This window comes from Catenuloplanes sp. NPDC051500 (assembly GCF_044454585.1).
Lineage (GTDB): Bacteria > Actinomycetota > Actinomycetes > Mycobacteriales > Micromonosporaceae > Catenuloplanes.
Map to the genome: position 1 here is coordinate 582,722 of NZ_JBITDX010000001.1, position 113,572 is coordinate 696,293.

Annotated in this window: 101 protein-coding genes, 1 tRNA gene, 1 other RNA gene and 1 pseudogene (1 of these 104 only partly in view); 53 read left to right on the forward strand and 51 right to left on the reverse strand. The window is 71.0% G+C overall.

Annotated elements, in window-relative coordinates; all coding sequences use genetic code 11:
- Both ACIA8K_RS02430 and ACIA8K_RS02435 read left to right on the forward strand, forming a co-directional pair.
- Positions 1-3,519: WG repeat-containing protein (locus ACIA8K_RS02430; RefSeq protein WP_396054070.1), on the forward strand; the 3,519-nt coding region annotated here is incomplete at its 5' end.
- Positions 3,520-3,631: 112 nt separating this feature from the next.
- Positions 3,632-4,627, forward strand: coding sequence for an aldo/keto reductase family protein (locus ACIA8K_RS02435; protein WP_396054073.1), 996 nt, complete (start codon positions 3,632-3,634; stop codon positions 4,625-4,627).
- A gap of 56 nt (positions 4,628-4,683) precedes the next feature.
- Here ACIA8K_RS02435 and ACIA8K_RS02440 read toward each other — a convergent pair whose 3' ends face one another.
- Both ACIA8K_RS02440 and ACIA8K_RS02445 read right to left on the reverse strand, forming a co-directional pair.
- Positions 4,684-5,475 carry a site-2 protease family protein gene (locus ACIA8K_RS02440; RefSeq protein ID WP_396054494.1) on the reverse strand — a complete coding sequence of 264 codons (792 nt, stop codon included), beginning with the start codon at positions 5,473-5,475 and terminating at the stop codon, positions 4,684-4,686.
- A gap of 8 nt (positions 5,476-5,483) precedes the next feature.
- Positions 5,484-5,687 (reverse strand): hypothetical protein, encoded by a 204-nt coding sequence (locus tag ACIA8K_RS02445; RefSeq protein ID WP_396054075.1) that lies wholly within the window; start codon positions 5,685-5,687, stop codon positions 5,484-5,486.
- Positions 5,688-5,771: 84 nt separating this feature from the next.
- Between ACIA8K_RS02445 and ACIA8K_RS02450 the strand changes: the two are divergent.
- Both ACIA8K_RS02450 and ACIA8K_RS02455 read left to right on the forward strand, forming a co-directional pair.
- A pseudogene (locus ACIA8K_RS02450) lies at positions 5,772-7,742 on the forward strand (bifunctional adenosylcobinamide kinase/adenosylcobinamide-phosphate guanylyltransferase); the annotation flags it as partial.
- A 620-nt stretch (positions 7,743-8,362) separates the two neighbouring features.
- Positions 8,363-9,145 (forward strand): adenosylcobinamide-GDP ribazoletransferase, encoded by a 783-nt coding sequence (locus tag ACIA8K_RS02455; RefSeq protein ID WP_396054077.1) that lies wholly within the window; start codon positions 8,363-8,365, stop codon positions 9,143-9,145.
- A gap of 590 nt (positions 9,146-9,735) precedes the next feature.
- Here the strand turns inward: ACIA8K_RS02455 and gcvT are convergent.
- Complete coding sequence (gcvT, locus tag ACIA8K_RS02460) at positions 9,736-10,863, reverse strand: glycine cleavage system aminomethyltransferase GcvT (protein ID WP_396054079.1); 1,128 nt, start codon at positions 10,861-10,863, stop codon at positions 9,736-9,738.
- Positions 10,864-10,931: 68 nt separating this feature from the next.
- Here gcvT and ACIA8K_RS02465 point away from each other — a divergent pair, with 68 nt between their 5' ends.
- Positions 10,932-12,512 carry a leucyl aminopeptidase gene (locus ACIA8K_RS02465; protein ID WP_396054081.1) on the forward strand — a complete coding sequence of 527 codons (1,581 nt, stop codon included), beginning with the start codon at positions 10,932-10,934 and terminating at the stop codon, positions 12,510-12,512.
- A gap of 52 nt (positions 12,513-12,564) precedes the next feature.
- Here the strand turns inward: ACIA8K_RS02465 and ACIA8K_RS02470 are convergent, their stop codons facing one another.
- Positions 12,565-12,888 carry a hypothetical protein gene (locus ACIA8K_RS02470; RefSeq protein WP_396054083.1) on the reverse strand — a complete coding sequence of 108 codons (324 nt, stop codon included), beginning with the start codon at positions 12,886-12,888 and terminating at the stop codon, positions 12,565-12,567.
- A 152-nt stretch (positions 12,889-13,040) separates the two neighbouring features.
- Between ACIA8K_RS02470 and lpdA the strand changes: the two genes are divergently transcribed.
- The 3 genes from lpdA to ACIA8K_RS02485 all read left to right on the forward strand — a co-directional run bounded on the left by lpdA (position 13,041) and on the right by ACIA8K_RS02485 (position 17,328).
- The gene (gene lpdA, locus ACIA8K_RS02475) at positions 13,041-14,459 is read left to right on the forward strand and encodes a dihydrolipoyl dehydrogenase (protein WP_396054085.1); all 1,419 of its coding nucleotides are present in this window, start codon (positions 13,041-13,043) and stop codon (positions 14,457-14,459) included.
- A 44-nt stretch (positions 14,460-14,503) separates the two neighbouring features.
- The gene (gene sucB, locus ACIA8K_RS02480) at positions 14,504-16,357 is read left to right on the forward strand and encodes a 2-oxoglutarate dehydrogenase, E2 component, dihydrolipoamide succinyltransferase (RefSeq protein WP_396054087.1); all 1,854 of its coding nucleotides are present in this window, start codon (positions 14,504-14,506) and stop codon (positions 16,355-16,357) included.
- A gap of 77 nt (positions 16,358-16,434) precedes the next feature.
- On the forward strand, positions 16,435-17,328 hold the full coding sequence (locus ACIA8K_RS02485) for a TIGR01777 family oxidoreductase (RefSeq protein WP_396054089.1): 894 nt from the start codon (positions 16,435-16,437) through the stop codon (positions 17,326-17,328).
- On the opposite strand, the gene ACIA8K_RS02490 is transcribed toward ACIA8K_RS02485, so the two are convergent.
- From ACIA8K_RS02490 to ACIA8K_RS02500, 3 genes are read right to left on the reverse strand one after another with little or no spacing between them, the layout of a single operon-like run.
- Complete coding sequence (locus ACIA8K_RS02490; RefSeq protein WP_396054091.1) at positions 17,277-18,206, reverse strand: LLM class flavin-dependent oxidoreductase; 930 nt, start codon at positions 18,204-18,206, stop codon at positions 17,277-17,279. The genes ACIA8K_RS02485 and ACIA8K_RS02490 overlap by 52 nt on opposite strands.
- Entirely contained in the window at positions 18,206-18,601 is a 396-nt protein-coding gene (locus ACIA8K_RS02495) for an SCO5389 family protein (RefSeq protein WP_396054093.1), read from the reverse strand. Before ACIA8K_RS02495 ends, ACIA8K_RS02490 begins: the two co-directional genes overlap by 1 nt.
- Before the next feature lie 49 nt (positions 18,602-18,650).
- Positions 18,651-19,622 carry an ATP-binding protein gene (locus ACIA8K_RS02500; RefSeq protein ID WP_396054095.1) on the reverse strand — a complete coding sequence of 324 codons (972 nt, stop codon included), beginning with the start codon at positions 19,620-19,622 and terminating at the stop codon, positions 18,651-18,653.
- A 114-nt stretch (positions 19,623-19,736) separates the two neighbouring features.
- On the opposite strand from ACIA8K_RS02500, the gene lipB reads away from it, so the two are divergent.
- The gene (lipB, locus tag ACIA8K_RS02505) at positions 19,737-20,372 is read left to right on the forward strand and encodes a lipoyl(octanoyl) transferase LipB (protein ID WP_396054097.1); all 636 of its coding nucleotides are present in this window, start codon (positions 19,737-19,739) and stop codon (positions 20,370-20,372) included.
- Between the two features lie 3 nt (positions 20,373-20,375).
- On the opposite strand, the gene aspS is transcribed toward lipB, so the two are convergent.
- The gene (gene aspS / locus ACIA8K_RS02510; protein ID WP_396054099.1) at positions 20,376-21,644 is read right to left on the reverse strand and encodes an aspartate--tRNA(Asn) ligase; all 1,269 of its coding nucleotides are present in this window, start codon (positions 21,642-21,644) and stop codon (positions 20,376-20,378) included.
- Positions 21,645-22,158: 514 nt separating this feature from the next.
- Here aspS and lipA point away from each other — a divergent pair.
- Complete coding sequence (lipA, locus tag ACIA8K_RS02515; RefSeq protein WP_396054101.1) at positions 22,159-23,145, forward strand: lipoyl synthase; 987 nt, start codon at positions 22,159-22,161, stop codon at positions 23,143-23,145.
- Positions 23,146-23,230: 85 nt separating this feature from the next.
- Here lipA and ACIA8K_RS02520 read toward each other — a convergent pair whose 3' ends face one another.
- The 3 genes from ACIA8K_RS02520 to ACIA8K_RS02530 form a co-directional block, all read right to left on the reverse strand.
- On the reverse strand, positions 23,231-24,214 hold the full coding sequence (locus tag ACIA8K_RS02520) for a DnaJ domain-containing protein (RefSeq protein WP_396054103.1): 984 nt from the start codon (positions 24,212-24,214) through the stop codon (positions 23,231-23,233).
- Between the two features lie 173 nt (positions 24,215-24,387).
- Positions 24,388-27,786, reverse strand: a complete 3,399-nt coding sequence (locus ACIA8K_RS02525; protein WP_396054105.1) for an AAA family ATPase — start codon at positions 27,784-27,786, stop codon at positions 24,388-24,390.
- Between the two features lie 136 nt (positions 27,787-27,922).
- Entirely contained in the window at positions 27,923-28,081 is a 159-nt protein-coding gene (locus tag ACIA8K_RS02530; RefSeq protein WP_396054107.1) for a hypothetical protein, read from the reverse strand.
- Between the two features lie 226 nt (positions 28,082-28,307).
- Between ACIA8K_RS02530 and ACIA8K_RS02535 the strand changes: the two genes are divergently transcribed.
- The 3 genes from ACIA8K_RS02535 (at position 28,308) to ACIA8K_RS02545 (ending at position 30,197) form a co-directional block, all read left to right on the forward strand.
- The gene (locus ACIA8K_RS02535; RefSeq protein ID WP_396054109.1) at positions 28,308-29,000 is read left to right on the forward strand and encodes a DUF4191 domain-containing protein; all 693 of its coding nucleotides are present in this window, start codon (positions 28,308-28,310) and stop codon (positions 28,998-29,000) included.
- Between the two features lie 31 nt (positions 29,001-29,031).
- Positions 29,032-29,499, forward strand: coding sequence for a helix-turn-helix domain-containing protein (locus tag ACIA8K_RS02540; protein WP_396054111.1), 468 nt, complete (start codon positions 29,032-29,034; stop codon positions 29,497-29,499).
- Positions 29,500-29,609: 110 nt separating this feature from the next.
- Positions 29,610-30,197: a ClpP family protease gene (locus ACIA8K_RS02545; protein WP_396054496.1), complete on the forward strand. Its 588-nt coding sequence runs from the start codon at positions 29,610-29,612 to the stop codon at positions 30,195-30,197.
- Positions 30,198-30,306: 109 nt separating this feature from the next.
- Here the strand turns inward: ACIA8K_RS02545 and ACIA8K_RS02550 are convergent, their stop codons facing one another.
- Positions 30,307-30,726, reverse strand: a complete 420-nt coding sequence (locus ACIA8K_RS02550; RefSeq protein ID WP_396054113.1) for an RDD family protein — start codon at positions 30,724-30,726, stop codon at positions 30,307-30,309.
- A 214-nt stretch (positions 30,727-30,940) separates the two neighbouring features.
- Here ACIA8K_RS02550 and glnA (ACIA8K_RS02555) point away from each other — a divergent pair, with 214 nt between their 5' ends.
- On the forward strand, positions 30,941-32,365 hold the full coding sequence (gene glnA, locus ACIA8K_RS02555) for a type I glutamate--ammonia ligase (RefSeq protein ID WP_396054115.1): 1,425 nt from the start codon (positions 30,941-30,943) through the stop codon (positions 32,363-32,365).
- A gap of 244 nt (positions 32,366-32,609) precedes the next feature.
- Here the strand turns inward: glnA (ACIA8K_RS02555) and ACIA8K_RS02560 are convergent, their stop codons facing one another.
- The 4 genes from ACIA8K_RS02560 to ACIA8K_RS02575 all read right to left on the reverse strand — a co-directional run bounded on the left by ACIA8K_RS02560 (position 32,610) and on the right by ACIA8K_RS02575 (position 36,515).
- Positions 32,610-33,464, reverse strand: coding sequence for a hypothetical protein (locus tag ACIA8K_RS02560; RefSeq protein WP_396054117.1), 855 nt, complete (start codon positions 33,462-33,464; stop codon positions 32,610-32,612).
- Complete coding sequence (locus ACIA8K_RS02565; protein ID WP_396054119.1) at positions 33,461-34,096, reverse strand: RNA polymerase sigma factor; 636 nt, start codon at positions 34,094-34,096, stop codon at positions 33,461-33,463. Before ACIA8K_RS02565 ends, ACIA8K_RS02560 begins: the two co-directional genes overlap by 4 nt.
- 85 nt (positions 34,097-34,181) lie before the next feature.
- Entirely contained in the window at positions 34,182-35,378 is a 1,197-nt protein-coding gene (locus ACIA8K_RS02570) for a diguanylate cyclase domain-containing protein (RefSeq protein ID WP_396054121.1), read from the reverse strand.
- Positions 35,379-35,468: 90 nt separating this feature from the next.
- On the reverse strand, positions 35,469-36,515 hold the full coding sequence (locus ACIA8K_RS02575; protein WP_396054123.1) for a sugar ABC transporter substrate-binding protein: 1,047 nt from the start codon (positions 36,513-36,515) through the stop codon (positions 35,469-35,471).
- 322 nt (positions 36,516-36,837) lie between these two features.
- Here ACIA8K_RS02575 and ACIA8K_RS02580 point away from each other — a divergent pair, with 322 nt between their 5' ends.
- From ACIA8K_RS02580 to mptB, 3 genes are all read left to right on the forward strand, one after another.
- Positions 36,838-37,611: a type 1 glutamine amidotransferase gene (locus ACIA8K_RS02580; protein WP_396054125.1), complete on the forward strand. Its 774-nt coding sequence runs from the start codon at positions 36,838-36,840 to the stop codon at positions 37,609-37,611.
- Between the two features lie 19 nt (positions 37,612-37,630).
- On the forward strand, positions 37,631-40,699 hold the full coding sequence (locus tag ACIA8K_RS02585) for a bifunctional [glutamine synthetase] adenylyltransferase/[glutamine synthetase]-adenylyl-L-tyrosine phosphorylase (protein ID WP_396054127.1): 3,069 nt from the start codon (positions 37,631-37,633) through the stop codon (positions 40,697-40,699).
- 119 nt (positions 40,700-40,818) lie between these two features.
- Complete coding sequence (gene mptB, locus ACIA8K_RS02590) at positions 40,819-42,315, forward strand: polyprenol phosphomannose-dependent alpha 1,6 mannosyltransferase MptB (protein WP_396054129.1); 1,497 nt, start codon at positions 40,819-40,821, stop codon at positions 42,313-42,315.
- Positions 42,316-43,853: 1,538 nt separating this feature from the next.
- Here mptB and ACIA8K_RS02595 read toward each other — a convergent pair.
- Positions 43,854-44,876 (reverse strand): ROK family protein, encoded by a 1,023-nt coding sequence (locus ACIA8K_RS02595; protein WP_396054131.1) that lies wholly within the window; start codon positions 44,874-44,876, stop codon positions 43,854-43,856.
- Positions 44,877-44,993: 117 nt separating this feature from the next.
- Entirely contained in the window at positions 44,994-45,218 is a 225-nt protein-coding gene (locus tag ACIA8K_RS02600; protein WP_396054133.1) for a TM2 domain-containing protein, read from the reverse strand.
- Between the two features lie 105 nt (positions 45,219-45,323).
- Between ACIA8K_RS02600 and ACIA8K_RS02605 the strand changes: the two genes are divergently transcribed.
- Positions 45,324-46,904 (forward strand): AAA family ATPase, encoded by a 1,581-nt coding sequence (locus ACIA8K_RS02605; protein ID WP_396054135.1) that lies wholly within the window; start codon positions 45,324-45,326, stop codon positions 46,902-46,904.
- A gap of 249 nt (positions 46,905-47,153) precedes the next feature.
- Entirely contained in the window at positions 47,154-47,456 is a 303-nt protein-coding gene (locus ACIA8K_RS02610; protein WP_396054137.1) for a ComEA family DNA-binding protein, read from the forward strand.
- A 25-nt stretch (positions 47,457-47,481) separates the two neighbouring features.
- Here the strand turns inward: ACIA8K_RS02610 and ACIA8K_RS02615 are convergent, their stop codons facing one another.
- A complete protein-coding gene (locus ACIA8K_RS02615; RefSeq protein WP_396054139.1) occupies positions 47,482-47,781 on the reverse strand; it encodes a winged helix-turn-helix domain-containing protein in 300 nt (99 codons plus the stop codon).
- Positions 47,782-48,218: 437 nt separating this feature from the next.
- Positions 48,219-49,571, reverse strand: a complete 1,353-nt coding sequence (gene glnA, locus ACIA8K_RS02620) for a type I glutamate--ammonia ligase (RefSeq protein ID WP_396054141.1) — start codon at positions 49,569-49,571, stop codon at positions 48,219-48,221.
- A 243-nt stretch (positions 49,572-49,814) separates the two neighbouring features.
- Here glnA (ACIA8K_RS02620) and ACIA8K_RS02625 point away from each other — a divergent pair, with 243 nt between their 5' ends.
- The 4 genes from ACIA8K_RS02625 (at position 49,815) to ACIA8K_RS02640 (ending at position 53,802) form a co-directional block, all read left to right on the forward strand.
- Positions 49,815-50,630 carry a hypothetical protein gene (locus ACIA8K_RS02625; RefSeq protein ID WP_396054143.1) on the forward strand — a complete coding sequence of 272 codons (816 nt, stop codon included), beginning with the start codon at positions 49,815-49,817 and terminating at the stop codon, positions 50,628-50,630.
- A gap of 104 nt (positions 50,631-50,734) precedes the next feature.
- Positions 50,735-52,480 (forward strand): NAD+ synthase, encoded by a 1,746-nt coding sequence (locus ACIA8K_RS02630; protein ID WP_396054145.1) that lies wholly within the window; start codon positions 50,735-50,737, stop codon positions 52,478-52,480.
- A 150-nt stretch (positions 52,481-52,630) separates the two neighbouring features.
- Positions 52,631-53,470: a 3-methyl-2-oxobutanoate hydroxymethyltransferase gene (panB, locus tag ACIA8K_RS02635; protein WP_396054147.1), complete on the forward strand. Its 840-nt coding sequence runs from the start codon at positions 52,631-52,633 to the stop codon at positions 53,468-53,470.
- Positions 53,471-53,598: 128 nt separating this feature from the next.
- Positions 53,599-53,802: a hypothetical protein gene (locus tag ACIA8K_RS02640; protein ID WP_396054149.1), complete on the forward strand. Its 204-nt coding sequence runs from the start codon at positions 53,599-53,601 to the stop codon at positions 53,800-53,802.
- Between the two features lie 67 nt (positions 53,803-53,869).
- Here the strand turns inward: ACIA8K_RS02640 and ACIA8K_RS02645 are convergent, their stop codons facing one another.
- Complete coding sequence (locus ACIA8K_RS02645; RefSeq protein WP_396054151.1) at positions 53,870-54,319, reverse strand: hypothetical protein; 450 nt, start codon at positions 54,317-54,319, stop codon at positions 53,870-53,872.
- On the opposite strand from ACIA8K_RS02645, the gene ACIA8K_RS02650 reads away from it, so the two are divergent.
- Entirely contained in the window at positions 54,282-55,217 is a 936-nt protein-coding gene (locus ACIA8K_RS02650; protein ID WP_396054153.1) for a hypothetical protein, read from the forward strand. The two genes, ACIA8K_RS02645 and ACIA8K_RS02650, sit on opposite strands and share 38 nt — an antisense overlap.
- Before the next feature lie 840 nt (positions 55,218-56,057).
- Here ACIA8K_RS02650 and ACIA8K_RS02655 read toward each other — a convergent pair.
- Positions 56,058-56,252 (reverse strand): hypothetical protein, encoded by a 195-nt coding sequence (locus ACIA8K_RS02655; RefSeq protein ID WP_396054155.1) that lies wholly within the window; start codon positions 56,250-56,252, stop codon positions 56,058-56,060.
- 291 nt (positions 56,253-56,543) lie between these two features.
- Between ACIA8K_RS02655 and ACIA8K_RS02660 the strand changes: the two genes are divergently transcribed.
- Positions 56,544-56,810 carry a DUF3040 domain-containing protein gene (locus ACIA8K_RS02660; protein ID WP_396054156.1) on the forward strand — a complete coding sequence of 89 codons (267 nt, stop codon included), beginning with the start codon at positions 56,544-56,546 and terminating at the stop codon, positions 56,808-56,810.
- 78 nt (positions 56,811-56,888) lie between these two features.
- Here ACIA8K_RS02660 and ACIA8K_RS02665 read toward each other — a convergent pair whose 3' ends face one another.
- Positions 56,889-57,722, reverse strand: coding sequence for an alpha/beta fold hydrolase (locus tag ACIA8K_RS02665; protein WP_396054158.1), 834 nt, complete (start codon positions 57,720-57,722; stop codon positions 56,889-56,891).
- A 122-nt stretch (positions 57,723-57,844) separates the two neighbouring features.
- On the opposite strand from ACIA8K_RS02665, the gene ACIA8K_RS02670 reads away from it, so the two are divergent.
- The 5 genes from ACIA8K_RS02670 to ACIA8K_RS02690 all read left to right on the forward strand — a co-directional run bounded on the left by ACIA8K_RS02670 (position 57,845) and on the right by ACIA8K_RS02690 (position 61,115).
- Positions 57,845-58,423, forward strand: a complete 579-nt coding sequence (locus ACIA8K_RS02670; protein WP_396054160.1) for a TetR/AcrR family transcriptional regulator — start codon at positions 57,845-57,847, stop codon at positions 58,421-58,423.
- Positions 58,420-59,193, forward strand: coding sequence for a YqjF family protein (locus tag ACIA8K_RS02675; RefSeq protein ID WP_396054162.1), 774 nt, complete (start codon positions 58,420-58,422; stop codon positions 59,191-59,193). Before ACIA8K_RS02670 ends, ACIA8K_RS02675 begins: the two co-directional genes overlap by 4 nt.
- A 10-nt stretch (positions 59,194-59,203) precedes the next feature.
- Positions 59,204-59,962 (forward strand): class I SAM-dependent methyltransferase, encoded by a 759-nt coding sequence (locus tag ACIA8K_RS02680; RefSeq protein ID WP_396054164.1) that lies wholly within the window; start codon positions 59,204-59,206, stop codon positions 59,960-59,962.
- Positions 59,963-60,006: 44 nt separating this feature from the next.
- Positions 60,007-60,807: an inositol monophosphatase family protein gene (locus ACIA8K_RS02685; RefSeq protein WP_396054166.1), complete on the forward strand. Its 801-nt coding sequence runs from the start codon at positions 60,007-60,009 to the stop codon at positions 60,805-60,807.
- 95 nt (positions 60,808-60,902) lie between these two features.
- On the forward strand, positions 60,903-61,115 hold the full coding sequence (locus tag ACIA8K_RS02690) for a hypothetical protein (RefSeq protein ID WP_396054168.1): 213 nt from the start codon (positions 60,903-60,905) through the stop codon (positions 61,113-61,115).
- Positions 61,116-61,127: 12 nt separating this feature from the next.
- Here the strand turns inward: ACIA8K_RS02690 and ACIA8K_RS02695 are convergent, their stop codons facing one another.
- The 3 genes from ACIA8K_RS02695 to ACIA8K_RS02705 form a co-directional block, all read right to left on the reverse strand.
- A complete protein-coding gene (locus ACIA8K_RS02695) occupies positions 61,128-61,352 on the reverse strand; it encodes a helix-turn-helix domain-containing protein (RefSeq protein WP_396054170.1) in 225 nt (74 codons plus the stop codon).
- Between the two features lie 2 nt (positions 61,353-61,354).
- Positions 61,355-61,936, reverse strand: a complete 582-nt coding sequence (locus ACIA8K_RS02700; RefSeq protein ID WP_396054172.1) for a DUF2975 domain-containing protein — start codon at positions 61,934-61,936, stop codon at positions 61,355-61,357.
- Positions 61,937-63,127: 1,191 nt separating this feature from the next.
- On the reverse strand, positions 63,128-64,093 hold the full coding sequence (locus tag ACIA8K_RS02705) for a hypothetical protein (RefSeq protein ID WP_396054174.1): 966 nt from the start codon (positions 64,091-64,093) through the stop codon (positions 63,128-63,130).
- A 170-nt stretch (positions 64,094-64,263) separates the two neighbouring features.
- Here ACIA8K_RS02705 and ACIA8K_RS02710 point away from each other — a divergent pair, with 170 nt between their 5' ends.
- A complete protein-coding gene (locus tag ACIA8K_RS02710) occupies positions 64,264-64,728 on the forward strand; it encodes a MarR family winged helix-turn-helix transcriptional regulator (RefSeq protein ID WP_396054176.1) in 465 nt (154 codons plus the stop codon).
- 38 nt (positions 64,729-64,766) lie between these two features.
- An RNA gene (rnpB, locus tag ACIA8K_RS02715) (RNase P RNA component class A) lies at positions 64,767-65,164 on the forward strand.
- A gap of 42 nt (positions 65,165-65,206) precedes the next feature.
- Here the strand turns inward: rnpB and ACIA8K_RS02720 are convergent.
- The gene (locus ACIA8K_RS02720) at positions 65,207-65,521 is read right to left on the reverse strand and encodes a hypothetical protein (RefSeq protein ID WP_396054178.1); all 315 of its coding nucleotides are present in this window, start codon (positions 65,519-65,521) and stop codon (positions 65,207-65,209) included.
- Complete coding sequence (locus ACIA8K_RS02725) at positions 65,518-66,054, reverse strand: hypothetical protein (protein WP_396054180.1); 537 nt, start codon at positions 66,052-66,054, stop codon at positions 65,518-65,520. The genes ACIA8K_RS02720 and ACIA8K_RS02725 overlap by 4 nt, the downstream gene beginning before the upstream one ends.
- 82 nt (positions 66,055-66,136) lie before the next feature.
- On the opposite strand from ACIA8K_RS02725, the gene ACIA8K_RS02730 reads away from it, so the two are divergent.
- Together ACIA8K_RS02730 and ACIA8K_RS02735 are read left to right on the forward strand one after the other, a co-directional pair.
- Positions 66,137-66,994 carry a virginiamycin B lyase gene (locus ACIA8K_RS02730; RefSeq protein ID WP_396054182.1) on the forward strand — a complete coding sequence of 286 codons (858 nt, stop codon included), beginning with the start codon at positions 66,137-66,139 and terminating at the stop codon, positions 66,992-66,994.
- Between the two features lie 63 nt (positions 66,995-67,057).
- On the forward strand, positions 67,058-67,741 hold the full coding sequence (locus ACIA8K_RS02735) for a RibD family protein (RefSeq protein ID WP_396054184.1): 684 nt from the start codon (positions 67,058-67,060) through the stop codon (positions 67,739-67,741).
- A 97-nt stretch (positions 67,742-67,838) separates the two neighbouring features.
- On the opposite strand, the gene wecB is transcribed toward ACIA8K_RS02735, so the two are convergent.
- The 6 genes from wecB to ACIA8K_RS02765 form a co-directional block, all read right to left on the reverse strand.
- A complete protein-coding gene (gene wecB, locus ACIA8K_RS02740; protein WP_396054186.1) occupies positions 67,839-68,960 on the reverse strand; it encodes a non-hydrolyzing UDP-N-acetylglucosamine 2-epimerase in 1,122 nt (373 codons plus the stop codon).
- Positions 68,957-69,856 (reverse strand): hypothetical protein, encoded by a 900-nt coding sequence (locus ACIA8K_RS02745; RefSeq protein WP_396054188.1) that lies wholly within the window; start codon positions 69,854-69,856, stop codon positions 68,957-68,959. Before ACIA8K_RS02745 ends, wecB begins: the two co-directional genes overlap by 4 nt.
- Positions 69,857-69,867: 11 nt before the next feature.
- Positions 69,868-71,346 carry a glycosyltransferase family 2 protein gene (locus ACIA8K_RS02750; protein WP_396054190.1) on the reverse strand — a complete coding sequence of 493 codons (1,479 nt, stop codon included), beginning with the start codon at positions 71,344-71,346 and terminating at the stop codon, positions 69,868-69,870.
- Positions 71,336-71,914 carry a hypothetical protein gene (locus ACIA8K_RS02755; RefSeq protein ID WP_396054192.1) on the reverse strand — a complete coding sequence of 193 codons (579 nt, stop codon included), beginning with the start codon at positions 71,912-71,914 and terminating at the stop codon, positions 71,336-71,338. The genes ACIA8K_RS02750 and ACIA8K_RS02755 overlap by 11 nt, the downstream gene beginning before the upstream one ends.
- Before the next feature lies 1 nt (position 71,915).
- Positions 71,916-72,890 carry a GAF domain-containing protein gene (locus tag ACIA8K_RS02760; RefSeq protein WP_396054194.1) on the reverse strand — a complete coding sequence of 325 codons (975 nt, stop codon included), beginning with the start codon at positions 72,888-72,890 and terminating at the stop codon, positions 71,916-71,918.
- A gap of 482 nt (positions 72,891-73,372) precedes the next feature.
- Entirely contained in the window at positions 73,373-74,032 is a 660-nt protein-coding gene (locus ACIA8K_RS02765; protein WP_396054196.1) for a bifunctional DNA primase/polymerase, read from the reverse strand.
- A gap of 297 nt (positions 74,033-74,329) precedes the next feature.
- Between ACIA8K_RS02765 and ACIA8K_RS02770 the strand changes: the two genes are divergently transcribed.
- The 7 genes from ACIA8K_RS02770 (at position 74,330) to mctP (ending at position 81,003) form a co-directional block, all read left to right on the forward strand.
- On the forward strand, positions 74,330-75,559 hold the full coding sequence (locus ACIA8K_RS02770; RefSeq protein ID WP_396054198.1) for a helix-turn-helix domain-containing protein: 1,230 nt from the start codon (positions 74,330-74,332) through the stop codon (positions 75,557-75,559).
- Positions 75,560-75,572: 13 nt separating this feature from the next.
- Positions 75,573-76,142: a flavoprotein gene (locus ACIA8K_RS02775; RefSeq protein WP_396054200.1), complete on the forward strand. Its 570-nt coding sequence runs from the start codon at positions 75,573-75,575 to the stop codon at positions 76,140-76,142.
- A gap of 51 nt (positions 76,143-76,193) precedes the next feature.
- Positions 76,194-77,015: a Nif3-like dinuclear metal center hexameric protein gene (locus tag ACIA8K_RS02780; RefSeq protein WP_396054498.1), complete on the forward strand. Its 822-nt coding sequence runs from the start codon at positions 76,194-76,196 to the stop codon at positions 77,013-77,015.
- On the forward strand, positions 77,012-77,752 hold the full coding sequence (locus ACIA8K_RS02785; RefSeq protein ID WP_396054202.1) for a zinc ribbon domain-containing protein: 741 nt from the start codon (positions 77,012-77,014) through the stop codon (positions 77,750-77,752). Before ACIA8K_RS02780 ends, ACIA8K_RS02785 begins: the two co-directional genes overlap by 4 nt.
- Positions 77,749-78,852, forward strand: coding sequence for a bifunctional RNase H/acid phosphatase (locus ACIA8K_RS02790; RefSeq protein ID WP_396054204.1), 1,104 nt, complete (start codon positions 77,749-77,751; stop codon positions 78,850-78,852). Before ACIA8K_RS02785 ends, ACIA8K_RS02790 begins: the two co-directional genes overlap by 4 nt.
- Before the next feature lie 253 nt (positions 78,853-79,105).
- A complete protein-coding gene (locus ACIA8K_RS02795) occupies positions 79,106-79,375 on the forward strand; it encodes a DUF3311 domain-containing protein (protein WP_396054206.1) in 270 nt (89 codons plus the stop codon).
- Positions 79,372-81,003: a monocarboxylate uptake permease MctP gene (mctP, locus tag ACIA8K_RS02800; protein WP_396054208.1), complete on the forward strand. Its 1,632-nt coding sequence runs from the start codon at positions 79,372-79,374 to the stop codon at positions 81,001-81,003. Before ACIA8K_RS02795 ends, mctP begins: the two co-directional genes overlap by 4 nt.
- A gap of 191 nt (positions 81,004-81,194) precedes the next feature.
- On the opposite strand, the gene ACIA8K_RS02805 is transcribed toward mctP, so the two are convergent.
- The 3 genes from ACIA8K_RS02805 to ACIA8K_RS02815 form a co-directional block, all read right to left on the reverse strand.
- Positions 81,195-81,998, reverse strand: a complete 804-nt coding sequence (locus ACIA8K_RS02805) for an alpha/beta hydrolase (RefSeq protein WP_396054210.1) — start codon at positions 81,996-81,998, stop codon at positions 81,195-81,197.
- Positions 81,999-82,093: 95 nt separating this feature from the next.
- Positions 82,094-83,260 carry an erythromycin esterase family protein gene (locus ACIA8K_RS02810; RefSeq protein ID WP_396054212.1) on the reverse strand — a complete coding sequence of 389 codons (1,167 nt, stop codon included), beginning with the start codon at positions 83,258-83,260 and terminating at the stop codon, positions 82,094-82,096.
- Entirely contained in the window at positions 83,257-84,477 is a 1,221-nt protein-coding gene (locus tag ACIA8K_RS02815; RefSeq protein ID WP_396054500.1) for an FAD-dependent oxidoreductase, read from the reverse strand. The genes ACIA8K_RS02810 and ACIA8K_RS02815 overlap by 4 nt, the downstream gene beginning before the upstream one ends.
- A 524-nt stretch (positions 84,478-85,001) precedes the next feature.
- On the opposite strand from ACIA8K_RS02815, the gene ACIA8K_RS02820 reads away from it, so the two are divergent.
- Positions 85,002-86,045 (forward strand): S1 family peptidase, encoded by a 1,044-nt coding sequence (locus tag ACIA8K_RS02820; protein WP_396054214.1) that lies wholly within the window; start codon positions 85,002-85,004, stop codon positions 86,043-86,045.
- Positions 86,046-86,239: 194 nt separating this feature from the next.
- Here the strand turns inward: ACIA8K_RS02820 and ACIA8K_RS02825 are convergent, their stop codons facing one another.
- Positions 86,240-87,511 carry a glycosyltransferase gene (locus ACIA8K_RS02825; protein WP_396054216.1) on the reverse strand — a complete coding sequence of 424 codons (1,272 nt, stop codon included), beginning with the start codon at positions 87,509-87,511 and terminating at the stop codon, positions 86,240-86,242.
- An 11-nt stretch (positions 87,512-87,522) separates the two neighbouring features.
- On the reverse strand, positions 87,523-89,751 hold the full coding sequence (locus tag ACIA8K_RS02830; protein ID WP_396054502.1) for a glycoside hydrolase domain-containing protein: 2,229 nt from the start codon (positions 89,749-89,751) through the stop codon (positions 87,523-87,525).
- 135 nt (positions 89,752-89,886) lie between these two features.
- On the opposite strand from ACIA8K_RS02830, the gene ACIA8K_RS02835 reads away from it, so the two are divergent.
- Positions 89,887-90,663, forward strand: coding sequence for an RNA ligase family protein (locus ACIA8K_RS02835; protein ID WP_396054218.1), 777 nt, complete (start codon positions 89,887-89,889; stop codon positions 90,661-90,663).
- Here the strand turns inward: ACIA8K_RS02835 and ACIA8K_RS02840 are convergent.
- Positions 90,660-91,802 (reverse strand): cytochrome P450, encoded by a 1,143-nt coding sequence (locus ACIA8K_RS02840; RefSeq protein WP_396054220.1) that lies wholly within the window; start codon positions 91,800-91,802, stop codon positions 90,660-90,662. The two genes, ACIA8K_RS02835 and ACIA8K_RS02840, sit on opposite strands and share 4 nt — an antisense overlap.
- An 82-nt stretch (positions 91,803-91,884) precedes the next feature.
- Between ACIA8K_RS02840 and ACIA8K_RS02845 the strand changes: the two genes are divergently transcribed.
- Positions 91,885-92,478 carry an NIPSNAP family protein gene (locus tag ACIA8K_RS02845; protein ID WP_396054222.1) on the forward strand — a complete coding sequence of 198 codons (594 nt, stop codon included), beginning with the start codon at positions 91,885-91,887 and terminating at the stop codon, positions 92,476-92,478.
- Positions 92,479-92,720: 242 nt separating this feature from the next.
- On the opposite strand, the gene ACIA8K_RS02850 is transcribed toward ACIA8K_RS02845, so the two are convergent.
- Positions 92,721-93,026: a MarR family winged helix-turn-helix transcriptional regulator gene (locus ACIA8K_RS02850; protein WP_396054224.1), complete on the reverse strand. Its 306-nt coding sequence runs from the start codon at positions 93,024-93,026 to the stop codon at positions 92,721-92,723.
- Between the two features lie 842 nt (positions 93,027-93,868).
- Here ACIA8K_RS02850 and ACIA8K_RS02855 point away from each other — a divergent pair.
- Entirely contained in the window at positions 93,869-94,423 is a 555-nt protein-coding gene (locus ACIA8K_RS02855) for a hypothetical protein (RefSeq protein WP_396054226.1), read from the forward strand.
- Positions 94,424-94,489: 66 nt separating this feature from the next.
- On the opposite strand, the gene ACIA8K_RS02860 is transcribed toward ACIA8K_RS02855, so the two are convergent.
- Both ACIA8K_RS02860 and ACIA8K_RS02865 read right to left on the reverse strand, forming a co-directional pair.
- The gene (locus ACIA8K_RS02860) at positions 94,490-95,638 is read right to left on the reverse strand and encodes an alanine--tRNA ligase-related protein (RefSeq protein WP_396054228.1); all 1,149 of its coding nucleotides are present in this window, start codon (positions 95,636-95,638) and stop codon (positions 94,490-94,492) included.
- Between the two features lie 202 nt (positions 95,639-95,840).
- Complete coding sequence (locus tag ACIA8K_RS02865) at positions 95,841-96,449, reverse strand: hypothetical protein (protein ID WP_396054230.1); 609 nt, start codon at positions 96,447-96,449, stop codon at positions 95,841-95,843.
- 260 nt (positions 96,450-96,709) lie between these two features.
- Between ACIA8K_RS02865 and ACIA8K_RS02870 the strand changes: the two genes are divergently transcribed.
- Together ACIA8K_RS02870 and ACIA8K_RS02875 are read left to right on the forward strand one after the other, a co-directional pair.
- On the forward strand, positions 96,710-97,093 hold the full coding sequence (locus tag ACIA8K_RS02870; protein WP_396054232.1) for a helix-turn-helix domain-containing protein: 384 nt from the start codon (positions 96,710-96,712) through the stop codon (positions 97,091-97,093).
- On the forward strand, positions 97,090-97,674 hold the full coding sequence (locus ACIA8K_RS02875; RefSeq protein WP_396054234.1) for a PIN domain-containing protein: 585 nt from the start codon (positions 97,090-97,092) through the stop codon (positions 97,672-97,674). The genes ACIA8K_RS02870 and ACIA8K_RS02875 overlap by 4 nt, the downstream gene beginning before the upstream one ends.
- A gap of 170 nt (positions 97,675-97,844) precedes the next feature.
- Here the strand turns inward: ACIA8K_RS02875 and ACIA8K_RS02880 are convergent.
- The 6 genes from ACIA8K_RS02880 to ACIA8K_RS02905 all read right to left on the reverse strand — a co-directional run bounded on the left by ACIA8K_RS02880 (position 97,845) and on the right by ACIA8K_RS02905 (position 103,470).
- Positions 97,845-97,916 (reverse strand) — tRNA-Val (locus ACIA8K_RS02880).
- A 31-nt stretch (positions 97,917-97,947) separates the two neighbouring features.
- Positions 97,948-98,412, reverse strand: a complete 465-nt coding sequence (locus ACIA8K_RS02885; RefSeq protein WP_396054504.1) for a peroxiredoxin — start codon at positions 98,410-98,412, stop codon at positions 97,948-97,950.
- Positions 98,413-98,527: 115 nt separating this feature from the next.
- Positions 98,528-98,968: a DUF3052 domain-containing protein gene (locus ACIA8K_RS02890; RefSeq protein ID WP_396054236.1), complete on the reverse strand. Its 441-nt coding sequence runs from the start codon at positions 98,966-98,968 to the stop codon at positions 98,528-98,530.
- Between the two features lie 196 nt (positions 98,969-99,164).
- On the reverse strand, positions 99,165-101,510 hold the full coding sequence (locus ACIA8K_RS02895) for a thiamine pyrophosphate-dependent enzyme (RefSeq protein ID WP_396054238.1): 2,346 nt from the start codon (positions 101,508-101,510) through the stop codon (positions 99,165-99,167).
- 60 nt (positions 101,511-101,570) lie between these two features.
- On the reverse strand, positions 101,571-103,154 hold the full coding sequence (locus ACIA8K_RS02900; protein ID WP_396054240.1) for a mucoidy inhibitor MuiA family protein: 1,584 nt from the start codon (positions 103,152-103,154) through the stop codon (positions 101,571-101,573).
- A 10-nt stretch (positions 103,155-103,164) separates the two neighbouring features.
- Positions 103,165-103,470 (reverse strand): hypothetical protein, encoded by a 306-nt coding sequence (locus tag ACIA8K_RS02905; RefSeq protein WP_396054242.1) that lies wholly within the window; start codon positions 103,468-103,470, stop codon positions 103,165-103,167.
- 129 nt (positions 103,471-103,599) lie between these two features.
- Between ACIA8K_RS02905 and ACIA8K_RS02910 the strand changes: the two genes are divergently transcribed.
- Both ACIA8K_RS02910 and ACIA8K_RS02915 read left to right on the forward strand, forming a co-directional pair.
- A complete protein-coding gene (locus ACIA8K_RS02910) occupies positions 103,600-103,776 on the forward strand; it encodes a hypothetical protein (protein ID WP_396054244.1) in 177 nt (58 codons plus the stop codon).
- Positions 103,777-103,817: 41 nt separating this feature from the next.
- Positions 103,818-104,093 carry a hypothetical protein gene (locus ACIA8K_RS02915; protein ID WP_396054246.1) on the forward strand — a complete coding sequence of 92 codons (276 nt, stop codon included), beginning with the start codon at positions 103,818-103,820 and terminating at the stop codon, positions 104,091-104,093.
- A gap of 34 nt (positions 104,094-104,127) precedes the next feature.
- On the opposite strand, the gene ACIA8K_RS02920 is transcribed toward ACIA8K_RS02915, so the two are convergent.
- The gene (locus tag ACIA8K_RS02920) at positions 104,128-104,532 is read right to left on the reverse strand and encodes a YjbQ family protein (RefSeq protein ID WP_396054248.1); all 405 of its coding nucleotides are present in this window, start codon (positions 104,530-104,532) and stop codon (positions 104,128-104,130) included.
- 176 nt (positions 104,533-104,708) lie between these two features.
- Between ACIA8K_RS02920 and aceE the strand changes: the two genes are divergently transcribed.
- The 4 genes from aceE (at position 104,709) to gltX (ending at position 112,785) form a co-directional block, all read left to right on the forward strand.
- A complete protein-coding gene (gene aceE, locus ACIA8K_RS02925) occupies positions 104,709-107,453 on the forward strand; it encodes a pyruvate dehydrogenase (acetyl-transferring), homodimeric type (protein ID WP_396054250.1) in 2,745 nt (914 codons plus the stop codon).
- A gap of 94 nt (positions 107,454-107,547) precedes the next feature.
- On the forward strand, positions 107,548-109,692 hold the full coding sequence (locus ACIA8K_RS02930) for a methyl-accepting chemotaxis protein (protein ID WP_396054252.1): 2,145 nt from the start codon (positions 107,548-107,550) through the stop codon (positions 109,690-109,692).
- A gap of 340 nt (positions 109,693-110,032) precedes the next feature.
- Positions 110,033-111,310, forward strand: coding sequence for an MFS transporter (locus ACIA8K_RS02935; protein WP_396054254.1), 1,278 nt, complete (start codon positions 110,033-110,035; stop codon positions 111,308-111,310).
- 86 nt (positions 111,311-111,396) lie between these two features.
- The gene (gltX, locus tag ACIA8K_RS02940; protein ID WP_396054256.1) at positions 111,397-112,785 is read left to right on the forward strand and encodes a glutamate--tRNA ligase; all 1,389 of its coding nucleotides are present in this window, start codon (positions 111,397-111,399) and stop codon (positions 112,783-112,785) included.
- A gap of 288 nt (positions 112,786-113,073) precedes the next feature.
- Here the strand turns inward: gltX and ACIA8K_RS02945 are convergent, their stop codons facing one another.
- A protein-coding gene (locus ACIA8K_RS02945; RefSeq protein WP_396054258.1) for a copper resistance protein CopC crosses the window boundary here: on the reverse strand, positions 113,074-113,572 show its 3' portion. It continues 95 nt past the right edge of the window; the window shows 499 of its 594 coding nt (coding positions 96-594); its start codon lies off the right edge, out of view — the gene reads right to left on this strand; it ends in the stop codon at positions 113,074-113,076.

Below are 113,572 nucleotides of genomic sequence, written 5' to 3' on the forward strand. Positions count from 1 at the left end.
CGTACGCGGGGCGGCGACCCGTCGCGGGGCGGCGACCCGTCGCGGGGCGGCGACCCGTCGCGGGGCGGCGACCCGTCGCGGGGCGGCGACCCGTCGCGGGGCGGCGACCCGTCGCGGCACGCGCCTGCGGCCGCGGCCGGGCGCTTCGCGGACGCTGAGCGGTCCGGTTACTCGCGTCAGGACCTGCCGGGCGCGGATCCGCGCCCGGGATGGGACGGCGACGGGGGACGCCCGATCGCGCCCGCGGCCTCCGCCGCGCCCCCGGCATCCCCACCGCGGCGGCCGGACTATCCGGATGCACCGGAGCGGTCCGGCGGCAACGCGCGTCCCGACGTCTCAGCGCGCCCGGATGGACCCGGGCGGGCGTATCCCGGGACGGGAGCCTCACAACCGCCGTCAAGCCCGCAGCGGCCCGCACAGCCGCCGTCCGGCGATCCGTGGGGACCGCAGGGCCGCCCGATCAACCCGGCTGCGACGTACCAGGTTCCGGGCGCACCGGTGCGGGCTCCGTTCGATTCGTCGCGGGCGGACGCGTCCGAGCAGACCCGCCGACTCGGCGGCGACGCGCTCGACAGCGGGCTGCCGTCCGACCGGACCCAGCCGGTCGGCGGCTTCGACCAGGTACCGCCGGGCGCGTTCGAACAGACCCGCCGGCTGGCCGGGGACTCGCTCGACAGGTCGCGGCCGGTCAGCTCCGTGCCCTACGACCAGACCACCCGACCGGTCAGCTCGGCCCCTTACGACCCGGGCGCCCGCCCGGTCAGCTCCGCGCCCTACGACCGATCCGGCCGGCCGGTCAGCTCGGTTCCCTACGACCAGGGCACCTACCCGGTCAGCGGCCTGCCGTCCGACAGGACCCAGCCGGTCGGCGGGTTCGACCAGACGCGGCCGGTCAGCGGGGCGCCGTTCGAGCAGGTCCGGCCGGTAAGCGGCATGCCGGACGCCCGTCCGGTCAGTGGCGCGCCGTTCGAGCGGGAACGCGGCGCGGCCTACGGCCAGGAGTGGGCGCCGGGAGCTGCCGCCCCGACCAGCGGCGCTCCCTACGGCCCGTCGCGGCCCGGTCCCGCACCCGAACCGCAGCGGCCGGCAGCCGGGCCGCCGCGCGGGCAGGAGTGGGCACCGGGCGCGACCCGGCCAGGGGGCGGGACGCCGCAGGAGCAGTCGCGCCCGGACGCCGAGCGCGAGGCGCGGCAGCCGGTCAGCGGCGTGCCCTACGGACACGAGTGGGCACCGGACGCCGCCCGGCCGGTGAGCGGCACTCCCTACGGCCAGACGCGGCCGGCAACCGGACGCGAGCCGAACCAGCCGGTCAGCGGAATGCCCTACAGCTCCACGCGGCCGGGAGCGACCCCCGACCAGAACCAGCCGGTCAGCGCCGCCCCTTACCAGGACGCCGATGGGCGGCCGGTCAGCGCCGCGCCCTACCGGGCCGACGACCGGCCGGTCAGCACGGCGCCCTTCCCGGGCGAGACCGGCTCGCGGCAGGGTGCGGGCGGGTTCGCGGAGGAGGAGCGCGCGGGCTACGCGGAGGGCGAGTACCAGCGGACGGGCGGGTCGGTGCAGCCGCCGCCGGTGGACGCCGCCTACGACGACGAGCTGTACCCGCAGCAGCCGACCCAGCGGGATCGCCCTGCCGCCCGGGACGAGCAGCGCCAGGAACCACGGCCCACCGAGCCGCAGCAGGACGAGACACGCGGAGACGCACCGCAGCCGCCCGCCGAGGACCCGCACACCGTCCAGGACGCGCCGGTCATCTCGGCCCCGACCCCGACGCCGGCCGAGGAGACCGAGCCGGTCGCCTCGGATGCCGGCCGGCAGGAGCAGGCCGCGGCGGGGCAGGCGCCACCCGTACCCCCGGATCGGCCTTCGCTTGGGGAACTGCTCAAGGCGAGCGGTGCGGAGACGAGGAGCGTCGAGCCCGAGTCCGGAGACAAGGCGACTGACTCCGGCTGGTTCGGCGGCAAGCCCGCGCCCGGGGCGGCCGAGGAGGAGGACGCGGAGCCGAACGCGGTTGCCAGCCCGGACACCGTGCTCCCGGGACCGGCCGGGCCCGCGTCCGGGGCGGCCACGGCGCTGCGCTCACCCACGATGATCACTCCGATCATCACGCCGGACGAGCCGGAGGCCGCTGACACGGCCTCGGAGGACGAGCCGGAGCAGCCCGCGGACGAGACGCCTGTGGTGGAGGAGGAGCCGCCCAGGCCTGTCGATCCGGAGCAGGTGCTGGCCACCTATCACTGGCGCTTCCACCACGAGACGCTGCGCGAGCTGGTCGACGATCCGGACGAGTTGCGGCAGGTACGCGAGCGGCTGACCGAGAAGCTGGCGAGCGCGACAGACAACGCCACCCGGGCCCGGCTGCTGAGCCTGCGCGCGGTCGTGTCCCGGATCCTCGGCGACCTGGGCCCGGCGCTGCACGACGGCAGGATGGGTCTCGAGCACGCGGAGCTGACCGGGCATTTCCGGCGGATCGCGATCGCGCAGGCGCGGCTTGCGCACGTGTTGCAGTGGCGGGGTGACTTCATCGAGGCGGACCGGCTGTTCGCGGAGGCGAACTCGTCGGAGCTGCCGGACCGGCTGCGGGCCACGATGCACGAGCACGCCGGGCGGTCCGCGTACGACCAGGGCCGTTACATGGAGGCGCTTCATCACTTCGAGCGCGCGCTTGAGCTGCGCAAGGTGGAGGACCCGGATCTGATCGCGCGCACCGAGCTGGCGCTTGACGCGGTGTTCGCGAAGGTGGCGGCGAACGGCTGGGGGCCGTATCCGCGTACCGAGGACGAGATCCGGCAGGTGCACAGGTCGCCGCAGCCGATGTTCTCCGAACGCGTGCAGCGCTGGGGTTACGAGGACGCGGACGGCGAGCCGGTGATCGCGGCGAGTTACGCGGATGTGCAGCCGTTCCGGGACGGGGTGGCGTGGGTGCGCCGGCCGGAGGCGCAGCACTGGGAGCTGATCGACGAGTCCGGTGAGCTGCTGATTCCGGCTGACGCGGGCTATTACGGCGTGGGCTCGTTCTCGGACGGGCTGGCCTGGGTGTCGCGGGACGGCAACGGCGGCTGGGTGGCGGTCGACAAGACCAACAAGATCGTGATCGGGCAGCCGTACGAGGACGTGCGCCCGTTCCGCCGGGGCCTGGCTGCGGTCCGCCGGAAGAGCGGCTGGGGCGCGGTGGACACGAGCGGAAACGTGCTGGTCCCGACGCAGTACAGCGGGTTCGCGACCGCGCTTACCGACGGCCGGTACGTGGACGGTTTCACCGACGAGGGCCTGGCGATCGTGGACCTGAACGGCCGCAAGGGCGTGGTGGACCGGTCCGGAACCGTGGTGGTGGCGCCGACCTACCCGGCGATGGTGATCCACCCGGTGGCGTTCCTGATCGGCGCGGGCGCGGGGACCGGCCGGTGGGGCGCGATCGACAGGCGGGGAGAGCCGCTGATCGATCCGGTGCACGCGTCCCGCGCGGACGTGATCGACGAGATCGACCGCCTGCTCGCGGACACGAAGCCGGTTCTCTGAGAGAGAGGACCGGCCCGGAAAAGCGGACGGCAAACCGGGCCGGCTCCCCTTACCTTAGGCCCCGCACCTCGGGAAGAGCTTCAGAAACCCACCTCCCCGGTAGGGTCGGCGCATGGAATTCCGTCACCTTGGCCGTTCCGGCCTGCTGGTCAGTGAGATCTCGTACGGGAACTGGATCACGCACGGCTCCCAGGTCGAGGAGGAGGCCGCGCTCGCCTGCGTGCGCGCCGCCCTCGACGCGGGCATCAGCACGTTCGACACCGCGGACGCCTATGCGGGCGGCCGTGCCGAGGAGGTTCTGGGCCGCGCGCTGCACGGCGAGCGCCGCGAGAGCCTGGAGATCCTGACGAAGGTCTTCTGGCGTATCGGCCCGGGCCGCAACGAGAGTGGACTGTCCCGCAAGCACATCCGTGAGTCGATCGAGGGCTCGCTGCGGCGTCTGCAGACCGACTACGTGGACGTCTACCAGGCGCACCGCTTCGACTTCCACACGCCGCTCGAGGAGACGATGTCCGCGTTCGCGGACGTGGTGCACTCCGGCAAGGCGCACTACATCGGCGTCTCCGAGTGGACCGCGGACCAGCTGCGCGCCGGCCACTCGCTCGCCAAGGACCTCAAGATCAGCCTGATCTCGAACCAGCCGCAGTACTCCGCGCTGCACCGGATCATCGAGAGCCAGGTCGTGCCGGCCTCGCTTGAGCTGGGCGTCAGCCAGATCGTGTTCTCGCCGATGGCACAGGGTGTGCTGTCCGGCAAGTACATGCCGGGTCAGGCACCGCCGGACGGCTCCCGGGCCACTGACGCGTCCGGGTCGAAGACGATCGCCCGGTTCATGCAGGACGACCTGCTCACCGCCGTGCAGCGCCTGGTGCCGCTTGCCGACGCGGCCGGGCTGACCATGCCGCAGCTGGCGCTGGCCTGGGTCCTCCAGAACCGGAACGTGGCGAGCGCGATCGTCGGCGCGTCCCGCCCGGAGCAGGTGCACGACAACGTGAAGGCGGCGGGCGTGCGCCTGGAGGACGACCTGCTCAAGCAGATCGACGACGCGCTCGGCGACCTGGTGGAGCGCGACCCGGCCAAGACCGAGTCCCCGGCCAACAGGCCTTAAAGGCCACAACAACGACAATCCGCGTGGGTACGGCGTACCCGCGCGGATTGTCGATGTCAGTTAGCTGAATACGTCCAGAAGCGGAGGAGCGCGAAGCCCTCGCTGTAGAGGTACGACGGCATGCCGATCAGGTCGCCGAGCGCGAAGACGCCGCCGAAGAACAGGCCGCCGATGGTCCGGTTCCACAGCAGCGCGAACAGCATGATGAAACCGAACGGGGCGATCACGTCCCAGGTCCGCTTCCAGGAGAACGGCAGCCACGGCCGCACGATGTTGCCGCCGTCCAGGCCGGGAACCGGCACCAGGTTCAGCACCGCGGCCATCAGCTGCAGGAAGCCGAGCAGCGCCAGGCCCGCCCAGAACTCGGTGTGCGTCTCCCCGGTCACGCCCACCAGGAACGGGACCGCCAGCACGATCGCGAACACCAGGTTCGTCGCCGGGCCGGCCAGGCTCACAAGCGACGACTTCAGCCGGCTGCCAAGCGCGCCGTGGTTGATCCACACCGCGCCGCCGGGCAGGCCGATGCCGCCGAGCACCACGATGACCACCGGGAGCACGAGCGACAGCAGCGGGTGGCTGTACTTCAGCGGGTTCAGCGTCAGGTAGCCGCGGTGCGCCGCGTCGATGTCGCCGGACCGGAACGCGACAAGCGCATGTGCGTACTCGTGCAGGCACAGCGAGATCAGCCAGCCGGTGACCACGAGCAGGAACACGTCGAACGCCACGTTGCCGAAGCCGTTCCACGCCATCACGCCGGCCGTGACGAAGAGCGCGACCAGCCCGAGGAAGATCGGGCTGGGCCGGAACGCCTCCTTCGGCACCCCCATGACGAGGTTGCCGCCACCCATCCGATCGCTCACTCGGACACCGGTTGCTGCAGACTCATCCGGTACTCCACCCGGTCGTCCTCGACCAGGACCACCGTGCTGACGCCGTTGCTCTGCAGCTCACGCCAGGTCTGCCCGATCCACGACTCGGCATCGGCCTGGTTGGAGAACGCCTCCGAGGGGCCCTCCACCGGCTTGCCGTCCGAGTCCTCGTACCGCCAGTTCCACGGCATGCCCGTCTCCCCTCGCCTCGTCCGCACAAGCCTAGTCGCCCGGCCCGCCTGACCGCGCACAGCGGATCGCTCTAAGGTACGGCTATGTCCGTTGACGGGTGGAACACCCTTCTCGTGCTCGGCGGCATCCGATCCGGCAAGTCGGAGTTCGCCGAGTCGCTCGTGTCCGGTGCGACAAGTGTCCGCTACCTCGCCACGTCCGCCCCCGTCTCGCTCTCGGAGTCGCCCGATGATCCGGAGTGGGACGCGCGCATCGCCACACACCGCGCACGGCGGCCCGAGACCTGGGAGACGGACGAGGTCGGCGCGGACCCCGGTCTGCTGATCGCCACGCTCCTGGAGGCGAAGCCGGACGAGACGCTCCTGGTCGACGACCTCGGCGGCTGGGTGGGCGTGCTCCTCGACCCGGTCCACCAGCCGGCCGACGACGTCAAAACCATCGAAGAACTGGCCGCCGCGGTACGCGAATGCGCGGCCCGACTCGTCCTCGTCAGCTCCGAGGTCGGCCTGACGCTGGTGCCGACGACCCCGCTCGGGCGTGCCTTCACCGACGCGCTCGGCACCGTGAACCAGGCGGTAGCGACCGCCACCGACGCGGTGGTCCTTGTCGTCGCCGGCCAGCCGACCTGGCTGAAGGGCGTCACCGCCGAGGTGTCCGCCGGCGTCGCCCCCACGCTGCCGGCCGGGGCCGTGCTGCCCGACGTGCCCGCGCCGGTCGCGCTCCCCGAGGGACGCGACCAGCCCGAGGCGATCGATCTGCCCGAGGCGATCGATCTGCCCGAGGTGCTGACACCGGTCGCGGCACCGGTCCGGGCGCCGGCCGCCTCGTCGCCCGGCGACGCGCTGCGCGGGCCCACGCACGCGCTGCCGATCGTGCGGACCGGGCTGGTCATCCAGCCCAACATGGAACTCCCCCTGCCCGACGACGAGACCGGGCCGGCCGCGATCGAGCGGCTCACCACGCTCGACATCGGCGGCTCCGGCCTCGGCGAGCTGGCCGGCGTGGTCCGGTTCGCCGCCGCCACCCAGGGCACCGACACGCCCCGCCCCTGGGAGTCCGTCCGCGTACTGCTCGTCCAGGGCGACCACGCCGGCGGCGCGTCCGCGGGCGTGGCCGCCGGGGAGCCCACCCGGCGCGCGGCCCAGGCCCGTCTCGGCATCGGCGCGCTCGCCCAGCTCACCGCGTCCGCCGGAGCCACGCTCCAGGTCGTCGACGCGCCCGCCTCGGCCCCGATCGAGCACGGGCCGGCGCTCACACCCGAAGAGGTCGACAGCGCGCTCCAGCTCGGCTGGCGTCTCGCCGAGGAGGCCGTCGACGGCGGCGCGGACCTGCTCGTCATCGCCGCCTCCGGCGCCGGCACCCCCGCCGCGGCAGCCGCCGTCCTGGCCGCGACCGCCGGGGCCGAGCCGGCCGCGGTGCTGCCGGCGGTGCGCACGCCCGACGGCGGCTACGACGACAACGCCTGGATGGAGCGGTGCGCCGCGGTCCGGGACGCCATGCAGCGGGTCCGCAAGGGCGGACGCGAGGCCAAGGACATCCTGGCCGAGGTCGGCGGCGGCGACGTGGCAGTCGTGACCGGCATCCTGCTCGGCGCGACGGCCCGCCGGACGCCTGTGCTGCTGGACGGGCCGGTGGGCGTGGCGGCCGCGCTTGTCAGCCGCGACCTGGCCGGCCAGGCCCGGCACTGGTGCCTGCTCCCGGACGACAGCGGCAACCCCGCGGTGAAGCTGGCGGCGGACGTGCTGGGGCTGACGCCGATCCTGAACATGCGACTCGACCTGGGCGAGGGCACGGCGGCGCTTGCGGCACTGCCGCTGCTGCGGTCGGCGATCGCGCTGGCCTCGTCTCTCCCGGACCGCGAAACGCCGTCCACGCCGTCCACGGCGGACGAGGCGGGCCTCCCGGCGGACAGGGCGGGCCTCCCGGCGGACAGGGCGGGCCTCCCGGCGGACAGGGCGGGCCTCCCGGCGGACGAGGACGCCGCCGGGGCGTCGGAGAGTGCCGGCTCCACCGGCGCGACGACCGTCATCGGCGGCACGGGTGGTTCGGGGGACGACGCCACGGCCGTGATCGGCACGAACGGCGGATCCACAGCCGACGCGACCGACGTGGTGCCGCACGACGGCTCGCCGTCGGCGGTGGACGGCGCCGCGACGTTCGCGCCGTCCACCACGGCGGCGGAGGACGAGTCGGAGCGGACCACTTCGATTCCGGTGACCGGTGCCGCGGCTGGCGACTCGCCGGCGACCGCGATCGATGCGGAGGCGACCACCGTGATCAGCACCGGGACACCGGCCACGATCACGGCCGACCCGGAGCGGACCACTGCGATTCCGGTGACCGGTGCCGCGACCGGCGACTCGCCGGCGACCGCGATCGATGCGGAGGCGACCACCGTGATCAGCACCGGGACACCGGCCACGATCAAGACCGACCCGGAGACGACGGTGCTCCCCACCGGAACGCCCGCGACCGTCAAGGACGACCCCGAGGCCACCACGGTCATCACCACCGGAACGCCGGCGACCGCCCCGGAGCCGGAGGAGGACGGCAACTCCTGGATCCCGGGCTTCGGCAATCCGCGCGGTGCGGGCGACAAGCGCTGACCGTGTCCACCGATGCCGTACCACCGCGAGGGCCCGCCCCGGAATCGTCCGGCGACGGGCCCGCCGCTGTGGCGGGCGGACGGTGGGCGCTGCCGGCCGACGGGCTGCGGCTTGCGCTGACCACGCTCACGGTCGCGCCGCTCCGGGCCGGGGTGGTGGACCGGCGTACCGCGGCCGTGGCCATGTCGTCAGCGCCGGTGGTGGTCGGGGTGCCGCTCGGCGTGCTGCTGGCCGGTGTGCTTCTGCTGCTCGACGTCGCGGGCGCGCCGGTACTGCTGTCCGCGGCCGGCGCGCTGGCCGCTGGCACGTTGCTGACCCGCGCCCTGCACCTGGACGGTCTGGCCGACACTGTCGACGCGCTGGGGTCGTACCGGTCCGGGGACGCCGGGCTGGCGATCATGAAGAAGCCGGACATCGGGCCGTTCGGCGTGGCCACGCTGGTCCTGGCGCTGCTCACCCAGGCCGCAGCGCTGACGGCACTCCCCGGAGCCTCGATCCCGGCGGTGGTGAGCAGCGTGGTCACCTCCACGGTGACCGGCCGGCTGGCGATCTCCTGGGCGTGCCGGCGCGGTATGCCCGCGGCGCGGCCCGACGGGCTCGGCGCGCTGGTCGCCGCCACAGTTCCCGTGCCCGCAATCGTGGTCACCACCGCCGTCGCGCTCGCGCTCTCGATCCCGGCGGTTCCCGGACGGCCGTGGCAGGGGCCGCTGGCCGTCGCGCTGGCGCTGGCCGCGGTGCAGCTGCTGCTCCGCCAGTGCCGCCGCCGCTTCGGCGGGATAACCGGCGACGTGCTGGGCGCCTCTGTAGAACTGGCCACCACTGTGGTCGTGCTGACGCTCGCACTTCGCTGACCATCACGCTGCGCGGCGAGCCCGGCAAGCAAGCTGCGCGGCGAGCCCGGCAAGCAAGCTGCGCGGCGAGCCCGGCAAGCAAGCTGCGCGGCGAGCCCGGCAAGGGCCGCATCACAAGGCCGCCGGTGCCGACGCCAGCCGTGGTAACCGGGTTGCTCGCCTTCGGCATCGGCGGAGCGCCGGTGAACGGCACGTCCGGTGCCGACGCCAGCCCTGGTAGCCGGATTGTTCGCCCCCTGGAGCGAAGCCGGTTCCGACATTGAGCACCCCTGGCGAGATGCCGGGTACAGGTCGGTGGAGCCGGGATTTCCCACGGTCAGCACCGGCCGGGCGGACCGCGATGGCCACCTTCACCGCGCACCCGAAGGGCACACCGGGAGGCGGCGTCCACCTGGCGTTATTGAAGATCCTTGCGACTCCAGTGGCCCTTATTTCGCACTCGAAAGGGCCGCCGGAGCCGCAAGGATCTTGACGCCACGCCGGAACCGGCTATCGCGACTGCCATATCGGACAGGCGCGTGGGATCGATCATCAGCGTGGAGGGGTGCGCGGCGGGCTGTCAGGCGCCGATCGGCGTACCGCCGGAGGGGTCAGCGCACTGAGGTCTTCACGAACGGCGGCTTGACGATTGTCATCGGGGTGCGACGGCCGCGGATGTCGACCTCGACCGTGTCGCCGATGGTCAGGCCGGCCGCGGTGTCAAGCAGCGCGAGCGCGATGCCGAGCTTGCGGGTCGGGGAGAAGGTGCCGCTGGTGACCTCGCCGATGCGCGTCTCGCCGGTGTAGACGTCCATGTGGGCGCGCGGGATGCCACGGCCCTGGGCCTCGAGGCCGACAAGCGTGCGGCGGGGGCCGGACTCCTTCTCGGCCAGCAGCGCGTCGCGGCCCCAGAACTCCGGCTTGGACCAGCCGACGGCCCAGCCGGAGCGGGCCTGGACGGGCGTGATGTCAAGCGACAGGTCCTGGCCGTGGAGCGGGTAGCCCATCTCGGTACGGAGTGTGTCGCGGGCGCCGAGGCCGCAGGGCTTGAGCGTGGGGTCGGCCTCGAAGAGCGCGTCCCAGACGGCGGGGGCGGACGCGGCGGGGACGACGAGCTCGTAGCCGTGTTCGCCGGTGTAGCCGGTGCGGCAGACGACCAGCTCGGTGCCGGCCAGCGTGGCGGTGCTGAAGCTCATGTACTCGTTCTCCGTGGGGAGGCCGAGCGTGGTGAGCAGCGCGGTGGACGCCGGTCCCTGGACGGCGAGGACGGCGAAGTCGTCGTGCTCGTTGGTCACTGTGACGCCGGCGGGCGCGGCCTCGGTGAGGCGGCGGACGACCTCGGTGGTGTTGGCCGCGTTCGGGATCAGGAAGACGTGGTCGTCGCCGTAGAGGTAGGCGATGATGTCGTCGACCACGCCGCCGGTCGCGTCGTCGCAGCACAGCGTGTACTGGGCGCGGCCGGGGGCGATGCGGCCCAGGTCGTTGCTGAGGGCGGCGTTGACGAACGCGGCGGCGCCGGGGCCGGTGATGCGCGCCTTGCCGAGGTGCGAGACGTCGAACACGCCGACGTTCTCCCGGACCGCGGTGTGCTCGGCGATGACGCCGCCGTCCGCGTATTCCAGAGGCATCTCCCAGCCTCCGAACGGCGCGAACTTCGCTCCGCGGGAGACGTGCCGGTCGTGCAGGGGAGATCTCTTCATGGGTGGCAACTTACCTGCAACACCCCATCTGGTTAGCATCGGCGGGACATGATGTTGTCCAGCGGGTACCGCTCGCAGACGACCTACGCCCCCGGATGCGCACCCGCATGCCGCCCACACGTCGGAGAAGCCGAGTGACTCAGCCCAATCCCTCCCTGCACCTGGTGGACAGCGATCCCGCCGAGCTCGCCGTCGACGCCGTCGTCATCGGCGTGCACAGCCGCGATGACGAGCCGTCCGGTCTGCTGATCGCCAGCGGCGCGGAGAGCGTCACCGTCGCCTTCGAAGGGCGGCTTGCGGAGACGCTGCGGCTGCTCGGCGCGACCGGCGGCGCGGGCGAGGTGACCAAGATCGCAACGCTGGGTACGGTGACCGCGCCGATCGTCGCGGCAGTCGGCCTCGGGCCGGAGCCGAAGGGCGCGGCGCCGGAGCCGGAGGTGCTGCGCCGGGCCGCGGGCACCGCCGTGCGCGCGCTTGCCGGTGCCGGGACCGTGGCGCTGGCGCTGCCGCTTCCGGACGACGCGGACGGGCCGGCCGCGCTGACCGCCGTCGCCGAGGGTGCGGTGCTGGGGTCGTACCGGTTCGCCGGCTACAAGACGAAGCCGCAGCCGGGTCGCCGCGAGCCGGTGGCGACAGTGCAGGTCGTGGTGGCGGATGCGTTCGAGTCCGGCCTGGTCGCGGCGCTTGCGAAGGCGAACGCGGTGGCGTCGGCAGTGGTCCGCACCCGCGACTGGGTGAACGCCGCGCCGAACGAGCTGCGCCCGCCGGAGTTCGCCGACCAGGTCGCGGCCGCGGGCCGGGAGGCCGGGCTCGAGGTCGAGGTGCTTGACGAGAAGGCGCTGGCCGCGGGCGGGTACGGCGGCATCATCGCGGTCGGCCAGGGCTCCGAGGCCCCGCCGCGCCTGGTCAAGCTCACCTACACGCCGCAGACGCCTGTCGAGGGTGCGAAGCGGGTGGCGCTCGTCGGCAAGGGCATCACGTTCGACACCGGCGGCATCTCGATCAAGCCGGCCGCGGGCATGTGGGAGATGAAGTCCGACATGGCGGGCGCCGCCGCGGTCGCGGCCACGCTGCTTGCGGTCGCGGAGCTGAAGCCGGGCGTGCCGGTGACCGGCTACCTGGCGATCGCGGAGAACATGCCGTCGGGTTCGGCGTACCGGCCGGGCGACGTGGTCACCATGTTCAACGGCAAGCGCGTCGAGGTGCTGAACACGGACGCCGAGGGCCGGATGGTGCTCGGCGACGCGATGGCGCGGGCCTGCGCGGACGGCACCGACTACCTGTTCGAGACGTCTACGCTCACCGGCGGCCAGGTGATCGCGCTGGGCAAGCGGATCTCCGGCGTGATGGGTACGCCGGAGCTGCTTGAGCGCGTGCGGACCGCCGGCGACCTGGTGGGCGAGCCGGCCTGGCCGATGCCGCTGCCGGACGACGTACGCAAGGGCATGGACTCGGACGTCGCCGACATCTCACAGGTCAACGCGGGCATGGACCGGGCCGGGCACATGCTGCAGGGCGGCGTGTTCCTACGCGAGTTCGTCACCGAGGACGTGGCGTGGGCGCACATCGACATCGCCGGCCCGAGCTACCACACAGGTGAGCCGACCGGGTACTGGACCAAGGGCGGCACCGGCGTGCCGGTCCGCACGCTTGTCGCGCTGATCGACGACGTGGTCGCCAACGGCTGACGGCGAATCAGGGCGTCCCGCACCGGGGCGCCCTGATCAGCGGTAGATTCTGCTACGAGGACGCGCGCTTGCGGCGCTCGTTGTAGTCGCGCATCCGCTGCGGATAGCCGACAAGCTGGATGTCGTAGACCGGGATCGCCATCTTGTGCGCGAACCGGCGGGCGCTCTCGGGTGAGTCGATGCGCCGGCGGGTCCACTCGCCGTCGTGGGCGATCAGGATGACCGTGTGCTCGGTCACGGTCGTCTTGGGTTCGATGAAGACCTCGACGCCGGTGCGGGAGGTTACGAACTGTGCGAGGTATTCCAGGGCCTCGTTGTGTGCTGCCCGGGCGACCGAGGCCCCACGTGTCTTCTTCTGCCGCCTGAACCAGGCCACCGCCTATATCCCCTATCCGCAACCGTCACGGGTGACTCGCCGCCAAGGGTACTGCCAGGAGACGTGTTCCTGGGCACCTCCCTACGCGGCCCCCTTCCACAAGTGACAGGATGGGCACGGCACCATGCACGTTACGACAGTGTGACCGTCGTATGAGCAGCGACGCGACTTGGGAGTTGACTGTGAGCCAGCCGAACGGCGAAACCTTCGACATCGTCATTCTCGGCGCCGGCAGCGGTGGTTATGCCACAGCGCTCCGCGCGGTCCAGCTCGGCCTGACCGTGGCCCTGGTGGAGAAGGACAAGCTGGGCGGCACGTGTCTGCACGTGGGCTGCATCCCGACCAAGGCGCTGCTGCACGCGGCCGAGGTCGCGGACGAGACCCGCGAGTCCGAGCAGTTCGGCGTGAAGGCCGAGTTCCACGGCATCGACATGGCCGGGGTCAACTCGTACAAGGACGGTGTCATCTCCCGCCTGTACAAGGGCCTCAGCGGCATGCTGAACGGCAACAAGTCGATCACCGTGATCGAGGGCGAGGGCAAGCTCGTCGCGCCGAACACCGTCGAGGTGAACGGCAACCGCTACGTCGGTAAGAACGTCGTGCTCGCCTCCGGCTCGTTCTCCCGGAGCCTGCCGGGCCTGGACGTGGACGGCGAGAAGATCATCACCAGCGAGCACGCGCTGAAGCTGGACCGCGTGCCCAAGTCGGTGATCGTGCTGGGTGGCGGCGTGATCGGCGTCGAGTTCGCGAGCGTGTGGAGCTCGTTCGGCGCCGAGGTCACCATCATCGAGGCGCTGCCCCGCCTGGTCGCCGCGGAGGACGCGGACGTGTCCAAGGCGGTCGAGCGCGCGTTCCGCAAGCGGAAGATCAACTTCAAGGTCGGCAAGCCGTTCGAGAAGGTCGAGAAGACCGAGAACGGCGTGCGCGCCACGATCCAGGGCGGCGAGGTCGTCGAGGCCGAGCTGCTGCTGGTCGCGGTCGGCCGTGGTCCGCGCACCCAGGGCCTGGGCTACGACGAGCAGGGCATCACGATGGAGCGCGGCTTCGTCCTCACCGACGAGCGCCTCCGCACCAACGTGCCGAACGTGTTCGCCGTCGGTGACATCGTGCCCGGCCTGCAGCTCGCGCACCGCGGCTTCCAGCAGGGCATCTTCGTCGCCGAGGAGATCGCGGGCAAGAACCCGGCCGTCATCGACGAGCTGGGCATCCCGCGCGTGACGTACTCGAACCCGGAGGTCGCGTCCGTCGGCCTGACCGAGGCGAAGGCCCGCGAGCAGTACGGCGACAAGGTGAAGACCTACAACTACAACCTGGGCGGCAACGGCAAGAGCCAGATCCTCAAGACCACCGGCTTCATCAAGCTGGTCGGCGTCGAGGACGGGCCGGTCGTCGGCGTCCACATGGTCGGTGCGCGCGTCGGTGAGCTCATCGGCGAGGCTCAGCTGATCTACAACTGGGAGGCGTTCCCGGGCGAGGTGGCTCAGCTCGTCCACGCGCACCCCACCCAGAACGAGGCGCTGGGCGAGGCGCACCTGGCCCTGGCGGGCAAGCCGCTGCACGCACACGCCTGATCTTGAACATACAGTCGCGGTTGCTTGTTAAGGAGTCTTGAGACATGCCGGTATCGGTCACCATGCCCCGGCTCGGCGAGAGCGTCACCGAGGGCACCGTTACGCGCTGGCTGAAGCAGGTCGGCGACACGGTCGAGGCGGACGAGCCGCTTCTCGAGGTCTCCACCGACAAGGTCGACACCGAGATCCCGTCCCCCGCCTCGGGCGTGCTGACCAGCATCCTGGTGAACGAGGACGAGACCGCGGACGTCGGCAGCGAGCTGGCCGTCATCGGCGACGCGGGCGACGCCCCGGCTGCCCCGGCCGGTGACGACAGCTCCTCCTCCGAGGAGGACGCCGCGGCCGACGTGGACGACGCGGCCGTCGAGGCGCGGACCGAGCAGTCCACCTCCGAGGACACGCCGGAGGCGCTGGAGACCCCGGCGCCGTCGAGCGGCGGCAACGGCGGCGGCGACGCCGAGGGCACCGTCGTGACGATGCCGGCGCTTGGCGAGAGCGTGACCGAGGGGACCGTCACCCGCTGGCTCAAGGAGGTCGGCGACACCGTCGAGGCCGACGAGCCGCTGCTGGAGGTCTCCACCGACAAGGTCGACACCGAGATCCCGTCGCCGGCCGCCGGCACGGTCCTGGAGATCAAGGTCGCCCAGGACGAGACCGCCGAGGTCGGCGCCGCGCTCGCGGTGATCGGCGCGCCCGGTGGCGCGGCCCCGAAGACCGAGAAGGCCCCGGAGCCCGGCCCGGCCGCCCCGGCCAAGCCGGTCGCGGAGTCCTACGCGACGCCGTCCCCGGCCGCCGAGGCCCCCGCCTCCGCTCCGAAGCAGGCCGAGGCGCCCAAGGCCGAGACCCCGAAGGCCGCAGCTCCGAAGGCTGAGACCCCGAAGGCCGAGGCCAAGCCGGTCGCCGCCGACAAGCCCGCCGCCGTGGCGACGGCCGAGTCGAACGGCGCCCCCGCCGACGGTGAGGCCGCCTACGTGACGCCGCTGGTCCGCAAGCTGGCCGCGGAGCACAACGTCGACCTGGGCGCGCTCACCGGCACCGGCGTCGGTGGCCGCATCCGCAAGCAGGACGTGCTCGACGCAGCGGAGAAGGCGAAGGCCGCGGCCGCCGCGCCCGCCAAGACCGAGGCTCCGGCGCCCGCCGCGGCGCAGAGCAAGGCCAAGCCGGCGCCGAGCCCGCTGCGTGGCCGCACCGAGAAGCTGACCCGCACCCGCGCCACGATCGCCAAGCGCATGGTGGAGTCGCTGCAGATCTCGGCGCAGCTGACCACAGTGGTCGAGGTCGACATGACCCGGATCGCGAAGCTGCGGGCGCAGGTGAAGAACCAGTTCCAGGAGCGTCACGGCGTCAAGCTGTCGTTCATGCCGTTCCTGGCGCTCGCCACCGTCGAGGCGCTGCAGCAGCACCCGGTCGTCAACTCGCGCATCGACCAGGAGGCCGGCACTGTCACCTACTTCGACGCCGAGCACCTGGCGATCGCCGTGGACACGCCGAAGGGCCTGATCGTCCCGGTGATCAAGGACGCGGGCGACCTGAACCTGGGCGGCCTGGCCAAGCGCATCGCGGACGTGGCCGAGCGCACCCGGAACAACAAGATCGGGCCGGACGAGATCTCGGGCGGCACGTTCACGCTCACCAACACGGGCAGCCGGGGCGCGCTCTTCGACACCCCGATCATCAACCAGCCGCAGGTCGGCATCCTCGGCACCGGCGCGATCGTCAAGCGCGCCGTGGTCGTCGACGACGCCGAGCTGGGCGAGATCATCGTGCCGCGCTCGATGATGTTCCTGGCGCTCTCCTACGACCACCGGATCGTGGACGGCGCGGACGCAGCCCGCTTCCTCACCACGATGAAGGAGCGGCTGGAGGCCGGCAACTTCGAGGCCGAGCTCGGCCTCTGAGAAAGATCACGTCAGAGGGCGAATCCCGGCCGCGCGCCGGGGTTCGCCCTCGATCTTTTCCGGGCAAGAATGCAGTCATGCGGATTCTGCTGGCAGGGGCATCAGGCTTTCTGGGTACGGCGTTGCGCGAGCGACTCAAGGCCGACGGACACGATCTCCGGCAGCTGGTACGCCGCACGCCCGAGAACGGCGACCAGATCCCGTGGACGCCGTCGTCCGGCCACCTCGACCCGGCCGCGCTGCGCGGTGTGGACGCCGTGATCAACCTGGCCGGCGCGAGCATCGGCGGTCAACGCTGGACCGCCGCCTACAAGCGCAAGCTGCGCTCAAGCCGGGTCGACTCCACAGGCACGCTGGCCCGGGCGATCGCGGCGCTGCCCGCTGACGAGCGCCCGAAGGTGCTGCTCAACGGCTCCGCCAAGGGGTGGTACGGCGACACCGGCGACACCCCGGTCGAGGAGGACGCGCCGCCGGCCGACGACTTCCTGGCCGACCTGTGCCGGGTGTGGGAGGCCGCCACCGGCCCGGCCGAGCAGGCCGGCGTCCGGGTGGTGCACCTGCGGTCCGGCCTGCCGCTGGACAAGCGCGGCGGTCTGCTCCAGCCGCTGGTGCTGCTCTTCAAGGCCGGTCTCGGCGGCCGGATCGGCAGCGGTAAGCAGTACATCCCGTGGATCTCGCTTGCCGACTGGGTGAACGCGACGGTGTTCCTGCTCGAGCGCGACGACATCTCCGGCCCGGTCAACATGGTCGGCCCGGCCCCGGCGACGAACGCGGAGTTCACCAGGGAGCTGGCCGCGGCGGTGCACCGGCCCGCGATCATCCCGGTGCCGGGGTTCGCCATCCAGGTGGCGCTCGGAGAGTTCTCCACCGAGATCCTGACCGGGACGCGGGCGCTGCCGGGCGTGCTGAACCGGTCCGGCTACGTGTTCGCCCACCCGACGCTTGCGGCCGCGCTGAAGGCCGCGCTGTAGGGGTCGGGCGCGGCCTCGACGAGGAGCAGCGTTCGCCGTACCCCCGGAGGATCGTGAATGTGATCGTGGATCCTGCGGAGGCGGGCCGCGTAGGCGTCCAGGTCACGGTGCACGGGCGGCGAACCGTCGATGCGCACGTAGTCCCGGGTGCGGGCCAGCAGTTCCTCCAGCCGGGGTGACGGGCCCGGGGCGAGGTGGACGGAGGCGTGCTCGGCCCGCGCGGGATCGTGACCGTGGGCCGCGGCCGTCGAGTCCCACAACGCCAGCATGTCCCTTTTCTGGGAAATATCGGCATCGATGCCGAGAAGCAGTGGCAGCCCGCGTCGAGCCGCCACGGAGACGGTCGCCGCCGAGGTCGCCGCGACCCAGACCGGCATCGTGACCCGCGGCGATACGGTGACCTCGCGAAAACTGTGGAAATCGCCGTCCGCGCCGACCCGGGAAGCGCCCGAGAGCCACTCCCGGAGAAGATCAAGAGCTTCCGGAAAACCCTGCTCACGGTACGGCAGCCCGGTGCCGAACACCTCCAGGTCCACCCACGGCCCGCCGCGTGCCACGCCCAGCCGGAACCGCCCGCCGGACAGCTCGTGAAGCAGCGCCGCCTCCTCCCCGAGCGAGACCGGGTGCCGGTTCGGCAGCACGCAGGCCGCGGTGCCGACCTCGATCCGCCGCGTGACGCCGAGTGCGTGCCCGGCCGCCACTGTCGCGGACGGCAGCGTGCCGTACGCGGTGAAGTGGTGCTCGGCCAGCCACACGTCGTCAAGTCCGGCGTCCTCGGCCGCGCGGGCGAGCCGCGGGATCGAGGCGGGACCGTGCGCGCCGAGCAGGAAGAGGCCGAGCCGCCGGCGGACCGGCGACTCGGCATCGGGGTGCGACATCAGCAGTCGCGCAGCTCGGGGCTCTGGTTGGCGATCTGCGCGGTGGGCGAGATGAAGCGCTGGTACGTGTCGCCGCCGACCGCTGACAGCTTGAACGCGGCCACCCGGTGGCAGTTCTGGAACGCGAGCTTCACGCCGAAGTGACGCTCCAGCCCGGACCGGATGGCGTCGCTGGCGAGCGCGCGCAGCAGCTCGCCGCGCTCCTTCTCGCTGGGCGGCGGGACGGCGTGGTCGACGAACTCAGCTCCACTCGCGGCGGACTGGGAGGCGACCTCGGACACGATCGTCCAGGCGTACGGCAGGGACTGACGGACGACGTCGACGAACTCGGCGTCGTCGACGACCTGGCCACGCTCCACGCGCTCGAGCAGGGCGGTGGGTACGTCGAGGGACATGCGGTTCTCCTAACGTAAGACCCGTGGATCGATTACCCACGGGAGTCTATTAACTCCGTAGAGCTACGTCGATGGCTGCAGGATTGATAATGAAATCCAGATCGATCTGTTCAGTGAGGTCCGCGCCCACCCGCTCACTGGCCCACGCTGCGGCGTTACGCCTGTGGAACTCCGCGGCCTGCCGGGCGTAGCGCGCCCAGTCCTTGCCGGTCGCGTCAAGCCGTGCCCGCATGTCCGCAAGCACCGTGCGGTTCGCCGGCTCCAGCGCGTCGATCGGCTGGAAGCGCCCGCGCTCGGCCGCCTTGACGAACGCGGACCGGCTCACCCAGCCGGCCAGGTCGTCGCCGACCTCGGCACGCAGGAACTCCACGTCGGACTCGTCGTCCACCTTGTTGCCGATCACCTTGACCTCGACGCCGAAGTCGCGGGCGTAGCCGGTGTACTGCCGGTAGACACCGACGCTGCGCACCGTCGGCTCGCAGACCAGGAACGTCAGGTCGAAGCGGGTGAACAGCCCGGACGCGAACGAGTCCGCACCCGCGGTCATGTCCACCACCACGTACTCCCCCGGGCCGTCCGCGAGGTGGTTGAGCAGCAGCTCCACCGCGCCGACCTTGGAGTGGTAGCAGGCCACACCCAGGTCCTCGGAGGCGAACGGGCCGGTCACCGCGAGCCGCACGCCGTGCACGTCGCGGACCAGCGCGTCGTAGAGCGGGTTCGGCCTGTCGACGCCGATCAGCCGGGAGCCGCGGCCGGGCGGCGTGGTCTTGACCATTGACGCGGCATCCGGAATGCGCGGGTTGTCGCCGCGCAGGTACTCCTTGATCTCCGGCAGGTGGTCGCCGAGCGCGGGCAGCAGCACCGCCTCGTCGTCCGTGGCGCCGAGCGCGGCCGCCAGGTGCTGGTTGATGTCGGCGTCAAGCGCGAGCACCGGCGCTCCACCGGCGGCCAGATGGCGGGCGAAAAGACCGGCGAGCGTCGTCTTGCCGCTACCGCCCTTACCGACAAAAGCTACTTTCACAGAATTTTTCCCTTACACGGCATTGTGCGTTGTCCGTCCTACCTACATTGGTAGTCATTTCCATTAAGGGAGTCAAGCAGGCGTCACCCGAACGGGCGGGTCTAGGCTGAAGCCGTGACGAGCACGGTGACGGCACCCCTGGCGGTGCGCGCGGGAGTCGTGGACTACGAGACTGCCTGGTCCGAGCAGCGACGCCTGCACGAGCTCGTGGTCACCGGCGCCCAGCCGGACACGGTGCTGCTGCTTGAGCACCCGAGCGTCTACACCGCCGGCAAGCGCACCGAGCCGTTCGACAGGCCGATGGACGGCACGCCCGTCGTGGACGTGGACCGCGGCGGGAAGATCACCTGGCACGGACCGGGACAGCTGGTCGGCTACCCGATCATGAAGCTGCCGGAGCCGATCGACGTGGTCGCCTACGTCCGCCGCGTCGAGCAGCTCATGATCGACACCTGCGCCGAGCTCGGCCTGGCCGTGACGCGCGTCGACGGCCGCAGCGGCGTCTGGGTGCTCGCCGACGACCGCGGGCCGGACCGCAAGGTGGGCGCGGTCGGCATCCGGGTCGCCCGCGGCGCCACGCTGCACGGCTTCTCGCTCAACTGCGACTGCGACCTGACCCACTTCGACCGGATCGTGCCGTGCGGCATCCGGGACGCGAGCGTCACCTCACTCAGCGCGGAGCTGGGCCGGCCGATCAGCGTGGCGGACGTGCTCCCGATCGTGGAGCGCCGTCTCGCCACGCTGTCGTGACGCCTACGGCGTGAGCCGGTGCAGGTCCCGCGGGAACGCGGTGACCTCACGCACGTTCGCCGCGCCGGTCAGCCGGGACACGAACCGCTCCAGCCCGATCGCGAACCCGCCGTGCGGCGGCATCCCGTGCCGGAACGTGTCCAGGTAGGACGCGTAGGGCTCCGGCGACTCGCCCCTGGCCCGCAACGCGGCCACGTAGTCGTCGTAGGCGTGCAGCCGCTGGCCGCCGGTCACCAGCTCCACGCCACGGAACAGCAGGTCGAAGCCGTTCGAGTAGCGCGGCTCGGCCGGGTCCGGCGCGGTGTAGAACGGCCGCTTCGCCATCGGATAGCCGGTCACGAACACGAAGTCCGAGCCGTGCTCCCGCAGCGCCCACTCGCCAAGCGCCCGCTCGTGCGCCGGGGCCAGGTCCGGCTCGTCCGGGTGCGCACCCGCGATCCGCAGCGCCTCCGGGAACGCCACGGCCGGGATCTCCGCCGGGACGCCGGGCAGCTCCGGGACCCGCACCCGCTCCCTCACCGAGCCGACCATCCGCGTGAGCACCCGGGTCAGCACCGCCATCACGTCCCGGTGGTCGCGGATGAAGCCCAGCTCCGCGTCGAGCGACGTGTACTGCGCCAGGTGCCGCGCGGTGTCGTGCGGCTCCGCCCGGAACACCGGCCCGACCTCGTAGACGCGCTCGAACACGCCGACCATCATCTGCTTGTAGAACTGCGGCGACTGCGCCAGGAAAGCCCGCCGCCCGAAGTAGTCGATGCCGAACACTGTCGCCCCCGACTCGGTCGACGACGCCACGATCTTCGGCGTGTGCACCTCGACGAACCGCTCCGCGTCAAGCGCCGCACGGAAACCCGCGACCGCGGCCGCGCTCACCCGCAACGCCGCGCTGCGCCGCGGATGCCGCAACGACACCGCCGCCTGGTCCAGCTGCGTCGGCAGGCTCGCGCTCAGTTCAGGGCGAAAAAGAGCAAAATCAGTGGGTACGGCGAGCGGGCCGAGGGTCCGTAGTACGGCTTCCACAATCTCGGTCCCGCCCGGGGCAGCCGGGTTCGCCACCACCAGGCCGGTCACCTCGATGACCGTCTCCTCGGTCAGCGCCTCCAGCCCGGTGCGGGTCGCCGGCTCGGTGATCACCACCTGGGCGAGACCTGACGCGTCCCGTACCACAAGGAACGCCACCGATTTGAGCAGCCGGCGGCGATGCGTCCAGCCCTGGATCGTGACCGTCTCACCGGCGTGCGCGGCCAGCTCGGACGTGAGGATGCGTTGCATGAGGGCACCTCCAGATCGCTTCGCAACGCGATCCCGGCACCTCCCGGCCGGGTGGCCGTGAGGCAGGTGTGGGCGAGCGGGTCCTCGCGGTGCCACCACACCTTCGCGCGGTCCCTGGACGGGATCGCGCCTCGTTCGTCGCCCGGTGACGGGGGCCAGTCCGGCGGGTTCTACTAGGCCTCAGGCCTTTCCTCCCGCGGCTCGGGAGGGTCTTCGCACGCCGGCGCACGACCGCCTTCCCAGCTTCCGGCGGCTCTCTCGGCGTGCGACCCCGGCGCGCTACTCGTCTCCGTCAGCGCCGTTGCCCACACCGTACCCACGGCGCGGCTCTCGATCTTTTGATTTTTTCTGTGCGGTTTTCTGGTTTTCTGTGCGCCTATTGTCGTCGACGAAGAGTTTGCCGGTGGGTAACCGAAGGTTTGCCGTTCGTGGTGAGCGCCGTCACAGGCCCCTGGGCGTGAGCCACGTCGCGGTGCGCCTCTGAGGGCTCGATCCCCGGCGTAGGCTGACTTTCGTGACGATCGAGCGCACCGTGCCGCCGACGGCGACCGCAGTCAGCAGCAGCATCCACCCCGCCCCTGAGGGCCGGAGGATGTTGCGCATCGAAGCACGCAATGCGAGCACGCCGATCGAGCGCAAACCCCCGTGGATCAAGGTCAAGGCCAAGATGGGCCCGGAGTACACGGAACTGCGCGGGCTGGTGTCCCGCGAGGGCCTGCATACCGTGTGCCAGGAGGCCGGCTGTCCCAACATCTACGAGTGCTGGGAAGACCGCGAGGCCACCTTCCTGATCGGCGGCGACCAGTGCACGCGGCGCTGCGACTTCTGCCAGATCGACACCGGCAAGCCGGCCGAGTTCGACGCGGACGAGCCGCGCCGGGTCGGCGAATCGGTCGCCACCATGGGCCTGCGCTACGCGACGATCACCGGTGTGGCCCGTGACGACCTGCCGGACGGCGGCGCCTGGCTCTACGCCGAGACCGTGCGGCAGATCCACAAGCTCCAGGCCGACTGCGGCGTCGAGCTGCTGATCCCCGACTTCAACGCGGACCCGGTGCAGCTCGCCGAGGTCTTCGACTCCCGGCCCGAGGTGCTCGCGCACAACGTCGAGACCGTGCCGCGCATCTTCAAGCGCATCCGGCCCGCGTTCCGCTACGAGCGCTCGCTCGACGTGATCACCCAGGCCCGCGCGGCCGGACTGGTCACCAAGTCGAACCTGATCCTCGGCCTCGGCGAGGAGCGGTCCGAGGTCAGCCAGGCGCTGCGCGACCTGCACGAGGCCGGCTGCGAGCTGATCACCATCACGCAGTACCTGCGGCCGACGCCGCGGCACCACCCGGTCGAGCGCTGGGTCAAGCCGGAGGAGTTCGTCGAGCTGCAGGCCGAGGCGACCGAGATCGGTTTCGCCGGCGTGATGAGCGGGCCGCTGGTCCGGTCGTCGTACCGGGCAGGGCGGCTCTACAAGCAGGCGCTTGACGCACGCTCGGCCACTGTGGCCTGACCTTCATCTCGTCCTGACCGCGCGGCCCTCACCGGGGGCCGCGCGGTTTCCGTCTGTCGGGCTGCGGGCCGCCACAGGCCGCGGGCTACCGGGCCATCACGGGGCTGCGGGTGCCGATGACGTAGCCGCTGGTCAGCGCAATGGTCAGGACACCGACCAGGATCAGTGCGGTGATCGCGAGCGCGCGGCCCTGGGCTCCGGTGCGGCGGATGCGGTAGAGCGCCATCGGCGCGGTGATCAACGCGGCGGGGGCGAAGACCAGAGCCAGGACCAACGAGATGATCGCCAGGTTGTCGTAGCCGACCGGGCGCGCGGTCGAGATGAAGTCGCGGCGCGGGTCGGCCTGGCGGGGCGCGGTCCAGGCGCTGAAGGACGACGCGGCCTCGTGACGGCCCTGCTCCGGATCGGACTCGAAGCGGCGGTGCTCCGACTCGTCCTCATCCCAGCGGTCCCACTCGTCCGATGCCGGGAAGTCCGGCCCTCGGAGGTCCGGGCCGTGGAGGTCAGGCTCACGGAGGTGCGGCGCGCGGTAGGGAGGCTCGCGGTGGGGAGGCTCCGATGCGGCCGGCTCGCGAACGCGCCGGTCGTCGGTGCGGGGTGCGCGGGTTTCCGCCTTGCGGGCATCCGCCCTACCGGCATCCGCCCTGCCACCGTCAGCCTTGCGGGCATCCGGCCTACCAGGGTCCGCCTTGCGGGCATCCGGCCTGCCACCGTCAGCCTGGCGGGCATCCGGCCTACCGGCGTCCGCCTTGCGGGCATCCGGCTCGCGCGTGGGTGGCCGGGACGGCGGTCGCCGCCACGGACTCGGATCCGGGGGCGGGCCGGCGGCGCCGACGAGCAGGACCGTGCGGCGGTAGCGGTCGTACTCGTCACGGAGCAGCCGGTCGGAGAGCGTGTCGTAGGCGACGTTGAGCAGCGACTGGATGTTGTCGCTGCCGCCGACGTCCGCGTGATGCCGGCGGGACAGCGCCCGCCAGGCGCGCTTGATCTCCTGGGCGTCCGCGCGTTCGGTCAGGCCGAGCAGCGCATATGCGTCGCGGCCGCCCAGCTCGCGGAAATCGCGGCTCATGCGGGACTGTGGGGCTCAGGCGTACCGGAAGCAGACAAAGCGCCTCCACGCGGGATGAACCACTCCTTCCGGCCGAAGGAGCTGGGTAGTGCGAACGTTACCCAAGGCGATCCTAGATCGCCGCTCATCCACGCGGTCGCATTCCCGTCGCTTTCCGATATGCGCGATTTATCCTATCCGGCCGCGGCCGGAGGTGCGTCGAGCAGGCCGAGTCGGTGCGCGACCGCGGCGGCCTCCACCCGGTTCGCCACCTCAAGCTTCGCGATGATCCGGGAGACGTGCACGCTTGCCGTCTTCGGCGAAATGTAGAGCTCGGCCGCGATCCGCGCGTTGCTCAGCCCGGCCGCGACCAGGCGCAGCACCTCGCGCTCCCGGCCGGTGAGCAACGGCACGCCGGGCAGGGCCGCGGGTACCGCACCGGCGACTGTGCCTCGCAGGCCGAGCCGCCGGGCGAGCGTGCTGACGGCGCCGGACAGCGGCGCCGCACCGAGCGAACCGGCCAGCGCCCCGGACTCCTCAAGCGCCACGACCGCCGTCTCCCGCTCAGCGGACGCGGCCGCGACCTCGGCCAGCCGGAGCAGCGCACGGGCCAGGTTGTAGGGACGCCCGTCCACCCGCCAGACCGCCACCGCCCGCTGCCAGGCGGCCAGCTCGTCCGCGCCCGGCCCGTCCTCATCGCGCTCTCCTGAGACGCCAGGCTCCCCGGAGACGCCAGGCTCCCCGGCGACGCCAGGCCCTCCAGAAGCTCCGCGTCCTCCGGAGACGCCGGGACCCCCGGAAACGCCGCGTCCTCCAGAAACGCCACGCTCTCCGGAAACGCCACGCTCTCCAGAAACGCCGCGCTCCCCGGCGATGCCGGGTTCCACGGAAGCGCTCGGCGCGGTGAGGGCGGCTGGGACCAGATGACCGAACCCTCGGAGTGGCCCGCCGGCGGCGGAAGCCGGACCGTCCACCACCTCTGTCCCACCGGCCGCCGGAAGCACGATCCCGCGCACGACCGGCCGGCCGGCACCGGAGGCGTCGGCGTCGGCGTCGGCGTCGGCGTCGGCGTCGGCGTCGGCGTCGGCGTCGGCGAGAGCGTCCAGCGGGGCCAGGGCCGCGGCCGGCACCAGGCCGGTGAGGAGCGCGCGCGTCTCGGCCGCGTGGGCGCGTTGCGGCGGGAAGGCCGCCAGCCAGCCCGCGGTCATGGCGGCGAGCCGGGCGGCCAGGGACACGTCCGCCGCTTCCCGGGCCGCGGCGGCGATCGCGTCGACGAGCGGCCAGTCGTAGCGCGGGTACTCGCCGAGGCGCGGGTCGTCGGCGGCCCGGCGGGCGGCGTCGAGCGCGGCGGGCCGGTCGCCGCGGGCCAGCGCCGCAGTGATCGACAGCTCCAGCAGCGGGAGGCGCATCTGCTCGTCCAGGTACGGCCGGGCGAGGTAGGCGAGGGCACGCACCACCGCGTCGTCCGCGCCGGGTGCGCCGCGGGCCAGCCAGAGTTTCGCGCGAAGCATGGTCCAGTGCGCGCCGAGGTTGCCGACCGGGTCGATGCGGGCCGTGTCGGCACAGCGGACGTCCGCCTCGTCCCACCGGCCGAGCGCGACAAGCGCCTCCGCCGTGTTCGAGATCAGAAAGAGGCCGACGGAACGGCTGATCCCGGCGCGTTTGGCCTCGGCCGCGCCTTCTTCCGAGACTCGGACGCTTGCCGTCCAGTCGCCGACCTCGAAGAGCGAGTCCGACAGGTTGACAAGCGCCTTCACCAGACCGGGTAGATCGCCGGCATCGCGGGCCAGGACGATCGCGCGGCGCTGGTCCTCGATGCCGGTCTCGACCGAGTCGACGCGGCAGGCGATGCGGGCCAGCGCGATCCCGGCGGCTATCCGCGCCGTGGGATCGGCCGTTTCCTCGGCGGCGGCCCGGACCAGCGCGGCGGTGGCGTACCCCCAATCGCGTTTGATCTTGGTTAGGTGACCGGAGATGTCGGCGAGCAGGTGCACCCGCTCGGCCGAAGGCGGGCAGCGCATCGCCAGCTCAAGCGCGCGTTCCAGCTCGGGGCTGCCGTCCGCCTTGCCGAGCGTGCGCAGCAGGTGACCGCGCCGTTCCAGCAGGCGGGCCACGCGCAGCGGCTCCGCCTCGTCGTCGGCCTCGGCGAGCGCGGCCCGGGAGAGGCTGACGCCGCGGTGGTAGTCGCCGGCCGCGATGACCGCGCCGATCGTCTCCTCCACCAGGTCCAGGTGGGACATTCCGAGCAGTCCGGCCGCGCCGGGCACCTGCTCCCAGAGGTCGAGCATGCGCTCCAGCAGGCGGCCCTGCTCCGCATAGGCATACCGCCGGCAGGCAGCGTCCGCGGCCGTGTGCGCGGTGGTCAGCGCGCGCGGGTAGTCATGCGCGACGAACCAGTGGTGGGCGATCTCCGCGGGTGCGCGGGACGCACCGACGAGCGAGATGTCCGCCTCGATGATCGCGGCGTACCGCGCGTGCAGCCGGGTGCGCTCACCGGGCAGCAGGTCGTCGTGGACCGCCTCGCGGACCAGCGCGTGCCGGAACTCGTAGCCACCGTCCCGGTCGGCGACAAGCAGCTGGCCGGCGATCGCGGCGCGGAGTGCGGGCTCGAGCTGTTCCGCCGGCAGTCCGGCGGCCTCGACCAGAAGCTCGTGGCCGACCTGGTTGCCGCCGGCCGACGCGATCCGCAGCACGCGCTGCGCCGCCTCCGGCAGCCGGTCGACGCGGGCCAGCAGCAGATCGCGAAGCGTCTCCGGGATGGTGGCGCAGCCGACCGGGTCCGCGGTCGCGGCGAGTTCCTCGACAAAGAACGGGTTCCCCTGTGCCCTGTCGTGGATGTCGTCGACGGCGCGGGCCGTGGGCTCGGCGCCGAACAGGTGGGTGAGGACGCGCGCGGTGCCGTCCCGGTCGAGGCGGTCCAGCTCCCGGCGCTCGACGCCGCGGACCCGGTCCAGCTCCGCGAGGTAGGGCCGGAGCGGGTGGCCGCGGTGCAGCTCGTCCGACCGGTAGGTGCAGATGAGCAGCACCCGGGCGGAGCGGCCGGCGCGGATCAGGAAGGCGATCAGGTCGCGGGTGGACCGGTCCGCCCAGTGCAGGTCCTCGATCAGCAGGACCAGCGGCCGGTCCGCCGCCATCCGCGCGAACAGGCCGGCGACCAGGTCGAACAGGTAACCGCGACTCGCCTCGGCCACGCCGGGCTGGCCCAGCTCCGGCAGTAGCACCGAGAACTCGCGCTCGTGCCCGGCGAACAGGTCGGCGCCGCCCCGCCGCAGCACCTCGCGCAGCGCGGACGCGAACGGCGCGAACGGCAGGCCCTCCTCGCCCAGCTCCAGGCACTGGCCGGTGAGCAGTTGCACGCCCTCGCCGCCGACGTGCCTGCCGAACTCCTCGCAGAGCCGGGTCTTCCCGACGCCGGCCTCGCCGCCGATGAGCATCACCGCGGTCTCGCCGCCGCGGGCACGCTTGAGGCTCTCCCGGAGGGCGGCGAGATCACCGTCCCGGCCGACGAGCGCGCTTCCGGTGGTGTCGGAGGCGGCCGTCACGCGGCGCGGGGGCGGGAGGCCGTGGCGGTAGCTGGGCACAGAGCCGAGCATGCCACGGGGGTACGACACGGGCGTCGATGGGACGAGGGCCAGCACGGGCCGGGCAGCCGTCTCCGGCGCCCGGCCCGCGTTCCCCCGTGCCGACCCCTCAGCGGTTCCGGGGTGGTCCATCATCCGATACGCCGGTTCAGGCCTGTGTGGGGGCGGGCCCGGGGCGGCGCGGATGCCATCTGCCGGTACGTGCGCGGCGCACGTGGGCGGCCAGCGCGTCCGCCCGGGCCGCGCGCATCAGGTCGGCCTCGCGGGAGCGGTGCAGTGCGAGGATCATCTCCGAGTTCTGCAACATGATCGATATGCCTTCCGTTTCGTGGCGCCTGCCGTGGTGATGACACTTACGGTCCTCGGGAAGGCAGGCCCACCACATGAGGCGCGTGCCGCATTCCCGGGCGATATCGGTGTCTTAGTAACGTCTTAGCCCGGCTCGGTAAGGGCCGTATTCGCCGTAAGGTACTTACGCAGCGCCGGTCAGGACGGGCGCGCGAAGCTGTGGCGCGGCACCGTAGACTCGACGCATGGCAAAGCCCCAGGAGAAGGTCTCGTTCGGCCAGCGGCTGAAGCAGATCGGGATGGTGTTTCAGTTCACCGCAAAGCACGACAAGTGGTTCGCGCCGCTTCTCGCCGCCGCGCTGGTGGTCCCGATCGCGCTCGCCGTGCTGGCCATCCTGCTCGGCTGGGGCGTCTTCACGGTCATCCTGTTCTTCCTGCTCGCACCGCTGGCCGGCCTGGTCGTGCTGAGCATCCGGTCGAACAGCGCGATGATGACCGCCGCCGAGGGCCAGCCCGGCGCGGCCGCGTCGATCCTTGAGCAGATGCGCGGCGACTGGCGGGTCCGGCCCGCGGCCAGCTCCACCACAAGCTTCGACATGGTGCACATCGTGATCGGGCGGCCCGGCGTGATCCTTGTCGGCGAGGGCGACCCGAGCAAGGTCCGGCACCTGCTGAGCTCGGAGAAGAAGCGGCTCTCCAAGGTGATCGGCAACGCACCGCTGCACGACTACGTGATCGGCACCGGGGAGAACGAGTTGTCGATCCGCAAGCTGCGGATGACGCTGCTCCGCCTGCCACGCGACATCTCCGGCGCCGAGGTCAACGCGCTCGACAAGCGGCTGGCCGCGCTGTTCGCCCGGCCGCAGATGCCGAAGGGCGCGATCCCGAAGAACATGCGCCCGAGCAAGGGCCAGTTCCGCCAGTCCCGCGGACGCTGATCGCCGCAACGCCGTAACCGGGAGGTCTGCCGTGCCGCTGCTGCGCCGCATCATCGGGTCCGTCCTGCGCCGGATCCGGCTCGCCCAGGGCCGGACACTTCAGGACGTGGCCCGTGACGCCGACGTCTCGCTGCCGTACCTCTCGGAGATCGAGCGGGGCCGCAAGGAGGCCTCGTCGGAGATCCTGGCCGCGATCTGCCGCTCGCTCGGCATCGGGCTCGGCGACCTGCTCGACGAGGCCCGCCGCGAGCTGGCCCGCACCGACCCGCGCCGCCTCTCGCCGCGCGCGGCGGTCCCGGCACACGGTTTCCCCCGCTCCGCAGCGCACCTGGGCGGCGGAGCTTCCGGGCAGGTCACGGCCTCGGCCGGCGGCGGTCCCCGATCGGCCGCGCGCCTCTGCGGCGGAAACGCCGGGCGGTTGCGCGCGAGCATTGCGCTGGAAGCGATTCTCCGGGCAGAAGAATCCTTCGAGGGTACGGCGATGGTCGCCGCACGCTGAACGGAAGCGACCGGGTGGGCCCGTCCCACCCCGACTTCCGGGAGCGTGCCATGCGTTACCACCACCCGACCCTGCCCACGCAGCCGACCGCCGCCGCGCAGCCGATCCGCATGCGGGAGGCGCCCGCCGTGGGCGGCCTGTTCGAGGGCCAGGTCTTCGAGCGCCTGCTGCAGGAACGGATCATCTTCCTCGGCCGTGAGGTCGACGACGCGATCGCGAACACCATCTGCGCGCAGATCCTGCTGCTCGCCGCGGACGATCCGGCCCGCGACATTGTGCTCTACATCAACTCCCCCGGCGGCTCGGTCAGCGCCGGCATGGCCGTCTACGACACCATGCGCTTCGTCGGCAACGACGTGGCTACAGTGGCGCTCGGCATGAGCGCGTCAATGGGCCAGTTCCTGCTCTGCGCGGGCGCGGCCGGCAAACGGTACGCGCTGCCGCACGCGCGGATCATGATGCACCAGGTCTCCGGCGGCATCGGCGGCACAAGCGCGGACATCGCCATCCAGGCGCAGAGCATGCTTCACGTGCGGCGCACCACGATGGAGCTGATCGCGCGGCACACCGGGCAGACACCGGAACAGATCGCCGAGGACTGGGACCGCGACCGCTGGTTCACCGCCGAGCAGGCGCGCGAGTACGGCATGGTCGACCACGTCGTCGCCAGTGCGGACGAGCTTGCCGCGCTTCGCTGAGGCGGTTCGGGGTGGTCTGGTTCTCCGGACCCGGCCACCCACGGATCCGCGGCCCGCGGGAGCACGCGGGGCTCGGCCCCGGCGAAAGCGGGAATATCCGATTGTGGAGTTAAGGCTTTTTTCGCGGTGCGGGGATGACGATCGAGCGGGCCAGGCGGTCGTGCAGGCCGCGGCGGCGGTCGTCGAGGACGAGAAGCGGCACGACGAGACAGATCGCGAGGCCGCGGAGCAGTCCGCGCAGGGGGCCGATGCGGTCGCCGGTGTCCACGTCGACCACCGCGATCCGGACCAGCGCCATGCCGGGCGTCTGGGCGAAGAATCCTGCGAAAACGGTGTAGATGAAGATCAGCGCGACGACCGGCGACCAGCCGTCACGCGCCGGTTCGCCGTAGAGGCTCGCCACCAGAAGGCATAACGCCCAGTCGATGACGAGTGCGCCGAAGCGGCGGCCGAGTGTCGGCAGTTCGATGTCACCGCCGTTCGGCGGATCATTCGGCTTCTGATGTCCATTCGCGGGATTCGCTGCCACGGAGATCCAGGTTAACGGTCAGTATGCGGGAGCCGGGAACCCGGTCCGGGCCTGCGCTGTATGGTCCGTTCAGGTCCCCTCCGGAACCCCGCCGGGTGCATAATCGACCAGCATGTGGTCGTAACACGGCGGAAACGATCGAGACATGCTCGGGCAACCCCGCAGCCATACGGTCGCGACCAGTCAGCTTCAAGTGGACGTGCCAGGAGGACGTGTGTTCGCCAATTCCGAGGAGCTCCTGCGATACCTCAAGGATGAGGACGTTAAGTTCGTCGATGTTCGCTTCTGTGACCTGCCGGGCGTGATGCAGCACTTCACGATTCCGGTCGAGTCCTTCGACGACTCCGTCTTCTCCGACGGCCTCGCCTTCGACGGGTCCTCGATCCGCGGGTTCCAGGCCATCCACGAGTCCGACATGCTGCTGCTGCCGGACGTCGCCTCCGCCTTCATCGACCCGTTCCGGGTCAACAAGACGGTCGCGCTCAACTTCTTCATCCACGACCCGTTCACGCGGGAGGCCTACTCGCGTGACCCGCGCAACGTCGCCAAGAAGGCCGAGGCCTACCTCGCGTCCTCCGGCATCGCGGACACGGCGTATTTCGGTGCCGAGGCGGAGTTCTACATCTTCGACTCGATCCGCCACAGCACCCAGGCCAACGAGGCGTTCTACCACATCGACTCGATCGAGGGCTGGTGGAACTCGGGCAAGGAGGAGCCGGGCGGCAACCGCGGTTACAAGACCGCGTACAAGGGCGGTTACTTCCCCGTCCCGCCGGTCGACCACTACGCCGACCTGCGCGACGAGATGGTCAACAAGCTGATCGGCGCGGGCTTCACCATCGAGCGGGCGCACCACGAGGTCGGCACCGCCGGCCAGGCCGAGATCAACTACAAGTTCTCGACGCTGCTGCACTCCGGTGACCAGATCCAGCTGTTCAAGTACATGATCAAGAACACCGCCTGGAACGCCGGCAAGACCGCCACGTTCATGCCGAAGCCGCTGTTCGGCGACAACGGCTCGGGCATGCACACCCACCAGTCGCTCTGGGCGAACGGCGAGCCGCTGTTCTACGACGAGACCGGCTACGGCGGCCTCTCGGACACCGCCCGCTGGTACATCGGCGGCCTGCTCAGCCACGCCCCGTCGCTGCTCGCGTTCACCAACCCGACGGTCAACTCGTACCGTCGCCTGGTGCCGGGCTTCGAGGCGCCGGTCAACCTGGTCTACTCGGCGCGTAACCGGTCCGCCTGCACCCGCATCCCGGTCACCGGCACCAACCCGAAGGCCAAGCGCGTCGAGTTCCGCGTGCCGGACCCGTCGAGCAACCCGTACCTGGCGTTCTCCGCCATGCTGCTGGCCGGCCTGGACGGCATCAAGAACAAGATCGAGCCCCCGGCCCCGATCGACAAGGACCTCTACGACCTCCCTCCGGAGGAGGTCGCGAACGTCAAGACCGTGCCGGGTTCCCTCGACGCCGTGCTCGACAAGCTCGAGTCCGACCACGAGTACCTGACCGCGGGCGGCGTCTTCACCGAGGACCTGATCGAGACCTGGATCGACTACAAGCGCTCCAACGAGGTCGACGCGGTCCGCCTGCGCCCGACCCCGCACGAGTTCGCGATGTACTACGACTGCTGATCTCGTCTGATCAGTGAAGGCCGGGCCCCAGCGGGGCCCGGCCTTCCTTCGTTCGTCCGGCAGGGGGCCGGCTGACCGGTGGCCGCACCTTCGTCATGCGGATCCGTCTGTGCAGGTGGATGCGGTGCACTGCCCAGAACTACGCAGTCCCGCGGGCGGGGTTAGGGACGCCCACGGGACTGCTGTCGTTGTGGCGACCGGCGGGGGTGAACGCTGCCGTGGTTCACCCCCGCCGGCGCCGGTGCTACCCCTGCGGCGGGGGTTTGGGGGCCGGCGAGACGCTGGGAGGCGTGCTCGGCCTGCCGCCGGGGTAGCCGTTCTGCCCGCCGTCGCGGGATGATCCGCCGTCGCGGGATGGTCCGTTCTCGCGGGATGAGTCGTCGTCGCGGTACGGCGGCGAGTCGCGGTCCCGGGAGCGGTCACCATCTCCGGGGCCACCACGAAGGTCGTCTTGGGAGTCACCGCGGGAGCCCGGGTGCTGCGGCGAGGGCGAGGCCGCGGACTGGCGGTCGCTGCAGAAGGTGTCGACGCGGTCGGTGCCACCCGCGTCGCGGACCAGGTCGTGGTAGCGGACGTCGCGGAGTGCGCGGTCGCGCTGCCGGTCGTCCATGCCGGTCAGCTCACGGCACAGCTGGCTCGGGGCGCTCCGGCCGCGCTGACCTGCGGAGACCTCGGGCCCGGGAAGGACCGCGGCATCCGACGGCGGCGCTGCCACGGCCGGCGGAAGCGCCTGCGTGGCACCGCTCTGCGTCCGCGCCGTCGCGGCGGGGCGGGTGCCCCGGCCGGAGTGCTCAAGCGGCGACGTGACCGTGACAAGCGCGACGCTGCCCACTCCGGCCGTCGCGATCACACCGAACGCGGCGACCTTGACGCTCAGCATCCGGGTGAGCGTGCCGCGCAGCGCGCCGAACCGGCGCGGGGGTCGCGGCGCGGTGCGGGCGGCCCGGAACGCGGCCAGCGCGGCGGCCTCACCTGGCAGTTCCCGGTCCACCGGCCCCGGTGCCGAGGCGGCGGTGAGCAGTGCGGCGAGCGGATCGTGGGCATGGCGGGAGCGGCCCTCCCGCAGGAGGTGCTCCGCTGACGCCCGGTCCATGCTCATCTCACCTCCCTCAGCGCCGGCGCCGGCGAATGTGTCACGCGGGCCGTGGGCCGGGGTGGTGGCGCGGGTGCGGAGAGCCGTTCGGCAAGCGCTTTCAGTCCCCGGTACGCGGCCGTCCGGACCGCCCCGGCGCGCTTGCCGAGGATCCGCCCGGTGGCCTTCGCGTCCAGGCCGATCACCACCCGCAGCATCACGGCCTCGGCCTGGTCGCGCGGGAGCGAGGCGATCAGCGCGACCGCGGCCTCAGTTCCGAGCAGCTCGATCGCCCGGTCCGCGGTGTCCTCGGCGACTCCGAGCCCGGGACCGGGCGGCAGCTGCTCGATCGGAAGTGCGGAGATCGAAAGGGCGGAGACCGGCCGGCGGCGCTGGGCGCGCAGGCTGTCCATGGCGCGGTGCCGGGCGATGGTGGCGGTCCAGCCGCGGAAACCGTCCCAGTCTCCGGCGAAGCCGCCGAGGTCGCGGGCGATCTGCAGCCAGGCCTCGGAGGCCACGTCTTCCGCGTCGTCGCCGACGAGCACGCGCAGGTAGCGCAGGAGCGCCGGTTGCTGGAGCCGGTAGAGCAACCGGAACGCCTCGTCGTCGCCGGCCTGCGCGGCGCGCAGCGCGACGTCGAGTTCCTCCGGTTGCTGCATTCAACGGCCTCCGCGCCAGATATGTCCGTTTGCTGACTGGTGGACGTGGGGTCCCTCAGTGACAGCGCCGGATGGCGGGAAAGTGTTACAGCGCGGCGGGCTCCCCGTCGAGTGTGGGTTCCTCAAGCGACGCGGTGTAGATCGTCGGGCCGAGCCCGCCGCGCTTCGCGGTGTACATCGCGATGTCGGCGTGCTGGAGCAGTTGCGAGGCGTCCGACGCGTCGGTGGGGAAGATCGAAATGCCGATCGAGCCGTGGGTACGCAGCACCTGCCCGTCGGGGAGCACGACCGGCTCGGCGAACGACTCCGCGATCCGGCGCCCGACAAGCAGCGCGTCCCCCGGCGCGGACAGCCGCGGCAGCAGCACTGCGAACTCGTCGCCGCCGAGCCGCGCGGGCGTGTCCGAGTCGCGGACCGCGGTCTTCAGCCGTTCCGCGACCTCCTGCAGCAGCAGGTCGCCGGCGGCGTGGCCGAGCGTGTCGTTGACCTCCTTGAAGCGGTTGAGGTCGATCAACAGCAGCCCGATCCGGTCCTGGTGGCGCGCGGCCTCCCGTACCGCGCGATCGGTCTGTTCGTGGAGCAGCAGCCGGTTGGCGAGGCCGGTGAGCGGGTCGTGCAGCGCCTGGTAGCGGTTCGCGGCAGCCTGGCGTTCGATGCGGCGCTGGTAGCCGACCAGCACCGCGGCGGAGAGACCGAGCGGCAGCAGCACCACACCGATCATGACCAGGGAGGTGGCGCGCAGCCAGTTGTTCTGCGCCTCCGCCTCCTCCAGGAAGCCGGTGGTCTCCAGCCGGATGCGGTCCATCTGCGCCGAGATCTGCTTGCGCAGCGCCTGCTCCGCGAGGTCGGCCTGCCCGGCCTGCGCCTGCACCCGGGCGGTCGCGCCCTCGTCGCCCAGCTCGATCAGCCGGCGCAGCGTCTGCCCGTACGACCGGTAGGCGGGCAGGATGACGGCCACCACAAGCCTGTCGTCCGGGTCGCCGTTGTCCGCGAGCCAGAGCAGGTTCTCCTCGCCGCCGCCGATGGCCGAGGCGAGCGGTTTGCGGCCCACCTCGTTGCCGGCCCGCAGGTAGTCTCGCATCGCGTCCTGCTCGGCGTTGAGGCTCTGGAAGACCTGGCCCCACTCGTCGCTGATGCCGTTGAGCCGGCTCACGCCGGAGGTGGCCCGCTGCATGATCAGGTTCGAGGCCATGGCCAGCGCGGCCAGCGCGAGCAGGCTCAACGCCAGGCCGGCGATAGCCATCCGGGCGGCGCCGCGCCCGCGGGGGAAACGCGCAGGCATCGCTGGCACCTCCCGTGTCTGCTCTCGTGCGGCCCCAGCGGCCCTGTGCGTGACCGATCGGTCCGCTCCGCCACGGACTGAGGGTTCCGCTCAGCGGGCGTCGTCGATCGGGCGCAGCCGGTCCGGGAGGCTCGCCTTGATCTCCTCGATCCGCGCGTCCAGCTGTGCCGCCCGGGCCGCCGCGGAGGCCTGCCGGATGACCACCGATTCCACGTTCTCCGCGGAGACGGCAAGCCCCGGGATGTAGGCCCAGCCCTCCGGCAGCGGATCACCGCCGGCCGCATGCTCGGCCTGGATCCACGCGGCGACCGCGGCCTTCAGGTAGTGCTCCGGCGAGACCACCGCGGTGAGGCGCCCGTCCCGGACCGCGGCGAGCGACTCCGCGGCCAGGTCGAACGCACCGGCCAGCCACCGCCCGCCCAGCTCGGACCGGACCGACGCCAGATTGAACGCGTCCGGGTCGCCGTTGCCGATGAACGCCAGCGCGTCCGGGTTCGCGGTGGCCAGACGCGCCCACGCGGCGCGGTTGGCCGTCACGTCCTGCGCGGTGTCGTACGGCCCGGTGACGCTGATCTTCGGCAGTTTCTCGACGAACCGGTCGCGCATGCCCTGGGTCCGGAAGTCCATGGTCGGCACGCCGGGCGCGATCGTGCCGAGCACCACCGTCCCGGTCGCGTTCGCCGGCAGCCGCCGGATGATCTCGTCGGCCAGCATCCGGCCCAGCTCATAATTGTCGTTGCTGACCAGCAGCGGCACGCCCGACGCGGGCGCGGGCCGCACGCCCACCGCGATCAGCTGAACGCCTGCCTTCGCGGCCGCTGCCATCGGGCGGGCGAACAACTCGGGCGAGAGCGTGGTGACCGAGATGCCGTCGATCCGGCTGTCCGCAAGCGTCTGGAACCGCTGCACCTGCCGCGGCCCGTCCACCACCTCGGGCCCCGACACGGAGGTCTGCACGCCTGCCACCCGCGCCGCACCTGCCTGATATCCGAGCCCCAACTCCACCGAAAAGTTCGACGCCGTATCCGGCACCACATACGCAATGGTCGGCGCGCCCTCGTCCCGCGGATCCCCACACCCGCCGGCCACACCCACCCCAGCCAGCCCGAGCAACAGCCGCCGGCGAGTCGATCTCATCCCCCCATCCAACCCCCTCCACCCCCACCCCCACGCCAAAACCCCCCACCAGCCCCAGTCGCCCCCAGTCGCGCTCAGTCGCCCCCAGTCGTACCCCCGACGCTTTTCTCTGCAGTTTCCCCCGACCCGCGCGCGTCTGTACCGCCCACGTGAGGCGCGTTCGACCAGAGCTGACGCGGCCACCGGCAGACACGCTCTTCGTCTGCCGGTGGCCGCGTCAGCGCCGGGAGTGGCGCCGAGCCCGGAGGAGCGAAGCGACGACCATAAGCAGAGCCCATAAGCCCACACCCATAAACACAACGGAAACCGATAACCTCGACGCGTGGGTACGGCGCTGGTAGTGGAGAACGATCCTGCGGACGACGTCCGGCGACTCGGCGAGTGGCTGACCGAGGCCGGTCTGACACTTGAGATTCGGCGTCCGCATGCGGGCGACGACCTCCCCGAGACGCTTGACGGCTATGACGCGTTCGTGGTGCTCGGCGGTGATCAGAGCGCCTATCCGGACGCGGACGGTACACCCGGCGCGCCCTGGTTCCCCCGGCTGGAGGGGCTGCTTCGCAAGGCGGTCCGGTTCCGCACGCCGACGCTCGCGGTCTGCCTCGGCGCGCAGCTGCTGGCCACCGCGCACAACGGCACAGTGGTCCGCAGCCCGTCCGGCCCGGAGATCGGCCCGGGGCTGATCGGCCGACGCGACGCCGCCGACAACGATCCGCTGTTCCGGTACGTCCCGCTCCTGCCGGACGTGCTGCAGTGGCACGTCGACGAGATCACCGAGCTGCCGTTCGGCGCCGTGCTGCTCGCCGCGTCCACCCGCTTCCCCAATCAGGCGTTCCGGCTCGGCGACCGGGCCTGGGGCCTGCAGTTCCACATCGAGTGCGACGCCGACATGATCGTCCGGTGGGCGGCGGACGACGACGGCCTGCTCGCCGACCTGGGCTATGCGCCGGACGTCGTGGTGGATGCCTGCGCGGCCGCGCTCGCCGACGTGGAGGAGATCTGGCAGCCGTTCGCGGCCCGGTTCGCCGCGCTTGCGCTCGGCGCCCCGCACGGCGCCGGTCCGGGCCGGCCCCTGCCGCTGCTGGGGCAGGAGTGAGCGCGTGGAGTCGGGCCCGTTGACCAGGCCGACCGGCGCACGCCTGGCGCGCTACGGGTTCTCGCTCACCGGCACCGGCCCGAAGGCCGCGGATCTGCTCGGCCCGCCTGAGGACGGCGGCCTCGGGCTGTGGGACCCGCAGGCCCAGGAGCCAGCCGGCGAGGGTGCGGGTGAGCTGCTCACCGTGCTGTCCCGGACCGCGGACCCGAACCTCGCGTTGCGCCAGCTGCACCGGGTGGCGGAGGCGGAGCGCCGCGCCCACCCGCCCGCGGAACCGCCGCCCGCGCCGCCGGAGGGCAGGTTGCGCCGCGCGCTGCACCTGCACCGGCACCAGGACGAGCCGGTCGACGAGAGCCTGCTCGGCACGCTGCGCCGGGACAAGGGGCTGGTCCGGCGGTTGTTCGCGGTGCTCGGCGCGTCGAGCACGCTCGGCGACGACCTGGTCGCCGACCCGGATCGCTGGCGGGTGCTGCGCACGGAGAAGAACGGTGTCGCGCCGGCCGCGGAGGGCACGCTCGACCTGGGCACGGACGGGCTCCCGACGGTTCCGGAGCTGCGCCGGGCGTACCGTGCCGCGCTCTTGAGGATCGCCGCCGCGGATCTGACGGCGGGCCGCGGGCTTGAGCAGACCATGGCCGCGATCACCGCGCTGGCCGACGCGACGCTCGCGGCCGCCTACGACATCGCGGTGTCGGAACTGCCGGCCGGCACCGAGACGCCAAGCCTCGCCGTGATCGCGATGGGCAAGTGCGGTGCGAACGAGCTGAATTACGTCTCCGACGTCGACGTGATCTTCGTGTGCCGGGGCGACGAGGACATGTCCGCCGCCACAGCTGTCGCGGTCCGCCTGATGGAGATCGGTGGCCTGGTCGCCTGGCAGGTCGACGCCGCGCTGCGCCCGGAGGGCGGGCGGGGGCCGCTGGTCCGGACGCTCGCCAGCCACCTCTCCTACTATCACAGGTGGGCGCGGACCTGGGAGTTCCAGGCGCTGCTCAAGGCGCGGGTCGCGGTCGGTGATGCGGTGCTCGGGGCGGAGTGGCTGACCCAGCTCGGTCCGCTGATCTGGCACGCGGCCGAGCGCCCGGAGGCGGTCGCGGACGTACGCGCCATGCGCCGCCGGATCATCGACCAGGTCCCGCCGAAGCAGAAGGACCGGGAGATCAAGCGCGGCCCCGGCGGTCTGCGCGACATCGAGTTCGCTGTGCAGCTGCTCCAGCTCGTGCACGGCCGGGTGGACGAGTCGCTGCGGGTCGGCGGCACCGTCCCGGCGCTTCGCGCGCTTGTCAACGGCGGGTACGTGGGCCGGCAGGACGGCGAAACGCTGCTGCGCGGCTACCGGTTCTTGCGCGCGGTCGAGCACCGGCTCCAGCTCCAGCACCTGAGCCGCACGCACACCGTACCGGCCGACGTGGACGCGCAGCGCTGGCTGGCCCAGTCGCTCGGCTACGCGCCGCTGCCCGGCCGGGACGTGGTCGAGGCGTTCCGTGCGGACTGGGTCGCGCACGCGGCCGGCGTCCGCCGCCTGCACGCGAAGCTGCTCTACCGCCCGCTGCTGGAGGCCGTGGCCCGGGTGCCTGCCGAACAGCTGCGCATGTACCCGGAGTCGGCCCGCCGCCGGCTGCAGGTGCTCGGCTACGCGGACCCGGCCGGCGCGCTGCGGCACATCGAGGCGCTGACCGGCGGCCTGTCCCGGACCGCAGCGATCCAGCGCACGCTGCTGCCGGTGCTGCTCGAGGAGCTGGCCGACGCGCCGGAGCCGGACCGCGGCCTGCTCAGCTACCGCCAGCTCTCCGACAAGCTGGGCAGCGCGCCCTGGTACCTGCGCCTGCTCCGCGACGAGGGCCCGGTCGTGCGCCGCCTCGCCCGGCTGCTCGGCCTGTCCCGGTACGCCGCCGACCTGCTCGCCCGCGACCCGGAGGCACTGCGGCTGCTCGCCGACGACGCGGAGCTCACGCCGCGTACCCGCGAGGTGCTTGAGCCCGGTTTCAGGTCCGCGGCCACCCGGCATCTGCCCGGCAAGGACGGCGTCCCGCCGGACGATCCACACCAGGCGATCGCGGCGGTACGTGCGCTGCGCCGCCGTGAGCTGCTCCGGCTGGCCTGTGCAGACGTCCTGGCGAACGCGGAGGAGCTGGCCCCGGCCAAGCCCGCCGGCATGCCGGACGTGGCCCGGGGCCTGTCCGCGGTCACCGACGCCACGCTTGCCGCCGCGCTGCGGGTCGCCCGCGAGGTGCATCGCACCGGTCCCGAGCTGCGGTTCACAGTGATCGGCATGGGCCGGCTCGGCGGCGACGAGATGAGCTACTCGTCCGATGCGGACGTGTTGTTCGTCTTCGACGGCGCCAAGGAGGACGCGGCCCCGGCGCACGCGATCGCTGAGGAGCTGCGCCGGCTGCTCGGCATGCCCGCGCACGACCCGCCGCTCGGCATCGACGCGGACCTGCGCCCGGAAGGACGGCAGGGGCCGCTCGTGCGCAGCCTCGCCGCCTACCGGTCGTACTACGAGCGCTGGTCGAAGATCTGGGAGGCGCAGGCACTGCTCCGGGCCCGGTACGTCTGCGGCGACGTCTCGCTCGGCGCCGAGTTCCTCGCACTCGCGGACACGTTGCGTTACCCGGACGGCGGTCTCTCCCGCGAGCAGGTCACCGAGATCCGCCGGATCAAGGCGCGGGTGGAGAACGAGCGGCTGCCGCGCGGCGCCGACCCGGCCACCCACACCAAGCTCGGCCGCGGCGGTCTCGCGGACGTCGAGTGGGCGGTCCAACTGCTCCAGCTCCGGCACGCGCACGCGGTGCCCGGCCTGCGGTCGACCAGGACACTTGAGGCGCTGGACGCGGCACACCGGGCCGGCCTGGTGGACGACACGGACACGGCCGCACTGCGGGCGGGCTGGACGCTTGCCGCGGAGGTCCGCAACGCGCTCACACTGGTCCGCGGCCGGCCCACCGACCAGCTGCCCCGGCACGGCCCGGAGCTGGCCGGCGTGGTCCAGCTGCTGGGTGCGGCCGACCCGCAGGAGTTCGTCGACGAGTACCTGAAGACCACCCGCCGGGCGCGCGCCGCGACCGAGCACGTGCTCGAAGCGTGACGCGTGTCGTTACTCATGGCGGCTCCCTGAGCCGAGCGCGGGTGGCTTAGCCTTTCACCCGGCAATGGCGACGCGTTGCCTGAATCTCGGCAAAGCCGACGAAGGAAGCAGACCTCACCGTGTCCGAACAGACCACCGCACCGCCCCCGCCTGCACCGGCGCCGGCCGCCGAGCCGTCGCGTCTGCCGCTCCACCTGGCCCGGTGGACCGGGCTCGCCGGCGCGGTGCTGCTGGCGGTCGCGGCCTACCTGGGCGGCGCGCTGCCGGTGATCCAGCCGGAATGGGTGTCACCGGTCACGATCTGGCAGTCGGAGAACGGCCCGGCCTCGGTGATCGCCTACTTCACCGGGGCGATTCTGCTCGCCTACGCGTGGTGGCGGGCCCGGGCCGGCGCGCTGACCGTGCGCTGGGTAGCGGTGACCGCCGCGCTGTGGTCCCTGCCGCTGCTCGTCGCGCCGCCGCTGGCCAGCCGGGACGTGTACCCGTACTCCTGCCAGGGTGAGGTGTTCGCGGCCGGGATCGATCCCTACCGGCACGGCGTCGCCGCGCTGCCCTGCGAGTGGCTGGACCTGGTCACACCGATGTGGCGGGAGACCGGCGCGCCGTACGGTGCGGTCTTCATGGCGGTCGCCGGCCTGGTCGCGCACGTCACCGGCACGCTCTGGGAGTCGATCGCCGGCTTCCGCACGGTCGCGGTCCTCGGCCTGCTGCTTGCCGCGGTGAGCCTGCCCGCGCTGGCCCGCCGCGCCGGCGCCGACCCGGCCCGCGCGCTCTGGCTCGGCCTGACCACGCCGCTTGTCGCGATCCATCTCCTCTCCGGCACACACAACGACGCGCTGATGATCGGCCTGTTCCTGGCCGGACTCGCGGTGACGCCCCGGCCGGCCATCCAGCGCACCGCGGTCTGGTGGTCGAGGCTGGCCGCGGCCGGCGTACTGATCGGACTGTCCGTAGGTGTCAAGGGCACCGCGATCGTGGTCCTGCCATTCGCGGCGCTGCTGGCGCTCGGCCCACCGTTCCGCTGGCGCGCGCTGTGGCCGGTCGCGGGCGTGCTTACCGGCGGCGCCGTAGCCGCGCTGGCGATCACCACGATCGCCGCCGGGCTCGACCTCGGCTGGCTGGCCGCCCTCTCCAGTACCGGCGACTCGATCGTCTGGCAGTCGCCGCCGACCTCGTTCGGCCTGACCATCGAGTGGCTGATCCGCCTGGTCGGCATCCGGTTCAAGTTCATCAACACGTTCCGGGTGATCGGGCTGCTACTGCTGATCCCAGTGCTTGTCACACTCTGGCTGCGGGCCCGCCGCGACCAGACCGACGCGCGGGTGCTGCACCACGCGGGCCTGGCGCTGGCCGCGGTGCTGGCCCTCTCCCCGGTGGTCAACATCTGGTACATGACCTGGCCGATCACGCTGCTGGCGATCTCGGTCTCCGGCCGCGGCCTGCTCGGCCTGACGTTCGTCACGATCGCCGGCCTGTTCGTGATCATGCCGGACGGCACCGGCCTGGCCTACTTCACCAAGATCCCGGGAGCCCCGATCATGTTCGGCTTCTCGGTCTGGTTCCTGGTCCGCCTCATCCGCCGCCTGCGCGAGGAACGGCAGCTCAGCACCGCATAGTTGCGGCAGCTCAGCTGCACGTGGCGTCACCATCGGTGGATGGAGGCATTCGAGGAAGCGGCGACCGCGCCGCACACCGGCGTGCTCACCGCCTGGAACGCACGTGACGCCGCCGCCTTCGCCGTCACGGCTTGGGCGGGCGCGGCTTGGGCGGGCGCGGCTTGGGCGGGCGCGGCTTGGGCGGGCGCAAGGACCGGCACCGAGGCCGCGGGTGTGCGGGGCGGTCGCGGCACTTCGGCAGGTCTCAAGGGCGGGCATGACGCGGGGCCACACCGGATCCGCATATGTCAGGACACAGCCCACGCTCACGACCCGCGACCCGTGACCCGCGACCCGCGTCATGCGGCGATCCGCGGTCAGTGCGCAGGTTCGAGCGCTACGCGCCCGACATTTCGTTATATGGGTGTCTGCCTGTGCGTTCATCCTGACGCCGAAGGCGTCAGCAAGGCCCGCGTCAAGATCCTTGCGGCTCTGGTGGCCCCTATCCGAGCGCAATAAGGGCCACCAGAGCCGCAAGGATCTTGCATCCCGCCAGATGGACGCGAAATCCCGCACAACGAACCAATCTCGGCGCGGAGCGCCCGAGCTGCCATTGCCCTGGCGCGGCGACACGGGAGAGCCAAGATCGACTGACTCTTCGGCAGCTCGCGGCTTCGGTGCTGGCCCTTGCGACCACTTAGGCCGAGATCAACCGCTGCCTGTCACCCCGCCTTCGGTGCTGGCCCTTGCGACCACCCAGGCAAAGATCAACCGGCTCTACCGGCCACGCTCGCTCTCTCGGTGCCGGCCCTTGCGACCACCAGACCGCAGCCGCCCCGACCAGCCGCCGCTTAGACGATGACCGTGCTGCCCCCGCGTGCCGCGAGACCGCTGACCAGCCGAAACGACCCACCACACTCCTGGCCTCGATGCCAGCCTTCGATCGTGAGGCCCCAGACCGTCGCATGTGAATGGGCAGCAAAGTCGCTTCCGCGGGCGAACCTCGCCGCCCACCAAGACTCCGCTTGCCCGGCGGCTCGGAGCCGGTCCCGTCATGGGCCTGGGACAACAGCGCGAGGCACCGTCGCTGGTGACGGCCGCCGACGCGGCACCACTCCCGGCGTGGGCCTGGGACAACAGCGCGAGGCACCGCCGCCGGTGACGGCAGCCGACGCGGCACCACCCCCGGCGTGGGCCTGGGACAACACAGCGCGAGGCCCCGCCGCTGGCGACGGCCGCCGACGCGGCACCACCCCCGACGCGGGCCTGGGACAACAGCGCGAGGCACCGTCGCTGGTGACGGCAGCCAACGCGGCACCACCCCCGACGCGGGGGACAACCACGGGAGCGCCGTCGCCTGGCCACGTCGCCGTCGCGCGACCGGTCTCGTCGTGGTCGCGGGGAGGATCACGCGAGCCTCGTCGCCGAATCACGGCCGTTACCGGGGAACGGGCCCACGGGTTCTGTCCTGGGCCCGGCCGCGGCGGGACCGGCGGCCCGCGGGAGCGTGCGGGCCGGACCACCGCGGAAGCGGGTAGATCCAGATTTTGGTCTGGCTCTTACTCCGGGGGCGAGTGCAGTTCCAGCGCGGCGATCGCGGCACCCCGTGCGCCGGCCATGTCCAGGTCCGGGACCAGGGCGAACGTCGCGACCGAGGCCTGCTCCGCGCGCAGCAGCGTGTGCTCGCGCACGGTCTTGATGAACCACTCGCGGAAGTGCGGTTGTGTTTCCACGACGCCGCCGCCGACGAAATAGGCGTGCGGGTCGGTGAAGTTCGCCGCGACGGTGAAGAGGCGGCCGATCGCGGCAGCCTGCTGGGCGAAGACGCGCAGCGCCATCTCGTCGCCGGACTCGGCCAGGCCGCGCAGCTTCTTCGCCGCGGACAGGATCGACTCCTCGCGATGCAGCGGGTGGTCGGGATAGCGGGTCAGCCAGTACGGCAGCAGGTTCTTGGCGATGCCGGTCAGCGACGCGATGCTTTCCGAGTCGCCGGTGAAGCCGCAGTTGCAGAGCGGCAGCGGCTGGTCGTCCTCGATCAGGCCGTGCAGCGGGATGGTCACGTGGCCCAGCTCGCCGGCCATGCCCGCGGCGCCCTTGACGACCTGCCCGTTCGCCACCACGCCGCCGCCGAGGCCGGTGCCGACGATCGCGGAGATCGACGATGTCTCCGCGGCCTTGTCGCCGAAGTAGACGTGGTGGGCGTAGAGCGCGGCCGCGTTGCCGTCGTTGTTGTAGACGACCGGCAGGCCGAGCCGGGCCTCGAGCGCGCCGCGGATGTCGAAGCCGTGCCAGGCCGGCTCGGAGAAGTTCGTCGAGCCCTTCTGCGAGATCACGCCGTCCGCGGTGGCCGGGCCGGGTGTGTCCAGGCCGACCGCCACCACCGCCTCACGCGGCACGTTCGTGATCTTCAGGATGTTGTCGAGCGCGTCGCTGAGCGCCTGGACTGCGGCGTCCGGGCCGAGCTTGACCAGGCTCGGGATCTCGACCATGCGATCGACCAGGAACTCTCCGGCCGCCGTCAGAATTGTCGCGTTGTTGGCGTTGCCACCGTTGTCGATGCCGATGACCACCGGACCGTTCACCAACACCATCGTCGCCTCCGCCCGCCCGCCGAACCCTGAACCGCATCGTACCGACGATCTTCTTCGGCGGAGATGAATCGGCCCCCGGGATGATCGTCCCGGGGGCCGTTCAGAGACTTAGCGGGCGAGCGGAAGGCCCTGCTTGTCGGTGAAGTTGCCGATCGCGATCATGATGAAGTCGATCAGCGTCCAGATGCCGAAGCCGCCGAAGGTGACCAGCATCAGGATGCCGGTACCGATCTTGCCGACGTAGAAACGGTGCACGCCGAGGGTGCCCAGGAACAGGGCGAGCAGCAGGGCGACAATCCAGCTCTTCTGACCGGCAGCGGTGGTGGTGGACATGGTGGTGTATCTCCTACCTGAGAGTTACCTGCGAAAATCGATGCACACTATCGGGGTCCGGTGCTCATAGGCAACAGCCGTTCTGCTCATTGCTAGTGTTCTGTCGTGCCGTCGCTCGGATTTCGCAGTGATCTCTCCCAAGCGTTCCGCGCTCGCATTCCCATTCTTTACGTCGAGTCATATGAAGAGCACCGTGCGCTTGCCGAGATCGCCGCTGTCGCCCGCGATCCGGAACTGGTCCGTACCCCGCGCGCACTGCTCACCTGGTCACCGACGAGCGGCCTGATCCAGCCGGACGGCACCGCCCGCCGCGGCGCCGTCGACCCGGAGGACGCGATCGTCGCGGCGCTCCGCACGGAGGAGCCGAGCGTCTTCGTCTTCTGCGACCTGCACGCCACGCTCGGCCCCGCGGTCGTCCGGCTGCTCCGCGACGTCGCGGCCGCGTTCCGGGCCGGCCCGGTCCCGCGCACGCTTGTCATACTCGCGCCCGCGCTGCACATTCCGCACGACCTGGAGAAGGACGTCTCGATCCTCGACTTCCCGCTCCCGGCCGAGACCGACATCCGCGCGCTGCTCGACCGCATGATCGACGACAACGTGGCCACCGGGCGGATCACTGTCACCCTCACGCCCGGCGACCGCGAACGGTTCGCAAAGGCCGCGCTCGGCCTGACGCTGCACGAGGCGGAGAACGCGTTCGCCCGCGCCATGGTCGACGACCAGGTCCTCGCGCCCGGCGACCTCGCAGTCGTGCACGAGGAGAAACGCCAGGCCGTGCGCAAGTCCGGGCTGCTTGAGTTCGTCGAGCCGCACGCCGGGCTCGCCGACGTCGGCGGTCTGGAAAACCTCAAACGCTGGCTGGTACGCCGGGACGGCACCTGGCTCGACGAGGCCGCCGCCTGGGGCCTGCCCGCACCGCGCGGCGTGCTGATCACCGGCGTCCCAGGCTGCGGAAAGTCCCTCACCGCCAAGGCCGTCTCGGCCGGGTGGGGGCTGCCGCTGCTCCGGCTCGACATGGGACGCGTGTTCAGCGGCCTGGTCGGCTCCTCCGAGCAGAACATGCGCACCGCGATCCGCGCGGCCGAGGCTACCTCGCCGTGCGTGCTGTGGATCGACGAGATCGAGAAAGGGCTGGCCGCGTCGTCCGGGTCCGGGGACAACACCGGCACCGGCGCCCGGGTGTTCGGCACGTTCCTCACCTGGCTGCAGGAAAAGACACGGCCGGTGTTCGTGATCGCCACCGCGAACGACATCGACAGGCTCCCCGCCGAGCTGCTCCGCAAAGGACGCTTCGACGAGATCTTCTTCGTCGACCTGCCGACCGGCCCGGAACGCACCGCGATCTGGACCGTCCACCTCAGCCGCCGCCTCAGCCACCCCGCCGTCGCCGGTCGCCTCGATCTCACGCCCGACCTGCTGGCCGAACTGACGAAGCTCACCGACGGATACTCCGGCGCCGAGATCGAGCAGGGCGTGGTAGCCGCGCTCTACGACGCGTTCGCCGAACGCCGTCCACTGCAGCGCGACGACCTGGTCCGCGCCGTGACGAACACGGTGCCACTGAGCGTGACGCAGGCGGAGCGCATCGCAGGGATCCGCACCTGGGCCGCGAGCCGCGCGGTCGCCGCGACCGCGCCGGAGGACTGGGATATGGGCGCGGGCACCGGCCGGGCCGTAGAGTTCTGATCTCGGGGTCGGCAGCGGAGGTTCGTTACGGTGAGTTGGTGGCAGCGCTTTACCTCCTCCGAGCCGTCGCCTGACACGGACCCCACGGCGCCGGACCCTGCAAGCCCGTCGTTCTGGCCGGCCGGGCCTACACCGCCGGCGTCGGGCGGTTCGTGGGGATCGACGGCGCGTCCGGGCCACCGAACCCCGGAGATCACGCCGACACCACGGCTCCCCGCCGCCTCCTCACCCGCCGCGGACGACCAGCTGGTGCTGCCGCTCCTGCCGCCCGGCACCCGCCCACCCACGTTCGTCGACCGGGTGGACGTCAACGCGGCCACCGCCGAGGAACTGTCGGTCCTCCCCGGCGTCTCGCTTGAGGGCGCGTCCCGGGCGGTCGACCTCCGCACGTTCGGCGGCCCTTTCGCAGACATCGACGAGTTCGCCACCGCCGCCGGCGTCGACCTGGCCGAACACCCCCGCCTGCCCAACCTGCTCGCCTGCCACAAACCCCAGAAGCCCTACAACCCCGCGGCCCCGTACCTCCCCGACGCCCGCATCCTGGACGTCTGAGCTGGCCGTCCAGCGGAAACACCGACTATTCGGGTACGGGAAGGCCCGGCTTGGGTCGGCGCCGGGTCGTCGCCTGCGGGAAGGGTACGGATGAGGGCAGCCGCTCGGTGGACGGCCGAAACGGCGGCTGGCACGCGCGGTCGCGGACAAATCTGCCCCGGCCCTGGTGGCACTCGATCCAGCCCTCGGCCTCAAGGCGGGTGGTCGCGGAAAGGATGGCGTTGTTGCCGACGTCGTAATGCTCCATCAGCTGCCGGGTCGATGGCAGCTGGTCGCCGGGCCGCAGCTCGCCGCGATGGATCTTGCGGCGGATGTCCTCGGCCACGGATCTGTTGTTCCACATCCGGGGATCGACGGCACGGAGCCGGCGGCGGACATTTTCGGCGACGCTGTCGTTATCCCGCACCTGTCGACCCATCGTTGTAACACCGGATGGCTGGCACGGCCATGTAATCATGACCGACTTACCGCGACAAGCATTCGTTCGTGTCCGCCCCTGGACTTACTCGACCTACCGCGTTAAGTTGGGCCCGTGACACCTGGCTGGCACCTGGTGGTCATCACCGCACCGCTTCGGCGGCACCTGCCCATTGATGCAGGTCACGCCCGCGTCCACACGGAACGGGCTGAGTCACGCACTCCTCAGGGAGATCGCCGCGCCGGACGCCGGACGCGGCTCACAGTGCGGGCCGACTCCCACGGACGGGTGACGACGGGATGACGCGAGCCCCGGACCTCACGGTCCGGGGCTCGGCCCGACGGTTACAGCGCCCCGAGATACCGCTGACGCTCGTACGGCGTGACCTCGCGGCGGTACTGCTCCCACTCCGACCGCTTGTTGCGGAGGAAGAAGTCGAAGACGTGCTCGCCGAGGACCTCGGCGACAAGCTCGGAGCTGGCCATGGCCTCGACCGCCTCGGACAGGTTCTCCGGGAGGGCTTCGTACCCCATCGCCTTGCGCTCGGCGTTGGAGAGCGACCACACGTCGTCCTCCGCGCCCGGCGGCAGCTCGTAGCCCTCTTCGATGCCCTTCAGGCCGGCGCCGAGCATGACCGCGAAGCCCAGGTACGGATTGACGGCCGAGTCCAGCGAGCGGATCTCGACGCGAGCCGAGTTGGGCTTGCCGTACGCGGGGACGCGGACAAGCGCCGACCGGTTGAGGTGGCCCCAGCACACGTACGCCGGGGACTCGGTGATCTGGTTCGGCAGCTGCTGCGGGAAGAGCCGCTTGTACGAGTTGACCCACTGGTTGGTGACCGCGGTGTACTCACGCGCGTGCACAAGCAGCCCGGCGATGAACGCCTTGGCCACCTTGGACAGCTTCATCGGGTCGCTGGCGTCGTGGAAGACGTTGCGCTCGCCCTCGAAGAGCGAGAGGTGGGTGTGCATGCCGCTGCCGGGCTGGTCGGTGAACGGCTTCGGCATGAAGGTGGCGCGGACGCCGTGCGAGAGCGCGACCTCCTTGACCACGTGCCGGAACGTCATGATGTTGTCGGCGGTGGTCAGCGCGTCCGCGTACCGCAGGTCGATCTCCTGCTGGCCGGGCGCGACCTCGTGGTGGCTGAACTCGACGGAGATGCCGATCCGCTCCAGCGCGAGCACGGCCTGCCTGCGGAAGTCACGGGCGACGGCGTGCGTGGTGTGCTCGAAGTAGCCGCCGGTGTCGACCGGGGTGGGGATCGAGCCGTCCAGAGGCCCGTTCTCCAGCAGGAAGAACTCGATCTCCGGGTGCGTGTAGAAGGTGAAGCCCTTCTCCGCGGCCTTGGAGAGCATGCGGCGCAGCACGTGGCGCGGGTCGGCCCAGGACGGGCTGCCGTCCGGGAGCAGGATGTCGCAGAACATGCGCGCGCTCTCGCCGCTGACGCCGCCCTCGAACGGGAAGACCTGAAACGTCGTCGGGTCGGGCATGGCGACCATGTCGGACTCGAAGATGCGGGCGAAGCCCTCGATGGCCGAGCCGTCGAAGCCGATGCCCTCCTCGAAGGCGGACTCCAGCTCGGCCGGTGCGACCGAGACGCTCTTCAGCGTTCCCAGCACATCCGTGAACCAGAGCCGGACGAATCGGATGTCGCGCTCTTCCAATGTGCGGAGCACGAATTCCTGCTGTCGGTCCACCTTCTGTACCCCTCGCAACGACGTGCCTACATCACCAACGGCCGTCGGATTGGCCTGATGGAGACCTTACGCCCACCCGGGCCGGACGGCCCGGTGCACGGTGTTCCCAGCCCACCATCACGCTCAGCGGCGCCAGTCTCTCCCGCATTGGTTTCGTGCATGTTACGCCGAATCCATACACGCCGATGTGCGCAACCTGTCCGGTTTATAGGCGTTGGAACCAGTCAGACGGAGGGAGCGCACATGCGACACCTGAGTGGGCGGCCCCTGACGGTCGCCGGTGGCCTGCTGCTCGGCCTGATGCTCGCCGCCGTCCTGCTGACGCTGAACGTGATGGGCGTCCACATCGACGATGATCCACCGCCCGAGGCCGCGCGGTCCGGGCCGCACGGCGAGCCGCTGACCGGCAACCAGCCCGAACTGTCCCGCGCGCTGATCTCCACGGCCGACCTGGCCGCGCGCCTCACACCCACACCGTCCAGGTCCGCGTCCGAGGCCGTGCCGGTGCCCACGCCGGCGGCGCGCCGGACCGAGGCCGCCGCGCCACCGGCCGAGGAGGAACTCGCGCCACCGGAGCGGGCCGAGCGGTGCCGCACGCTGTTCCGCGCGCCGTGGGAGCTGGTCCCGTCCGGGCACGAGGTCACGGACCAGGCGATGTCAGACTCCCAGATCACGATCAACACCTCCGTGGGTACGCCGCGGCTGCGTCAGATGTTGTCGCTCTTCGCGGACGACGGCGCGGCGGCCGCCTACGAGGCGATCCGCGCCTCGGTCTCGGAGTGCCGGTCGTTCGAGACCACGCTCGAGGACGGCACGCTCGCCACGATCTCGCTGCGGGAGCTGGAGATGGGCGGCGGCGACGCGGACGGCGCGTACGCGGTGCGGATCGTGGCCCGCGGCGAGGACGGCACGCTCACCGGCTATCTCGCGGTCGGCAGGGTCGGGCCAATGCTGTCGGTGCTGCGCACGGTCGGCCCGGAGGGCTCGGTCGACTCCGGGGACGCGGAGCCCACGCTGGACCTGGCGATCGACAAGATGGAGCTGCTCGAGGAGGACTGACCGTGGAGTCAGCCCGGCTCGAAAGACTCAGTCTGAGTCAATCGTGACGGGTCTAACACCCCCGATTGCGGCGTTACCGGGGTCCGGCAGGGAAAGATGAGCGCATGCCCACGTTGCGACTCGCGCTTGCCCAGGTGAACCCGACCGTCGGTGACCTTGCGGGGAACTCCGCACTGGTCCGGCAGTGGACGCGGGCCGCCGCCGGCTCCGGCGCCCACCTGGTCGCGTTCCCGGAGATGATGCTGACCGGCTACCCGGTCGAGGACCTGGTCTACCGCGAGTCGTTCGTGGCCGCGTCCCGCGCTGCGCTCGACGCGCTCGCGGCCGGGCTGGCCGAGGACGGCCTCGGTGACCTGCCGGTGATCGTCGGCTACCTGGACTCGGACGGCCCGGCCCGGATCCGCGCGGACGCCACGCCCGGCCGCGGCCCGCGCAACGCGTCCGCGGTGCTTCACGGCGGACGCGTTGTCGCCCGCTACTTCAAGCACCACCTGCCGAACTACGGCGTCTTCGACGAGGACCGCTACTTCGTCTCCGGCGACGACCTCACAGTGGTACGGATCGGCGGCGTCGACGTGGCGCTGACCATCTGCGAGGACATCTGGCAGGCGGGCGGGCCGTTCGCCGCCGCGCGCGCGGCCGGCGTCGGGCTGGTCGTCAACATCAACGGCTCGCCGTACGAGCTGGACAAGGACGACGTGCGCCTCCCGCTGGTGCAGCGCCGGGCCGCGGAGGCGGGCGCCACTGTCGCCTACGTGAACATGGTCGGCGGGCAGGACGAGCTGGTCTTCGACGGCGACTCGATGATCGTCGCCGCGGACGGGACGCTGCTGGCCCGCGCGCCGCAGTTCACCGAGACCATGCTGGTCCACGATCTCTCCGTACCCTCGGGGGCCGTTGATCCTGAGCCTTTCCAGGGCGACATGGGCCTGGTCCGGGTGCACGTCACCGACGCGCTCGCGCCGCTTGACCCGGCCGGGCTGGAGGGCGGCATCGTCGAGCGGTCCGGCCCGGAGGAGGAGATCTGGCGCGCGCTGGTGCTCGGCCTGCGCGACTACGTGCAGAAGAACGGGTTCCCGTCAGTGGTGCTCGGGCTCTCCGGCGGCATCGACTCGGCAGTGGTGGCCACGATCGCCGTCGACGCACTCGGCGGGCAGCGCGTGGTCGGCGTCTCGATGCCAAGCGAGTACAGCTCGGAGCACTCCCGGGACGACGCGGCCGACCTGGCCAAGCGGCAGGGCCTCGACTACCGCGTGCAGGCGATCGCGCCGATGGTCGACTCGTTCCTGGCGAACCTCACGCTCTCCGGCCTCGCGGTGGAGAACCTGCAGGCACGGGTACGCGGCGTCACGCTGATGGCGCTCTCCAACCAGGAGGGCCACCTGGTGCTGACCACAGGCAACAAGAGCGAGCTGGCGGTCGGCTACTCCACGCTCTACGGCGACTCGGTCGGCGGCTTCAACCCGATCAAGGACGTGCCGAAGACAGTCGTCTGGCGGCTGGCCCGGTGGCGCAACGAGGAGGCGCTGCGACGCGGCGAGACGCCCCCGGTCCCGGAGAACTCGATCGTCAAGCCGCCGAGCGCGGAGCTGCGCCCGGGCCAGCTGGACTCCGACTCGCTTCCTGACTACGAGGTGCTCGACGCGATCCTGGCCGGGTACGTGGACGGCGACTCCGGCCGGGACGACCTGATCGCGGCCGGGCACGACCCCGCGGTGGTGGACCGGACGCTGCGGCTTGTGGACCTGGCGGAATACAAGCGCCGCCAGTCCGCACCGGGCACCAAGATCTCGATCAAGGCGTTCGGCAGGGATCGGCGACTGCCGATCACCAACAGATTCCGTTCGTGATCGGCCGATTTTTGCCGGTCGCTAACTCCCGCGAGTTCGTAACCTGTGTGAAATCTTCCACTACCTCTCCGGACCCCGTGCTTCCAGTGGGACGATTCGGCTGGAAGCCCGGGGACCGCGAGCGCGGCCTCGAGGTGAGAGGAGACATTGATGTCCCAGGAAGAAGTCCCCACGCTGTACGGCATCGCCGCGAACCGCCGCATCCGCACGCGTGACCTGATCGCCGCCAAGCAGCGGGGCGAGCGCTGGCCGATGCTTACCTCGTACGACCAGTACACCGCGTCGATCTTCGACAAATCAGGCATCCCGGTGCTGCTGGTCGGCGACTCCGCGGCGAACAACGTCTTCGGCTACGAGACGACGGTCCCCGTCACCGTCGACGACCTGCTGCCGCTGGTCCGGGCCGTGGTCCGCGCCACCCGCAGCGCGCTCGTCGTCGCTGACCTGCCGTTCGGCTCGTACGAGGAGGGGCCGACCCAGGCGCTCCGTACCGCCGTCCGGTTCATGAAGGAGGGCGGCGCGCACGCGGTCAAGCTGGAGGGCGGCCGCCGCGTCGCCGCGCAGATAGCGGCGATCACCGGCGCCGGCATCCCGGTCATGGCGCACATCGGCTTCACCCCGCAGAGTGAGCACGCGATCGGCGGATATCTGGTCCAGGGTCGCGGCGACGCGGCCGACGCGGTGCTGGCCGACGCGCACGCGGTCGCGGACGCCGGCGCGTTCTCGGTGGTGCTGGAGATGGTCCCGGGCGAGGTCGCCAAGCGCGTTACGCACGAGCTCGACATTCCCAGCGTCGGCATCGGCGCGGGCCCGGACACTGACGCGCAGGTGCTGGTCTGGCAGGACATGGCCGGCATGCGCACCGGGAAGGCGCCGCGCTTCGTGAAGCGCTACGCGGACCTCGCGGGCGAGCTGACCCGCGCGACGCAGGCGTTCGCGGACGAGGTGCGCGGCGGCGAGTTCCCGGCGGGCGAGCACACGTTCAGCTGACTCACAGTGAGGGGGTCGCGTGACCCCCTCACTGCGGAACGAGGCTTGATTCGGGCAATGCCGTACTAGGCTGAATAAATCGGCCCGCGCTTGCCCGGGCCGGCCCCGAACCCGAGAGGAGGCTGCCGATGCAACGCACCGACGAGACACCACAGACGGACGCGCACGCTGCCGGCGCCAGGACAAACCACTCCCCCGGTACGGCCGGCAGACCACCCACCCCGGCGGTGCTCGGAGCCCGCCTCGCCCGCATCCACTCGCAGGCGGAGACGGCTCCGGCCTCCGGCGATGATGTCGAAGCCGATGAAGAGGTGTCACCGGCGCTCCACTAGGCCGGCTTACATATGACGATGGCGCGGACCTCTTCGGGTCCGCGCCATCTGTTGTTTCGTGGTGCCGTCACACCTTCGCGCGGGATCTGGCCGAGGTGGCTGCCGGTTTGGCCTGTTTGGCCGTCTTGGTGGCGGTCACGGCCGGAACAGTTGTTTTCGCAGGTGACCTGACCGGCGAAGCGGCCGCGGGCATCCTGGCGGCGGTCTTGTTCGCAGGCGCCGTGCCCGCGGTGGCGGTCTTGCGTGCGGCCGACGGCCGAGTGTCCGACGGACGGGTGTCCGCCGGCCGTTGCGCGGTGGCGGTGGCCCGCTTGGCCGTCAGCGTGTCGGACGTCTTCTTCGCCACCGTCTTTGCCTGCTTGGCGAGGCCGGACGCCTGACGCACCGCCACATCGGTCCTGGTCGCGGCGTCGGAGGCGTTCCGGGCGACAGTTCTGGCCTTCGTCGCGACGTCACCGGCCCCGGCCGGCGTGGAACGCGTGGCGGCGGCCTTCCGCGCCGGTTTGGAGTTCGGCACGACGGCCGACGCGATGCTTCCGCCCGACGTCTTCGTCATTGTCGAACGTCCGCCGGTAGTCCTGCTCTTCGCCGCGTTTCCGGTGGCGCCCACGCTCTTGGCAGCGGCTCCGGTGGCGCTCGCGCCCTTGGCCGCGTTTCCGGCAGCGCTCGCGGTCTTCGCCCTGGTCCCGGCGGCACTGGCGGGCTTCGCCGCACTTCCGGCGGTGCTCGCGGTCTTCGCCGCGGCCCCGGCGGTGCTCCCGGCCTTCGCCATGAGCCCAGTGGTGCTGGCGGTCTTTGCCGTGCCTCCGGCGGCGCCCGCGGTCTTCGCCATGAGCCCAGTGGTGCTCGCGGTCTTCGCCGTGCCTCCGGCGGCGCCCGCGGTCTTCGCCATGAGCCCAGTGGTACTCGCGGTCTTCGCCGTGCCTCCGGCGGCGCTCGCAGTCTTCGCTCTGGATGATCGAGGTGTCGCCTCATCCGGTGCGACCGTCTGGAACGACGCGCTCTTGGCCGCGGACGACCGGCTACCGGCCGCCCCGGTGACCGTCTGGAACGACGCGCTCTTCGCCGCGGACGACCGGCTACCGGCAGTACCCACCGTGGAACGCCCGGCGGTGGCCTTGGCCTCGCCGCCTGTCGACGCGGTCTTGCGCGGCGTCGGCCTGGTGGCGGCACCGTTCTTCGACGCGGCCGACACCGTCTTGGCGGCGCCGTTGCGTGATGCGGCGGCGCTGATCCGGGTGGGCGGGCTGGTCAGTGCGGCATCGACCTTGCCGGCCCTGGCCTTGGCGGCCGCCGACGTCAGCTTGGTCGCGGCGGTCCGGGCCTCGGTAGCCGCCGCCTTGGCGGTGTTCGCCGCCGCCCGGCCCGCACGGCGCGTAGCGGCCCCCATGTCGACTCCGGCGTCCGCCGCGTAGGCAGCCCCGGTGTACAACGATCCCGAATCACCATTTTTGGCGATATTTCGCCCCGTGCCGGAAGAAGCGTTTCGTGCCTTGGCACCGCGCTGCACCTCGGCGCCCGGCACCGAGGCACGGCCGGTCGCCGTCCCGTTCCGCGCGGCGGACACCGCAGCACCACCCGCCGCAGACGACCCAGACGCTGTCGGCCCCGACGCAGACGATCTAGACGCAGACGACCTAGACCCCGACGACCCGGATGCGGACGACCCAGACGCAGACGACCCAGACCCGGACGACCCAGAGGCAGACGATCGCCGCTTGGAGGTCTTCGGTACCACTGCCACCCGCTCGGCCCGGCCCACCGCGGGCGCCGTCGGCATCCCCACCTCGACACCGCCGGACTCGGGCTCCGCGGAGACCGTCACCGGCGGCATCGCGGCCAGCCCGGTCGCCGGTGCGGTCCTGGAGTCCGCCGCCATCGCCGCGGATGACTCGCCCGGCTCCATCGGCGCGATCGGCGTGCGGCGCCGCCCCGAGGTCCCGGTGGCCGGCATCGACGCGGCGGCCGCGCCCAACCCCGCGGAGATCGCGTCGCCCTGCGGAGGGAGTGCTTTCCGCGTACCCCCGGAGGCTTTTGATCGTGTGGTTCGTGCGGCGTTGCCGGTCGCCGGAGAGGAGTCCCCCGGGCGGGCCGAGCGTGAAGACGTGGTGGCCGAGGTCTTGGCAGACTTTCTCGCTGCGGCCATGGTCGGTCCTCCCTGGGACTTTTGTGCAGGCGCCACCGCGCCCGGTGCTGTCTGCGCCGGTGCGGTCAGATTCGCTTGTGCTGCGGCACGATCCGGATGCCGCTCCGGCCTAACGCTCCCCCGTCCAGCGTTTGTCCTCGGCCTCCCACGACTCGTTGCGCTCCTGGACCTTCTCCAGGGCATGCGAGGCGTCTTCCGCGGAGGCGAAGGGGCCGATTCGGTGTTTCGCGGGGCACAGGTTCGCGTCCGTTTCGACGCGATTGTGCTGTATACACCAATAGAAGCGGCCGACACTGTCGCTCATGACATCACTGTGCACCGCAAAGCGGCCAAGCGCTACCGATATCGCGCAAATAGCCGGATCTCTTCCACAGTAAGCCGTCCGGGGCGGAGTCCCGGCAAGGCACGGCGAAGCCACCCCATCGGATGACAGAGTTGACAAGTGGCGGGGCGGCGGCCGTTCCGCAGGATGTGCACCCCCATGGCCAACTCGGCATGATCTGCGACACAGTGGGGTATCACGCTCAACCATTTCGTCCCGGGGAGAGTCGAGATGGTCGGGATGGCGCAACGCACCAGGGGAAAGGCGGCCAGCATGCTCAGTCAGGAGGACAACCGCCGGCTCAACGAGATCGAGGAACACCTGGCCCTCACCGATCCGGCGTTCGTCGCCCGGATGCGGGCCTCGAAGGGCAGGCGGCCGGGCATCGGCGCGCTGATCGGCATCGCGGTGATGTGGGCCGCCGTACCGATCATCGGGGTCGCCGGCGGGCTGGTACCGGCCCTGATCGCGGGCGTCGCGTTCGTGGCCGGCACCGTGCTGGTGCTGCGGCGCCCGTTCCGCCGGGCCCGCACGGCGTAGAAGACCAGAAGACAGCCGAGGGGGTACGGGCAGAACGGCCCGTACCCCCTCGTCGTGTTCGTGGTCAGGCGTTCCTGGTCAGGCGGCCAGGAAGGCCAGCAGCGCCTCGTTGACCTCGTCGCCGTGCGTCCAGAGCAGACCGTGCGGCGCGCCCTCGATCTCCACGTAGGTCGCCTGCGGCAGCCGCTTGCGGAACTCACGCGCGGTGGCGTCGATCGGCAGGATCCGGTCGGCGGTGCCGTGCAGGATCAGCGCCGGCACGTCGACCTTGGAGATGTCGTCGCGGAAGTCGGTGATCCAGGTCGGGACCGCGGCGCTCGACGCGAACCAGGACGAGCCGGCCGCCACGTTCCAGCTGTTGCGCAGCGCCTCCTCGGAGAGCCGGGTGCCGAGGTTCTCGTCCGTGTTGTAGAAGTTCGTGTAGAAGTCGGTGAAGTACTTGTACCTATCCGCCTTCACGGCCGCGCTGATCCCGTCGAAGACCTCCTGCGGCACGCCCGTGGGGTTGTCGTCCGTCTGGAGCAGGAACGGCTCCAGCGAGGCGAGGAACGCGGCCTTGGCGATCCGGGCGGAGCCGTAGCGGCCCAGGTAGCGGCCGACCTCGCCGGTGCCCATCGAGAAGCCGACGAGCACCACGTCGTTCAGGTCGAGCGTCTCCAGCACGGTGTTGAGGTCCGAGGCGAACGTGTCGTAGTCGTACCCGGTGGTGGGCTGGCTGGACTGCCCGAAGCCGCGCCGGTCGTACGTGATGACCCGGTACCCGGCCGCGAGGAGCACCGCCGACTGCTTCTCCCAGGAGTGGCCGTCGAGCGGGTAGCCGTGGATGAGCACGACCGGCTGGCCCGTTCCGTGGTCCTCGTAGTAGAGGTCGACGTTTGTGCTGTTCTCGGTACCGACGGTGATGTACGACATCGCTGCCTCCGGTGCGCTCGGTGGAGAACGTGCGTTCTCCGGTCATCACGTACTCTAGAGAACGTGCGTTCTCCGCCGCCACAGCGAAAGCGGTGAGAGACGTCACGGACCATGGAGGGAAGATGACAAGCCCGACCGACGACGCGATCCGCACCCGGGTGCTGGACGCCGCCGACCGCCTCTACAACGCCCGCGGCATCCAGGCCGTCGGGATGGACGCGCTGCGCGCCGAGGCCGGCGTGCCGCTCAAACGCCTCTACCAGCTGTTCCCGGCAAAGGAGGCGATCGTCGAGCAGGTGCTGCACCGCCGCCACGACCTGTGGAACTCGCTCGTCGAGGCAGCGGTCGCCACCACGCCGGCGCCGCGCGACAGGCTGCTGGCGATCTACGACATGCTGGCCCGCTGGTTCGACGAGGACGACTTCCGCGGCTGCGTCTTCATCAACACGTTCGGCGAGCTGGGCACGGTCTCACCCCGGCTGGCGACGATCATCCGCGAGCACAAGGCGGAGTTCCAGGCGCGGCTGGCCGGGCTCTGCGCGGAGGCGGGCGCGCCGGCCGGGCTGGCACCGCAGCTTGCCATCCTGGCCGAGGGCGCGCAGACCACCGCGGCGATCGCGGGCTCCAATGAGGCGGCCGGTCACGCGCGGGCCGCCGCCGAGATTCTGATCGACAGTGCCCTGGGAGGGACGCGCCCATGACGATCGAGGCGGTAACGCCGACCAGCCCTCGCCCGATACGCCACTCGATCATGGCGCAGCGCTGGCACGACCTGTCGTTCCTGCACTGGCCGGCGGATCCGGCGACGGTGCAGCGGTTCCTGCCGCCGGGCAGCCGGCCGGACCTGTTCGAGGGCGTCGCCTACGTCGGGCTGATCGGCTTCCGGATGGTCGGCGTCGGGCCGCTGCCCGGGCTCGGGATCCCGTACCTGGGCACCTTCCCGGAGACGAACGTGCGGCTCTACTCGGTGGACGGCGAGGGGCGGCGCGCGGTGGTGTTCCGGTCGCTCGACGCGTCCCGGCTGCTGCCGGTGCTCGTCGCGCAGGCCGTGTTCCGGCTCCCCTACAAATGGTCGCGGATGTCGCTGCGCCGGGACGGGGACGTGTTCACCTACACCAACCACCGCCGCTGGTTCGGCAGCCGGGCGCGCAGCCGGATGGTGGTGCGGGCCGGTGCGCCGATCACGGAGCCGACGCCACTCGAGCACTTCCTGAGCGCGCGGTGGGGCCTGCACGTGGACGCGTTCGGCCGCTCGCTGCACCTGCCGAACGTGCATCCGCAGTGGCCGCTGCACCGCGCCGAGCTGCTTGAGTTCGACGACGAGCTGGTGGCGGCCGCGGGCTTTCCGGCGCCGTCGTCGCCGCCGGTGAGCGTGCTGTACTCGCCTGGCGTCCCGGTCCGCTTCGGCTTGCCGAGCACTGTGCGCCGCGGGCAGCCGAAGCGTATCGACAGGACTGCGCTCGGTAACTAGTCTGAGCGGTATGACTCCTTACACGTTCAACGGGCCCGCCTGGCAGGAGAGTTGGGACCGTCAGCAGGAGGCCTATCTTCCGGACCGCGAGGAGCGCTTCACCGCGATGCTTGACGCGGTCGAGGCGGTCACCGAGTGGCCGGCGCCGCGCATCCTTGACCTGGCCGGCGGCACCGGCTCCATCTCGCTTCGCGCCCAGCGCCGCTTCCCCCAGGCGAACACCACGCTTCTCGACCTGGACCCGGTGACGCTCACCATCGCGCGCGCCACGCTCGACGAACGCTCCACAGTGGTCTCCGCGGACCTGCTCAGCCCGGAGTGGGTGACCACGCTGCCGCACCGCGACTACGACGCCGTGCTTGTCGCGACCGCGCTGCACTGGCTGGCACCGGAGCGGCTGGCCGCGCTCTACGCGGAGATCCGTACCGTGCTGCGGCCCGGCGGCGTACTTGTGAACGCGGACTCGATGGTCGACGACGGCCTCCCCGACCTGTCGAAGCGCCTGGCCGACCGCGCGACCGCCCGCCGCGAGGCCCGCTACGCCGCCGGCGCCGTGCTCTCCTGGTCGGCCTGGTGGGACCACGCCCGAACCGATCCCACGCTCGCGCCGCTCGTCGCCGAACGGGACCGGCTCTTCGCCGCGAACCACAACCAGGACTGGCTGCCCCCGGCCTCCTGGCATGTGCAGACGTTGCGCGACGCCGGCTTCACCGAGGCCGGCCTGATCTGGCGCGGCGCGCAGGACGCCGCGGTCGCGGCAGTGCGATAAGCACGATCCGCCGAGGGTACGGGTATGAGTCCTAAGATCACCTCATGCCCGTCATCGACGATCTGCTGCCCGCCGCCCACGAAGCCGTCGACCTGGCCCGCGACCTGATGCGCACCATGCTCCCCGGCGTGCTGACCGCCAAGGGCGACCGTGACATGGCGTCCGAGGTGGACCTCGCGATCGAGCAGAAGGTGCGCGCGTTCCTGGCCGCACGTACGCCGCACGTCGGCTTCCTCGGCGAGGAGGAGGGCGCACGCGGCGCGGAGGACGGCCTGATCTGGTCGCTCGACCCGGTGGACGGCACCGTCAACTTCGTGCACGGCTCGCCGCTCTGCGCGGTGTCGCTCGGCCTGATCGAGGACGGCCACTCGGTCCTCGGCGTGATCGACACCCCGTTCCTGAACTCGCGCTTCTGGGCCTCGCCCGGCGGCGGCGCGTTCTGCGACGACGTGCCGATCCGGGCCAGCTCCGTCGCGGACCTGCCGGAGGCGCTGGTCGCGATCGGTGACTTCGCGGTCGGCGAGGACGCGGACGCGAAGAACCGGGAGCGGTTCACAATCCTGGAGACGCTCGTGCCGCGCGTGCAACGGATCCGGATGCTCGGCACCGCCGCCACCGACCTGGCCTGGCTCGCGGCGGGCCGGCTTGACGCGCTTGTCATGCTGTCGAACAAGCCGTGGGACACCTCCGCGGGCACAGCGATCGCGCGGACGGCCGGCGCGCGGATCTTCGACCGGGACGGGTCGGAGCACATGGTGGCCTCGGAGGCGACGATCGCGTGCGCACCGGCGCTTGCGGAGAAGCTGCTGCCGCTGCTGACCCCGGGCGGGACGCCACAGCCGTAGAGTCGAAACGCGGACGACGGCTTGGACTTCTGGCTGTTCACGTCGCCGATTGGGACAACGACAAGACCGGGTTCGACGTCGACTCCAGAACCTCCGTGCTGACCCGCAACCTGGCCGTGGCGAACGCGACGCCTGTGGCGCTGGGCTCGTCGACCGGCTCCGACAACTCGTGGAACCTCAGCTCGGTGCCCGCCCTGGCCAGCACGGACGCCTCCGTAATCACCGGTCCGCGCACCGCGACCGGCGCCATCGCATCGTCGGCCTTCCTGCGCCCGGCTAACAACGCCGATCTGGGCGCGCGGATCTAACGGGACCAGCCCTCACTTCTCCCTGACCGTGAACAGCTCGCCAGGCTGGCAATCGAGCGCGTCGCAGAGCGCGGTAAGCGTGCTGAACCGCACGGCCCGGGCCCGGCCGTTCTTCAGGATCGACAGGTTCGCAAGCGTGATGCCGACCCGGTCGGCCAGCTCGGTGAGCGTCATGCCGCGCGCCGCAAGCAACGCGTCGATGTGCACGTCGACCCGGTGTTCCTCCTCCGGCGGCACGCTCAGACCACCTCGTCCAGCTCGGCCCGCAACGCGCCGCCGCGCCGCAGCACCTCCGCGACCGCGAGCAGCCCGAAGCCGAGCAGCAGCCACCAGAAGTTCGAGCCGAACGTGGTCGCCCAGAACTCGTCGTAGACCGCGGTCGACGCGGCCATGCCGATCCCCACCTCCACCAGCTCGGCAAGCAGGCCGAGCACGATCGTGGCCAGGCCCAGCCGCCGCAGCCGCCGGGGCAGTTCCGGCGAGAACGGATCCGTCCGCCGCGCCACCCGCACAATCCGCCAGAGCACCACAATGACCATGAGCCCCAGCAGGTACGCCGGCGCGCCCTGCACCCCGGCGAGCACCCGCTCCACCCAGCCGGGGTCGGCGACCGTCACCTGCATGTCGCCGCCCTCGGCGAGCGTTACCCCGGCCGCCAGCCCGGTCACGCCCGTGGCGCCGCCGGCCTGAACCGTCAGGTCGACGGTGTCCGCGAATATCGCGCTGCCTGTGTGCAGCAGACCGCCGGCCACGCCGAGCACCGCGCCGGTCCCCAGCGCCACCTGCAACTCCCCAAGCCAGTCCCGGTGAGCGTTGATCATCGCTACCTCCCCGTTTATCGAAAAACGATGTATTGATAATCAATAAGGTAGCGACAGTTGTCAAGCACCGATTCACCTCGGGCCATCGCCGGACAGCGCAGCGCCGCCCGCAGCGCGGGCAGCGCGGGCAGCGCAGGCAGCGCGGCAGCGCGGGTAGCACGGCAGCGCGGGTAGCACGGCAGCGCCGGTAGCACGGCAGCGCCGGTAGCACGGCAGCGCGGGCAGCACGGCAGCGCCGGTAGCACGGCAGCGCGGGCAGCACGGCAGCGCGGGCAGCACGGCAGCGCGGGCAGCACGGCAGCGCGGGCAGCACGGCAGCGCGGGCAGCACGGCAGCACGGGCAGCACGGCAGCACGGGCAGCACGGCAGCACGGGCAGCACGGCAGCACGGGCAGCACGGCAGCACGGGCAGCACGGTGATGCCGCGGGACTCGTGGCCTGTGCCCGGCCACGGCGGCACCGGCTCCGACGCTGCGGCAGAAGCGGAGCGCCAGCGGAGGCTTCGGCCGCCGCGAGGTTTGCCCGCGGGAGCGACTCTATTGCCCATGCCGGGACGGCTCGACTATTACCTGATCGGATCCAATGCCGCTCGAAATATCATGATAAATCACCCGCTGCCGGTATGTGGTCGCCGTCATCAGTCAGCAACGGCCGATCGATCAACGGCCAGGTGCGGCACGTGCACGTCATTCGCGACGAATAGCGTGCTCATGCCTCACCTGACACCCCCGCCGCCGCCGAGCAGTGCATAGCAAGACCTCTGGGGCGCTGCGGTCTACGCGGTCGCAAGGGCCGGCACCGAGGCGGCGGGAGCGCCAGCTGGTCACGGCATGGGTGGTCGCAAGGGCCCGCACCGAAGCCGGGAGCCCGCCGAAGGCCAGTCGATCTTGGCCATCGTGTGCCGCCGCGCCAGGGCCACGGCAGCTCGGGCTCTCCGCGCCGAGATTGGCTCGTTGTGCGGGATCTCGCGTCCATCTGACGGGATGCAAGATCCTTGCGGCTCTGGTGGCCCTTATCCGAGCGCGATAAGGGCCACCAGAGCCGCAAGGATCTTGACGTGGGCCTTACTGATCTTTCGCCATCAGGATGAATGCGCCGGGCGGCACCTAATAACGAAATATCGGGCGCGCAGCATTCGAACGCCGACACTTACATACGGGCCGGACCACCGCGAAAGCGGAAATGCCGTTGTCAGTCCTGGTTCGTGGTGACCTTGGCTCGGCCGACCGCAGGCCTGTTGACCGAGGCGCGGCCGGCGGGACGGCCCGCGGACCTGGTGGTCGCACCGGCCGGGCGGCGGTTGAGCGGGGTGCCGCCGGTGGCCGCCGGGATGCGGGCATCGGCGTTGGAGTCGTCCTGCGGAGTCGCGCCGGACTCGGTCGACGCGTTCGCAACGGCAGACGCGCTGGTCTTAGCGTCGGTCGCCGCGGGCTGGGCGGTAGTTGTCTCGGACCCGGCGATGACCGCCTCACCAAGACCGAGACGGAGGCCGAGGTCAGGGCTGAGCTCGCCGGGCGACTCGCGGAACGGGCGGATCTCGCCGGTGAGCAGGCCCGCATCCCGGGCGGCGGCATGCCAGCGGAGGCTCTTCATGCCGGTCGTCGCCGCGGTGGCCGCCTCGACGATGCCGATCGCCAGCGCGGAGAGCGCGACAGTGGCCGCGGGCAGGTGCCCGGCGAGCGCGGCCGCGCCGGCGGCGAGCGCGGCCGGCAGGTACACGGCGGCCCGCGCACCGACCCGGCTGCGCATGCCGCGGCGCATCGCGACCGTCACGTCCGCGAACGCGATGATCGACAGCACGACAGTGACCGCGATCGCGAGCGGCCGGTCCACGCCGACCAGGCCACGCAGGATCGCCATCGACGCGAGCAGCGCGGCCCCGGTCGCGACCCAGCCCGGCAGGCGACGGCGGCGCGCCGCGGCCGGCGGATCGGTGAGCAGATCGGAGACGCGGCAGAACGCGACGCCGAGCAGCCACATGCCGACGAACACCCCGCCCCACATGTGTACGGTGGCCGGCCACAACGCGATCACCAGACCGAGCGTGGCCGACAGCCCGCCGAAACTGATCCCCAGCCACCAGGCGAGGAGTTCGCGGACCTGGCCACCCAGGTAGGCGGCCTCGTGGCGGGCGTGCGTGACCAGTTCATGTGGCATGTTCGGACCAACCTCCGTTGTGGGGTGACGGATACTGCCTTACCCACGAGACCGGGCACACACCCGAGGAAGTCATCGTCTCTTCGGCCGACCCCGCAGACGCCTGGCGAACGCCACCGCACGGCCGCTTTACGATGAACACCGGTTCACCGGGCAGGCAGGATGATGTGATGGACGACAGCGGCGACGACGTTCTCGCCACCATCGAGACCGAGATCGCGCTGCTCATGCGTCTCGGCGAGGCCACCCGGCGGGCCACCCCCGTCGAACCGCACCGCGCGCTGGACCGGGCCGCCTACGTGATCCTCCGCCAGCTCGCCGAGGCCGGCCCCACGAACGTCTCCGCCCTCGCCGCCCGCCTCAACCTCGACGGCTCCACAATCACCCGCCAGGTCTCCGCCATGCAACGCGACAACCTGGTCACCCGCGGCTCCGACCCCGCTGACGGCCGCGGCACCCTGGTCTCCCCCACCCCGCACGGCCTCCACTGCGTGGCCGAGGTCCGCTCCGCCCGCCGCACCCTCTACGGCCACATCCTCGCCGACTGGAACGCCGCCGACCGCGCCACCCTCGCCACCCTCATGCACAGGCTGAACGTGTCACTCTCCGCCTACAAGCCCACCGCGCCCGACTAGGCACCCCGGTGCTTTTGTAAGATGTCCCCTGCGATGAGCGAGTCGGCTGGACGGCCGCGTCGGTCACTCTCCGGAGTCACCGCCGAGGAACGTCCGGACTCCACAGGGCAGGGTGGTTGCTAACGGCAACCCGGGGCAACCCGCGGGACAGTGCCACAGAAAACAAACCGCCGCCACGGTACGTGACGGTAAGGGTGAAACGGTGGGGTAAGAGCCCACCAGCACCCCGGGCGACCGGGGTGGCTCGGTAAACCCCACCCGGAGCAAGGCCAAAAAGGGTCCGCTGAGAGGCGGGCCTGCGTGAGCGTCCGAGGGCTGCCCGCCCGAGCTCACGGGTAGGCCGCTCGAGCCCGCCGGCAACGGCGGGCCTAGATGGATGGCCGTCATCCGGCGCTGGTCGCCGGTACAGAATCCGGCGTATCGGTCGGCTCGCTCATCGCTTCAGGCCCGGCGTGGATCTCAGGCAGATTTTCCGCCGTCAGCCTCCGAAGCCTGGCTCGAAGCGTTCGGACCCTGGGCCGGACTCGGCCCACCAGCGACCGCCACGTATCTCGACGCCGGGCATGTCGTGGACCGCGGCGTCCGGGTCGAGCAGGCCGGCAAGGGATTGCAGCAGGTCTGTGCGCATCTCGGCTGCGGCCTCGTCGAGCGTCTGCGACTCCGTCGGCCAGTCGATGTCCGCCTCGCGGAGACGGGCGACGGCATGGCGGGTGACCGCGTCCGGGTCCGGCACGACGAGCTCGAAGCGGCAGTAGAGCTGCACGACGATCGGCGTACCCTCGTCGCCGCTCATGATCGGGTGGCGGGGGTCAGGGCCGGGCGGCGGATCGCGAGGGGGGCGAGGCCGGTGCCGATCGTGAGGGCGGCGAGCCAGAGCAGGTCGAGGCTGGCGGCGATCATGAGGAAGCCGGCGAGTACGACGAACGGTGACCATCGGGGCAGGCGGCGCGGCTTGGCGAAGGCGAGCATGCCGAGCAGTGTAAGCAGGCCGAACTGGAACGCCAGCGGGCCGATCAGCTGCAACGCATCGGGCATCGGGACGGCGCGGCGGAACGGCTCGGAGAGGTCGCCGACGATGATCCAGCCGAAGCAGCCGGCGCCGAGGACCGCCGCGACGGTGGCGATGCCGGCCGGTACGGGGTGCCGGACGGTGGGCCGGATCAGCGTCGCCAGCAGCGCAAACAGCAGCATGGCAAGCAGGAACGCGGTGTGGCCGGCGTCCCACGCGAGCCCGTTGCCCCGGTCGCCGTCGAAGCCGTCGATCCAGCGGAGGAGGCCGTAGGCGAGGAGCAGCAGCGGTGCGGCGACAGCACAGAGACGCGTCATGGTTCGAAGCCTGCCCTGGAGGCGGGCTTACGGTCATCGGGGTTCTTCCCTGGGCCGACCCGGATCCGTGCATGATGGACGGATGGAGATCACCGTTGGTGGCAGCCCTTACGGCATCACGTGCGATGCGGACGGCAACGCGTGGACCACCCTGATCCACAGCGGCCGGGTCGCGCGCGTGACGCGTACCGGCGAGGTCACGTCGTTTGATCTTGGTGCTCCGGAGAGCGGCCCCGCCGTGATCGTCGCCGCGCCGGGTGGGGGCGCGTGGTTCACCAGGTCGCGCGATCACCAGATCGGCTTCGTCTCCGCGGAGGGGGACGTGTCGGCGTTTCCGCTGGCCGGGCCCGTGGGACCGTTCGGGATCGCGTGCGCGGGCGACGGCGCGGTCTGGTTCACCGAGATGGCCGGGAACGCGGTCGGCCGGCTGGCGCCGGACGGATCGGTCACTGAGTTCCCGCTGCCGGTGCCGGGAGCATTCCCATCGATGATCTGCGAGGGTACGGGTGGTGAGTTCCGGGTCACGCTCAACGCGGCGAACGCGCTTGCCGGTGTGACCGCCGACGGCGAGGCGACTGTGCATCCGCTGCCCACGGCCGCGGCCGGGCCGGTCGGGATCACAAGCGATTCCGAGGGTACGGTCTGGTTCGCCGAGTTCCTGGCCGGCCAGATCGGCAGGCTCTCGGCCGACGGGTTGATCACGGAGTTCCCGTTGCCCGACCGGGCCGCGAAGCCGCACGCGATCGTGGCAGATCCGGCCGGTGGCTGCTTCTTCACCGAGTGGGCGGCGAACAGGGTCGGGCACGTGAGTCCGGACGGCGAGTTCCGGCACTGGGCCCTGCCGACGCCGGGCGCGGAGCCGCACGGCATCGCGCTGGCCGGGGACGGGGCGGTGTGGGTGGCGCTTGAGGCCGGCTCGGTCGTGCGGCTTGAGGTGTGAGTCCCGCCGGGTGAAGGACGGCCGGGTTCCATAATCGCCTGAACCGAACCACGAAGGACCCTCATGCCTCGCCCTCACGTGCTGCTCAGCGTGGCCGTCTCCATCGACGGTCACATCGACGATGCCGGTCCGGACCGGCTGCTCCTCAGTAACAGCGAGGATTTCGACCGGGTCGACCAGGTGCGCGCCGAGTCGGACGCCATCCTGATCGGTGCCGGCACCATGCGCGCCGACAACCCGCGGCTGCTTGTCAACAGCGAGAAGCGCCGGGCGGTCAGGGTGGCCGCGGGAAAGCCCGCGTACCCATTGAAGGTGACGGTCTCGGCCGGGGGCGATCTCGACCGCGATCTCAGGTTCTGGCATCACGGCGGTGACAAGGTCGCCTACACCACTGACGCGTCGCTGGGGAGGCTGCGCGCTCAGCTCGCCGGTCTCGCGGACGTCGTCTCCACCGGGCCGGAGATCGATCTCGGGCGGGTCCTCGATGATCTGGGTGCGCGCGGCGTTGAGCGTCTGATGGTCGAGGGCGGCTCCCGCATCCACACGAGCTTCCTGTCGCAGGGGCTGGCCGACGAGATCCACCTGGCCGTCGCCCCGCTTGTCGTCGGCGATGCGGACGCCCCGCGCTTCCTCAATCCGGCGGACTACCCCGGAGGCGCGGGTAGGCGCATGCGTCTCGCCGAGGTGCGCGCCGTCGGCGATGTGGTCCTCCTCCGCTACCTGCCGAAGGTCGCAAGCGTTCCCTGAGGCTCACCGGCTGAACAGACGCCGGCGGACGGTCCGCGCATGCGAGAACCCCCCAAGGCCCAGCCAGCCTTGGGGGGTTCTCTACCGGGGGTGATGCTCAGGCGGCCCGCAGGAGGGCCGGAGCGGGGGGCTCCTGCGCCGAGGGGCTGATCGCGGCGAGGGTCAGTTCTGCGATGCGGGTGGCGGCGTGACCATCACCGAAGGGGGACGGGGTGGTGGCCAGGCGGGTGAGGTGGGCGGGGTCGAGCAGCCGGTGGGCGGCCTCCAGGATCTCGGACGGCTGGGCGAGCAGGGCGAAGCCGGCGCGCATGGCCTCGGGGCGTTCGGTGCTGTTGCGGACCACGACGAGCGGCTTGCCGATCACTGTGACCTCTTCCTGTACGCCGCCGGAGTCGGAGACGATCAGGGTGGCGGAGCAGGCCAGGGCCAGGAAGCGGCCGTGGTCGAGCGGGTCGATGACTGTGATCCGGGAGGGGACCTGGACGTCGTACCTGCTGATGGTCTGCCGGGTTCTGGGGTGCAGGGGCAGGAGGACCGGGCGGCCGAGGCGCGCCAGTTGGGACAGGATGAGCGCGAGCCGTGCCGGGTCGTCGGCGTTCTCCGGGCGGTGGATGGTGGCGAGCACGAAGTCCGCGCTGCCCACGCCGGTCTCGGCGAGGACGCGGCGCCGCTCGAGCTCGGTGGGGAGCATCGCGCGGGTGGCCTCCACGATCGGGTTGCCGGTGATGTGTACGGCCTCGGACGGTGTTCCGGCGGCCAGCAGGAACGCCGCGTTCTCCTCGGTGGCGGCGCAGTGCACGTCCGCGACCGCGGAGATCACCAGGCGGTTGATCTCCTCGGGCATGTTGCGGTCGAAGCTGCGCAGCCCGGCCTCCACGTGTACGACGGGGATGCCCAGGTAGTGGGCGGCCTGCGCGGCCGCGTTGGCCGTGTTGGTGTCGCCCTGCACGATGACGGCGTCCGGTCGTGACTCCTGCCAGAGCGCGGTCAGGCCGGTGATCATGAGTGCGACCTGGCCGGCGCGGCCGGCGCCGCCGATGCCGGGCAGCGCGGGGGTCAGGTCCGGCACGCCGGCGACCTCAAGGAACGTGGCGATCAGCGCCGCGTCGTAGTGCTGGCCGGTGAAGACGGGGCGGGCGGCCGGGCCGAGCGCGGCGATGACAGGCCCGAGTTTGATGATCTCCGGGCGGGTGCCGAAGACGACTGCCACCGAGGTCATCGGGCACCGCGCAGCGAGTTCGCGAGGGACTTGATGCGGTGGCGGCCGAACCACATGGCGACGGCGATCAGGCCGCCGGCGATCGGGATGCCGTGGACCGGCAGGGCCGGCGTGTAGCGGGTCTCGCCGCACTTGACGTTGCCGACCTCGACAGTGGAGCTGAGGACGCCGACGGCGCCGAGCAGGCCGATCCGCAGCGCGGTGGCGCTGGCGCTGTTGTTGGCCGCGTCGGTGTGCTGCTCGTTGATCATGAGGGTGGCGATGTTGCCGAGTCCGAGCAGGCCGCCGACGTTGACGCCGGTGTTCGGGCCGGTCTGCCCGGCCAGGCTTGTGGTCGTCGTGGTGCCGACGCCGATCAGGGGCGTGGTCTTGGTCTCCAGGCGCAGGTTCGCGAGCGTGGAATTCGCCCGCAGGTCACCGAGCGACGTGGCGTAGCAGTCGCTGGTGATGGCGTCCGCCTTGAGCGTGACGGTGCCCAGCCCGGCGACGTTGAGCAGTTCGAGCGAGACGCCGCCGCTGCCGGAGACCGTGCAGGTGCCGTCGTTGCCGATGGCGACCGCGCCGCCGTTGCCCGCCACGCCTGCGCAGGCCGCGTCCCGGCCCCCGGCCCACGCGGTCGCCTGCTGCACGAGGACGCCGGCCTTCAGGATGCTCTGCCCGCCCACCAGCGCGGGGCTGCCCGGCGTGGAGGTCTGCGTCGGCTGGGTACCGTCGTTCGCGACCTGGCTCGGGTTGGTGTGCGCGCCGATCGCACCGCCCACCAGTGTGGTGTTCAGGGCCTGGGCGTACGCGTTGGAGGTGTCCGCCATGGCCGGGCTCGCCGCACCGAAGATCGTCGCGAGGCAGACGCCGGCGGCGAGCGCGGTATTACGCGCGGTATTCCGTCGAAGCTTCATCATCATGCCTTTCAGACGCCGGTCAGCGTGGACGGGGAGTGGTGGTTGCGGTACTGCTGGGCGGTCTCGATCTCGGCCGTCCATTCGGCGGGCGTCTGCGCCTTGGCGAGCGCCATGCCGACCCGGGTGCCCGGGTGCTGGGTCTTCTTCCAGTCGGTCTTGCCGCGGATGATCCGGATGAGCGCCCACCAGACGGCGACCTGAAGCAGGTAGCCGTAGAGGAGGTTGCCCATGGCAAGCGCTAGCGCGCGGCGGCGGGTGATCATGTTGCCGCAGCGGGTGCGGTAGAGCAGGCCCCACACCGCGTGCGGGAACACGCCGAAGAGCAGGGCGAGCGGGACGACGCCCCAGGCACCTGTCACCCACCACTGGCCGGCGCCGCCGCCGGTGTTGAGCGCGTACCAGAGGTCGATGCCGATCGCGGCCGGGAAGATGATGCTGCCGGACAGCTGGGACCACGGGACGTACAGGTAGTAGGCGATCTCCAGCGCGCCGGAGAGCGACACGTTGCGGGACTGCATGACGGCCCAGAGGTACTTGAGGCACTGGATGCCGCCCTGCGACCAGCGGCTGCGCTGGCGGACCAGCGGGCGCAGCCTGTCGAGTCCGGCCTGGGCCACGAACGTGTGGTGGCAGTACTCGGTGCGGTAGCCCATCAGCAGCACGTGCAGGCCGAGCTCGAAGTCCTCGAGCAGCGCGCCGTGCCACGGCGTGCCGAACTTCTTGGAGATCTCGTTGAGCACGGAGAGCCGGGTGAACTGGCCGTTGCCGCCCATGCCGACGCTGCCGGTCTTGCGGCGCAGGCCCTGCATGGCCGCGATCGGGCCGGTGAACTCCATGTCCTGCAGCTGGACCAGGATGGACGCGTCGCCGGGGGCCGGCAGCGCGCTGCGGGACGCAAGCGTCTGCACGTCCGTGCTGACGAACGCCTCGACGTCCTCGACCACCCGGACCAGCACCTGGACCGCGCCGACCGACGCGTCGGCGAACATCTCCTCGCCGGAGATGATGTCGAACGCGTGCGGGTCGAGCCGGCCGTCAGCATCGACGACGCCGACGATCGTGCGCTTCTTGTCGCCGCCGAACCGGGTGACCCACTCGTCGATCGAGGACCAGCCCAGGTTCAGCACATCACCCTTGCCGGTACGCGCATCGGGCGCGACCCGCGAGATGACGTGCAGCTTCGGCAGCCGGGGCGCGAGCTCGGCCAGGATCCGGCCGGTGGCGTCGTCGGAGCCGTCGTCGATGACCCAGATGTGTGCCTGCGGGAAGGTGGTGCTCAGGTGCAGGACCGTGCCACCGATGACCTCCTCCTCGTTGAGCGCCGGCACGATCAGGTGCCAGTCGTTGTCGGTGGAGTCGCCCGGCGGCAGCTCCTTGATGCTCAGGTACGGCCGCATGATCACGATGACGTAGACCAGGAAGCCGACGCAGAGCAGGAACGCGCCGGTGTTGAGCAGGGCCAGAAGCCAGTTCGAGCTATCCATCATTGCGGGCTCCCTGGGGCTTGTCGCCGTAGAGCAGGACGTAGAGGTATGCGAGGCCGCCGCCGATGACTCCGAGCGTGGAGATCAGCGTGCCGACCAGGATGTGCGTCGCGGAGTAGCCGTCCGCGGCACCCCAGATCCGCATCGCCACCTCGATGGAGAGCAGCCGCAGGTGATTGCAGATCATGATGAAGGTGATCGCGGAGATCAGCGCCAGGAACGACTTGATCAGCGAGACCCGGTGGATCACGAAGAGGCCGGACGTGGCGAGCAGGAACGGGATGGCCAGGAACGTCACGGTGCAGCCGAGCGTGATGGTCACGCCGCTCTGGAATTCACCGATCATGAACAGCACTGTCGAGCCGGTGCAGGTCGCGTCCGTGAGGCCGTTGCGCCGGGCCAGCCAGGCCGACATGCAGGCCTCGGTGTGCCGCAGCTCGTCGTCCCAGTAGATCAGCGCCGCGATGGCGAGAACCGCGGCGACCGCGAGCGCGATGCGGAACGGGCCGATCTGCGCCGACGAGGCCTCGCGGCGGTGCGAGCCCGGACGGGAGAGGTCAATCGTGGTCATCTCAACCCCCCACGTGCATGCTGTCGCGGTGGCGCTCGAACTTGCGCTTGTCCGCAAGACGCCAGGTCTCCTGCAGGTCCTCGGCCTCACCGCGCATCGCCCAGCCCACCCGCGGGTGGACCTTGAGGTCGTTGAGCCTGCGCTCCAGGCGGGTGGCGGTGCCGGAGACCTCACGGCGGGTGCGGTCAAGCGTGAGCAGCGCGAAGTGCCGGCCGTCCAGGCGTACCGCGATGGCGTCGTTGGTGGCGCGGCCCTCGTCGCGAAGCGCCTTGGTGATGCGGCGGAGCGCGCCGGCGGTGACGACCGCGTCGATGCCGATGACGATGACGCCGGCGGGGGTGCCGTACCGGCGGACGACTGCCTCCTGTTCGGCGAGCAGGCCGCCCCAGGCGACGCGGTCCGGCAGGCCGGTGGGGGCGTCGCGGTGCACGCCGAGCAGCTCGCCGTCGATCTGACGCCTGTGCTTCGCGTTGAGCAGCTCCGCGTCGAGCAGCTTGGCGAGCATGGCCGCCTGCACGGCGACCAGGTCGGCGAGCGCGGGCATCTCGACCGCGTGCGGCGTACGGTCCAGGCCGCAGAGCGTGCCGATCAGGGTGCCGTCCCGGTCGTACATGGGGGCGCCGGCGTAGAAGCCGATCTTCAAGCGGTCCGCGATCGAGTGCTGGTAGCCGGGGAGGGTGGTGAGGTCGTTGACGACGAGCGGCATCGTGGCGCCGCCGCCGAGCAGCAGACCGCAGACCGACTCGTCCCACGCCTGGTGGAAGCCGGGTGCGATGGGCAGGCCGTCCGCGTCCGCCGCGAGCAGCACCTGCTCCTTGTCGACGACCCGAGCGACCATCCAGGCGTCCAGGTCGGTGAGCTTACGCAGCGTACGCACGACCGAGTTGGCCAGAACCGTGAAGTCCGCGGGTGCGGTCTGCTCGGCCGGCGTCGGCGCAAACTCCTCGCCGGACTTACGGAAGCTGATCTGCTTCATGTACGTGATCCCCCGTTGTGTTTCCCCCGCACCGGTACGCGTCGGCTGAGGACGCGGTAGCGGCGGCCACGTCGCGGTGGCACCCTGCTCTTCGGCCTCGTCGCCGAGAGCTTGACGAATCGTCAGGTTGTCACTCGGGGGCGACTCGGGTCGCCGAGCGTGCGACGGCCCCGCCTGCCGGTCGGCATGCGGGGCCGGTTTGCGAACGAGTCGCATGCTCGCCCTCCCGTCACCGTGTGAACACAGTCAGTTACTGACCGCTCACACAAAGATGAGGACGCGGGGGCTGGGAATCAATGGGGGGGTCGGTTTTGCAACCGGGGCAACCCGCTTGCAACTTCCCTGGTGGAAGTTTCCACCTGCCAGTCGGCCGTTCGGGGGGTCGACCCCTTCATGCCTGCCCGTTACGTTGACAGCTACTCGTACCGGTTTGACCCGTTTGGATCATGAACGTGCGCCTGGAAAGGCGGTGACATGGGAGTTCAAGCCGCGTACCGCGCCCCCGTCGGCTGCCGGGGCAGTAACGGCCGGGGGTCGGCGTGCCGCCCGTAGAGCCCGAGCGCGTCGACGAGCATGGCCTGGACGGCGTACGAGTCGGGCAGCCGCCACTGCACCTCCTCCGGCGTCACCGCCCAGCGCACCGGCCCTTCGGGCATCCGGGTCGGCGGGGCGGGGATCCACGAGCCTGGACCGTGCCGGACCACGTCAAGGCACTCGTCCAGCTCGGGCCGGAGCGGATCACCTGGCGCGACGAGCAGCATCCACCTCCCGGTCGGGGTGACCGCGACCGGGCCGCGCACCTGCCCTCGCCCCGGGCCGACCACGCCGGCCAGCAGGCGTGCCGCCCCGAGCACACGCAGGCCAAGGTGGGCCGGCACCTCGAGTACGTCGAAGGTGCGGCCGGTGGCAAGCAGCACCGAGTACGGCCGGGACTGCCACCACGCGGCGACCCGGTCCAGGTCGACAGTGGCCTCCCGCTCCCAGGCCTCCAGCGCCGGGTGACAGGTCGTCGTCGGGCATCCGGCCCGGCCGCAGACGAACCGGGAGCCGGTCAGGGCCGCGCCGGGCAGCACCGGCCAGTCGTGATCGGCGTACCGAAGCGCGGTCCGGCGCAGGCGCGGTCGCTTCAACAGGCCGGACATTGCGGACAAGCTCGTCGAAACGAATGGCGGTCGGGCGCTCCACCGCATCGTTAGAAACCCCCCAGGTCGGCGACATCCACATTCTCGGGTGATCAAGCCGTCACCCGCCGCACTCGTGGTCGTTATCGAGTGTCGTACCGGTTGCAACTTGCATATGAAGTTACGAACGGCGGAAGCCCGGCGAGCACACTCGCTGTGCGACCGTCCCAAAGACCCCCACCGGCACCGGAAATTCAAAGACGTGTTTCTCCGCTCGGGGTGCCGCCATATCGAGCACGGTGAGCAAGGGGAGGACCAGTGGACGAGCTGCCGATCGGACGCCGAGTGGCGTACTGGAGGGGCCGACGCAAGATGTCTCAGCAGGTCTTCGCGGACCGGCTGGGCAAGTCGAAGAGCTGGGTGGACAAGGTCGAGCGCGGCGTACGCCGACTCGACAAGTTCTCCGTGATCTACGAGATCGCCGACGTGCTGCAGGTCGACGTGCAGCTGCTGCTCGGCAAGGATCCGGAACGCCGGCCGGACACGGTGAACTGCATCGACCAGGTCGAAGTGGAGGAGATCCGCTCCGCGCTGGAGCGGTACAACCAGATCAGCGCGTTCTTCGCGGCCACACCGCAGGCGCCGCCGTTGCCGGAGATGCGCAAGGCGGTGAGCCACGCCTGGCTGACGTTCCAGCACGCGAAGTACGGCGTGCTGGCCCGCGCGCTGCCGAAGCTGCTGCGCGACGGACAGGCGCTCGACACGTCCACACCGGACCCGGAGCGCCCCGAGGCCGCCCACCTGCTCGGGCAGGTGTACCAGATCGCCTCGTCCACGCTTCGCAAACTTGGCGAGCACGAGCTGTCCTGGCTGGCCGCGGACCGGTCCATCGCGGTCTGCCAGCGCGCCGAGGACCCGCTGCTGGCCGGCGTCGCCACGTACCGGGTCGGCAGCTCGCTGCTGGCGCTCGGCCGGGCCCGCCCCGCGCTGGAGATCCACGTGAACGTCGCCAACCAGATCGCCCCGGCGGGTGACACCGACAGCACGCCCGAGCGCCTCAGCGTGTACGGCATGCTGCTGCTCCAGGGCGGCATGGCGGCAGCCCGGCTCGGCGACACCGCCACCGTCCACGATCTGATGAACGAGGCCACCCGCGTCGCCGAGCACGTCGGCGGCGACGCGAACCACTACTGGACCTCGTTCGGCCCCACGAACGTGCAACTGCACCGCGCGGCCGCGCTTGTCGAGCTGGGCGACGGCCGGCTGGCGATCGAGACGCACGACCGGATCGCCGAGACCGGCGGCCTGGACTCGCTGCTGCCGGAGCGCCGGGCCCATCACTACCTCGACCTCGCCCGCGGATACTCGCAGATGGGCGAGATGGAGCGGGCGGGCGAGATGCTTCTCGAGGGTGACCGGCTCGCCCCGTCGGAGATCCGCTGCCGGCCGATCGCGCACGCGGTCATCTCGGATGTGCTCCGTCGCACACGCGGTACGCCACCGCCGGCCATCGCCGAGTTGGCTGAGCACATGGGAGTGGGCGTATGAAGGTTTACCGACCATGATCGGCGGCGGTCCACGGCGCGTGCTCTACGTCGTGGCCTGCGGGTCCCCGGTCGCCGCCAAGGTGGGCGTCCTGGTGGATCTGGCACGGGCCGACGGCTGGGACGTCTGCGTCATCACGACGCCGGACGGGCACAAATTCGTCGACGAGGCGGCGCTTGCCACGCAGTCCGGTCACCCGGTCCGCACCACCTACAAGAATCCGGGCGATTCGGACGTGCTGCCGGCGCCGGACGCGATCATCGTCGCGCCGGCCACTGTCAACACGGTCAACAAGTGGGCGGCCGGCATCGCCGACACGCTCGCGCTCGGGCTGCTCGTGGAGGCCCACGGCAAGGGCCTGCCGATCGTCGCCATGCCGTACACGAACTCCGCGATGGCCGCGCACCCGGCCTTCCTGGAGAACATCGGCCGGCTGCGCTCGTGGGGCGTCAGCGTGCTCTTCGGCGACGACGTCGTGGAGCTGCACCCGCCCGGCACCGGCGACCGCCACGTCGACCGGTTCCCCTGGGCGCTGACGCTCGAGGTGCTGCGCGTGCGGCTCCCCACGGACGGCCGCCTGGCCTGAGGCGGGGCCGATAGAGTCTTCGCCGTGACATCGGAAACGACAGTAGGCCGGCTGGTGGCCGCCCTCGAGGCACGCTACCGGCCGGCCCTGGCGGAGCAGTGGGACCACATCGGGCTGGTTCTCGGCGACCCGGACGCGGCCGTGCGCCGTGTCCTCTGCGTGGTCGACGTGGTGGACGAGACGGTCGCCGAGGCGTTCGACGTCGGCGCGGACCTGATCGTGGCGCATCACCCGCTGCTGTTCAAGGGCGTGACGTCTGTCGCGCCGACCACGCCCGGCGGCCGCCTGGTGCACCGTCTGATCAAGGGCGGGGTCGCCCTGTTCACCGCGCACACCAACGCGGACGCGGCGAATCCCGGCGTGTCGGACGCGCTTGCCGCGCTCTTCGACCTGGCGGATCTGCGCCCGCTCGCGCCGCGCCCGGACGACCCGGCGCTCGGCCTCGGCCGGGTGGGCACGCTCCCGGTGCCGCTCACACTCGCGGAGCTGACCAGGAAAGCAGCAGATCAACTGCCGAAGACAGCCTGGGGGGTACGCTCCGCGGGCGATCCGGAGCGGATCATCCGTACCCTCGCGGTCTGTGGTGGTTCCGGCGACTCCTTCCTGGCGCGGGCGACCGCGTCCGGCGCCGATGCATACTTGACCGCCGACCTCCGGCACCATGTCGCCAGTGATCACCTCGCCGCCGGCGGCCCCTCGTTGCTCGATGCGGCGCACTGGGCCACCGAACGCCCCTGGTGCGACGACGTGGCAGCCTGGTTGCGCGCTGAGCATCCGGTCGAGGTGATCGTCTCAGACCTGGACACCGACCCCTGGACGCTGCACGCGGCGTCCCCGCTCTCAACTGAACAGAAGAAGGAGCCCTCGTCGTGAAGGCCGCGCCGCAAGCCCAACGCCGTCTGCTTGATCTGCAGGCTATCGACACCTCCCTGGCCCAGCTCGCACACCGGCGGAAGACGCTTCCGGAGTTCGCCGAGCTCGACTCGCTGGCCCGCAGCCTCTCCGCGCTTGAGGACGAGCGGGTGCGCGCCCAGGTCACGGTGGACGACCTCGACCGGGACATCGCCCGCCTGGAGAAGGACATCGACCAGGTCCGGATCCGCCGCCGGAAGGACGACGACCGCCTGGCCGCCGGCACCGGCCCGGCCCGCGAGCTGGAGGCACTGCAGCACGAGGTGGCCAGCCTGACCCGCCGGCAGAGCGAGCTGGAGGATCAGGAACTGGAGCTGATGGAGCAGCGGGAGACCGCCCAGGCAGCGCTCGACGAGATCGCCGGCCGCCAGGTCACCGCGCGGGAGGCCCGGGCCGCGGCCGAGGCCCGCCGCGAGGAGGCGCTGGCGAACATCGCCAAGGAGGAGGAGTTCAAGGCGAAGGCGCGCACGCCGCTCGCCTCGGACCTCCCCGGTGACCTGGTCGCGCTCTACGACAGGCTCCGCGAGGCGAACGCCGGGCTCGGCGCCGCGCTGTTCCGGGCCGGTCGCTGCGGCGGCTGCCGCCTGGAGCTGTACGGCCAGGAGCTGCACCGGGTGAAGGGCGCCCCGGCCGACGACGTGGTGCGCTGTGAGGAGTGCGGCCGGATCATGGTGCGGACCGCGGAGTCCGGCCTGTGAGCCTGCGCGTCATCGTCGAGGCGGACGGCGGGTCGCGGGGCAACCCCGGCCCGGCCGGGTACGGCGCGGTGGTCTTCGAGGCCGCCACCGGCCAGGTCCTGGCGGAGCGGTTCGACTCGGTCGGCGTCGCCACAAACAACGTCGCGGAGTACTCGGGTCTGATTGCCGGGCTGGAGGCGGCCGGCGAGCTCGGCGCAACCGAGGTCGACGTGCGGATGGACTCCAAGCTGGTGGTCGAGCAGATGTCCGGCCGCTGGCAGATCAAGAACCCGGGGTTGCGCCCGCTCGCCGCCGCGGCCGCCCGGCTTGTCGACACGTTCGACGCGGTCCGGTTCGCCTGGATCCCGCGCGAGCAGAACAAGGCCGCGGACGCGCTCGCGAACAAGGCGATGGACGGCGAGCGCGGCGTGTCGCCGATGACTGCCGCCCCCGCGCCGGCCGCGGTCGCCACGCCTCGGTCCTGGGCGCCGCCGTCGATGGCGGCCGCGACCCGGATGATCCTGGTCCGGCACGGCGAGACCGCCCTGACCGCGGAGAAGCGCTACTCCGGCCGCGGTGATGTGCCGCTCTCCGCGCACGGCCAGGAACAGGCCGAGGCCGCCGCGCGCCGGATCGCCGCGCTCGCGCCTGACCTGGCCGCCGTGGTCACCTCGCCGCTGGCCCGGTGCGCCGCGACCGCCGCGGAAATCGCGCGCGCCGCAGGTGACGTGCCGGTGCTTGTCGAACCCGGCTTCATCGAGTGCGACTTCGGCGACTGGGAGGGCAAGACCTTCGCGGAGGTACGCGAGGGGTGGCCGGACGAGATGCGCCGCTGGCTTGAGTCGACCGCTGTGGCGCCGCCCGGGGGCGAGTCGTTCAAGGCGGTCGCGAAGCGGATCCGGGGGGCCAGGGCCGCGGTGCTTGCCGCGCACGAGGGCGCCACGATCGCGGTGGTCAGCCACGTCTCGCCGATCAAGCTGCTGCTGCAGGACGCGCTGGCCGCGTCCGACGCGTTCCTGCACCGGCTCTACCTGGAGCCGGCCGGCATCTCCATCGTGGACAGCTGGCCGGACGGCAACGTGGCGGTCCGCACCGTGAACGACACGGCCCACCTGGCCTGATCCACCACGAGACGCCCGTGCCCCTGACGTTGCGGGGCGCGGGCGTTCGGCGTACCAGCGGATGATCGTGATCTCGATCTATGGCCGCCGGGCGCAGGCACTCAACCACTTGCCGCAAATGTGAACTGCGTCACTTCCCAGCACTCTTCTGCCGATGGGTAGTCTCCCCGCGCCCAAGAGTGATCGTTGCACCGGAGGGCGGCGCGCCCCCGCCGCCTCCTGACGCACGCCATTTGCAGGAGGTAGCACATTCATGGCCGAGCCACCGACGCCAGATCCGGACATCTCCCCCACCGAGGCCGCGGCGACCGCGCCGGTCCAGGCGACAAGCGACCGCAGCCCGTGGAACTGGCTGCTGATCATCCCGATCGTGGTGCCGCTGACCACGCCGCTGTTCAACCACGACGACCCGCGGCTGCTGGGATTCCCGATGTTCTACTGGCTGCAGCTGGCGTTCATCGTGCTCGGCGTCTCCACCACCACGCTCGTTTACCGGATGACCGGGCGGGGGACGCGGCGATGAGCGACCACATCGTGCAGATCGTCGTCTTCGCCGTGCTGTTCCTGCTGGTCAGCGGCATGGGCTTCGTCGCGGCCCGGTGGCGGGCGCCGAAGGACCTCAACCACCTGGACGAGTGGGGCCTCGGCGGCCGCAACTTCGGCGGGTGGATCACCTGGTTCCTGGTCGGCGGTGACCTCTACACGGCGTACACCTTCGTCGCGGTGCCGGCGCTTCTGTTCGGCGCGGGCGCGGCCGGGTTCTTCGCGGTGCCGTACACCATCGTCGTCTACCCGCTCGTGTTCCTGGTGCTGGTCCGGCTCTGGTCGGTGTCGCACCGGCACGGGTTCGTCACGCCTGCCGACTTCGTCCGCGCCCGGTTCGCCTCGCCGACGCTTGCGCTGCTGATCGCGATCACCGGCATCGCGGCGACCATGCCCTACATCGCGCTGCAACTTGTCGGCATCGAGGCGGTGCTGAAGACGATGGGCGTGACAGGTGACTCCGCGCTGGCCCGGCACACGCCGATCATCATCGCGTTCGCGATCCTGGCCGCCTACACGTATCAGTCCGGGCTGCGGGCGCCGGCGCTGATCGCGTTCGTCAAGGACACGCTGATCTACATAGTGATCATCGTGGCGGTGCTCTACTTGCCGTCCAAGCTGGGCGGCTGGGGGTCCATCTTCGACGCGGCGGAGGCGAAATTCGCGGCCTCGCCCGCGCCGAATGACGGGATCACGCTCAACGCCAACAACCAGCTGCAGTACATCACGCTTGCGCTCGGCTCCGCGATGGCGCTGTTCCTCTACCCGCACTCGATCACCGGCGTGCTGGCCAGCCGCGACCGGGGCGTGATCAAACGGAACATGTCCGCGCTCCCGGCGTACAGCCTGCTGCTGGGGTTGATCGCGATACTGGGATTCATGGCGATCGCCGCGGGCGTGAAGCCGCTGCCCGGCGCGCGCGAGGGCACGCTCGACACGAACACTGTCGTGCCGCTGCTCTTCGACCAGCAGTTCCCGGCCTGGTTCGCGGGCGTCGCGTTCGCGGCGGTCGGCATCGGCGCGCTGGTCCCGGCCGCGATCATGTCGATCGCCGCGGCGAACCTGTTCACCCGCAACATCTACAAGGAGTACCTGCGCAAGGACGCCACCCCCGCCCAGGAGGCGAACGTCTCGAAGATCTCGTCGCTCGTGGTCAAGGTCGGCGCCGTGGCCTGCATCGTCTTCCTCGACCCGCAGTTCTCGATCGACCTGCAGCTCATCGGCGGCGTGATCATCCTGCAGACGCTGCCCGCGGTCGCGCTCGGCCTCTACACGCGCTGGCTGCACCGCGGCGCGCTGATCGCCGGCTGGGTGGCCGGCATGGGGCTCGGCATGTGGATGCTCTACCGGATCCCGAACGCCGCCACCGGCCGTGCCCACTTCGGCGGGTCCGCGTTCCCGCTGTCCCAGTTCGGCTTCGACACCACGAAGACGATCTACGTGGGTCTGGTCGCCGTCGCGGTCAACCTGCTTGTCGCGGCGATCGCCACCCCGATCCTGCGGTCCATGCACGTGGTCGAGGGCGAGGACAGCACCTCCCGCGAGGACTACTTCGCGGACGCCACGCCGGCCGCCACCCCCGCTGCCGACCCGGCCCCGACCACCTGAACGCCTCGGCCGGTCCTCGCCAGGGGCGGGGACCGGCCGGATGGTGCACCGCCGAGATGAGCGGCCGGGTTCGGGTCAGAGCGTGGTGACTGCCAGTCCGATGCCCCGGCTCGCGCCGGTCACGATCACGCTCTTCCCGGACAGGTTGAGATCCACGATCAAGCTCCTTCGTCGGTACGGGTGAGAGGTGTTCAGAGGCCCTGGCGGCGGAGCCAGGTCAGCGCGGTGTCGGCGACCTCGGTCCAGCCGCTGTCGATCGTCAGCGAGTGGCCCCGGCCGGGGAACTCGGTGAGGTCCGTGACCGCGCCGGAGTGCCGGTACTGCTTCAACGTCGCCCGGACGACCGCCTCCGGGACGGTGTTGTCGCGTCCGCCGGTCATCAGCAGCAGCGGCCCCCGCGAGCCGTTCTCCGTGTCGACCTTCGCCGGAGAGTGCGGGCTGACGTTCGAGGCCGCCGCCTCGAACAGCGGCTTACCCGGCGCCGGGATCGTCCACCTGTCGAACAGCGCGTCCGACTCCGCCTGCGGGATCGCGTTGCCGAACGCGAACCGGAACTGCTCAGCAGTAAGCGACACCGCGCGATGCCGGTTCGCCGGGTTCCGGAACACCGGCAACGTCGCCCGCAGCGCCGACAGCGGCAACGGCAGCACACCCTTGATCTGCGCCGCGTCGATCGCCACCGCCGCCCGCCCCAGGTTCTGCCCGAGCAGCTTCTGCGCGATCATCCCGCCGAACGAGTGCCCGACCAGGATCGGCGCCTCCTCAAGCCCGCGGATGATCTCCGCGTAGTGCGCCACCACGTCGTCGATCCCGTGGTCGGCGATGCTCTCCGGGTTCTCCCGCGCCTCGGCCACCGTGTCCGGGACGCCGGGCCAGCCGGGCGCGATCGGCGCGTACCCCTCGGCGGTGAACTTCTCGATCCAGGAGTTCCAGGAGGTGGCGTGGAGCCAGAGGCCGTGGAGGAAGATGACCGGCGTTCGCGTCTGTGTGTTCATGCCGATAAGGACACCACCGGAGCCCCCACCCCCGAATCAGGGAAACCCCACAGTCCCCACGCCACAACCCCGGGGGGTACGACTGGGGACGTGCCTCAGCGCGTGGTCGGGGTGATCGTCGGCAGGCAGGCGACCAGGTCGTACGACTCCGCGACCGCCAGTTCCTGGTAGGTGTCCATCAGGCGGCTGCGATCGGCTTTCAGATCGCGGACATCGGCGATGACCGGCACGTCGTCGGCAAGCAGCGCCTCGATGCTGCCCTCGACCGGAGGTGCGAGATCGACGCCGATCACCTCGATGCCGTCGGGCGCGCTCGGTGCCGGCCGGCGCGCCGTGGTGCGGCCACCCACGGCTGTCAGCGCGATCACCAGGAGGTCGTCCCCCAGATCGGCCGCGAGATGGCTGCCGAGTGTGGGCAGCTCAAGGCCGATGCTTGGCAGTGGGACCCGGGTCAGGTGCGAGTTCGCGGCGCCGATCACCAGGCGCTCGCCGCGGGCCAGCAGCAGGCGTGCGGTCTCGGCCATCGCCGCGTCCCGCGCGTTTACCACAAGCTGCGCGAGGTCCCCGGTCGCGGCGCGGGCCTGGGCACGTAACTGCTGGTCAAGTAGCACGGCGAGGCGCAACTCGTGCCGCGCGGTGGCCTGGGCGATCCGGCCCACGCGCCGCACGTGCAGCGGATAGAGCGCGTCGAAGCGGGCGGCGAGGTCCGCGAGCAGCACTGTCTGCCGGTCCCGGTCCGCCGCGCTCATCGCCGCGTAGGCCGCAAACGCGGTCATCGTGTGGGGCGTCGCCCAGATCGCGGCGAACGCACGCGCCTCGGTGATCAGGTCGCGGGCGCCCGGGTCCGCCTCCGCCGCGTAGGCCTCCAGGTGGTCAAGCGCCGGCAGCAGCGAGGCGAGGCCGGCCGGGAGGTCGAGCCCGGCGTACCGGACCGCGCCGGACGCCCGCATCCACTCGAACGTGGCCCGGGTCTCCGGCGCGTTGCCGAACCGGTAGGTAAGCCCGCCGGCCGGGAAGTCGCCCGGCCCGCCGGCGACCCAGGACGCCAGCGCGAGGCCCTCGCTGAAGCCGGACTCCTGCGCATAGGCCGTGAAGCCCATCCGCTCGACCAGGAACCGCAGCAGCCGGTGACGCAGCAGCTGATATTCGCGCACGAAGTGCGTGGTCTCACCGATCCCGACCACGCGTGCGCCGCCGATCACGTCGCGCAGCGGTTCCAGATCGTCGAGCGGGGCGTCGGGGTCCAGAGTGTCCAGTCTCACGACCGCGCAGAATACCGGTCCGGCGCGGTGAGCGTGGGGGCGTGCTCGGGCCGGACGCCGACGCCGATCACCCGGGCCGGGATGCCCTGCAGCACCGGGAACCGGTCCAGCACCCGGAACGGCAGCGGCGCGTTGACAGGCCGCTCGGTGCGCAGCAGCGGCGCGACAATGCCGCGCTGCGCGATCCGCTGCACGCGCTGCACCACGCGGGTGGGCAGCATGCGGCGGCGCTGCACCGCGGCCAGGTCCGCCTCGGTGAGCCGCCCGGCCGTGAGCGCGGGCGCGAGCAGCCGGGCGGCGGCGACCGCGTCCTGGATCGCGAGGTTGATGCCGACGCCGCCGATCGGGGACATCGCGTGCGCGGCATCGCCGATCAGCAGCGCGCCTGGCACGTGCCAGCGGCGCAGCCGGTCGACCTGGACGGTGAGCATGCGGACGTCGTCGAACGAGGTGATCTGGTCGACGCGGTCGGCGAGCGCGGGGAAGAGCGCGGTCACCCGGGCACGGAACGCGTCAAGCCCTTCCGCGACGACCGTGTCGTAGGCGCCCTTCTGGATCAGGTACGCGATCTGCCAGTAGCTCCCCCGGTCGATCGAGATCAGCGCTCCCCCGGCGCCGACCAGGCCCTGCACGCCGTCCGGGTCGGTCTCGGCGCGCGGCAGGCGGAACCACAGCACGTCCATCGGCGCGCCGAACTCGACGGGGGTGAGGCCGAGCTCGCCGCGTACCCTCGATGATCTTCCGTCGCAGGCGACGGTGAGCGTGGCGTTGACCGTGAGCTCGCCGGCCCGCACGCCGCGCACGACGCCGTCCGGGTCGCGGAGCAGGCTCGTCATCTCGGTCTCGCGGAGCAGCGTGAACGTCTCGTGCCGGGCTGCCTCGGCGGCAAGCATCTCCAGGAAGTCCCACTGCGGGACGAACATCAGGTACGGCGGCCAGCCCCGGAGCCGGGTGAAGTCCGCGATCCGGCGGGTGCCGTCCGCGAACGTGATGGTGACGTTGCGGACCTTGCGGTGCGGCAGCTCCTCCGCCTTCGGCGCGAGACCCAGCTCCGCGATCAGCCCAAGCGTGGACGGGTGGACGGTGTCACCGCGGAAGTCGCGCAGGAAGTCCGCGTGCTTCTCGAGGACCGTCACCCGGACGCCGGCGCGGGCCAGCAGCAGGCCGAGCATCAGGCCGGCGGGGCCGCCGCCGACGACGCAGACATCCGTGTTGATCTCGGTGCGACTCATAGCGCACCTCCAATCTCATCGACTGTTGAATTATAGGCACACGCAGGACGGCAGCGTTTTCGGATAGATGGCCGCAGTTGTCAATCTCGCGACTTTTGGGCAAGCCTCGGAAGCACCTAGACATCGGAGAATGTCGATCTTTTGAGGCTCTACGTGACGCTCACCCGGCGAGCCCTGCCCGCCCTCACCCTGCCGGCGGTCGCTACCGCCGCGCTGCTCACCCCGGCGGCGGTACCACCTATTTCCAGCCGGTGGACGAGGTGCTCGCGGTCTACGGGGTGAACATTCCCTAAGGGTTTTCCCTTGCACCCTTCATGACAAACGGCCCGGATCAATGCGTTCCGGGCCGTTTAAGCAGCTCAGGTGCCCCATACCGCGTAGTACCTCATGCAGGAAATAGGCCTTGTGAGGGGCATTGACCGATGGAAGTCTTTCCACATCTGGGGCGGTAACTCTCCCCTAATGAGTGGAATGTCCGCTGCCGATCCGTACCCCCCACGGAGGACCACGTGAGATCCACAAGCTCCTCGATCCGGCGCTCAGCGACCATCCTCGCCGCGCCCGCCGTCATCGTCGGTGCCCTGATCGCCCCCACCAACGCCCAGGCCGCCCCGACGCTCCTCACCGAGGCGCACGCGGACAAGGCGACCACGCTCGCCGCCGACCTCGGCGCCGACCGCACCGCCGGCACCTACCTCGACGCGGCCACCGGCCGCATGGTCATCACCGTCACGGACGCCACGGCCGCCCGCGCGGTCCGGGCCGAGGGCGCGGTCGCCAAGACCGTCACCTACAGCAACGCGAAGCTCGACGCCGTGATCGCGGACCTGAACAAGACGCCCTACGCCGGCACGGCCTGGGCGACCGACACCATCGCGAACCAGGTCGTCGTCTCCGTCGACCCGTCGGTCACGCCGGCCCAGGTGGCCGTGCTCAAGGCCACTGTCGACAAGGCCGGCTCGGCCGCGCGCCTCGAGTACACCGGCGCTCTCACCCCCACCATCACCGGTGGCGACGCGATCTACACCAGCAGCAGCCGCTGCTCGCTCGGCTTCAACGCCCGGTCCGGCTCCACGTACTACTTCGTGACCGCCGGCCACTGCACCAATGCGGGCGCCACCTGGACCAACGGCTCCACCACGCTCGGCACCCGGTCCGGCACCAGCTTCCCGGGCAACGACTACGGCATCGTCCGGTACACCAACACGTCCATCGCGCACCCGAGCGCGGTCGGCAGCCAGACGATCTCCTCCGCGGCCACCCCGGCCGTCGGCACCGCGGTCACCCGCCGCGGCAGCACCACCGGTACCCGTACCGGCTCGGTGACCGCGCTCAACACCACTGTCAACTACTCGCAGGGCTCGGTCACCGGCATGATCCGGACCACGGTCTGCGCCGAGCCGGGCGACTCCGGTGGCCCGCTGTACCGCGGCTCGGTCGCCTACGGCCTGACCTCGGGCGGCTCGGGTAACTGCTCCAGCGGTGGCGTGACCTACTTCCAGCCGGTCGTCGAGGCGCTCAACGCCTACGGCGTCACGGTCGGCGGCTTCTAAGCCTCACCGCCAGACCAACGCACCCCCGAAACCGCGCCGCCGGATTCCCCGCAAGGGTCCGGCGGCGCGGCTTTTCACAATTCATGGTCCCGCTCACGCGGTGGTCCGGCCCGCACGCTCCCGCGGGCCGGCGGTTCAGCGGAGGCCAGGCCTAGATCCAAAACCCGGTCAGGCGGCGCGAGCGACGGGCTCGGTCAGGCGGCCACGATCGACGGCTTCTCCGGGAACAGGTCGTCGAAGACCCGGCCGCGGTCGAACGTCATCGCGTGGGCCCGGGCGCGGATTTCCAGGTCACGACGCTCCTCGGCGGACATCTGCAGCACCACCCGGTCGACGGCCGCGGCGATGCCCGCCACGTCGCCGGCCTCGATGATGACGGCGGCGTCACCGACCGCCTCGCCGGTGCCGCCGGTAAGCGCCGTGATGATCGGGCCGCCACCGGCCAGGCCCTTCTCGGACAGCGCGATGCCGAACGTCTCGACGAAGTCCGGCTCCGGCTTGGTCGGCAGCGCGTACGCCGCGCAACCGTTCATCAGCAGCGGCTTCTCGTCGTCGTCCACATCGGTCAGGAAGATGATGTTCTCGTCCTCCTTGGCCATCGCCTGGATGTGCTCGAGCGCCGGGCCGTTACCCGCTATCACCAGCTTCACCCGGTCCCGGCACTCCATCTGGCCGTACGCCATGACGAGGTCGTAGATGCCCTTGGCCCGCGCCACCCGGGACAGGAACAGCACGTAGCCGTCCCGCTCCAGGCCACGCCGGGCCAGCGCGGCGTCGACCGCGGCCGGGTCCAGGTCGAGGTAGGCGGACGCGTCGATCGGCGGGTAGCTGACCGTCACACGGCGACGGCACTCCTCCGCGAACCGCGTCCCGACCTTCGCGTCGACCTCCTCGGCCGAGGCGATGATCTCGTCCCGCGTGTAATCGGAGACGGCGACCACCTCGTCGCTGGCCAGGAACTGGGTGAACAGCACGGTGGCCGCGCCGAACCGGTCCTCGCGCAGGCAGTTGCGGATCACGTTCGTGACGTCGGACCCGACCGCCTTCGCGATCGTGTAGACGTCCGGCGCGAAGCCGGCCGCCCGGGCCGCGTTGACCGCGTCGTTGACCACCTGCGTGTGCGGCACGGTGTACATGGACAGGACCGTGGTCGGCACCGGCTCCGCGAGCAGCTCGACAAGCCGGCCGGTGAGACCGGCCAGGTGGCGGCCGTCCGGCACGCGGTAGTCGCCGACCGGCTCGGGGCGCTCGACGGTGATGCCGTCGCTGTACGGCAACAGCCGGTCCAGCGGCTTAAGCGGCAGCCCGGCCGCTTGAAGCGTGGGGATCGTCCAGGTCAGCAGGCGCACGTCGTCGAACCCACGGGTCAGCGCGACCTCGGCGAGGTTACGCGCTTCGCCCGAATGGCCGCAGATCACCGGATCGGCCCGGACCACGATCACGAGGCGGCGGCGGGGGTATTTCATGGTCTTTCCCTTTAAGGTGCTGCCGCCGAGTCTGACAGGGACGGCGGACGGATCCCGCGCCCCCACGAGGACGGCTCCGGACCCAGGGTGAGCTGCAGCCTTCCGCCGCGGTGAATGTCCGCGGCACTCAGGTGCGTGGCTTCCAGGGGCCTGCCGTTGAGGGTGGCGGCCTGAACGTACTGGACCGGCGGTGTCCGATCAATACCATCCACCCCGATCGGTGAGTCGCGGTGTCCACTGGTCTCAATGACGAACTCGCCCTCGCCGGTGCGGATCATCGCACTCCGGAACGCGGGCGAATTGATCAGAAAAAGATTCTGACCCGCGACCGGGAAAAGGCCAAGCGACGCCCAGATGTACCAGGAACTCAGGCCACCGGAGTCGTCATTGCCCGGAAGACCGCCCCGCCCGGTGCCGAACTGCCAGGTCAGAGCCGCGTTCACCACCTCGGCGGTACGGTCCGGGCGGCCGGCGTAGTGGTACGCCCAGGGCGCTTCCATATCCGGCTCATTGTTCAATCCCTCGAACCGGTTCAGCGCATATCCGGCGGCCATCTCGGACGGTTTGGGGGCACGTCCCGGTTGGGTGACCGGGTCCGCTCCGAACCCGAAAAATTGGTCGAGGATGCGGGTGAAGGCCTCGTCACCACCCGCGAGTGCGATGCGCGCCCGCATGTCGTGCAGAAGTCGGAAAGAATAATTCCACTTTCCACCTTCGTAAAATTCCGAGTCACGCAGCAGACCGGTCTCCGGGTCGAACGCATTGCGCCACCCGCGGCTGCGCTCCTCAAGATCCTCGGCGAGACGGCGGTCGTTGAGCGCACGGGCCACCTTCGCGGTCGCGTAGTGCGCGTAGGACAGATCAAGCGTGTGACTGATCGGGTGCACGACGCCGTGCTCCCAGAAGTCCTCGCCGTACATCCGGCGCAGGTCGTCGACCATGTGCACAAGCGCCCAGTTCCAGTCCAGGCCCTCACGGCCGAGCGCGTGCGCGTCCGCAAGCGCGGTGTGCGCGAGCGCGCTGCCCTGCCGGAAGAACCGGTCCGCGCCGCGCGCCATCCGGTACCCGATCGGGAAGTTGCCCTCCTCCTCGCACACCCGGATCAGCGACTCGAGCAGGTCGGTGGCCCGGTCCGGCGCGATCGCGGAGAGCAGCGGCAGCTGGGTCTTGTAGATGTCCCACATCGTGCAGACGTCGAACGCGTACGGCCCGGAGTCCGGCCAGAACGGGGACTCGTCGTCACCGAAGCACGGCTTGATCAGCGAGTGGTAGAGCGAGGTGGCGAGCACCGTGCGGCGGGCAGGCGTGCCGCCCTCGACCTGCACCCGGTCCAGGTGGTCGCCCCAGCGCGCGCGGGTCCGCGAGCGCACCAGGTCGAACGCGGACGTGTCCGTGCCGCACTCCTTCTCCAGGTTGCGCCGGGCCTGCTCGTGGCCGCGCAGCGAGAAGCCCATCCGGATCTCGACGGTCTGGCCGGCAAGCGTCGGGCCCATGAAGAGCATGCCGAACGGGCGCAGCGTGGTGTTCCGGATGCTGTCGAAGTCAAGCCGGGTGCCACCGTTGATCAGGCGGCGGTCGTACCAGAGCATCTGGCGCCAGCGCGGCGTGTCGATCTGCATGAAGACGGAGAGCGGCACGCCCTCCATCCAGACCGTGCCCTGCGCCTGGCCCTGGCCGAGGCTCTCCACCTGGGCGCGCAGCGGTACGGTGCGGCCGAGCTCGATCGCGAGGCCGCCGCAGGACATGTCGATCACGACGCGCGCGCTGCTGTGCCTGGGGAACGTGTACCTGTGCACAGCGACCTTGTCGCCGACCGTGATCTCGGAGCGGATGCCGGTGTCGAGCGTGGCCGCGTAGAAGCCGGGCTCGGCCGTCTCGTCGTGCAGCGGCCAGGCCTGCCCCAGATCGTCAAGCGGCTGGACCATCGGCGTGACGCGCACGTAGTTGTAGTACTTGCGGATCGCGCCGGTGCCGGACTGCTGGAAGTGCGTGAAGCCGGACGCCTGCATCCGGTCGAACATCTGCTCCGGCACGCCCTCGGTGTTCTTGGCGTAGGTGCCGTACCCCGTGGGATAGGCGCCGGAGTAGGCACAGGCGGAGACCATGCCGAGCGGGGAGGTGGCGCCGGGATGCGTGTTTCCGACCTGCGGCTTCGGCCACCACCAGGTTGCTGCCAGACCCTCGGACCGGGGCAGGTCGGTGGCCGCGGTACCGATGAACGGATCAACGTCGTCTAAGATCCCAAAACTTTACCTGGCGTACGATCATCCGTCGGTTTCCGGGGTGTTTCCGAGGCCCGTTTTCTCGCTTGCCGGGATTGCACCCACTTGCGATCGTTGCCGGGACGACCACGATCTTTACGAGGAGGATCGACGATGAACCTTGACGTTCGCACCACCGACCTGCGAGCCCTGAACTCTCTGACCAAGTACCCGTCGATCCCCACCTACCACGAGCTCGACCCGAAGAACGGCGGCCTGCTCGACACCGCGGTGCCGTTCACCGGCCCGGTCCTGGCCACCGAGAAGGTCGACGGCACCAACTCGCGGATCATCCAGCTCCCGGGCGGCGACTACCTGCTCGGCTCGCGCGAGGAGCTGCTCTACGCCAGGGGCGACCTGATCGGCAACCCGTCGCAGGGCATCGTGGAGAACCTCAAGCCGCTGGCCGAGGCGCTGCCCCCGGTGACCGGCGACCTGATCCGCGTGCTCTACCTGGAGCTCTACGGCGGCAAGATCGGCGGCCACGCGAAGCAGTACAGCACGCGCGGCGCGATCGGCTGGCGGCTCTTCGACGCCGCGCTCATCAGCGGCTACGCCGGCCTGCTCGCCGCGCCGCCGCAGGAGATCTCGGCATGGCGGGAGAGCGGCGGCCAGCCCTGGGCGGACGAGGACGCGCTGCACGCGATCGCGGCGGAGGCCGGCGTGGAACTGACGCCGCGGCTGTTCACGCTTGACGCGGCGGAGCTGCCCACCGACCTGGAGAAGATGCAGGCGCTGCTCACCGACCGGCTGCCGGCCACGCTCGTGGCGCTTGACGAGTCCGGCGGGCTCGCGGCCGAGGGCATCGTGTTCCGCACCCCCGACCGCGCGGTGATCGCGAAGGCCCGCTTCCAGGACTACGCCCGCACGTTCAAGCGGCGTAACCGCTAGAAACCCACAGGCAGCGAGGACAGCCGCCGGGTGGCCGGGTCCGCCACCCAGGGCAGCTCGGCCGGGTCCACCGCCAGGCTCAGGCGGGGGAACCGGTCGAGCAGCGCGGCAAGCGCCACCTCTGTCTGCACCCGGGCCAGCGGCGCGCCGAGGCAGAAGTGCGGGCCGTGGCCGTACCCCAGATGCGGCGCCTCCAGCCGGCGCAGGTCCAGCCGCTCCGGGTCGGTGTAGACGCGCGGGTCCCGGCTCGCGGCCGGCAGCACGGCCGTGACCGGCGCGCCCTTCGGAATGAGCACGCCGCCGATCTCGGCCTCCTCGGCGGCGAACCGCGGGATGGTGAACATCTGCGGCGGCTGCCACCGGGTGAGTTCCTCGACCGCACCGGGGAGCAGCGCCGGCTCCGCGCGCAGCAGGTCGAGCAGGCCGGGCTCGGACAGCAGCGTCGCGACCGAGTTGGCGATCAGGTTCGCCGGCACCTGGCCGGCCAGCATCAGGTGCCAGACCAGCGTGACCAGTTCCTCCTGGGTGAGCCGGTCCGGTCGCGCCGCGGCCAGCATGCCGATCAGGCCGTCGTCGCCGCTCGTCACCGCCCGTTTCGCGTCCTCGATCATCTCGGGTACCCGGGCCATCAGCGCGCGGCCGTCGCCGGAGAGGATCACGGCGCCGTGCTCGCGCCAGCGGCCGCGTTCCTCCTCCGGTACGCCGGCCAGCTCGCAGATGACCTCCATCGGCAGCGGCTGGGCGACCTGGGTGAGCAGATCGGCGCCGTCACCTGGCAGCTCGTCAAGGAGCCGGCCGACCAGCGGGGCGATGCGCGGGCGCAGCTCCTCGGCCTTGCGTGGCGTGAACGCGGGCCGGGCCAGTCCGCGCAGCCGGCGGTGCTCCGGCCCGTCCCGCTCCTGCATGGTGCGCATGTAGGGGCGGCAGTGCTCCGGCACGGCCGCGCGCAGGAAGCTCTCGGCGGACGGTGCGAAGCGCGGGTCGGTGAGCATCGCGCGGGCCTCGGCGTAGCGGGTGACGCCCCACATCGTGCCGAACGGCGGCGTACTCAGCCGCACCACCGGCGTGGCCTCGCGCGCCCGGTCGTACCCGGCGATCGGATCTTCCAGCAGCTCAGGAACGGTCAGGTCGAGTTCCACGAAGTACTCCACATGTTATTGGCATTCGGATGCCAAGCGTATCTGGAATGAAAATGTCGGTGCAAGGCCGTAGGGTGCGGGCATGCTTATCGAGCTGCGTCGCTACGCCCTGCACCCGGGCGCACGGGAGGACCTGATCTCGCTCTTCGACCGCGAGTTCCTGGAGTCGCAGGACGAGGTCGGCGCGGTGGTGCTCGGCCAGTTCCGCGACCTCGACGACCCGGACCGTTTCGTCTGGCTGCGGGGTTTCGCGAGCATGGCGGCCCGGCGCGCCGCGCTTGAGGCGTTCTACGGCGGCCCGGTGTGGACGAAGCACCGCCGCGACGCGAACCGGACCATGGTCGCCTGGGACGACGTGCTCCTGCTCCGCACGGTCACGCCGTTCACCCCGGACACCGGCGCCCGCCCACCCGTCGGCGCGCCCTCACCGGACACGGTGCTGCGGCTGACCGTCCGATACGCGGACGCGCCCTTCGACACGGTCCCCGAGGTGCCGTCTTCGCTGCTCACGCTGGTCTCGGCAGACGAGGAGAACGACTATCCCGCGCTCCCGGTGCGCACCGGCGAGCACGTGGCCGCGGCGCTGACCCGGGACGCATTCGACCCGGCCACGCTGCCTCCGGGCCGGACCGAGCACCTGCGACTGGCACCGACCGGGCGGTCCTGGCTGCGCTGAGGTCTTCCGCAACCACCGCGGAACCGGCTCCGGAGCGACGTGCGGAGCGCCAGCGGAGCCCGGCGCTCCGGTTTGCCCGCGGGAGCAAACGGGCCGGGCCACCGCGGGAGCGGGAAGATCGATTGTGATCGTGCTGGTGTTCTGTCAGTCCGGCAGTTGCGCGGTGACCTGGTGCTGGGCGCGCGCCGCACGGGACATGACGTCGGCGATCGCCACCAGTTCCGCGTCCGAATAGTCCGCCATCAGCGCTGGAGCCGCCCGACGACGTCCATGAAGTAGGGGATGAACGCGGCCCGGCTCTCCGGGACGAACTCGACAAGCACGCCGCGCCCGTCCGCCGGATTCGGTACGCGGCGCGCGAAGCCCTTGCGCTCCAGCCGGTCGATCAGGCCGGTGACCGACGTCGGCGCGAGCCCCGCCTCCGCCGCGATCTGACGCGCCGTGAGCGGCCCGAGCCGGTCTATCAGGTCGGCAGTCTTCGCCTCGATCGCGGAGAGCCCCACCCGCGCGGCTACCGCCCCGTGGAACAGGACTGCCGCCGCGCTCACCTCCCGCCCGACCCGCGCGCTCCGCGACGCGATGATGCCGATCGGCCTCCGGGCGATGAGCTCGGCGCGGCAGCAGGCCAAGCAGGACTGGCTGCACCGCCACCACATCGCGTGGGCCGGTCAGCCCCGGTAACGACTCGCCGGAGCCGCTGTCAGCTCCGCGACCCACCGCCACCGACGGGGTAAGCCGACCCGTCGCCCTGAAAGCCCGTTAAGCACGCTTTCGCGAACTGCGTTCCCGATGTTGCGGTACGTCACCACCCGGCAGAGTTGCCCCCGACGCCAACACACCTCGGGAGGTGACATGACCAACGACCGCAACCGCGCTCGGCAGCGAATCACGATTGCCACCGGGATCCTCGTCGCCGCCTCCGCGATCGCCTCGGTCGGCGCAGTGACCGGGCGGGCCCTGGCCGACGAGACCTGGACACAGGAGACGACCGCGACGGTTCCCGCCGTGGTCGTGTCCATCCCGGCGAGCGCGGGTGTCTCACCATCGGCCGGCGGCGCTGCCGTCGTCCCGGCTACGGGCACGCCGAGGGTCACGGTGAGCCCGGCCGGGACGACGACCCCGCCGCCGGCGACGGATTCGGCATCCCCGGCGGCAGGGGTGCAAACCGGCACCGAACCCTCGCCTGCAGCACCGGCACAAGCGTCGGACACAACGGTGCCGCGGAGACGGCGGTCGTCACCCGAGACTGCGACGGCGCCTCCGGACCCGGAGGCGCCGCCAGTCGAGCCCACGGTGGACGTTCCGGCACAGACTCCCGCCGCCTAGGCGGATCCGGCAGCCCGCACTGCCGAAACCCCCATTTCTCACGCTTACGAAAGCGAGCTTCAGCATGTCCAAGAACCGCAAGCGCGCCACCACAGTCGCGGCCGCCGGTGCCGTCGTCGCCATCGCCATCGGCGGCGGCGTCGCCTGGGCGGCGTTCAACCGCGCCACCACGGCGAACGCGGCGGGCAACGGCGAGACGTTCAAGCCGCTCACCGTCTCGGGTTCGATCGTGCTGGACACCGGCACAACCGGCCTGCTCCCGGGCGAGAACGCTAACGTCAACATCAAGGTGACGACCCCGAGCGGAAGCACGGTTAACGGCAAGATCATTTCTGTGACGCCGAAGACGGTGGTCGCCGGAGACATCGGCAGCATCGTCGAGACTGACAAGGCCACCTGTGCCGGCTGGCTCAACCTCAAGTCCTACACACCCAGCTCCAGCGCGGTCATCGCCAAGACGGCCGGCGACGTCGAGGTTCTACTGACGGACGCGGTCACACTGAACACCGCCGCGACCGAGATCTGCTCGGGGATGACCTTCAACACCAAGTGGGATGTCGTCTTCGAGGCCACCCGGGAGAACGCGACTCCGACTGCGATCGTGCTGACCGCGCCTTAGGGACGATCCCTTGCAAGAGACGCCCGCACGCTCCCCAAGGACGCGTGCGGGCTTTCCGCGTACCCGCTAAGGGTTGAGGAGGGTTTCGACCAGGTCTCTGGGGAGGCCGTGGGTGTCGTGGAGGTCGCGGAAGTCGGCGTCGGTAAGAGGGCCGGAGCGGGTGAGGCGGCGGGAGACGATTTGGCGGCCTCGGATCAGCAGGTCGCGGAAGCGGCGCTCCTCGTCGAGGAGGACGGTCCGGACCTCCGGGGGCGAGATCAGCAGCCGGAAATGGTCGATCGTGTGGCTGAGCAGGTCGTCGGGCAGGTCCGCGAGCGTGCGGCCCGGTTTGTCGCGCCAGAGCAGGGTGAGGACGCGGCGGAGCAGTCGGCGCAGGACGTACCCCCGGCCGGTGTTCGATGGTCGCACCCCGTCGCCGATCACGACGATCGCGGAGCGCAGGTGATCGCAGACCACGCGCGTGTCGGTCTCGTCGAGCGGCCACAGTCCCGGAACGTGGTGGCGCCACGGCAGGAACGTGTCCGTGTGGTGCACTGATTGCACCCCCTGCAGGATGGTGACCAGGCGTTCCAGGCCGAGTCCGGTGTCGACGGACGGCTGTTCGAGCGGGGTGAGTGCGCCGTCCTCGCCGCGGCGGTACAGCATGGTGACGTGGTTCCAGATCTCCACCCAGCGGTCGTCGGTGGTGGGTGTGCCGGTCGGCGGGCCGTCGCCGCTCCAGTAGAAGATCTCCGAGTCGGGGCCGCACGGGCCGGTGGGGCCGTTCGACCACCAGTTCTCCCCGGTGTGCTCGACCGGTACGCCCAGCTCCGACCAGATCGGCGGCGCGAGCAGGTCGGTCGGGTGGACTGTCGCGTGCAGTCGGCGGACGTCGAGCCCGAGCCGCCCGACAAGCAGTTCATAGCCCCAGCGCAGGCTCTGCGGCCCGTCGTAGTCCCCGAACGACCAGGTCCCGAGCATCTCGAACGTGGTCAGGTGGGTGTCGTCGCCGACCTCGTCCAGATCGGTCGTCCGCAGGCATCGCTGCACGTCGACGAGCCGCCGGCCGAGCGGGTGCGGCCGGCCCTCGATGTTCGCGGTGAGTGGGTGCATGCCCGACGTGGTGAACAGCACCGGATCGCCAGGCGGCGGGATCAGCGTGGTGCCGATGATCTCCCGGTGGCCGCGCTCCAGGTAGAAGTCGACGAACGTTCGTACCAACTGGTCGGTTTTCATGGGTTTTCGCCCTTTCCGGAAGTGCAAAGAGGGCCGGAAAGGGCGATGCGTCAGGGCAGCGGCCGTTTCCGGCCGCGCGGGAGGCAGAGAAGCTCAGGCAGCGGCGACCGGCGAGCGGGGAGCTCGCGCGGTCGCGGTGGTCATGCCCGGAAGAGTCTGCACGGGTACGACAATATCGCGCCGGCGCCGTCGGGCGAGCCGATTATTCCGGGCGGTACGTGGCGAGCGCCTGCTCCACCCGGCTGAGGTACGCCGCGTCGCCGGTCCAGCCGGCCTCGGTGCCGAACGTGTCCCGCCCGTACTCCATGGTGGCGCGGAACCCGAAGGCCAGCTCGATCTCCGGCCCACGGGGACTACCCGTCACCCACTGCTCGGACGCATGCCGGCAGAGGAACTCGCCGACCGCCGCGATCGACACCTCCGGCGTGAACGGCAGGGGCGGCAACTCGGTGCGCTCACCGGCCGGCAGGTATTCCCGCAGCATGCCCTGTTTCCAGCGGGCGATGCCGTACTCGTGCTTGGCGGGATCACTCACGTCCGGGTCGAAGTCGGTGCTGGCCTTCAGGATCGAGGCGACAAGCGGCGGCGTGACGTGCGCGGCCTCCGGACAGCCGGTGCCCGCCTCGACGATCAGCGCCTGATACTCCGCCGGGATCCCCGAGTCCGCCCGAAAGTGCCGCTCGGCGGACGGATCGAGCCGCACCGCATCCCAATCCGCGATCAAGGTCGCCACCACCACGAACGCGACCAGCCCGACCGCCGCGGCGCCGATCATCAGCATCCGTCCCCGCCCACCGGTCTCCACGCTCACAGTCTGCTCCCACTCATCGATGTGCGAGCAGACTACAGATCGACAGGCGTACGTGGGGGTATCGATCCTGTCAGCTTCAAGGTGGGCTTCCGGCGGATCCTCATTGCCGGCCAGCCGGGCACCGCAGTCGCGCGGACGTGTACTTGCCGCGCCGACATGAGCATGAGTCAGGAACTGAGGCCGGCGACGGCTTCAACCCCCTACGCTCTAGCGATACAGTTGGAACAGTTAAAGCAGTTGGAGCAGTTAGGGAGGCAGACGTGACGGACCTGCTCATACGAGATGCCGCCGCCTTGCACCGCGCTCTGGCCGAGCCTGGCAGCGAAGTAAACGTGGCACTGTCACGCGAGACAGCGGAACTGGTGTCACGGTTGATCGACGCACGGGCACACGGCGACGAAATCGTCGTCTCCCCGGCGAACGCAGAGGTCAGCCCCACCGAAGCGGCCGTGCTGCTGGCGATGTCACGGCCCCAGGTCCGCAAGCTGATGGACCGCGGCCTGCTGGAGTCACGCAAGGTGGGCAGTCACCACCGCATTCGCGTCGCGTCCATCAGGGCTTTCCTGGAGGCAGAACGCGAACGGCGCCGCGACGCGATGGCCGAATTGGCCGCAGTACAGAACGAACTCGGACTGACCGAGTGAATGACTCAGATCTCATACAGGTCGTTCTCGCCGACGCGAATGTCCTCTACTCCCGAGTCCTCCGTGACTTCCTGCTCTACGCCGCCGATCAGGAGATCATTGCTGTCGCATGGAGTTCGCAGATCCTGGCCGAGGCCACAGAGCATCTCATGGCGAATGTTGCAGGCTTCGATCACGCGGCCGCGCAGCGACTAACGGCCGCGATGAACAACGCCTTCCCGTACGCCGAGGTGGAACCCACCGAGGAACATTGGCGAGTTCTGGAAGGTCTACCGCTCCCGGACGAAGACGACCGGCATGTCCTGGCCGCGTCGCTCGCCGCCGAAGCAACGGTGCTGTGTACCTCCAACACCAAGGATTTCCCTGCGCAAATCGCTGAAGGTCTCGGCTTCGAGGTACTCAGCCCAGATCAGTTGATCAGCCGCCTCATAGTGGAGCACGAAACCCGCATGCTTGTGGCCCACCACACGGCAGTCTCATCGCTCAAAAACGCAACTGACGCGTCAACCATTACCGCGCTAGAAAGAGCCGGCGCCCCCACGGCAGCAACCCTGATCGCCCAGCTACTCGACCTCGAATAGATCTATACCGCGCGACCAGTCAACGTGCTTAACGGCCCGTGGGCGCCCGAGAGTGAGCTGCAGCACGGAACGGGTGGACCCGCCGATTACGTCGAGCTCGGAGCCTACCGATCCGACCTGATGCACGAGACGTCACCAAAAGACGGGGCTCTGCCCCGGAGCCGGTACCGTGGGCGCAGCTGGGTTCGAACCAGCGACCCTCCGCTTGTAAGGCGGATGCTCTTCCGCTGAGCTATGCGCCCGAAACTTGCGTCAGCCTACCTTGCGAAAGGCTCAGGAGCCGAGCGAGGCCAGCGCCGCCCGCCACGCCGACTGGTCCCGGGCTCGGGACCGCTCCTGGAGTTCCGCGAAACGGACGATGCCGTCACGGTCGATGAGGAAGGTGCCGCGTTCCGCGGTGCCGCGCTCTTCGTCGAGGACGCCGTACGCGTGGGCGACCGCCCCGTGCGGCCAGAAGTCGGCGAGCAGGGGGAAGGTGAAGCCCTCCCGGTCTGCCCAGACCTTGTGGCTGAAGATCGAGTCGACGCTGATTGTCAGCACCTGCACGGCGGCGTTCTGGAAGTCGGCCAGCCCGGCCTGGAGCTCCTGGAACTCGCCCTGGCAGGTGTTGGTGAAGGCCAGGGGGTAGAAGACCAGGAGGACGGCCTGGCGGCCGTGGAAGGACGAGAGCGCTACCTCCTGGTTGTTCTGGTTGCGCAGCAGGAAGCCGGGGGCGCTCTCCCCCACCTTAATCATGATCAACGACTCCCAGGGCGGAAAGAATCCGGGCACGCCTCGTCGCGACGGCACGGGCCCGGTGCCGCCGCGACGGTGAAACATCCGGCCGCCCGGGAGGGAGCGGCCGGCAAGCTTGTTATTTCTTGGCGCGGACGGTGCGCGGCGTGACGAGCCGCGCCGCAGTCCAGTCCTTGCCCGCGTTCACCGTCGAGGTCTGGGTCAGACCCGCAGTCGGTGCCGATTCGCTGATCTCACTCGGCTCCACGTGGCCGTCCCTGCCCGCCTTCGGCGTCAGGAGCCACACCACACCGGCGTCGCCCAGCGGGGCGAGCGCGTCGGTGAGCAACTCGAACAGATCACCGTCTCCGTCGCGGAACCAGGCCAGTGCCACGTCGACGACCTCGTCGGTGTCCTCATCGACCAGGTCGTTGCCTGTACGGTCGGCCAGGGCGTCGCGGAGATCGTGGTCGACGTCTTCGTCGTACCCCATCTCCATGACCACCATGCCCGGTTCGATGCCGAACCGGTCCGCCAGGCTCCGTACGCCGTCGGCGGCCTGACCAGCGGTCGCGCTCACTGTTGAGTGCCTCCTTGTCTCCTGCTCAGTCCCGGCCACCCGGTGGCGGCGCGGGGGTCTCCCCCGGAAGTGCTGTTCCGATGACCGGTAGTCCACACAGTTACCGGCCGGGACGCAAGTGGCGCACCGAGCCTTCGGTGAGTTGTTGCGTCCGGTTGGTTACTCATGCCTTGCCTGCTCATCGGGATACATAGTGTCACGGGGCGAGCAGAGCCTGGGCACCTTGGGCGATGGAGTCCTCGGAAACGAGCACCTGACGGGCTGCCGGGCCGAGGGGTATGAACGAGTCGACGGAGGCGACACGCCGTGCTGCGCCTACGAAACCGGCGTCGACGAGCGCGGCGAGAATGCCCTCGCCGACGCCTCCGGAACGGCGTGTCTCATCGACGATCAGCACCCGGCCGGTCGCGGCGGACTCCCGGATGATGTCCGCGACCGGGAGTGGCGACAGCCAGCGCAGGTCGACCACCCGGACGCCGTACCCGGCGGCGGCCAGCCGGGCGCCGACGCGAAGCGACATCCGTACCCCGTTGCCGAAGGTCAGGATCGTCAGGTCCTCCGCGGAGCCGAGGGGGTAGACGCGGGCGCGCCCGATCGGAACGTGCGCCGCGTTCCACCCGGCCGGGGCCGCGTAGGGGGCCAGCCACTCCCCGTCACCGTCCGCGTGGAGGTCGCGGGTGTGGTAGAGCGCGATCGGCTCGACCACTGCGACGACCGAGCCGTCCGTCTGCGCGGACGCGAGGCAGGCGCGCAGCATCGGGGCCGCATCCTCCGCGCGGGCCGGCACGGCCACCACGAGGCCCGGGATGTCGCGGAGCACCGCAAGCGAGTTGTCGTTGTGGAAGTGCCCGCCGAAGCCCTCCTGGTAGCCGAGGCCGGCTATTCGCACGACCATCGGGTTCCGGTAGGCGCCGCGGCTGAAGAACTGCATGGTGGCGGCCTCACCGCGCAGCTGGTCCTCCGCGTTGTGCAGGTAGGCCAGGTATTGGATCTCGGGGACCGGGAGCAGCCCGGCCAGGCCGGCGCCGAGCCCGAGGCCGAGGATCGACGTCTCGTCAAGCAGCGTGTCAAGCACCCGGTCCGCGCCGAAGCGGTCGGCCAGCCCTTTGGTCACGCCGTAGACCCCGCCCTTGGCGGCGACATCCTCCCCAAAAATGATCATGCCGGGGTACGTGAGAGCCGCGTCAGCAAGCGTCGCGTTGATGGTCTGGGCGAGCGTGAGCGGCCCGCGTGTCTCCGGCAGCCGGTCCAGCATCGCCGCCCTGGCTGCGGCGCCGGGGCCGGTGGCGAACGAGGCCGCCTCGGTGATCGCGTGCGCCACCCGGACCGGCCGGCGCGGTGCGATCGGCGCCATCACCTCGGCCGCGGTGGCGAGCTTGGACTCGCCGAGCACCTCCTCCGCGACCTTGCGGACCAGCCAGCCGATCTCGTCGTACCGGCCGATCAGCTGGGCGGGACCGGCCAGCCCGGCCTCGGCAAGCAGCCGCGCGGTGGCGATCAGCGGGTCGCGGTCCGCGTCCGCGGTCAGCTCGGCCGCCTCCCGGTAGGCGATCTCCGCGTCCGCCCCCGCGTGGCCCATCAGGCGGACCAGCTCCAGGTGCAGCACCGCGGGACGGCGCTCGCGGCGCACATAGGCGGCTGCTTCGGCCGCGGCGTCGTAGGCGGCGGCCAGGTCGCACCCGTCCGCGTGGAAGTACTCGATGCCCGGCCTCGACGAGAGCAGGGCGGCGACCCAGCCCTCCGGCGACGGCACGCTGATGCCGAGCCCGTTGTCCTCGCAGACAAGCAGCAGCGGCACCTTGGCGCCGGAGTGGTCGGACCAGCCGGCCGTGTTGAACGCGGCCTGCGCGCTGGCGTGGTTGATCGAGGCATCGCCGAACGAGGCGACCACAATCGCGTCCGAGGGCCAGGGCGAGACCGGCTGCGGGCGGGCCGGGCCGGGCCGCTCCACGGACGCCAGGTGCCGCCCGTGCTCGATCGCCACGGCCGCGCCGACCGCGCGGGGCAGGTGGGACGCGATAGTGGACGTGGTCGGGACCACGTGCAGCGCCGCGTTGCCGAAGACCTTGTGCCGGCCGCCCGCGATCGGCTCCTGGCTGGACGCGATGACGCCGCGAAGCACGTCCCGCGCGGCCTCGGCGAGGGGCGCGCTGTCGTCGTGCTCCGCGGCCGCGTGCCGGGGGCCGTCGTCGAGCGGGGACGCGCCGCCGGCGGCCTGGACCGCGCGGGCGCAGTAAAAGCCGCCGGAGCGGTAGTGCAGCAGCGCGGGGTCGGTGTGCCGGACCGCGGCCGCGATCGCCGCGTTGCCCTCGTGCCCGGACGAGCCGATCGTGTAGAACCCCTCGCCGAAGCTGCGCAGCCAGCGCGAGGCCAGGTCGAGGTGGCGGCTGGTGAGCTGGGCGTCGAAGAGCTCGAGGGCCCGGGCGCCGGTCAACCCGCTGCCGTCCCGGACGGGGTCGGCGGAGTCCCGCCGCTCGTCCGGCGTGGTCAGCGCGCCGACCGCCTCCCGGAACCGCTCATCGAGATCTTGAGGGGTGGTCACCCCGAAAGCATTACCGACCCGCGCCAGCCTCGGCCACTCGAACGGTCTGAAGGAGACCGTTCACTCACGCCATCCGTCGAGGTCGACGCCCTTGCCGATCTCGGCCCGGAAACCGAACGTGATCGTCTGGACCTCACCGGCCGGCACCCGCAGCCGCCAGGTCAGCTCGCCCAGCTCGGTCCGCTCGGCCGGGGCCGGGTCGAGGCGGGTCTCGCGGACCGAGATCGCCTCGTCGCGGGAGACCGGCAGCTGGTCCAGCACGGTGATCCTGGCCTCCCGCGGCGTGTGGTTGCCGATCGTGATCGTGTACTCGGCCTCGCGCCGGCGGGTGGTGGAGAGCGCGGCCTTGGTGGCGGTCCGCCGGGTCTGCTCACGCTCGACGCGGACCCGGTCGTCGACGCCGAGCGCCAGCTCCAGCTCCTCGCCCGGCGCCCACGGCTTCAGGCCGGTGCGCCCCACGAAGTCCCCGCCGTGGAACACCGCGGCCAGGCCGGGCAGCAGCGTGTGTTCGCTGACGTTCGTCACGGTGGCCCGCAGGTACGCGCTGGTGTCCCGGACCGGCGCGGTCACGTAGTCGAGCCGGGCGGGCAGCTCGAGCGACGCCACCACGGCCCGGTGCGCGCTGCCGTCGGCCGGGACCGCGACCGGGCGGGACGGGCGGTAGGTGGCCGCGGCGGCGCCCTGCTCGACTGTGGCGACCGCCTCCGCGACCTTGGCGCGCATCATCCGGGGCGCCGCGGCCGGGGCGGGCGGGCCGGAGTCCATCATCATCGCGCCGTAGACGGGAGCGGGCGCGGGCGGCGGCACCGGCCGGAAGCGGTCCAGGAACCACGGGTCCAGCTCCGGGACCTCCACCAGGCTCGCCGGGCGGGCGGTGGACAGCCGCAGGTCGGTCTCCGGCCAGTCCTCGCCGGTCTGCTGCCGTACCAGGCCGAACCAGGTGAGCACGAGCGTGTCGCCGCGCTCGTCCAGCCGCACGTCGTAGCTGGACTCCCAGGACGCGCCGGTCGCCACGTAGGACAGCTCCAGCTCGACCTCGCCGGTGTGTGCCACCTCAAGCGCGACCATCGCCACCAGCCGGTCGGGCGCCTGCTTCGCGTAGAGCGCGCCCAGCTCGCGGGTGACCGCGGCCAGCTCCTGCTGCAGCAGCTCGCGCCGCAGCTCCGCCTCCCGCTGCCGGGCCTTGCCCGCGGACAGCTGCTCGGCAAGCGAGTCGCCGAACGACACGATCGCGCCGGCCTCGGCCGTACCCTCGGCAAGCGCTTTGGCGTAGCTGCGGCCGGCCCGGCGGGCGAGCTCGGCCAGGAACTCGGTGCGCTCCTTCTCGATCTCCTGGTCGTCGTCAAGCTCGCGGAGCGCGTTCTCCAGCCCCTGCCGGCGCCCGTCCAGCGCGGCCACCTCCGGGTCGGTGCTGCGCGGCTGGTGGCGGGTGGTCACGTCCACGCCGAGCACTGTCGCGGCACCACGCCCGCCGACCCGGACCGAGCCGGGGTCGATTGTCTGCGGCAGCGGGCCGAGCGGGACCGTGTGGTCGCCGGCGGGCAGGCGCACGGCGGCGCGGCGGGTGATTCGGGCGCGATCCGGGTAGACGGTGACGCCGACGATCGTGGCGTCCACCAGCTCGGTGAACAGGGCATCGCTCATGCCATGAAAGTTAGCGTGCGTAGTCCCCGAGCCCGGCGCGCAGCATCCCGTAGGCGGCATTTGCCTCCGCGAGGGCCAGCGGGTACGCCTCGTCCGCGCTCTGCCCGGCCACGATCCGGTTCGCGTTCCGGGTGGTCAGCTCGTGGGCGACCGCATTCAGCTGAGCCGCGGCCGTGCGGGCCAGCACGTCGTCGGGGGCGGCGCCGGTCGCCTCCGCGAGCGCCTCGGCGAGCGCGCCGGTGTTGCGGGCGGAGAAGCCGGCCAGCCGCTGCAGCAGCGCGGGCGTCTCCCGGATCAGCCGCTGCACCGCGATCACGGACGGCGCGTCGTTCAGCCCGGTCGGCGGCTCACGGCCGGCGAGGGCGCGCAGATAGTTCTCCGCAAGCGCGTCCAGGGCGGACTGGCCGGGGCGGCGCTCGCGGACCGCCCGTGCGGAGTCCTCGGTGTGCTCCTCGACCGCCTTCCCCAGCTGGTCAGCGCGTATGCGCTGGCGTCCGCCGCCGCACTGCCGCTCTACGGCAAGCTCTGCGACACGTTCGGCGCCAAGCGGGTCCTGCTCGCGGCCGTCGGCGTCTTCCTGCTCGGCTCCGTGCTCTGCGGCGCGGCCACGGACATGGGCTGATCACGATCACCCAGGACGCGGTCGGCGACCGGCACCTGGGCGTGGCTACCACAGCGATCCGGTTCGCCCAGACGATGGGCGGCGCGCTCGGGGCCGCGTTCTCCGGCACGGTCCTGCTGCACCGCTTCGCGGCCGGCTCGCCCACCACCGACCCCGCCGCGATCCGGGCGCTGCCGCCCGCGGACCGGCTGGTGGCGCTGCACGCATTCGTCGGGGCGATCGACACGGTGTTCCTGACCGCCGGCGCGGTGATGGCGGTCGCGGTGGCGCTCGCGTTCCTGCTGCCGCGTTCCAGGGCCACGGCCACGGCCGGCTGAACCTCAACCCGGCTGAACCTCAGCCCGGCGGCGCTCAGCCCGGCAGGAAGGAGAAGCGGACCTGGCGCTCCGGGTTGTCGCCGTTCGGGTCGACCAGGCAGATCGACTGCCAGGTGCCGAGCGCGATCCGGCCGTCCAGCACCGGCAGGGTGGCGTGCGGCGGGATGAACGCGGGCATGACGTGGTCGCGGCCGTGGCCGGGCGAGCCGTGGCGGTGCTGCCAGCGGTTGTCAGTGGGCAGCAGGTCGTCGAGCGCGGTCAGCAGGTCGTCGTCCGAGCCGGCGCCGGTCTCCAGGATGGCGATGCCCGCGGTGGCGTGCGGCACAAAGACGTTGAGCAGACCGTCGCCCTGACCTGTGACGAAACGGGCGGCCTGATCAGTGATGTCCACGACGACGGGTTGGCCTCCGGTGCGGATGGTGATCAACTCGGTGCGCATGCCCGCAGTCTCCCACTCCGCCCGACTCTGCCGTTAAGCGGAAGTTACCGTTCGGTATCTGTGGCAAGCATCGCGTCTGGCGGTGGTAAGCGTGACGCCCCCCGTCACACGAGGCAGGATGGCCAGAGAGACTTATCCCACAGATAGACCGATTCCATCTACCCTGAGGAATGCCCGTGGCCACGGAACGCAAGCGCCCGGTCATCAGCGATGGCCTACCAAGCCAGCTTCCGGACATCGACCCCGAAGAAACCAGCGAGTGGGTCGAGTCGCTTGATGGAGTGATCGACGAGGCCGGCGCCAAGCGCGCGCGGTACGTCATGCTTCGACTGCTCGAGCGGGCCCGGGAGCGGCAGGTCGGCGTGCCGCCGCTGACGTCGACCGACTACATCAACACGATCCCGCCGGAGCAGGAGCCCTGGTTCCCCGGCGACGAGATGATCGAGCGCCGGATCCGCGCCTACATCCGGTGGAACGCCGCGATGCTCGTGCACCGCGCGCAGCGCCCCGAGGTGGGCGTCGGCGGTCACATCTCGACGTACGCGTCCTCCGCCAGCCTCTACGAGGTCGGCATGAACCACTTCTTCCGGGGCAAGGACCACCCGGGCGGCGGTGACCACATCTACTTCCAGGGTCACGCCTCCCCGGGCATGTACGCACGCGCGTACCTGGAGGGCCGGCTGACCGAGGACAACCTGGACGGGTTCCGCCAGGAGCTGTCGCACCGGGGTGGCGGCCTGCCGTCGTACCCGCACCCGCGGCTCATGCCGAACTTCTGGGAGTTCCCGACCGTGTCCATGGGCCTCGGCCCGATGAACGCGATCTACCAGGCCCGGTTCAACCGCTACCTGCAGCACCGCGGCATCAAGGACACGTCCGACCAGCACGTCTGGGCGTTCCTCGGCGACGGTGAGATGGACGAGGTCGAGTCGCTCGGCGCGATCGGCCTGGCCGCCCGCGAGGAGCTGGACAACCTCACCTTTGTGGTCAACTGCAACCTGCAGCGCCTCGACGGCCCGGTGCGCGGCAACGGCAAGGTCATCCAGGAGCTGGAGTCGTTCTTCCGCGGCGCCGGGTGGAACGTGATCAAGGTCGTCTGGGGCCGGGAGTGGGACCCGCTGCTCGCCGCGGACAACGACGGCGCGCTCGTCAACCTGATGAACACCACGCCCGATGGTGACTACCAGACCTACAAGGCCGAGTCCGGTCTGTACGTCCGGGAGAACTTCTTCGGGCGCGACCCGCGTACCCGCAAGATGGTCGAGGGTCTGTCCGACGACGAGATCTGGGGCCTGAAGCGCGGCGGTCACGACTACCGCAAGCTCTACGCGGCCTACAAGGCGGCGACCGAGCACACCGGGCAGCCGACGGTGATCCTCGCCAAGACGATCAAGGGCTGGACGCTCGGGTCGCACTTCGAGGCGCGCAACGCGACGCACCAGATGAAGAAGCTCACGCTTGACGACCTGAAAACGTTCCGCGACCGCCTCTACCTGGACATCTCGGACAAGCAGCTGGAGGACAACCCGTACCTCCCGCCGTACTTCAAGCCGGCCGAGGACTCCGAGGAGATGCAGTACCTCCAGGAGCGGCGCAAGGCGCTCGGCGGTTACCTGCCGTCGCGGCGCACCGAGCCGAAGAAGCTGCCGATCCCGGCCACCGAGGTGTTCGGCGATCTCAAGCGCGGCTCCGGCAAGCAGAAGGTCGCCACCACGATGGCCTTCGTCCGGCTCCTCAAGGACCTGATGAAGGACAAGGAGTTCGGCAAGCGCTGGGTGCCGATCATCCCGGACGAGGCGCGCACGTTCGGCCTGGACGCGCTCTTCCCGACGAAGAAGATCTACTCCCCGCACGGCCAGAACTACACGTCTGTGGACCGGGAGCTGTTCCTGTCGTACAAGGAGGCGACGACCGGCCAGATCCTGCACGAGGGGATCAACGAGGCCGGCTCGGTCGCGTCCTTCACTGCGGCGGGCTCGGCCTACGCCACGCACGACGAGCCGATGATCCCGCTCTACATCTTCTACTCGATGTTCGGGTTCCAGCGGACCGGCGACGGCTTCTGGGCCGCGGCGGACCAGATGGCGCGCGGCTTCGTGATCGGCGCCACCGCGGGGCGTACCACGCTCAACGGTGAGGGCCTGCAGCACGAGGACGGTCACTCGCTGCTGCTCGCGGCCACGAACCCGGCGGTCGTCGCGTACGACCCGGCGTTCGGGTTCGAGATCGCGCACATCGTCGAGAACGGCCTGCACCGCATGTACGGCGAGAAGCAGGAGAACATCTTCTACTACCTCACCGTCTACAACGAGCCGATCCTCCAGCCCGCCCAGCCGGCGGACCTGGACGTGGAGGGCCTGCTCAAGGGCATCTACCGCTACCTTCCCGCCCCGGCGGTGGAGGGCGACGCCCCGAAGGCGGCGATCCTGGCCTCCGGCACCGGCATGGGCTGGGCGCTCAAGGCGCAGCAGCTGCTGGCGCAGGACTGGGGCGTGGCCGCGGACGTGTGGTCGGTGACCTCCTGGACCGAGCTGCGCCGCGACGCGGTCGAGGCCGAGGAGCACAACCTCACGCACCTGGGCGACGCGCCGCGCAAGCCGTACATCGCGGAGAAGCTCGCCGGCGTCGAGGGCCCGGTCGTGGCGGTAAGCGACTTCATGCGCGCGGTGCCGGACCTGATCTCGCGCTGGGTCCCGGGGTCGTACACCTCGCTCGGCACCGACGGTTTCGGCATGTCGGACACCCGGCACGCGCTGCGCCGCCACTTCCACGTGGACGCGGAGTCGATCACGGTGGCGACGCTGCGCCAGCTCGCGCTGGACGGCAAGGTACCGGCCGGTGTACCTGCGGACGCGGCCCGCAAGTACGCGATCGACGACGTGCACGCGGCCCCGGTCGGCGAGACCGGCGGCGATTCCTGAGACAACGCACCGCACCCCCGTCGCCCGAAATTTCCGGGCGGCGGGGGTTTGTCGTTTCGCTCAGAACCGGACAGGGCCCGCCGATCGGGTCGACATGCGCGCCGGATGGTTGCAGAACGGGTTCCAGCTCCGCCACAAGCTGCTCATGCTCGGCGTCGGCGGTGTCGTCGTCACGGCCACGATCCTGGTCGGCGTCGGCACGTACGAGTCCGGCTCGTTCCAGGAGACCACCGAGGAGAGCGTCAACCGGCTCACCTCGGAAGACCTCAACCACGTCAGCACCGGCATCACCGCGCTCGTGAAGGCGTCCGGCGACACCGTGCAGAACCAGGTCAACCGGGACATGGCGTCCGCGAACACGGCCCTGGCCAACGCCGGCGGCATGCGACTCAACGGCGACCAGACCGCCACCTGGGAGGCGACAAACCAGGTCAGCCAGGCCAAGACCACCGTCTCGCTGCCCCGCGCGGAGGTCGGCGGCCGGTGGCTCGGGCAGAACCGGAACCTGGCCGCCCCAACGCCGCTCGTGGACGACATCACCGGGCTGATCGGCGGCTACGTCACGGTCTTCCAGCGCATGAACGAGGCCGGTGACCTGCTGCGCGTCGCCACAAACGTGAAGGCGGCGAACGGCAACCGCGCGATCGGCACCTACATCCCGGCGGTCGGCGCGGACGGAAAACCGAACGCGGTGGCCGCGGCGATCAAGGACGGCAAGCCGTACCGCGGCGTGGCGCAGGTGGTCGGCACCTGGTTCATCACCGCCTACGACCCGATCAAGGACGCGAACGGGCAGGTGATCGGCTCGCTCTTCTACGGCGTGCCGCAGGCCGAGGCGATCCAGGAGCTGACAAGCACGATCGCGGACACGAAGGTCGGCGACAACGGCTGGGCCTCGGTGATCAGCACGGCCACCGCCGACCGCGGCCGGGTGATCGCGTCCAACATCTCCGCCGCGGTCGACCAGACGCTCCTTGACGCACAGGACGCGGACGGCACCGCCTACGTCAGCGACATCATCACCACCGCGGAAGGGCTCGACGCGGGCGCGAACAGCACCGCCACGTTCCAGCTCGGCGGCGTCACGGACACCGCGGTCGCGGACACCCGGACCGTGATCACGTACTACGAGCCGTACAAGTGGGCGATCGCGGTCGGCGGCTACCTGCCGGACTACTCCGATGCGATGGAGAAGGTCGACGAGGGCCGCAAGGAGATGCTCACCGCGTTCATCGCGGTCGGCCTGATCCTGGCGATCGGCGGCGGCATCATCGCCTACGTCCAGGCACGCCGGATCACCCGCCGGGTCGGCGACCTGACCGGCGCGCTGGCCGGACTCGCCGAGCGCGACCTCACCGTGCGCGTCACACCGTCCGGCGGCGACGAGATCGCCCGGATGGGCCACGCGCTGAACACCGCCGTCACCGGCCTGCGTGAGCTGATGAGCGAGGTCACCAACGCCTCCCACCAGGTCTCCCAGGCCGCGGACCGGGTGGCGGACGTCGGCGGCGAACTGGCGAACGCGTCCTCGACCGCGGCGGCCGAGGCCGGATCGGCCGGCCAGACCGCGGCCCAGGTCTCGAGCGCGGTCTCCACCGTGGCCGCGGGCGCGGAGGAGATGGGCGCGTCGATCAGCGAGATCTCAAGCAACGCGCAGGAGGCCGCCCAGGCCGGCCGGGACGGCGTCGGCCTGACCAAACGCGCCGCCGACGTGATCGACGAGCTGCGCCTGTCGAGCGAGAAGATCGCGGACGTGGTGAAGCTGATCGCCAGCATCGCGGAACAGACGAACCTGCTGGCCCTGAACGCCACGATCGAGGCCGCCCGGGCAGGCGCGGCCGGCAAGGGCTTCGCAGTGGTCGCGGGCGAGGTCAAGGAGCTGGCCCAGGAGACCGCGCGGGCGACCGAGGACGTCACCGCGCGGGTGTCGGCGATCGACGGCGACACCGCGAAGGCGGTCCAGGCGATCGAGGCGATCACCGCGACGATCACCCGGGTCAACGACTTCCAGAACGCGATCGCCGCAGCTGTCGAGGAGCAGGCCGCGACCACCAACGAGATGGCCCGCAACATCGGCGAGGTGGCACAGGGCAGCGAGCAGATCGCCGCGACCATGAACCGGGTCAACGACACGGTGGAGACCACCCGCGGCGCGGTCAGCACGTCGCAGGAGGCGGCCGGCACGCTCAGCGGAACCGCGAGTCACCTGCAGACCCTGGTCAGCCGCTTCCGGCTCTAAAGATCAAGATCTTTTCGAGGGTACGCCGGACCCGCCCGACGCCGCGCACAGAGGAGCCGGCCCGGTCGTCGCGGTGTGCACTCCACATCATTCGGATAGCCCCGCACTCCGCACCGCTTGTTTCCGGACGGCCGCCGTTGGAATCGCCGCCCTCCGGATCGCCGCAGTCCGGGCCACTGTAGTCCGGGCCACTGCGGTCCGGGCCGTCACAATCCTGGCCGCCGCGGGCCGGATCGAAGCGAAGGTCATCGGATTGTCAGGTGGTCTTCCGCGCGGCCCGTCGACCGATTACAGTCCGAGAACCTTTCATGTTCGGCATACCGCGCGCCGGAGGTGGCCCATGACCACCATCAACCCCACGCCTACCTCCCTCCCGTCCGCGCTCGCCGAGCCGACCGCCCGCGTGCCCCGGTCCTGGACCGCGCTGCTGTTCGCAGCGAACCTCGGCCTCTGGATGGCGTTCTTCACGCCGATCCAGGTGCTGCTGCCGATCCAGATCGAGGAAATCGACGCCGCCGCCAAGGAGTCCATGCTGGCCTGGGTGATGGCCGCCGGCGCGCTCTCCGCGATCGTCGCGAACCCGCTGGCAGGCGCATTGTCCGACCGCACCTGCCTGCGGATCGGCGGCCGTGAGCTGGGCCGCCGCCACGTCTGGACGATCGGCGGCACCGTGCTCGGCGCGGCCGGCCTGGTGCTCCTCGCCCAGCAGCGGACGATCCTCGGCATCGCACTCTGCTGGGCCGCCGTCCAGATCTGCCTCAACGCCATGCTCGCCGCGCTGACCGCCTCCGTCCCGGACCGGGTGCCGGTCGTGCAGCGCGCCGCCGTCTCCGGCTGGATTGGCATCCCGCAGTCGCTCGGCCTGGTGGTCGGCGCCGTACTGACCACCGCGGTGTTCACCGGCCTGATCAGCGGCTACGTCGCGGTCGCGGTCGCGTTGGTGCTGCTCGGCCTGCCGTTCGCGCTGCGCACCGCGGACGACCCGCTGCCGCGCGCCCACCGCCCGCCGCTGTCGCCGCGCAGACTCATCGCCGAGATGTGGATCAGCCCGCGGAAGCACCCCGACTTCGCCTGGGCGTGGGGCACCCGGTTCCTGGTGCAGCTCGGTAACGCGCTCGGCACGCTCTACCTGCTGTATTTCCTGGCCGACGGCGTCCACTACCCGGACCCGGAGACCGGGCTGCTCATCCTGATCCTGCTCTACACGGCCGGCATGATGGCCACGGCCGTGGTGTCCGGCCGCATCTCGGACCGGTCCGGCAGGCGCAAGGCGTTCGTGATCTGGTCCGGTGTGGAGATGGCGGTCGCTGCCACGATCCTGGCGGTCTGGCCCACGTTTCCGGCCGCGATCGTGGCCGCGCTGCTGCTCGGTGGCGGCTACGGCGTCTATCTGGCGGTCGACGCCGCGCTGATCACCGAGGTGCTGCCGGCCGCCACGAACCGCGGGAAGGACCTCGGCGTCATCAACATCGCGAATGCGGCGCCGCAGGTCCTGGGCCCGCTGCTCTCCGCCCCGATCGTGGTCCACCTCGGCGGCTATCCCACGCTCTACGGCCTGACCGCGGCCGTCACGCTCGTCGGAAGCGCCTTCGTCCTGAAGATCCGCACGGTCCGCTGAGGTCACGCTGAAGTCGTCCTGAGGTCGTGCTGCGGCAGCGCTGAGGCCGGGAGAAATCCGCTGGGCGGCCTCGTTAGGCTGAGCGGGTGACTGTTCGTGTGCGATTCGCTCCCTCTCCCACTGGCATGTTCCACGTCGGCGGTGCCCGCTCGGCGCTGCAGAACTGGATCTACGCCAAGCAGCAGGGCGGGGTGTTCGTGCTGCGCGTCGAGGACACCGACGCCGCGCGGAACAAGCCCGAGTGGACCGAGGGCATCCTCAACGCGCTGGAGTGGATCGGCATCTCGCGCGGCAGCTACGAGGGCCCGCACTTCCAGTCTGCGAACGCGGAGCAGCACCGCGAGGCCGCGCTGAAGCTGTTCGACGCCGGCCGCGCCTACTACTGCGACTGCACCCGCGAGGACGTGCAGGCCCGCAACGGCTCGCAGCACCAGGGCTACGACGGCTTCCACCGGGACAAGGGCCTGGCGGCCGGGCCGGGCCGCGCGCTGCGGTTCCGCACGCCGGACGAGGGTGCCACGGTCGTGGTCGACCTGGTCCGCGGCGAGCCCACGTTCGAGAACAAGAACCTTGAGGACTTCGTCATCGCACGCGGCGACGGCTCGCCGGTGTTCCTGCTGGCAAACGTGGTCGACGACATGATCATGGGCATCACGCACGTGATCCGCGCCGAGGAGCACCTGCCGAACACGCCGAAGCAGCAGCTCCTCTGGGAGGCGCTCGGCGTGAAGCCGCCGGTCTGGGCGCACGTCCCGGTCGTGGTCAACGAGAAGCGGCAGAAGCTCTCCAAGCGCCGCGACAAGGTCTCGCTTGAGCAGTTCCGCGACGAGGGCTACCTGGCGGACGCGATGCGCAACTACCTGATGCTGCTCGGCTGGGCGCCGTCCGGCGACCGCGAGATCGTGCCGTGGTCCGTGATCGAGGACGAGTTCCGCCTGGAGGAGGTCAACCCCTCCCCCGCGTTCTTCGACGAGAAGAAGCTGCGCGCGTTCAACGGCGAGTACATCCGGGCACTGTCCCTGGACGACTTCATCGCCGCGGTCCAGCCGTTCCTGGCCAAGGGCCCGTGGCCGGCCGACGCCTACGACCCGGCGGTCTTCGCGAAGGTGGCGGAGCTGGCCCAGACCCGGATCGCGCTGCTCAGCGAGATCAACCAGAACGTGGACTTCCTGTTCCTGCCCGAGCCGCCGGTCGACGAGGCCGCCTGGGCGAAGGCCATGAAGGAGGGGTCGGCCGACCTGCTGGCCGCCACGATCGCCGCCTACGAGGCCCAGCAGGACTGGTCGGCCGAGCAGCTGAAGGCCACGCTTGAGGCGGTCGGCGCGGAGCGTGGGCTGAAGCTCGGCAAGGCGCAGGCGCCGGTCCGGGTCGCGATCACCGGCCGCACGGTCGGCCTGCCGCTCTTCGAGTCGCTCGAGGTGCTCGGCCGCGACACGGTCCTGTCCCGCCTCCGCACCGCCCACGCAAAGCTCTAGAAGCGACAGATCCACCGGGGGTACGGACGGGAGCGTGGCGCCCGGCCGAACACATCCCACATGCGGCTGCCGCAGGTCGGCCGTCCACGGCCCGGGAGACGACGCCTCGGCGGCCGGTGCTCCGCACGAGCGCCGGCCGTCCGGCGCGAGCTGTCGGCCGGCGAGGCCGGAACTCCGCCGAAGGCGGGCAGACCCGGCTACCGCTCCGAGGTGACCGTGGGGATCAATCGCCTCGGAGCGGACGGTTAAAGCTCCGGCCGTACCCTCGCGGGATCTTGATCGTGGCTGTTAAGACGCTTTGCGTCGGCCGTAGGCGATCGTTCCGCCGGCGACCGCGACCACAAGCAGCAGACCGCCGAGCGCCCAGGGCCACCACGGGGTGCCGCCGTCGTCCTCGCTGCTCGCGGCGGGGTTGAGGACCGGCGCGTCGGTGGCGGGGACGGCCGCGCCTGAGGTCGGCGCCGCAGTGGTCGGCACGGCAGTGGGGGTCGGGGCGGCGGCGGCCACCGCGGCCTCGGAGAGCGTGAACGAGAAGTCGCCCTTGATCGGGTGGCCGTCGTCGGACGGGATCTCGTAGGAGACTGTGTACTTGCCGGCCTGGCCCACGCCGAACGGCACGAAGATCTTCTTGCCGTCGAAGCGCGCGTCGCCCTTCATGCCCGATGCGCCGTGCGGTGCCTCGATCGAGATCTTGGTGGCGGCCGCGTCCACCTCCTCCAGGAAGCGCAGCTCGATCTCCGCCGGCGCCTTCTCGACTGTGGCGCCCTCCTCCGGGTTACTGCCGGTG

Bases quoted from the DNA above. Each gene is read 5' to 3' on its own strand.
- lpdA (WP_396054085.1), top strand. From the start codon at position 13,041: ATGAGCAGCGACGCGACTTGGGAGTTGACTGTGAGCCAGCCGAACGGC.
- panB (WP_396054147.1), top strand. From the start codon at position 52,631: ATGTCCCAGGAAGAAGTCCCCACGCTGTACGGCATCGCCGCGAACCGC.
- ACIA8K_RS02675 (WP_396054162.1), top strand. From the start codon at position 58,420: ATGACGATCGAGGCGGTAACGCCGACCAGCCCTCGCCCGATACGCCAC.
- ACIA8K_RS02525 (WP_396054105.1), bottom strand. From the start codon at position 27,786: ATGCTCGGCTCTGTGCCCAGCTACCGCCACGGCCTCCCGCCCCCGCGC.
- ACIA8K_RS02725 (WP_396054180.1), bottom strand. From the start codon at position 66,054: ATGACGCGTCTCTGTGCTGTCGCCGCACCGCTGCTGCTCCTCGCCTAC.
- ACIA8K_RS02860 (WP_396054228.1), bottom strand. From the start codon at position 95,638: ATGAAAACCGACCAGTTGGTACGAACGTTCGTCGACTTCTACCTGGAG.
- ACIA8K_RS02565 (WP_396054119.1), bottom strand. From the start codon at position 34,096: ATGCAGCAACCGGAGGAACTCGACGTCGCGCTGCGCGCCGCGCAGGCC.
- ACIA8K_RS02685 (WP_396054166.1), top strand. From the start codon at position 60,007: ATGCCCGTCATCGACGATCTGCTGCCCGCCGCCCACGAAGCCGTCGAC.
- aspS (WP_396054099.1), bottom strand. From the start codon at position 21,644: ATGCAACGCATCCTCACGTCCGAGCTGGCCGCGCACGCCGGTGAGACG.
- ACIA8K_RS02545 (WP_396054496.1), top strand. From the start codon at position 29,610: ATGCGGGAGGCGCCCGCCGTGGGCGGCCTGTTCGAGGGCCAGGTCTTC.
- ACIA8K_RS02900 (WP_396054240.1), bottom strand. From the start codon at position 103,154: ATGAGCGATGCCCTGTTCACCGAGCTGGTGGACGCCACGATCGTCGGC.
- ACIA8K_RS02520 (WP_396054103.1), bottom strand. From the start codon at position 24,214: ATGAGCCGCGATTTCCGCGAGCTGGGCGGCCGCGACGCATATGCGCTG.
- ACIA8K_RS02710 (WP_396054176.1), top strand. From the start codon at position 64,264: ATGGACGACAGCGGCGACGACGTTCTCGCCACCATCGAGACCGAGATC.
- ACIA8K_RS02700 (WP_396054172.1), bottom strand. From the start codon at position 61,936: ATGATCAACGCTCACCGGGACTGGCTTGGGGAGTTGCAGGTGGCGCTG.
- ACIA8K_RS02665 (WP_396054158.1), bottom strand. From the start codon at position 57,722: ATGTCGTACATCACCGTCGGTACCGAGAACAGCACAAACGTCGACCTC.
- ACIA8K_RS02465 (WP_396054081.1), top strand. From the start codon at position 10,932: ATGCCGCCCACACGTCGGAGAAGCCGAGTGACTCAGCCCAATCCCTCC.
- ACIA8K_RS02730 (WP_396054182.1), top strand. From the start codon at position 66,137: ATGGAGATCACCGTTGGTGGCAGCCCTTACGGCATCACGTGCGATGCG.
- ACIA8K_RS02435 (WP_396054073.1), top strand. From the start codon at position 3,632: ATGGAATTCCGTCACCTTGGCCGTTCCGGCCTGCTGGTCAGTGAGATC.
- ACIA8K_RS02795 (WP_396054206.1), top strand. From the start codon at position 79,106: ATGGCCGAGCCACCGACGCCAGATCCGGACATCTCCCCCACCGAGGCC.
- ACIA8K_RS02845 (WP_396054222.1), top strand. From the start codon at position 91,885: ATGCTTATCGAGCTGCGTCGCTACGCCCTGCACCCGGGCGCACGGGAG.
- ACIA8K_RS02445 (WP_396054075.1), bottom strand. From the start codon at position 5,687: ATGCCGTGGAACTGGCGGTACGAGGACTCGGACGGCAAGCCGGTGGAG.
- ACIA8K_RS02825 (WP_396054216.1), bottom strand. From the start codon at position 87,511: ATGAAATACCCCCGCCGCCGCCTCGTGATCGTGGTCCGGGCCGATCCG.
- sucB (WP_396054087.1), top strand. From the start codon at position 14,504: ATGCCGGTATCGGTCACCATGCCCCGGCTCGGCGAGAGCGTCACCGAG.
- gcvT (WP_396054079.1), bottom strand. From the start codon at position 10,863: ATGCTAACCAGATGGGGTGTTGCAGGTAAGTTGCCACCCATGAAGAGA.
- ACIA8K_RS02640 (WP_396054149.1), top strand. From the start codon at position 53,599: ATGCAACGCACCGACGAGACACCACAGACGGACGCGCACGCTGCCGGC.
- ACIA8K_RS02745 (WP_396054188.1), bottom strand. From the start codon at position 69,856: ATGAAGCTTCGACGGAATACCGCGCGTAATACCGCGCTCGCCGCCGGC.
- ACIA8K_RS02680 (WP_396054164.1), top strand. From the start codon at position 59,204: ATGACTCCTTACACGTTCAACGGGCCCGCCTGGCAGGAGAGTTGGGAC.
- ACIA8K_RS02660 (WP_396054156.1), top strand. From the start codon at position 56,544: ATGCTCAGTCAGGAGGACAACCGCCGGCTCAACGAGATCGAGGAACAC.
- ACIA8K_RS02495 (WP_396054093.1), bottom strand. From the start codon at position 18,601: ATGTCCCTCGACGTACCCACCGCCCTGCTCGAGCGCGTGGAGCGTGGC.
- ACIA8K_RS02805 (WP_396054210.1), bottom strand. From the start codon at position 81,998: ATGAACACACAGACGCGAACGCCGGTCATCTTCCTCCACGGCCTCTGG.
- ACIA8K_RS02760 (WP_396054194.1), bottom strand. From the start codon at position 72,890: ATGAAGCAGATCAGCTTCCGTAAGTCCGGCGAGGAGTTTGCGCCGACG.
- ACIA8K_RS02720 (WP_396054178.1), bottom strand. From the start codon at position 65,521: ATGAGCGGCGACGAGGGTACGCCGATCGTCGTGCAGCTCTACTGCCGC.
- ACIA8K_RS02855 (WP_396054226.1), top strand. From the start codon at position 93,869: ATGTCCAAGAACCGCAAGCGCGCCACCACAGTCGCGGCCGCCGGTGCC.
- ACIA8K_RS02705 (WP_396054174.1), bottom strand. From the start codon at position 64,093: ATGCCACATGAACTGGTCACGCACGCCCGCCACGAGGCCGCCTACCTG.
- ACIA8K_RS02560 (WP_396054117.1), bottom strand. From the start codon at position 33,464: ATGAGCATGGACCGGGCGTCAGCGGAGCACCTCCTGCGGGAGGGCCGC.
- ACIA8K_RS02835 (WP_396054218.1), top strand. From the start codon at position 89,887: ATGAACCTTGACGTTCGCACCACCGACCTGCGAGCCCTGAACTCTCTG.
- ACIA8K_RS02600 (WP_396054133.1), bottom strand. From the start codon at position 45,218: ATGTCCACCACCACCGCTGCCGGTCAGAAGAGCTGGATTGTCGCCCTG.
- ACIA8K_RS02535 (WP_396054109.1), top strand. From the start codon at position 28,308: ATGGCAAAGCCCCAGGAGAAGGTCTCGTTCGGCCAGCGGCTGAAGCAG.
- ACIA8K_RS02655 (WP_396054155.1), bottom strand. From the start codon at position 56,252: ATGAGCGACAGTGTCGGCCGCTTCTATTGGTGTATACAGCACAATCGC.
- ACIA8K_RS02935 (WP_396054254.1), top strand. From the start codon at position 110,033: ATGACCACCATCAACCCCACGCCTACCTCCCTCCCGTCCGCGCTCGCC.
- mctP (WP_396054208.1), top strand. From the start codon at position 79,372: ATGAGCGACCACATCGTGCAGATCGTCGTCTTCGCCGTGCTGTTCCTG.
- ACIA8K_RS02920 (WP_396054248.1), bottom strand. From the start codon at position 104,532: ATGCGCACCGAGTTGATCACCATCCGCACCGGAGGCCAACCCGTCGTC.
- ACIA8K_RS02755 (WP_396054192.1), bottom strand. From the start codon at position 71,914: ATGACCACGATTGACCTCTCCCGTCCGGGCTCGCACCGCCGCGAGGCC.
- ACIA8K_RS02930 (WP_396054252.1), top strand. From the start codon at position 107,548: ATGCGCGCCGGATGGTTGCAGAACGGGTTCCAGCTCCGCCACAAGCTG.
- ACIA8K_RS02750 (WP_396054190.1), bottom strand. From the start codon at position 71,346: ATGATGGATAGCTCGAACTGGCTTCTGGCCCTGCTCAACACCGGCGCG.
- ACIA8K_RS02765 (WP_396054196.1), bottom strand. From the start codon at position 74,032: ATGTCCGGCCTGTTGAAGCGACCGCGCCTGCGCCGGACCGCGCTTCGG.
- ACIA8K_RS02485 (WP_396054089.1), top strand. From the start codon at position 16,435: ATGCGGATTCTGCTGGCAGGGGCATCAGGCTTTCTGGGTACGGCGTTG.
- ACIA8K_RS02670 (WP_396054160.1), top strand. From the start codon at position 57,845: ATGACAAGCCCGACCGACGACGCGATCCGCACCCGGGTGCTGGACGCC.
- ACIA8K_RS02530 (WP_396054107.1), bottom strand. From the start codon at position 28,081: ATGTTGCAGAACTCGGAGATGATCCTCGCACTGCACCGCTCCCGCGAG.
- ACIA8K_RS02575 (WP_396054123.1), bottom strand. From the start codon at position 36,515: ATGAGATCGACTCGCCGGCGGCTGTTGCTCGGGCTGGCTGGGGTGGGT.
- ACIA8K_RS02630 (WP_396054145.1), top strand. From the start codon at position 50,735: ATGCCCACGTTGCGACTCGCGCTTGCCCAGGTGAACCCGACCGTCGGT.
- ACIA8K_RS02625 (WP_396054143.1), top strand. From the start codon at position 49,815: ATGCGACACCTGAGTGGGCGGCCCCTGACGGTCGCCGGTGGCCTGCTG.
- ACIA8K_RS02570 (WP_396054121.1), bottom strand. From the start codon at position 35,378: ATGCCTGCGCGTTTCCCCCGCGGGCGCGGCGCCGCCCGGATGGCTATC.
- ACIA8K_RS02490 (WP_396054091.1), bottom strand. From the start codon at position 18,206: ATGTCGCACCCCGATGCCGAGTCGCCGGTCCGCCGGCGGCTCGGCCTC.
- ACIA8K_RS02440 (WP_396054494.1), bottom strand. From the start codon at position 5,475: ATGGGTGGCGGCAACCTCGTCATGGGGGTGCCGAAGGAGGCGTTCCGG.
- wecB (WP_396054186.1), bottom strand. From the start codon at position 68,960: ATGACCTCGGTGGCAGTCGTCTTCGGCACCCGCCCGGAGATCATCAAA.
- ACIA8K_RS02735 (WP_396054184.1), top strand. From the start codon at position 67,058: ATGCCTCGCCCTCACGTGCTGCTCAGCGTGGCCGTCTCCATCGACGGT.
- ACIA8K_RS02775 (WP_396054200.1), top strand. From the start codon at position 75,573: ATGATCGGCGGCGGTCCACGGCGCGTGCTCTACGTCGTGGCCTGCGGG.